Source organism: Serratia plymuthica NBRC 102599, assembly GCF_001590925.1.
In the GTDB taxonomy this organism is placed as follows: Bacteria; Pseudomonadota; Gammaproteobacteria; order Enterobacterales; family Enterobacteriaceae; genus Serratia; species Serratia plymuthica.
Genome location: NZ_BCTU01000021.1, coordinates 1 through 115,343, shown reverse-complemented (window position 1 = coordinate 115,343; position 115,343 = coordinate 1). Strand labels below are relative to the sequence as shown.

Here is a 115,343-nt window from a genome sequence, read left to right as displayed (position 1 = left end):
CCGATATCACTAAGTATTCATTCTATATGCAGTAAAAATCCCGCATGACGCGGCTCTCAGCGATAAATCCGCTGGTGTAAAAAAATTATTCCGCCTGGGCCTGTTTAAGCTCAGCCTGTGCTTCCGTCAGTTTTTTCTGCTTCTTGGCAACTTTATCCAGGTTGCCGGTTTGCTGGGCTGTTTTCAGTTCTTGCTGACGTTCGGCGACCTTGCTTTGTTTCTCTTCGATTTTTTTCTGGCGATCGGCCTGCAGGCTCGCTTCGGTACAGTTCGCCTGTACTTCGCTCAGCGCCTTTTTCAGCCCGGCTATACGGTTATGATTGCCATGTTGGGTGGCGTAATCAATCTGCTGTTGGATGTTTTGCGCCTTGGTCGCACAACCGCCTTCGGCAGCAAATGACAGGGCCGGCAATGCACATAACGGGAGGATCAGTAAGAGTGAGTGGCGTAATTTCATGCTATCGGTTCCTTGTTAATGGGACGCATTGGCACGCATCCGCTTTTCCTGACTGCTTGCAAAAGCAGTGCGACAGGAGTTTACGCAGCTAGCTTTCAGCATAGCCTTGAATCGCGCAGACCCCAAAGAATCAGCCGCAGTTCGATGGCGATTGGTGATTAATTGAACGGGGCGTGAAAACGAAAGGAAAACCCTTCATTCGAAGGGGTATTATCCCAGATTGAGCGGGGCGCGTGCAAATTCACGGACCCAATGGCTTGGAACAGGGGATTCGCTCAGAGCGATGATATAACCCGGCGGTAAAATCGTTTGCAGCGCTTCGCGCGCCAACAGCTGCTGTTCCGGTGAATCCAGACGGATCACCAGACCATCACCTTCGGGGGTAATGCTTTTGATGCGAATACCGCGCTCATCCAGCCGCTGATAGACAAAAAAGCCGTCAGGCAGCGAAAGGCCTTGCTGGCCGGCGCGGATGCGCAGCTCGCTTTCGGTGCGCACCATACAGGGAACCAGCAGCGTCGCCAGCGCCAACAGGGCGAGTGCAATCAGCAAAACATACTGCCAGCGCGGGCGCTTTGCCATCACGCCCCTTTCCCCTGATTCTGGCTGTCGGCGCGTTTCTTGCGCCACAGCACGATCAGCGATCCCACCAGCCCAACCACCAGCAGCACCAACGGCAGCAGCATCAGGCAGAACATCAGTTGGTCTTCGTACTTGCGGAACACCGGGGTTTTGCCCAAAGCAAAGCCCAGTGACGTCAGGATCACCACCCACAGCAGACCGCTCATCCAGTTAAAGAATTGGAAACGGGCATTACTCAGGCCGGAGAGACCGGCAATGGTAGGCAACAGGGTGCGGACAAACGCCAGGAAACGACCGACCAGCAGGGCGGAAAGCCCGTGGCGGTGGAACAATTGGTGTGCGCGCTGGTGATAATGCGCCGGCAGATGCGACAGCCAGCCCTGCACCGTTCGCGTATTGCCCAGCCATTTGCCTTGTATGTAACTGACCCAGCACCCCAGACTGGCGGCAACGGTCAGGATCAGGATGGTGAGCGGGAAATTCATGGTGCCTTTGGCGATCAAAACGCCTACCAGGATCAGCAGGCTGTCGCCGGGTAAAAATGCTGCCGGCAGCAGGCCGTTTTCCAAAAATAAAATCAGAAACAGCAGGACATAAAGCGTCCAGACCAGCGATGGGTTCGCCAGCGTCTCAAAATCCTGCTGCCATAAGGCATGTAACAGTTCTTTAATGATGTCCATCCGGTGTTCCTAAAACGTCATTGTTTGTCTTTATCTCAGCGGCGGATCAGAAGTGGCCTGAAAGCGCGCGGGCGATCCTGGCTGCTGATAACGATGAAACGGTGTTGCTTTTAGTGAGTTCTCGTCGGTGCGACACCGGTCATGAGTGGTAAGTCAGCGTGCCACGATAAAGCATATTACTTTCTTTCCAGCCACCGAGCCTGTTTTGCTGCTGTGGGGTGTGCAGCATCCAGTTGGCCTGAACAAGCTGATTGGGTACAGATAAGTGCTGACGCGGGAATCTGGCATTATGGCCCAGCTCAGAGGCCAACGTATAGACCGGCTGCAATTGGGCGGAGGCCGGCAGTGAGCCGGGGTAAGAATGCACACGCGGCAACAGCAGCGGCAATTTGCCGGGCGCTTTGCGCTGCAACTCTGCTGGAGACCGATAAACCTGGTCATAAGGGGACAGCGCCGGGTTATCGAGCGAGGGCAGGCTACTCAGTGCCGTGGGGGTTGCTTTGGAGGGTGCCGCGCATAGCTTTTGGCCGGAGACCGAACCGGTCCAGCAAAAAAGAGCAATAAGCATGGCAAACAACCAGCGCATGTATTCGTGTTCCGCCCCGTAGCAAAGGGTAAAAAAAGTGGCCTAACTTTACCAAAATAGCACGATTGGCAACAGGGAAATCTACGTTGCCTCCGGTGAAATACTACACGGCAAACGGCGGTTCAGGCATCGATTCGGAGGATTTTACATTACCTGACATAACCCAACGGTTTTTGACCGCGTACGCTATTTGTTTTCGGCGGTCACGCCGTCCAGATGCACCACCGGGTTTTCGGCGAACAGATAGCGGTCGGCGTTATATTCGAAATCGTCGCTGGTGGCGTTGAACAGCATTTGCTTGGTGTTTTCCAGATGCTGCCACATTGCCAGTTTTGCGGCATAAGGGTCTTTACGTATCAATGCCTTGAGGATTTGATCGTGATCGTCGCACCAACTGGCGATAGATCGCTCGTCGATATGTTCGTGCAGCTTGATCCAGTAAGGGTTATTCACCCGCTGGCTCCACATTTTTTCCACGATGGTCGCCATCGCGGTATTTTGCGTAGCCAGCGCCACCTGCACGTGGAATTTCAGATCCCACTGCGAATCACGGAACCGGTCTTCCTTGCGTGCGTGTTCCTGGATCTCCATCAACTGGACGATATCTTGTTTGGTGACCTGGGTGGCGGCGAATTCGGCGATATTGCTTTCAATCAACTGGCGCGCCTGCAACAGTTCGAACGGCCCGGCGGTAGCGAACTCAATGCTGTCGCCCGGCACCACCAGATGCTTTTGCTGGTTGGACATCACGTGGATCCCGGACCCCTTGCGTACGTCAACGTAGCCTTCCACTTCCAGCATGATGATGGCTTCGCGTACCACGGTGCGGCTGACGTTCATCTCTTCAGCAATATAACGCTCGGCCGGCAGCTTATCGCCCACCGGGTAGCGGCCGCTTTCAATGCGCTGCTTAAGCTCGGCGGCCAGTTGCTGATACAGGCGTCTGGTTTCAGTGAATTCCATAATGAATGCTCTTAGGGTAAGAAGGGGCGTGGCCGTCGGATTTGTTATACCACTTATTCGGCAGGGCTGCCAGTGGCCGCAGGGGACGCCCGGCGCGTGGCCGGGCGGGGGGTTAACTGCGCGCCGGGACAGGCTGTGGAGCCTCTTCCGTGGGGGATAAGGCCGGCCGGTTTTGCAGGACGGTCCAGATAACGATGGCGCCGAGAATATCGAATACCGACAGCGCGGCGAACAGCGGGCTGAAGCCCAGGGTATCTGCCAAGGCGCCGACCACCAGAGCAAACAGGGTGCTGGCGGTCCAGGCCGCCATGCCGGTCAGGCCGTTGGCGGTCGCGACCTCGTTACGGCCAAATACGTCTGAAGACAGGGTGATCAACGCACCGGACAGCGCCTGGTGAGCAAAGCCTCCGACGCACAGCAGCGCGATGGCGGCATAAGGGCTGGTGAACAGGCCGATCATACCGGGGCCAATCATCAGCACCGCGCCCATCGTGACCACCAGCTTGCGTGAAACGATCAGGTTCACCTTGAAGTGTTTCTGGAAAAACGGCGGCAGATACCCGCCGACGATGCAGCCGAGATCGGCGAACAGCATTGGCATCCAGGCAAACATGGCGATCTCTTTCAGGTTAAAGCCATAGGCTTTGAACATGAATAACGGGATCCAGGCGTTGAAGGTGCCCCAGGCCGGTTCTGCCAGAAAACGTGGCAGCGCGATGCCCCAGAACTGGCGGTTGCGCACGATCTGCCAGGCGGACATTTTCTTGGCGTTGCCGGTCTGGTGTTGCGGTTCCTGGCCCTCAAGGATGTAATCCCGCTCTTCCTGGCTGAGTTTCTTTTGATCTTTCGGGTGCTTGTAGAAGATCAGCCAGCAGATGGCCCAGATTAGACTCAGCACGCCGGTAATGATAAACGCCATTTCCCAGCTGTGGGCGACGATGGCCCAGACGACCAGCGGCGGCGCGATCATCCCGCCGATCGACGAACCCACATTAAAGTACCCTACGGCGATGGAACGCTCTTTGGCCGGGAACCACTCGCTGCTGGCCTTCAGGCCGGCGGGGATCATTGCCGCCTCGGCCATGCCCACGGCGCCGCGCGCCAGCGCCAGCCCGCCCCAACTGTTAGCCAGCGCAGTCCCCATGCAAAACAGCGCCCACAAGACGGCGAACATGGCATAGCCTACCTTGGTGCCCAAGACGTCCAGCACGTAGCCCGCCACCGGTTGCATCACGGTATAGCAGGCGGAATAAGCGGCGACGATATAAGAATACTGCTGCGTGGTGATATGCAAGGTGCCTTCCAGCGTCGGCGCTGCCACGGCAATGGCGTTGCGGGTCAGGTAACCCAGCACGGTGCCGATGGTCACCAACCCAATCATGTACCAGCGTAACCCTTTAATTTTACGCATCCGAAATATCTCCCAGTCTTGAATAGGCGCAGCCGAGGTGGCGGCGTGTAGGGGTGTGATTCCTTTTCGTTGATCTGCATCGGCCCTTCCATCACCGACGCATTCCCAACGCACCAGCGACGGGGTGGCGAGACAATAACTTGTCATACAGATTCAAAAGTTGAGTGATATCACAAAAGCCAAGATTCAATGGGGCAATACGCTTTGGCCGGTAATTACGTGATTAAGGCCGTCTTTTGCTGCGAAATTACGCGTTAATTGCCTTTTTAAAGGGAAAAAGGCCGCAGGCTGGGGTAAGATTTTGCTGGACGCTTCATGGAATTGGTGTGATAACTTTGTCGTATTGAACACTGTGCCGAACGGTCAGCAAGGTGAGGAGCCTGATATGGCGACGTTTTTAAACGAAGATTTTTTGTTGGGCAGCGAATTTGCCCGGCGTTTGTATCACGACTATGCGGCGGATCAGCCGATCTTTGACTACCACTGTCATTTGCCGCCGGAACAGATCGCCGAGAATACCCGCTTCAAAAACTTATATGACATCTGGTTAAAGGGCGATCACTACAAATGGCGGGCGATGCGCACCAACGGCGTGGCCGAACGTCTGTGCACCGGCGATGCCGGCGACCGCGAGAAGTTTGACGCCTGGGCCGCCACAGTGCCACATACCATTGGCAACCCGCTGTATCACTGGACTCATCTCGAACTGCGCCGTCCGTTCGGCATCACCGGCACGCTGCTTTCCCCGGCGACGGCGGACGATATCTGGCATCGCGGTAACGCGCTGTTGGCGCAGGACGATTTCAGGGCGCGTGGCATCATGCAGCAGATGAAGGTGAAAATGGTCGGCACCACCGACGATCCGATCGACGATCTGCGCCACCATAAAGCGATTGCCGCCGACGACAGTTTCGATATCAAGGTGCTGCCAAGCTGGCGACCGGATAAGGCGTTCAATATCGATGCGCCGGGCTTTAACGATTACCTGAAAAAGCTGGAGGCGGCCGCGGATATCAGTATCAGCCGCTTCACTTCGCTGTGCGACGCGCTGAAAAAACGCATGGACCACTTCGCCGCTCACGGCTGCAAAGTGGCCGACCATGCGCTGGACGTGGTGGTGTATGGCGAAGCTAACGAAGCCGAGCTGGACGCCATTCTGGCCCAGCGCCTGAGCGGCAAGCTGCCTGGGCCGGAGCAAAGCGCCCAGTTCAAAAGCGCAGTGCTGCTGTTCCTGGCCGCTGAATATCAACGCCGTGAATGGGTGCAGCAGTATCACATCGGCGCATTGCGCAATAACAACAGCCGGATGCTGGCAAGCGTTGGCCCGGATATCGGCTTCGACTCCATTAACGACCGGCCGCTGGCGGAGCCGCTTTCCCGCCTGCTGGATGCTCAATCCCGGCAGGGAGGATTACCGAAAACCATTCTGTATTGCCTCAACCCGCGCGATAACGAAGTGATCGGCACCATGGTGGGTAATTTCCAGGGTGAGGGCACGCCAGGCAAAATGCAGTTTGGTTCAGGCTGGTGGTTCAACGATCAGAAAGACGGCATGCAACGCCAGATGACGCAGCTGGCACAGCTTGGCCTGCTGAGCCGTTTTGTCGGCATGCTGACCGACAGCCGCAGCTTCTTGTCGTATACCCGCCATGAATATTTCCGTCGCATTCTCTGCCAGATGATAGGTCGCTGGGTGGAGGAGGGGGAAGCGCCGGCGGATATCGCGCTGCTCGGTGAGATGGTGAAAAACATCTGCTTCGACAATGCCAAAAACTATTTCGCCATTGAACTGGCGTAGCCGCTGCCCGAGGTTGGTTTATGCAAAGCATCGTAAAAATTCATTCGCAGGATAATGTGGCGGTGGCGCTGCGCGATCTGGCCGACGGCGAAACGCTGGTGCTGGAAGCGCTGACTATTCGGCTTTCGCAGCCGGTGGCGCGTGGGCACAAGTTTGCGCTGCAGCCGATCACAGCCGGCGAGGCGATCATCAAGTACGGGCTGCCGATCGGCCATGCGCTGGTCGCCATAGCGCCGGGCGTGCACATCCACTCGCAAAATGCCAAAACCAACCTGAGCGATCTGGACAGCTATCAGTACCAGCCGGAATTTCCCGCGCTGCCGCCGCAGGCTGCTGATCGTGAAGTACAGCTCTATCGCCGCAGCAGCGGCGAAGTGGGGATCCGCAACGAACTGTGGATCGTGCCGACCGTCGGTTGCGTCAACGGCATTGCCCGGCAGATCCAGCAGCGTTTTCTGAAGGAAACTCAGGATGCACAGGGGATCGATGGCGTACATCTGTTCAGCCATCCGTTCGGCTGTTCGCAATTGGGGCAGGATCATGAAAACACCCGTACGATGCTGCAAAATATGGTGCGCCATCCGAATGCCGGCGCGGTGCTGGTGATTGGCCTGGGGTGCGAGAACAATCAGGTAGATGTTTTCCGCAGCACGCTCGGGCCGACGGATGAGCAGCGGGTGCGCTTTATGGTGTGCCAGCAGCAGGACGATGAGGTGGAAGCCGGGCTGGAGCAACTGCATGAGTTGTACCGGGCCATGCGCGACGATCGTCGCCAACCGGGCAAATTGAGCGAGTTGAAGTTCGGCCTGGAGTGCGGCGGATCGGACGGGCTGTCCGGCATCACGGCCAACCCGTTGCTGGGGCGGTTTTCCGATTATGTGATCGCCAACGGCGGCACCACGGTGCTGACCGAGGTGCCGGAGATGTTTGGCGCAGAACGGATCCTGATGAGCCGCTGCCGCGATCGGGCGACCTTCGAGAAAACCGTCAGCATGGTCAACGATTTCAAACAGTATTTTATCGCCCATAACCAGCCGATTTATGAAAACCCTTCGCCGGGCAACAAGGCGGGCGGCATTACCACTTTGGAAGAAAAATCCCTTGGTTGCACGCAGAAAGCCGGACAGAGCCGGGTAGTGGACGTGCTCAAATACGGCGAGCGGCTGCGGCAGCCAGGGTTAAACCTGCTCAGCGCACCCGGCAATGACGCAGTGGCGACCAGCGCGCTGGCCGGCGCCGGCTGCCATATGGTGTTGTTCAGTACCGGGCGTGGCACGCCCTACGGTGGCTTTGTTCCCACGGTAAAACTGGCGACCAACAGCGAACTGGCGGCGAAAAAACCGCACTGGATCGATTTCGATGCCGGGCAATTGATCCACGGCACGCCGATGGATCGCCTGCTGGAACAGTTTGTCGATCTGATCGTGGCGATCGCCGATGGCAAAGCGGCGCGCAACGAAGCGAACGATTTCCGCGAGTTGGCGATTTTTAAAAGTGGGGTGACATTGTAAAGCACCGGCAGCGGGAGTAACATAAAACAGCGTTTCACTTTTAACGCTATTGTCTCCCGCTTCAGGATCCCCTAATGACGTTTTATTGGTTTGCCCAAGCCGTGGGCGTACTGGCTTTTCTGGTAGGCATCACCAGTTTTTTCAATCGCGACGACCAGCGTTTCAAGCTGCAACTGTCAGGATACAGCCTGATTATCGGCATCCACTTCTTCCTGATGGGGGCGAGCGCCGCCGGCAGCAGCGCGTTGCTCAGCGCCTGCCGCAACCTGGTTTCAATGCGCACTCGCAGCCTGTGGGTGATGTGGCTGTTTATCAGTTTGACGCTGACCATCGGCCTGACGCACTTCCAACATCCCATCGAACTGTTGCCGATCTTCGGTACTTCAATCAGCACCTGGGCACTGTTTCGCACCCGCGGGCTGACGACCCGTTGCGTGATGTGGTGTTCCACCGCCTGCTGGGTTACGCATAACATCTGGCTCGGGTCGATAGGCGGTTCGCTGATAGAAGGCAGCTTCCTGCTGATGAACGGCTTCAACATTATCCGTTTTCGTCGCCTGCAACTGCGCGGCATCGATCCTTTTGCGGTAGAAAAAAAGGCGCCCATTGGGTGCCTTGCTGACGATCGTTAACCGCTTAACGCACGTTCAACGGGTCTTCATCCGCCAGACGTTGATCTTCCGCCTGGCAGGCCGCGGCGGTGAACAGCACGTCGGTGGATGAGTTCAGTGCGGTCTCTGCGGAGTCCTGCAGCACGCCGATGATAAAGCCCACCGCCACGACCTGCATGGCGATATCGTTCGGGATGCCGAACATGTTGCACGCCAGTGGGATCAGCAACAACGAACCGCCGGCCACGCCGGAAGCGCCGCAGGCGCAGATCGCCGCCACCACGCTCAGCAGCAGCGCGGTCGGGACGTCAACCGGAATGCCCAGAGTGTGCACCGCCGCCAGCGTCAGCACGGTAATGGTGATCGCCGCGCCGGCCATATTGATGGTTACGCCCAACGGGATAGAAACCGAGTAGGTGTCTTCGTTCAGATTCAGCTTTTTGCACAACTCCATATTCACCGGAATGTTGGCGGCCGAGCTGCGGGTGAAGAACGCGGTCACGCCGCTTTCACGCAGGCAGGCGAACACCAGAGGATAAGGGTTGCGGCGGATTTTCCAGTAAACGATCAGCGGGTTCAGCACCAGCGCGACCAGCAGCATACAGCCGATCAACACCATCAGCAGTTGCGCATAGCCCCACAGCGCACCGAAGCCGGTTTCCGCCAACGTCGAAGCCACCAGACCGAAGATGCCGAGCGGCGCACAGCGGATCACCGCGCGCACCACCAAGGTGACCGCATGCGACATGTCGTTAATCAGCGATTTGGTGGTTTCTGAAGCGTGGCGCAGCGCCAGCCCCAGGCCAATCGCCCAGGCCAGGATGCCGATATAGTTGGCGTTAATCAGCGCGTGGAACGGGTTGGCGACCACGCTCATCAACAGGCTTTTCAGCACTTCAACAATGCCGCCCGGCGGGTTGATGTCCGCATTGCCGGCAACCAGCGCCAGATTGGACGGGAACATAAAGCTGACCACCACCGCCACCAGCGCCGCAGCGAAAGTCCCCAGCAGATAGAGGAACAGGATCGGGCGAATATTGGTTTTCTGCCCGTGCTTGTGGTTGGCGATTGAGGCCATCACCAGTACCAATACCAATACTGGAGCCACCGCTTTCAACGCGCCGACAAACAGCGCGCCAAGCAGCCCGACGGCGGAGGCTGCCGCCGGTGAAACCAACGCCACGATAATACCGGCTACCAGGCCGACCATAATTTGCTTAACCAGGCTGCCCTGTGTGATCCGTTTTAACAGTTTTTGCATAGTGCTTTTCTTCCCGGTGAGGTTGCGCACAGACTGACTGCCTCGACAGGAACGCTGCCGGGCAATTTTTATTTCTATCTGTAACTAAGTATGTTTGCCAAATCAGTATTCAGTAAACAAAGGGGGTTGGAAAGGGGAGGAAGTGAAATTCTGAGGGTGGATCAACTCTTGATAACATACTGGTTACATTTGTGTGATCGCAATAACGTTTGGCGTTTTGGACGAATTGCCAAACAATCGCGGGGCGGCTAGCGCCCCGGATAACAGATTATGGTGCTTTATTCGCCAGGCGATCGTTGCGGCGGTTAACCCAGGCATTGATCAGCAGCGTTAATGTCAGAATACCGGCTACCACGCCGAGCGAAACGCCGATCGGGATATGGAAGAAGTCGATAATCAGCATCTTGACGCCGATAAACATCAGGATGATCGACAGACCGTATTTCAGCATCGAGAAGCGCTCCGCCACGTTGGCCAGCAGGAAATACATGGCGCGCAGGCCCATGATGGCAAACAGGTTAGAGGTCAGGACGATAAACGGATCGGTGGTGACGGCAAAGATGGCCGGAATGCTGTCGACTGCGAAAATCACGTCGCTCAGCTCCACCAGGATCAACACCAGCACCAGCGGCGTAGCGAACAGCAGCCCGTTGCGGCGCACGAAGAAACGTTCGCCTTCCAGGTTGTCGGTCATGCGCAGATGGCTGCGCAGCCACCTTACCAAGGGTTTGTCGCCGATCGCCGAATCGTCTTCCTTCGCCAGTGCCATCTTGATGCCGGTGAACAGCAGGAAGGCACCGAACAGATACAGCAGCCACTGGAACTGGGTCACCAGCCAGCTACCGGCGAAGATCATGATGGTACGCAGCACGATCGCGCCCAATACACCGAAAATCAGCACGCGTCGTTGGAGGTTAGCCGGTATGGCAAAGTAGCTGAACAGCATCAGCCAGACGAAAACGTTATCGACCGCTAGCGCTTTTTCGATCAGGTAACCGGTGAGGAAGGCGAGCGCCTGCGTATCGGCGACGGCGCGCCCGGCGGTTTGGTTCAGGTAGTACCAGAAACCCAGGTTGAACAGCAGGGAAAGGCTGACCCACACCAGCGACCAACTGGCGGCCTGCTTCAGCGTCATGGTGTGCGCGCCTTTGCGGCCTTGCAGCAGTAAGTCGATTGCGAGCATCACAACTATGATGGCGGCGAAACTGCCCCATAACCAAGGTGTGCCAACGGTATTCATCATCAGAGATATCCTTCAAAAACAAAAACGGCCAACGTCGGAAGACGCTAGCCGCTCTGTGAACGCTGCAAGCAAACCTCGCCTTCCGGCAAGGTCTCACTTACAACGTTGATGAAGGTGCACCTGCAGTGCCCGTCACATCATGTTGCCCGGTAACCGGATGCTTGCGCATCGTAATGACGATTAACCGGCAATGAAGTTACTCCCCTTTGCACCGCAGAAAGTAATGCAAAATGTGTCAGCGGTCAACGTTTATCACGCTAGCCGGCCAGGGCCTTCTGCGCGCCGAGGCTGACGACGAAACCTTGCAGCAATAACCGACTAAAGGGCGTATCGCTAACCTGCTGTTGCTTAAGCCGATACTGCGCCTGCTGCTCGGGGTAAAGTTCGCCGAGCCAGCTCAGGTATTGATGCATCACCGCGCCGTTAAATTCCGGATGGAACTGGGTGGTCAGTACGTGATCGCCATAACTGAGGATCTGGCAGGCGTCCTGCTGTGAACGCGCCAGCACCTTCGCGCCCACAGGCGGCGTCAGTACGCTCTGCGAGTGGATCAGATTGGCCTTGAAATGCGGCGGCAGCATCGCCAGACGTCGATCGTTGGCGGCGGCGGGCAGCAGTTCAATATCCAGCGTACCGACCTCCATGCCTTGCGGGTGATAGCCCACTTCACCGCCGAGCGCATAGGCCAGCAGTTGGTGACCGTAGCAGGCGCCGAAAATCGGCAGCTTGATCTGCATCGCCTGACGCAGCCACTCGGCGGCCTGCTCGCTCCACGGCAATTGTTCGGTGACCATCGCCGCCGACCCGGTAATCACCACGCCGGCGTAGTTTTGCGGAGCCGGCAGCGGTTCGCCTGAAGGAAGATGCACGATCTGCACGCGATCGGCGGCGATGTTGCCCTGTTGCAGGAACATCCCGTCGAAATTGCCTTTATCACGACGTATTGCCTCCGGCGCATCGCCGGTTTGCATCAACAATAGCGGTTTCATGTCATTCTCCGTCGGCAGGGAATACTACGCCGGTCTGGCGGCGGATTTCGGTCAGCAACTGGGCGACGATCAGCGAGTTTTCCAACCCTGGATGTTCCACCTGCCGTTTTTCAACCAGGTCGGCGAAGACTTGCGCCTCATACAGCATGGTATTGATATGCTGCGGTTGAGTCAGGTCCTGACGGTTGCCACCGCGCGGCGTCAGCGCCACACCCTGACACTCCGAGATTTTATCAATGACCAGCGTGCCTTCTTCACCCTGGATCTCGCTCGGAATATCCGAGTTGCTGACCTTGGAATGCGAAATGGTTACGTCAAAATCCCCGTAGTTGAGGCAGGCGGTTCCATGCGCATCAACGCCGGTGTCCAGCAGCGCGGCGCTGGCGATCACGGATTTTGGTGCGCCAAACAGCGCCACGGCACTGGCCAGGCAATAGTAACCAATGTCCATGATAGAGCCATTGGAGAACTGCGGGTTAAAGGTGTTTGGGTTCTCGCCGGCCAGATAGCGTGGATAGCGCGAAGAGTATTGGCAGTAGTTGATAAAGGCTTTGCGCAGCCGGCCGATTTTCGGCAGCGCCTGTTTCAGGGCCAGGAAGTTCGGCAGGTGGGCGCTTTTGAAGGCTTCGAACAGCGCCACCTGGTTTTCCCGCGCGCAGGCGACCAGTCGTTCCGCTTCGCGCAGGGTGGAGGCCAGCGGCTTTTCGCAAATCACGTGTTTTTTATGGCTAAGGAACAGCAGCGATTGCTGACAATGCAGGGAATTGGGGCTGGCGATGTAAACCGCATCGATGGCGTCGGATTGGGCCAGCGCCTCCAGGGAATCGAAAAACAGACTGACGTTATAGTTGGCGCCAAACGCCTGCGCCTGCTCGAGCTTGCGCGAATAGATGGCGGTCAGTTTCAGCTTGCCGCTTTCATGTGCGGCGTCGATAAAGCGTTCCGTAATCCAGTTGGTGCCAACGACGGCAAAGCGAATCATAGATATCTCCGGTTCCCAAGCCCTATACCCTATGAACTCAAGTGCTGCATAGGGTAGAAAGAATCAGATTATCACGGCAATTACCGAAGGCGAATCCTGCTATGCATACAGATCGCCAAATACGGAGAGGTGGGTCAGGTACAGCCGGGTGTCGAATTCCAACTGATGGTAATTCGGCTCCATATGGCAGCAAAGGCTGTAGAAGGCCTTGTTGTGATCCTTCTCTTTCAGGTGCGCCAGCTCATGCACCACGATCATGCGCAGAAACGGCTCCGGCGCCAGCTTGAACACCGTCGCCACGCGGATTTCCGCCTTGGCCTTCAGCTTGCCCCCCTGCACGCGTGAAATGGCGGTGTGCATGCCAAGCGCGTGTTTCATCACCTGGATTTTACCGTCGTAGGCCACTTTGCTCAGCGGCTGGGCGTTGCGCAGATACTGGTTTTTCAGATCGACGGTATACTGATAAAGCGACTTGTCGGTGGTGCAATCATGCACCTGCGGATAGCGCTGCAACAGCACATCCCCCAGCCGCTGCTGGTCGATCAACTGCTGCACCTGGCTTTGCAGATGTTCAGGGTAACCCTGCAGGTAAGTCAGTTCGGACATCATCTTCCCGTATTGGCGGCAATTCAGCGGGCTATTCTATGACGTTTTTTCGCGCAAAGCCCGCAAAGGGCAATTTATCCGAAAAAACATTTTACTGATGGACGTTTTTAGGGGATAAACAGCCCAAATTTTATCAGTCAGGAGGGGCAATGAGCCAACTCGATCTGGGAACACAGCAACTTGAGCTGGAGCGTTATCCCCAACAGGAAGAATCCACCCAATTGCAGGCGTGGGAAGCGGCAGACGAATATTTGCTGCAACAGCTTGAAAATGTAGACATTGGCGGTCGTCCGGTGCTGATTTTCAACGACAACTTCGGCACGCTGGCCTGTGCGCTGCACGGCCATCAGCCCTACAGCATCAGCGATTCCTACATGAGTCAGCTGGCTACGCGCCATAACCTGAAGCTCAATGAGCTGGATCCGGAGCAGGTTACGCTGCTGGACAGCCTCGCCGAACTGCCTGCATCACCGGCAGTGGTGTTGATCCGCATTCCCAAGGCGCTGGCGCTGCTGGAACAGCAACTGCGTTCGCTGCGCAACGTGGTGGCGCCGGACACGGTGATCATCGCCGGAGCCAAGGCACGCGATGTGCATACTTCAACCATGCAGTTGTTTGAAAAGGTACTGGGGCCGACGCGCACCAGCCTGGCGTGGAAAAAAGCGCGCCTGATCCACTGCGAAGTGGCGGACATCGTGCCACCGGCGGCACCGGAAACCACCAACTGGACGCTGGACGGCACCGATTGGCTGATCCACAACCATGCCAACGTGTTCTCACGCGGCAGCCTGGATATTGGCGCTCGTCTGTTCCTGGAAAATCTGCCGCACGATCTGGACGGTCACATTGTCGATCTCGGCTGCGGTAACGGCGTTATTGGCCTGGCCGCGCTGGTGCAGAACCCGCAAGCGCAGATGAGCTTTGTCGATGAGTCCTATATGGCGGTGGCGTCCAGCGAGTTGAACGTGGAGCACAACCTGCCGCAGGAGCTGGATCGCTGTCAGTTTGAAGTGAATAACTCGTTGGCGGGGATTGAGCGTGAAAGCGTGCAGGCGGTACTGTGCAACCCACCGTTCCACCAGCAGCATGCGATCACCGATCATACTGCCTGGCAGATGTTCTGCGACGCCAAGCGTTGCCTGCAGGTGGGCGGCGAGCTGCGCATCGTCGGCAACCGTCATCTGGATTATCACCAGAAGCTGAAGCGTCTGTTTGGTAACTGCACCCTTGTGGCATCCAACAAGAAATTTGTGATCCTGAAAGCGGTGAAATCCGGCGCACGCTATTGAGTAACCGGGGGCGCAATGCATGCGCCCCTTAAGGGGTATTTATTACAGCGCCATCGCCAGCCGCGTGCCCTGATCGATTGCGCGGCGGGCGTCCAGCTCGGCGGCAACATCCGCACCGCCAATCAAATGCACGGTTTTTCCCATCGCCAGCAGCGGCTGCTGCAGTTCGCGGCGTGGCTCCTGCCCGGCGCAGATAATCACCGTATCCACCGGCAGACAGCTTTCCTGCTCTGCGCGCGAGATGTGCAATCCCTCCTCATCAATACGTTGATAGTTCACGCTGTTGAGCATCTTGACGCCGCGCATCAATAGGCTGGCGCGGTGGATCCAACCGGTGGTTTTCCCCAGCCCTTCACCCACCTTGCTGGTTTTGCGCTGCAGCAGATAGATTTGCCGCGGCCCGCGTTCCGCCACCGGCCCTTGCGCCGCCAACCCGCCGCGTTGGCTGAGCTGGCCATCGATACCCCATTCACGGTTAAATTCTGCCTGATCCAGGCTGCTCGACACGCCGTGCTGGCTGAGGTACTCGGCGGTGTCGAAGCCGATGCCGCCGGCGCCGATAATCGCCACCCGTTGGCCGACCGGCTTTTTGTCGCGCAATACGTCCAGGTAGGTCAGCACCTTGGCGTTATCAATCCCTGGAATTGCCGGCGTGCGCGGCACAATGCCGCAGGCGAGGATCACTTCGTCGAATTCCGCCAGATCGGCGGCTTCTACCTGCGTACCCAGTTTCACCGTCACCTCAAGCAATGCCAGCTGGCGGCGGAAGTAGCGCAGGGTTTCGTGGAATTCTTCTTTACCGGGGATCTGTTTGGCGATATTGAACTGCCCGCCAATCTGATCGGCGGCATCGAACAGCGTCACCCGGTGGCCGCGGCTGGCGGCGGTGGTGGCAAACGCCAATCCGGCCGGCCCGGCGCCGATCACCGCCAACTTTTTCGGTTTTTCGGCCATGGTCAGCGGCATTTCGGTTTCGCGGCAGGCGCGCGGGTTCACCAGGCAGGAGGTGAGCTTGCCTTCAAAAATCTGATCGAGACAGGCCTGATTGCAGCCAATGCAGGTGTTTATCTCGTCGGCGCGTCCTTCGGCGGCTTTTTGCACAAAAGCGGCATCGGCCAGGAACGGGCGGGCCATCGACACCATGTCGGCGCAGCCGTCCGCCAGCACTTGTTCTGCAACCGCCGGGTCATTGATGCGGTTGGTGGTGATCAGCGGAATGCGTACTTTGCCCATCAGCTTGCGGGTCACCCAACTGAAACCGGCGCGCGGCACCATGGTGGCGATAGTCGGGATCCGTGCCTCATGCCAGCCGATGCCGGTGTTGATCAGGGTCGCACCCGCCTGTTCTATCGCCAGCGCCAGCTGTTCGATCTCCTGCCAGCTGGAGCCGTCTTCCACCAGATCGAGCATCGACAGGCGGTAAATCAAAATGAACTCGCGGCCAACCGCCTGACGCACCGCCCGAACGATCTCCACGGCAAAACGCATGCGGTTGCTGAAACTGCCTCCCCATGTGTCCTCGCGCTGGTTGGTGCGCGCCACCAGGAATTGGTTGATCAAATAGCCTTCGGAACCCATCACTTCTACGCCGTCGTAACCGGCCTGCTGCGCCAGCAGCGCACAGTGGGAGAAGTCGGCGATGGTCTGTTCTATCTCCGCCTCGCTCAGCGCGGTCGGGGCGAAAGGGTTGATCGGCGCCTGCAGCGCGGACGGCGCCACCGGCTGCGGTTGATAGCTGTAGCGGCCGGCATGCAGGATCTGCAACGCAATTTTGCCCCCGGCCTGGTGGACGGCATCGGTGACGATCCGGTGATGATCGACCTGATCCCGGCGGCTGAGAGTGGAACCGCCGCGATACACTACGCCTTTTTCATTGGGGGCGATGCCGCCGGTCACGATCAGCGCCACGCCGGCCGCCGCGCGTTCGGCATAGAAAGCGGCCATGCGTTCCGGGCCATCGGGAAGTTCTTCCAGGCCGGTGTGCATCGATCCCATCAGCACCCGGTTTTTCAGGGTGGTGAAACCGAGATCCAGCGGCGCCAGCAGGTGCGGGTAATTGCTCATTGCAGTCTCCATCGCGTCTTTCATCGTTATTATTATGTGCGACCCAAGTGGTCGGATGAGATAAATCTAGCCGTTGTCAGTGCCGTTGGGAATTTGCGTTGCGCTGAATGTGATAGATGTCATGAATCTTTGTGGTTGTTTGCCTAGTAGACAAGTTATCGGGTAACCTTTGTCTGCGGCATGTCCATGCCTTCTCTGCGGAGCCATAACCGAAAATGAACAAACACGCCTGTTGATATCTTGTCCCATGCTGAGCACGCCAGTGCCGGATGGGGATGTTTTGATTTCATTCAGGAGTGCTTATGGCTCATTTTGCGCAATCCCCTTATTTTGTTTTACACCAACTGACCTGCCAGTTTGCTGACGGCGAAACGCTGTTCGGCCCGCTGGATCTCACTTTCGATCAACAACACTGTGGCCTGGTTGGGCGTAACGGCGTCGGCAAAACCCGTCTGCTGCGCCTGATCGCCGGCCTGGATCAACCGGGGAGCGGACATGTGGAAACGCATGCTTCTCTGGCCTATGTGGCTCAACAGCCGGAGATCGCAGCGCAGATCACGCTGGCGCAGCTGCTGGGTTATGGCGAGGTGTTTGCCGCGCTGGCCCGCATTGAGCAGGGGCGCCCGTTGGCGGACGATATCGATCGCCTGGAAGGGCAGTGGGATCTGATCGATCGTCTGCACGCCGCCTTCGCTGCCGCCGGATTACCTGAGTTCGATCCGCTGCGACCGGCCGGGTCCCTGAGCGGCGGGGAGCGAATGCGTGCGGCGCTGTGTGGCGCGATGCTGGGCGGTGCGGATTGCTTGCTGCTGGATGAACCGACCAACCACCTTGATGCCGACGGGCGCGACTGGCTGTACCGGCAGTTGGCGCAGTGGCGCGGCGGGCTGCTGGTTGCCAGCCACGATCGACAACTGCTGGCGCGTATGGCGCGCATCGTTGAGCTGACGCCCGATGGGCTGCACAGCTACGGCGGCAACTACGATGACTATCGCCGGCAGCGCGATTTGGAGCGGCAGGCGGCGCGAGCAGGCTGGGAACATGCGCGGCAGGAACGCAAACGCACTCGTGCCCGGCAGCAGAAAGAGCACGACATCAGCCAGCGGCGCTCAGCCCAAACGCTGAAAACCGTCGATACGCTGAATATCGCCTCTTTCGAACGCGTGGCCTACAAAGCGGCGGCCAAAGAGAGTCTCGGCACGCTGCGCAAACAGCATCAGGACCAAAAAGGCAGTCTCGATGCCGCCGTGCGCGAGGCATACCAGCGGGTGGAAGAAGACAGCCCGGTGATGTTGACCCTGCCAGGCAGCGCGGTGATGGCGGGCAAGCAGGTGTTGGTGCTCGAGCAACTGCAACTGCCTTTTGTCAGTGCGCCGCCGCTGGATATGCGCATCGACGGACCCATGCGCGTAGCGCTGACTGGCCCGAACGGCTGCGGAAAATCCACGTTGCTGAAGGTGATCCTCGGCCAGGTGGTGGCGGTGTCCGGCCACGTTCACTGCCCGCTGCCAATGGCTTACCTCGATCAAACCCTGTCGCAGTTCGATTCGCGGTTATCGGTGATGGCGCTGCTGGGGTTGCAGGATTCTCCGCTGGCCGAGGGGGCGTTGCGCACCCAGCTGGCGCAGTTGCAACTCGGTGCGGAACGGATCAGGTTACCGTTGGCGGCGCTGAGCGGCGGAGAAAGGCTGAAGGCGGCGCTGGCCTGTGCGCTGTGGCGTAAGGAGCCAGCGCAATTGCTGTTGCTGGACGAGCCGACCAACCATTTGGATCTGGCTTCGTCACTGGCCATCGAGGCCGCGCTGGCGGAGTTTCCCGGTGCGATGCTGGTGGTCTCGCACGATGAAGACTTCCTGCGGGCGCTGAAACTGACTCATCGCCTGCATTGGCAGGACGGGAGCTGGCAGTTCAGGGCGCTGTAATGCATTGCAGCAGCAGGGTAAAGGCGGCGGCCATCTGTTCCTCCGGCACGCAGGCGAAGCCCATCAGCAAGCCGCGGCGGTGGTTGGGCAGCATGTAGTAACGCGACAGTGGCCGCACCAGCACGCCACGTGCGCTGGCGGCGGCGGCGATCGCCACGTCGTCGGCTTCGTCCGGCAGGTTCAGGATCAGGTGCAGCCCGGCGTTGTTGTTGAATTCGCTCAACGCCTGCTTGCCCAGATGCTGCTCAATCAACGCGGTCAGAAACGCCCGCCGCCGGGCATACAGCAGCCGCATGCGGCGAATATGCGCGGTGTAGTGGCCTTCCTGAATAAACTGCGCCAGCGCGGTCTGGATCAGCAGGTGACCGCCGCGATACAGTTCGGCGTGCGCGGTTTTCAGCGCCGTCATCAAGGGTTTTGGCAGCACCACGTAACCCAGCCGCAGCGCCGGGTAGAGCGTCTTGCTGAAGGTGCCGATATAAATCACCGGCGCATCGGCTTCCAGCCCTTGCAGCGCCGGGATGGGCTGGCCGGAAAAGCGGAACTCGCTGTCGTAGTCGTCTTCGACAATCCAGCTGCCGCCGTTGCGCGCCAATGCCAGCAACCGCTGCCGCCGCGCCAGGCTCATCACCGATCCCAGCGGATACTGGTGCGATGGGGTGACGAAAATCAGCCGTGGCGCGTCGGTTGGCTGCTCCGGCGGCACCATGCCGGCCTCATCGACCCCCAGTGGGCAGATATTCACGTCGTTCATCCGCAGAATATTGCGGATCCCCCAATAGCCCGGTTCTTCAATCCACGCGTCGTCGCCCGGATTGCACAGCATGCGCGTCACCAGATCTATCGCCTGATGAATGCCTTCGGTAATCAAAATTTGCTCCGGCGAGCAGCGCACCGAGCGCGCCACGCGCAGATAGTCCACCAATGCATGCTGCAACTCCGGGCTGCCGCCCTGATTACTGTAGGTCAGCCGCTGTGGGACGGGGCGGCGGCTGATGCGCGCCTGGATCTTGCTGAACAGCTGGTGAGGAAAGGCGTTGACGTCGGGTACGCCGGGGATAAACGCGCCCCACTGTTTGGGGCTGGCGCTGGCGTGATGCAGCAGGGTGGAGCCCCGTGCCGACAGCTCAATGCGCCGTTGTTCTCCGTCACTGCCTGCGGGGGCGCTGACGGTAGATAAACAGCTGTCCGGCACGGTTTCGGCGACGAATGTGCCGCTGCCAGCGCGTGCCAAAACATAACCTTCCGCCAGAAGTTGTTCATAAACGGTTAATACGGTGTTGCGTGACAGCCTGAGTTCCTGCGCCAGATCGCGCGAGGCGGGCAGGCGGCTGGAGGGCGGCAAACTGCCGTCCAAAATGCTGGTGCGGATCGCGTTATACAGCCGCTTGTGCAGCTTATCATCGGGCTGTTCGCCGAGGCGCTGCAATAACAGGTCACCACTCAGTGAGCGCAATTGGATCCCTCAATTAATCGTAACTGGCACTCGATTATAGGGCCACATCCTGTGTAAATAAACGTCATTGTTTCACGAATGTGAACGAAACGTACAACGGACACCGACCGGAGAGAACAGCATGAAAAACGCAGAACTGAATCAACGTCGTCAGGATGCCACCCCACGCGGGATTGGCGTGATGTGCGGTTTTTACGCCGAGCGTGCGGAGAACGCCACGCTGTGGGACGTAGAAGGCAATGAGGTTATCGATTTCGCTTCCGGTATTGCTGTTCTGAATACCGGACACCGGCATCCGAAGGTGATCGCCGCCATTGAACGGCAACTGCAGGCCTTCACTCACACCGCTTACCAAATCGTTCCTTACGAAAGCTATGTCGCGTTGGCAGAGCGCATCAACCAGCGCGCACCGATCGAAGGCCCTTGTAAAACCGCGTTGTTCACCACCGGCGCAGAAGCAGTGGAAAACGCGGTCAAAATCGCCCGCGCCTATACCGGCCGGCCAGGCCTGATCACCTTTGGCGGCGGTTTCCATGGCCGTACTTACATGACCATGGCGCTGACCGGCAAAGTGGCGCCATACAAGCTGGGCTTCGGGCCCTTCCCCGGTTCGGTGTTCCACGGCCAGTATCCGAATGCGCTGTATGGCGTGACCACCGAAGACGCGATGAACAGCCTGGAGCGCATCTTTAAGGCGGATATCGATCCCAAACAAGTGGCCGCCATTGTGCTGGAACCGGTGCAGGGCGAGGGCGGTTTCAACATTGCGCCGGCCGATTTTATGCAGGCGCTGCGCGAACTGTGCGACCAGCACGGCATTTTGCTGATTGCCGACGAAGTGCAGACCGGTTTTGCCCGTACCGGCAAGCTGTTTGCCATGGAGCATTACGCGGTGAAACCGGATCTGATCACCATGGCGAAAAGCCTGGCGGGCGGTATGCCGCTGTCGGCGGTGGCCGGCCGTGCCGACGTGATGGACGCCCCGGCGCCGGGCGGGTTGGGCGGCACTTATGCCGGTAACCCGCTGGCGGTGGCTGCGGCACTTGCGGTGCTGGACGTGATTGACGAAGAACAGCTGTGCCAGCGTTCCCAACGTTTGGGCCAGCATTTGGTGGAAGTGCTGCAACAGGCGCGCAAAACCAGCCCGGCGATCGCGGATATTCGCGCGCAGGGTTCAATGGTGGCGGTGGAGTTCAAGGATCCGGCGACCGGCAAGCCTTCGGCGGAGATCACCCGTCAGGTACAGCAGAAGGCGCTGGAAGAGGGCCTGCTGCTGTTGAGCTGCGGTGTGAACGGCAACGTGATCCGATTCCTGTATCCGTTGACCATCCCTGAGGAGCAGTTCACCCAGGCGCTGGGCATTCTTTCCCGCGCGTTGGCCCAATAAGGAGTGACCGGCAATGAAACTGAATAATCCCGAGCTGCTGCGCAGCCAGTGTTTGATTAACGGTGAGTGGTGCGACGCCTTGAGCGGCCAGCGTGAAGCGGTCATCAACCCGGCGACCGGTGCTGAGCTGGCAAGCATTCCGTTGGTCAGCGAAGAAGAAACGCAGCAGGCGATTAACGCGGCGCAGTTGGCGCAGCAGGGCTGGAAACAGCTGACCGCCAAACAGCGCTCCGTGCTGTTGCTGGCCTGGGCCGACAAGGTGCTGGCGGCCCAGGAGGATTTGGCGCAACTGATGACCGCCGAGCAGGGTAAATCGCTGGCGGAAGCGCGCGGTGAAGTCGCCTATGCCGCTTCGTTTATTACCTGGTTCGCCGAAGAGGCCAAGCGTGTCGACGGTGCCGTGTTGCAGGCGCCGCTGGCCTCGCAGCGCCTGGTGGTAGTGAAACAGCCGATCGGCGTTTGCGCGGCGATCACGCCGTGGAACTTCCCGGCGGCGATGATCACCCGCAAGGTGGCGCCGGCGTTGGCTGCGGGCTGCGCGATGATCGTCAAACCGGCCGAACAGACGCCGCTGACCGCGTTGGCGTTGGCGAAGCTGGCGCAGGATGCCGGCATTCCGCCGGGCGTGTTGCAGGTGGTGACCGGCGACGCGGCGCAGGTGGGCAAGGTGCTGTGCGACAGCCCGGTGGTGCGCAAACTGAGCTTTACCGGTTCGACCGAGGTCGGCCGCATTCTGATGGCGCAGTGCGCGCCGACGATTAAAAAGCTGTCGCTGGAGCTGGGGGGCAACGCGCCGGTGATCGTTTTCGACGACGCCAATCTGGACGCGGCGGTGGCGGGCATCATGGCCTCCAAGTTCCGTAACAGCGGCCAGACCTGCGTCTGCGCCAACCGCATCTACGTGCAGGACGGCATCTATGACCGTTTGGTGGACAAGCTGGTGGCGGCGGTTGAGCAACTGAAGGTCGGTGACGGCAGCCATGAAGGCACCACCCAGGGGCCGCTGATCGATCAGGACGCGGTGGATAAAGTGCAGAGCCACATTGACGATGCGCTGATCAAAGGCGCGCAGATTGCTATCGGCGGGCAGCCGCACGAGCTGGGCCGTACCTTCTTCCAACCGACGGTGGTGACCGGCGTGACGCAAAAAATGCGCTTCGCCCGGGAAGAAACCTTTGGCCCGGTGGCGCCGCTGTTCCGTTTCCATGATGAGGCGGAAGCGATCGCCATGGCCAACGACACCGAATTCGGTCTGGCCGCTTATCTGTTTACGCAGAGTGCCTCGCGCCAGTGGCGAGTACCGGAAGCGCTGGAATACGGCATGGTCGGCATCAACACCGGGCTGATCTCCAATGAGGTCGCGCCGTTTGGCGGTGTGAAGCAGTCAGGACTCGGACGTGAAGGATCGCGTTACGGCATTGAAGAATATCTGGAGCTGAAATACCTGTGTATCGATGTGAGCTGTTAACCACCGGGAAATTAACCTGTCCCGGTGGCCGGAGCCGCCGGGCAACAAAGGATGCTGCATGTCTTCTGAAAACATCTCTATTTCTCCGGCGCTTGCCGCCGGGGTGCGAACGTCTGCACCCGCCAAATCACTGAGTTTCCTCGAAGGGGTGGCGATGATTGTCGGCACCAATATCGGCGCCGGCGTATTGTCCATCGCTTATGCCTCCAGCAAAGCCGGTTTTTTACCGCTGCTGTTCTGGCTGGTGCTGGTGGGGAGCCTGACCACCATCACCATGCTGTACGTCGCCGAATCCACCCTGCGTACCCGTGCCCACCTGCAATTAAGCGGGCTGGCGAAACGCTATGTCGGCGGTATTGGCGCCTGGCTGATGTTCGCTTCGGTGTGCGTCAACAGCGTCGGGGCGTTGACCGCGTACATGACCGGCAGCGGCAAGCTGCTGCAATCTCTGTTCGGTATCTCGCCGGCCATCGGCAGCCTGCTGTTTTTCGTTCCCGCTGCAGGGGTGTTGTACCTGGGGCTGAAGGCGATTGGCCGCGGCGAGAAATTTATCAGTATTGGCATGGTGGTGATGTTGACCGCGCTGGTGGCGGCCACACTGCTGAAAGACACCACCCAGATGCGCAACCTGCTGAACGGCGACTGGCGCTTTATGGTGCCGGTATTCAACGTGGTGGTGTTCTGCTTCTCGGCGCAGTACATAGTGCCGGAAATGGCGCGTGGCTTCTCGGATAAGCCGGAACAGCTGCCGAAGGCGATTATCGTCGGCATGGCGGTAACCTTCGTGCTGCTGGCGGCGGTGCCGATGTCGGTGATTGCCCTCAGCGGGCTGAATAATATCTCCGACGTGGCGACCATCTCTTGGGGGCAGGCTCTCGGGCAGTGGGCGTTCTTCTCCGCCAATATCTTTGCTCTGTGCGCGATGCTGACCTCTTACTGGGGCTTGGGCGGCAGCTTCCTGACCAATATTTTCGACAAATTCAGGCTGGGCAATGACGAGCAACCGCTGCGCCGTTTCGGCGTGCTGTTGCTGGTGGTGGTCCCCCCGTTCGCGCTGGCTTACAGCGGCCTGGTGTCGTTCGTTAACGCGCTGTATTTCGCTGGGGTGTTCAGTGGGGTGATCCTGTCGATTATGCCGATGCTGATCCTGCGAGGGGCGCGCAAGCACGGTGACCAAACGCCGCGCTGGCAGTGCAACTGGATCACCCATCCGCTGTTGCAGATCAGCATCGTGCTGCTGTATCTGGCCAGTGCGGTATACGCTATTGCGTCATTGTTAGGCTATCTGCCCTCTGGATGGTGACCTGCCTTCCTTCAGGAAGTGATGTTGTTTCTCAGTTGAGAACGGCGGCGTCGTGGCCGCCGATTTTTTTATTTTCCGCGCATTTGCTCCGGCAGCGCCAGCCAGGCCTGCACCGAAGGGCGTTGCCACTGTTTTTGCGCGTAGTGGCGCAGGTTCTCCGGCACGTCATCTCCGTTCATCACCAGCCGATTCAGCATCAACGCCAGGTCGGTATCGGCAATGCACCACTCCCTGAACAAATTATCCTGGCCGTGGCTCAGCAACTTTTCGACTGCGCCGATCAGTGTGTTGGCAGCGGCCCCGGCGGCGGCGGACAACGGCGGGAATTTTTCGTTGCCGAAAACCGCCTCGGTTGGCCGTTCGACGCGAATTGGCAACAGATCGCTGCGCAGCCAGGCTTGAATTTCACGCGCTTTGGCGCGTAGCTTGACGTCGCGCGGGTAGACCGCGTGAGCCGGATGGATATCCTCCAGATACTCGCTAATTGCCGAGGACTCGGACAGTTGGAACTCACCGATCACCAGCGTAGGCACCCGACGGGTTAGCGACAGTGCTGCATAGGCAGCGCCTTTATTTTCTTCCTGCGCCAAATCGACCGGTTTCACGGTGAAGGGGATGCTTTTCTCCGTCAGCACAATAAATGCGGACATGGCATAAGGGCTGAAAAATTGGCTGTCGGTATAGAGCTCGGCAATCGGTTGAGACATCGGCTTTTCCTCAAGGCTAAGGGGAGAACATTGATCATTACCGAGGGGTGGCGAAAAATCAATCTGTTAGCGGAAAGTTGTTGCCGGGTGCAGGCGGGGCTGCGGTTATTCCGCCGGGTATGATGTGATATATTTGTTGCTATTACGTTGAATTTGGCAGTGCGAAGTAACATGAAGAATCCGTTAGTAACAAGACTCAAGATCGGCTGCGCGCGCCTGTGGCCGCATCCGTTGGCCATGGGCAAAAAAGAGATTTTGCTTTCCAGCATCGGCGCCGGGCTGGGGTTGATGATTACCGGTTGGATCAGCCATTTTGTGTTGGGGGAGGTAAACCTGTGGTTTATCGCGCCGATGGGAGCCTCCGCCGTTTTGCTGTTTGGTGTACCGAACAGTCCGTTGGCGCAACCCTGGTCGATCGTGGGCGGCAATATGTCGGCTGCGCTGGTGGGGGTCAGCACCAGCCTGCTGATTGCCGATCCCGGGCTGGCTTGCGGCGTGGCGGCCGCAGTGGCCATTGGATTGATGTTCAAACTGCGTTGCCTGCATCCGCCCGGCGGCGCGGTGGCGCTGACTGCGATCCTCGGCGGGCCGGGCATTCACCAACTGGGTTACAGCTTTGTACTGTACCCGGTGCTGCTTAACTCGGTGTTGCTGGCGGTACTGGCGATTATCTTCAATAACCTGGCCGGGCGCCGTTACCCGCACCAACTGGCACCGGCCGAGACCAAGCCTGCCGGCTTGCCGATTGATGCGGTATCTATTACCCGGGCGGATCTGCATGAAGTGCTGATGCAGGGCGAGCTGTTTGACATCGACGAGGACGATTTGCAGGAGATCCTGCAACGAGCGGAGCAGGTTGCTCATCGGCGGCAGAACGGCGCAGCCTGACGATGTCGGCGATCGGCAAGACGACAACCGGTACACAAACCCCCTGTTTTAACCATACAGAATCACAGAACGTCGATCTGTGTGGTTTTGATTGTTAGTCGTTGAATCTGTCTTGTGTTTGTGACCTGAGTCACCCTATTACTTTGCGTGTAATTGGGGTGGAGTGATGGAAAAGATACTAGATTTACCTGCTGACCGCGAAGGCTTGTGGCGCAAATTAGGCCGGTATTGCCGCCGTGGGTATTTTACGTATATCCGCAGAAAGTCTTTGCGCTCGATGAGCCGGGAGCAACTGAATGACATTGGGCTGCGGCGTTGCGATGTGCATCAGGAGGGGCGGGATTCGCTTTGGCAGCGTTGAGTGAGGGCCATCTGGCTTTTGGACACATCAGCGGGTGGCATTGCCAATGGTTGGGGAATGTGTATGACTGGGCAGGGAGGCTGCGTAACGCTAACCTGGCTAAGGACGGCTTCCAGTTTGCCTCTGCTGACAGGATCCCGTTGCTGATCGCTGGTTTTGATAAGCAGTTTCTTTCCCGGTCTGGTGAGCTGAAATCCTTTGCTCACCTGGAACTGGTTCGCTATCTGGCTGAATGCCATGTGGAGTTTATTTTGATCCATCCATTCAGAGAAGGTAACGGGCGTCTGTCGCGGCTACTTTGCGATGTACTGTCGGTTCAGGCGGGAAAGGGCTTACTCGATTACAGCTTATGGGACGAGCATAAGGCGTTTTACTTTAAGGCAATTCAGGCTGGTGTCTCAGGGAACTACAGCCCCATGATGCAACTGGTGAGCGATATTTTGCCAGATTAACGGGCGAGACCAACGGCTTTGGCTTGGGCCTGATATTGTTTGAGTTGCTGCTCAATTTTTTGCACGGAAACGCCTGTCTCAATAGCGGTTGAGCTGGCAACTGAGCGGTAGATTTGAGCTTTGGTAATCTGACGATGTGCCGTTTTTTTTGTCATGCTGAAAGCCTCGTTGTTTAAGCTCTGATTCTAGTTCGGATAGGAATGGCCCGCAAGGCTGCTATCTGGCGGTAATTTACCAAGAGGAAACTTAGGTTTTTCACGGTATTAACTTTCAGAAGAGGAGCGCGAGCAGCACTTTCAAGCGGTGTGGTCTGACAGAAAAATGAACGATATTGTGGCGAAGCACTATCCGGGAATACTGGTAGCGAGCTTGAAGACGGTTGGAATGAATTCCTTGCCTGGCACGATTCGAATAAAAAGAAAAAGGAGCCAGATGATTTATCATCTCACTCCTTGTTTTGTTTGGTGGCCCCTACTGGACTTGAACCAGTGACCAAGCGATTATGAGTCGCGTGCTCTAACCAACTGAGCTAAGGGGCCAAGCGGCGAGATTATACGGTAATCCTCCGGTGCAGGTCTACTGTTTGCCGCCTGTATGTTGTTTTTCTGCGCAGTTGTAGTCTGTTGTAATTGCTGGCGGATTTTGCGATAACCGGTGTAAATCCCTTTTATCGGACCTCACAGACCCATGAATCTTTTGGCGCCAAACTTGCGGGTGGTGTTTTGTGGCATCAATCCCGGCCTTTCCTCCGCCCATCAGGGTTATCCCTTTGCCAATGGCAGCAACCGTTTCTGGAAGGTGCTGCATCAGGCCGGTTTCACCCAGCGTCAACTGGCCCCGGAGCAGTGGCAGCAGTTGCAGGATACCGGCTGCGGCATCACCGCTTTGGTGGCGCGCCCGACGGTCGCGGCCAGCGAAGTGACGCGTGAAGAGTTGCGCAGTGGCGGGGAGGCGTTAAAAGACAAAATTCTGCAATTCCAGCCGCGTGCATTGGCGGTTCTGGGCAAGCAGGCGTTCAGCAGCGCCTTTGGGGTGAAAAATGCACCCTGGGGGCGGCAGGAGATGACGATCGGCAAAACCGAGGTGTGGGTATTGCCTAATCCCAGCGGGCTGAACCGCGCCACGCTGGAGCAGCTTACCGAGAGCTACCGCGAGCTGTTCCTTGCGCTGGAGTGATTCCTCAGGATTTCAGGCAATAAAAAACCCCGGCAGGCCGGGGTTTTTTGTTTGCCGCTAACCGCTGGTCTTAGTCGTCCAGGAAGCTGCGCAGCACTTCGGAACGGCTTGGGTGACGCAGTTTACGCAGTGCCTTGGCTTCGATCTGACGAATACGCTCACGGGTAACGTCGAACTGTTTGCCCACTTCTTCCAGCGTGTGGTCAGTGTTCATATCGATGCCGAAACGCATGCGCAGCACTTTCGCTTCACGGGCGGTCAGGCCGGCCAATACGTCGTGCGTTGCAGAGCGCAGGCTTTCGGAGGTGGCAGAATCCAGCGGCAGCTCGAGGGTGGTATCCTCGATGAAATCGCCCAGATGTGAATCTTCATCATCACCAATTGGCGTTTCCATGGAGATCGGCTCTTTGGCGATCTTCAGCACTTTGCGGATTTTGTCTTCCGGCATCAGCATACGTTCAGCCAGCTCTTCCGGCGTCGGTTCGCGGCCCATCTCTTGCAGCATCTGGCGCGAAATACGGTTGAGTTTGTTGATGGTCTCAATCATATGCACCGGAATACGGATGGTACGCGCCTGGTCGGCGATAGAGCGGGTGATGGCCTGACGGATCCACCAGGTGGCGTAAGTTGAGAACTTATAACCACGGCGGTATTCGAACTTGTCTACCGCTTTCATCAAACCGATGTTGCCTTCCTGGATCAGATCCAGGAACTGCAGACCGCGGTTGGTGTATTTCTTGGCGATAGAAATAACCAGACGCAAGTTGGCTTCAACCATCTCTTTCTTCGCACGGCGGGCTTTCGCTTCACCGATAGACATGCGACGGTTGATGTCCTTCACCTGCTCGATGGTCAGGCCGGTCTCTTCTTCGATCTGACGCAGTTTCTGCAGGCTGCGCTGCACGTCGTCCGTTACGTCTTTCAGCTTTTCTGACCATGGCTTGGCCATTGCCAGCGCCGCTTCGAACCAGGAATTGCTGGTTTCGTTGCCGGCGAACAAAGTGACGAAGTTTTTCTTCGGCATTTTGCACTGTTCAACGCACAGCTTCATGATGATACGTTCCTGGGTACGAACGCGGTCCATCATGATGCGCATGCTGTTGACCAGGAAGTCGAACTGTTTTGGCACCAGGCGGAACTGCTTGAACACCTCAGACAGCTTCAGAATTTCTTCTGCTGCGCTGGCGTGGCTACGGCCGTTCTTTTTGATGACCAGACGGGTCGCTTCATACTGATCGCGCAGGTCGGTGAATTTCTGACGTGCCAGTTCCGGATCGATGCTGTTGTCGTCTTCAGCGTCGTCGTCTTCATCTTCGTCTTCTTCGTCGTCGTTCTGCTCTTCGGTCGACAGCTCAGAACCGACGTGCGTTGCGGTTGGGGCGATGTCCTCTTCCGCATTAGGATCGACGAAGCCGGTGATCAGGTCGGACAGGCGAGCTTCGCCGGCTTCAACGCGATCGTACTGCTCCAGCAGATAGGTAATGGCTTCCGGGTATTCGGCAACCGAGCACTGAACCTGGTTGATACCGTCTTCAATACGCTTGGCGATGTCGATTTCGCCTTCGCGCGTCAGCAGTTCAACGGTACCCATTTCGCGCATGTACATGCGCACCGGGTCGGTGGTACGGCCAATTTCAGATTCAACGCTGGACAGGACTTGAGCGGCAGCTTCTTCCGCATCTTCGTCTGTGCTGTTGGAGTTTTCAGCCAGCAACAGGTCATCGGCGTCCGGGGCTTCTTCCATCACCTGGATGCCCATGTCGTTAATCATCTGGATGATGTCTTCGATCTGATCGGAGTCGACGATATCTTCCGGCAGATGGTCATTGACCTCAGCATAGGTCAGATAGCCTTGCTCCTTACCACGTTGGACAAGAAGTTTAAGCTGTGACTGCGGGTTTTGCTCCATAAGACGGTATCCACACTTCAGAGTATTTAGGTTGGTGTCGGTCGGCGAAACCGCCAACAATAGCATTTGGGGCGTTTTTGTTGTTGCCGCGGCCCACTGTGGCGGCATATTGCAGGGCTCTGCCCTCGCATTTATCGGCACTTAAGCCGTTTGGTATTCAGTTTTTCTTCGCTAAAACCTGATTGAGAGAACGGACTTCTTCACGTTCTTCCGGGCTCAGGCCGTGCGTTCTGGCCTGTGCGATCAATGTCTCCAGCCGCTGCTCCAGTACGGAGTCGTACAGGCTGGCCAAGGTATCCAAAAATGTCTGCTCGACCCTGTCCTCAACGATCATATGGTTCCATGTCGCCAAGGTTTCAAGCTGCTGGCTCAATTTGTTGTCGCGATACTGCTCCAACAATTGGCCGGTCGTCAGCCCCGGCTGGGCCAGGCAGGTCTGCACCAGCTCGACAAATAGCGGTAAACCCGCCTGTTTGGTCTGCTCCAATCCCTCGAGTGAAGGGATAAGTGTAGCCAGTTGCGGATTTTGTACCAGTAACCCTATTAGTATACGCATGGTTGTGCGTTTTAGCTGGGGCGCCTGATAAGTATTCGCATTTTCAGCCTGTTTGGGCATCAGCTTGTCGAGCTGGCTGTCATCGAGCAGGCCAAGCTTGCTGCCGAGCTGTTGGCGCAGGTACAAACGCAACGTTTCGCCCGGCACCTGAGTAATCAGTGGCAGTGCCAGCGTGCTCAGCTTGGCGCGGCCGTCCGGGCTGCTCAAATCTACCTGTGGCATCAGCGTTTCGAACAGGAAAGTGGAAAGCGGCTGCGCCAGCTCCATTCGCTGCTCGAAGGCGTCTTTGCCTTCTTTTCGGACCAATGTGTCCGGGTCTTCGCCGTCGGGCAAAAACATAAACCGCAGTTGGCGCCCGTCGTTCAGATAGGGCAATGCGGTTTCCAATGCGCGCCAGGCCGCTTCGCGACCGGCTCTGTCGCCGTCATAGCAGCAGACAACGTTATCGGTAGCGCGGAACAGCAGCTGAATATGTTCAGCCGTCGTTGAAGTTCCGAGCGAGGCGACGGCATAATCGATGCCGTATTGCGCCAGCGCCACCACGTCCATATAGCCTTCCACTACCAGCAAACGTTGCGGGGTAGGGTGGTTCTGCTGCGCTTCATACAGGCCGTACAGCTGACGACCCTTGTGGAATACTTCGGTTTCCGGCGAGTTCAGGTATTTCGGCATACCGTCACCCAATACGCGCCCGCCAAAGGCGATCACTCGCCCGCGTTTGTCGCGAATAGGGAACATCACGCGCTCACGGAAACGATCGTACGAGCGGCCTTGATCGTTAGTCACCAGCATGCCGGCATCGTTCAATGCGAGACGCGTGTCGGCGTCACGACCAAAACGCTTCAGTGCGTTATCCCAACCGGCGGGTGCAAAGCCGATGGCAAAATGGCGGATAACGTCGTCACTGAGCCCGCGCTGTTGCAGGTAATTGCGCGCCGGCGTGCCGGAAGGCTGATGCAGTGACTGTTGATAGAACGCGCTGAGCTGTTCCATCAGTTGATACAGGCTTTGACGCTGATGGCGTTCAATCTGGGTCGGCCCGGTTCCTGCCTCGTAAGGCACTTCCAGTCCGTGCATGGTCGCCAGCTCTTCGATGGTTTCGACAAACTCGAGTCTGTCGTAATTCATCAGAAAGTCGACGGCGTTACCGTGCGCACCACAACCAAAACAGTGGTAAAACTGCTTTTCGCCATTAACCGTAAATGAAGGCGTTTTTTCGTGGTGGAACGGACAGCACGCGTGATAGTTCTTGCCTTGCTTCTTGAGCTTTACACGCGCGTCGATCAGATCGACGATGTCGGTGCGAGCCAGCAAGTCATTGATAAATACACGCGGGATTCGTCCAGCCATAAGCCCTTACTTTACTAGCCTATAAACGAGAACAAGCCGCGCATTCCTTTCGGAAAGCACGGCCTTCGTATGCAACTACACGGTCTGCGCGATTTTTAAAATCAGAAATTCACGCGGCGGGGTTACCCCCGAAGAATTAATACAGACGAGTGCGGCGTGCGTTTTCGCGAGCCAGTTTCTTCGCGTGACGTTTCACAGCAGAAGCTTTAGCGCGTTTACGTTCGGTAGTCGGTTTTTCATAGAACTCACGACGACGAACTTCAGCTAAAACGCCTGCTTTCTCGCAAGAGCGTTTGAAACGACGCAGAGCAACGTCAAATGGCTCGTTTTCACGTACTTTAATTACCGGCATGTGCCTCTCACCTCAATAAAATTCGGTTTGCTGCTGGCCAAGCGCCAGCCTTTTCAAAATGGTGCGGAATTTTACTTCAACGGATGCTGCTTTGTAAAGCACCACAGCAAATTGAAACCTGCGCCGCCCTGGTAAAACGTGCGCAATTTTGCATCGGGCGCTGATTATAGTCTAATCAGAAAAAAATGCTCGTTTTTAATCAAACCGGCATTTATGGCTGGAATCATCGACATAGCTTCCGGCCGGCGACAAGATGTACCCTGCTGGCGGTAAATAGGCATGATTGTGGTAAACTGCAGGCCGCACGTGAATGATGGGAAAGGGTAATGCGAGTACTGGGTATAGAAACCTCCTGCGATGAAACCGGAATTGCAGTGTATGACGATCAGACCGGTTTATTAGCGAATCAGTTATACAGCCAGGTGAAGCTGCATGCCGATTACGGCGGTGTAGTGCCGGAGCTGGCCTCCCGCGATCACGTGCGTAAAACCGTGCCGCTGATTCAGGCGGCCTTGAAAGAAGCGAACCTGACTGCCGCCGATATCGACGGTGTCGCCTACACTGCCGGGCCAGGCCTGGTGGGGGCGTTGCTGGTCGGTGCCACCATTGGTCGCGCGCTGGCGTTTGCCTGGAACGTGCCGGCGGTGCCGGTACACCACATGGAAGGCCACCTGTTGGCGCCGATGCTGGAAGACAATCCGCCGGCATTCCCGTTTGTCGCGCTGCTGGTTTCCGGCGGCCACACGCAGTTGATCAGCGTGACCGGCATTGGGCAGTATGAACTGCTGGGCGAGTCGATAGACGATGCGGCCGGTGAAGCCTTCGATAAAACCGCCAAGCTGCTTGGGCTGGATTACCCTGGCGGGCCAATGCTGTCGAAGATGGCGCAACAAGGTGTGGCGGGCCGTTTCACCTTCCCGCGTCCGATGACCGATCGTCCGGGGCTGGATTTCAGTTTCTCCGGGCTGAAGACGTTTGCCGCCAACACCATCCGCTCTAACGGCAATGATGACCAGACGCGTGCAGACATAGCCCGCGCGTTCGAAGATGCGGTGGTGGATACGCTGGCGATAAAATGCAAACGTGCGCTGGAGCAGACAGGCTTCAAACGCCTGGTGATGGCCGGCGGCGTCAGCGCCAACCGTACTCTGCGCAGCAAAATGGCGGAAATGATGCATAAACGCGGCGGTGAGGTGTTCTACGCCCGTCCGGAATTCTGTACCGATAATGGCGCGATGATCGCCTACGCGGGTCTGGTGCGGCTGAAGAGCGGTGCCAACCCGGAACTGAGCGTTTCGGTGCGTCCGCGCTGGCCGTTGGCAGAATTGCCTGCGGTATGAAAAAACGGCAGTAAACCAACATTGTTCTGAATCAGATTTTGCATTAATGGATGGAACCAAAATGCCAAATATCTCAATACGTCAGCATGGAGCTGACGCCATTGACACAACCAATCGATATTTTCTCGATACGGGCTTGCCTCTTGTTGCAAATACGCTGAGCCAACAAGATTTGGAATGGTGTATGGCGATGGTTCGTAATTTACCAGAGGAAAAGAGGTTGCCCTGGGAAACGGTGAACGCTTCTTTAGATGATGACGAAGCGTTCAATTTTGCTTTCAAGCTTTTGGATGCAATGGACCGACCGGCAGGGGCCTGTGCGTGTGATTATATTCAGGCAGAGCAGGTTCTGAACGTTAACATGTTGCAAAATTTCTCTCCAGAAGGCTCAGTGCTTGAAGGAAGGATGTTGACCTATGCACTTGTCACTATTGTCTTTTTTTTGGCTGATACTGAAGGGACAGGGGTGCGATTGATGTTTCCGGTTAACGATGGAGTCGCTGATTACTATATCAATCGGCACCAATTTGTCGATATCACCAGTGGGGCAAAGTTAATACTGTATCGCTCAGCCGATGAGCTTTCGGCATGGTTCTCGACGCTTCAGCTACCTTTGGTTGATGGTGAGTGAAATATGAGCAATAATAAAAGCAGTAACAACCTATGCAAAAAGGAGTTAGGTATGGTCAGTCAAACAACTAAAGTCAAAACACCTAAATCCCCTTACAAAGTGGTTTCTACTATTGTAACCGCAGAAGGTTATACGCTAGTTATTGAGGATGGTAACGGCGTGAAAACCATGGCCATTACTCCTCGTGGTAAAAAAATCAGCGCATCGAAAAGTGAGTTATACACGGCGATGGTTCGAGCTGCGCCTGCCTTGAAGATGGCTGAATGTTTACCGGAACTTGAGGGCGTCTGTAATACGTCAAAGTATCCTGTAAAAGTTAAAGCGTGATTGTAAAAGGCCGGAAATTTCCGGCCTTTTACTTCACGATTCTTTCTTTTCTTCCTGATCCGCCGCATCCGCTTTTTTCTTGCGGAACTTGTCCCAGATTTTCCCTTCCTGCCCACGCCACAGGCGTTGGATGTTGTCATGGTGCCGCATCAAAATCAGGCAAGACAGCATCGCTACCGGGAAGGTGAACTGCGGTTTGAACCACCAAACGTAAAACGGGGCAATCAAGGCGCTGATAATTGCGCCCAGCGAGGAGTAACCGCTAAGCAGCACGGTCAGCAGCCAGGTGCCGGTCATCAGGCCGGTAAGATCCCAACCGATCGGCGCGATGGCGCCAAAGGCCGTCGCCACGCCTTTACCTCCGCGGAAATGGAAGAATACCGGATAGATATGCCCCAGGCAGGCGGCGATCGCCGTCAGGCCCAGATACAGCGGTGGTATTTCAAGCTTGTACGCCAGCCAAACCGGCAGCATTCCCTTGAGAATATCGAACACCAGCACCGCTGCCGCCGCCAGGCGACCGCCGATGCGCAGGACGTTGGTGGCCCCTGGATTCCCTGAGCCATGTTCACGCGGATCGGGCAGCCTGGCGATCCGACAAACCAGGATCGCACTGGAAACTGAGCCACACAGATACGCGAAGATAATCATGCCAAGCGCGGTAGCACTCATAACGCGGTTCCGTTTAATAATGGTCGTTTTACTAGCAACATCTATGGATAATACGCATATTCCGCTGGAAGTGGTATCCGGCAAGGCCAAAAACAGAGAATGACGTGATGGATATCGTATTTATTGAAGAGCTTACCGTTATTACTACCATTGGCGTTTATGATTGGGAACAAAACATTCGCCAGAAGCTGGTGTTCGATATCGAAATGGGCTGGGACAACCGCCAGGCCGCTGCCAGCGATGATGTGAACGACTGTCTGAGCTATGCCGATATCAGCGAAGCCATCATCCAGCACGTGGAACCGAATCGTTTTGCGTTAGTGGAGCGGGTGGCAGAGGAAATATCTGAAATTTTACTCCAGCGCTTCAATTCCCCGTGGGTCCGTATTAAGGTCAGCAAACCGGGCGCAGTTGCACACGCCAGCCGGGTTGGGGTCATTATTGAACGTGGTACCCGGCCGGTGTGACTTCCTGTCATACGCGTGCAACTAAAGACCGTTAACCTGGTCTGAACCTGAGAATTGTTTTAGCGGCAATGTATTGAACACTGCCGCTTTTTTATATTGGTAGTCGCAAATTTATAGGGTGAGCGAAACACATGGCGGACATGCATTCACTGTTTATCGCGTTTGTTCTTGGGGTGGTCGAAGGGTTAACTGAATTCTTGCCGGTATCCTCTACCGGGCACATGATTATCGTGGGCGAGTGGCTGGGCTTTACCGGCGACAAGGCCAAAACCTTTGAAGTCATTATTCAACTGGGGTCGATTCTGGCGGTGGTGGTGATGTTCTGGCGCCGTCTGTTCGGCCTGATCGGCATTCACTTTGGCGGCAAGCCGGTAGAGCACGAAGGCAAGACCGCAGGGCGGTTAAAACTGGGCCATATCCTGCTGGCGATGATCCCGGCGGTGGTGCTGGGGTTGGTGTTCCACGATGTCATTAAATCGCTGTTCGAGCCAAAGAACGTGATGTATGCGCTGGTGGTCGGCGGTTTGCTGCTGCTGGCGGCGGAATGGCTGAAGCCGAAAAAACCGAGTGCGGAAGGGCTGGATGACATCACCTACCGTCAGGCGTTTATGATTGGCTGTTTCCAGTGTCTGGCGCTGTGGCCGGGCTTCTCCCGTTCAGGCTCCACCATTGCCGGCGGCATGTTGGTGGGCGTCAACCGTTATGCGGCTTCTGAGTTCTCCTTTATTTTGGCGGTGCCGATGATGATTGGCGCCAGCGGCCTGGATCTGTACAAGAGCCTGCACTTTCTGACGATGGGCGATCTGCCGATGTTTGCCGTCGGTTTTGCGACCGCTTTCGTGGTGGCGCTGATTGCGATTAAGACCTTCCTGTCGCTGATTAAGCGCATCTCGTTTGTGCCGTTCGCCATCTACCGCTTTATCGTTGCCGCCGTGGTTTACATGGTCTTCATGTAAGCGACCGCGTCAATAAAAAACCCCGCTTCGCGGGGTTTTTTTATGCCTGATCGAGAGGGATATCCTGGGTGAGTTTCCAGTCGGCCAGTACCTGCTGGCGGCGGCGTTTTAGCTCATCGCGGATCGCCAGCCCCTGCAGGCCGCTGGCGACCACCTCTTTTACCGAGACCGCATTTGCCACCTGGAAAGCCTGGCGCAAATAGTCGCCCTGTGGGTAGGGATTGTTTTCAAAGCCGGTACGGCCGCGTGCGTCCGCCTCGCTGGTCAGGATCATCTGTTCCAGCCGCTGCGGTTTGCGCCAGACGTCTATCGCATCGAAAAGCTTCAGCAGAGTCTCCGGACGCAGCTTGCTTACGGTATGAATCAGATCATGGTATTCGGCCACCAGTTTGGCCAAATCGCGCACCGGGTTGGGCACCCGTAAACGTTGGCACAATGCTTCGACCAGCTTAACGCCGGTCAGGCCGTGACCGTGATGGTGTGGCCAGAGTTCTTGTGGCGTCAGCCCTTTACCGAGATCGTGGCACAGTGCCGCGAAGCGTACGTCGACATCAGGGCTGAGCTGGGCGGCGATAGCCAGCGTCATCAGGGTATGAATGCCGGTGTCGATCTCCGGGTGCCACTTGGCCGGGGCCGGCACGCCGAACAGGGCGTCAATCTCGGGGAACAGTATCGCCAGCGCGTCGCAGTCGCGCAGGACCTGGAAATACACTTGCGGGCTCTGGCTTTGCAGCGCTTTTTCCGTTTCCTTCCATACCCGTTCGGCGGTCAGCGTCGCCAATTCACCGCTGCGCGCCATGTAGCGCATCAGCTCAGCGGTTTCCGGGGCTAGGGTAAAGCCCAGATGAGCAAAGCGGGCGGCAAAACGGGCCACGCGCAGCACGCGCAACGGATCTTCACCGAAGGCATCCGAAACGTGGCGCAGCACGCGCGCTTGCAAGTCGGCCACGCCGTGGAAAGGGTCTATCAGCTCACCGTCGCTGCCGCGAGCGATGGCGTTGATGGTCAAATCGCGGCGCTGCAAATCTTCTTCCAGCGTCACATCCGGCGCGGCGTAGCAGGTAAAGCCGGTATACCCCTGGCCGGATTTACGCTCGGTGCGCGCGAGCGCATATTCCTCATGGGTCTCAGGGTTGAGAAACACCGGGAAGTCTTTACCGACCTGTTGATACCCCTGCGCCAGCAGTTCTGAAGGCGCAGCGCCCACCACCACCCAGTCGCGGTCGAAAACCGGTATCTCAAGTAAACTGTCGCGGACAGCGCCGCCGACCAGGTAGATCTTCACTATTATGCTCCTGCATGATTCTGGGACTCTGTTGACCAGATTACCTCAATTAGCCGGGCCGTGCCGAAGCCAATAAAAAAGGCGCCCGCAGGCGCCAATCTCAAACTGAACGATACTGAAATCAGTTCATCCAGCGATTGCTGTTCTTGCGACGCGGGATCAGGTGCGGCAACAGCAGGCCGAGCAGCAGGCCAACGCCGGCGACGCCGCCGCCGTACATGAACCACTGCAGGATAATGGTGCGCTGTTTGTCGTCGAGCTGCAGGTTAACCGCGTTAACCTTCTTCTGGGCTACGACCAACTGGTTTTTCAGATCTTGATTCTCCTGCTGCAGGCCGCTGATGGTGCCGTCGCTTGCAGCCACTTTTTGCTGCATTTCCGCTGTGCGCTGGTTCCAGCTGTTGTCGATATTGGCCAGCTTGTCGGTCAGGGTTTTCACCTGTTGTTCCAGCGCAGGTACGCGAGTGCGCAGGCTTGGCGTCTGGCTGAGTTGATCGAGCGGGATCCAGATATTGCGGCCTTTCGGATCGCGGATTTGGCCATAATTGGTGCTTTCATTTACGCTCAACAGGGCGACTTCTTCACCGGCGTTCAGAGTCCCGACAATACGGTACTGGTTACCTGGGCCGCTGTGGACGTAAGTACTTAATTCATCGGAGATATAGCGCTTATCTTCGGCATGTGCGCCCCAAGTGATGCTGAAGCTCAGCACGGCAAGGCAAATTAGGCGTAATTTCTGCATTAGTTCATCGTTTCTGTGTGAATTTATGGAACGATAGTAGAGCGTTCAGTCTGACGACGCAACGCAAAAACCGGAATGAGAACTATCTTACTGTGGCAGATTCTGTGAGTTGCGCAGCGTTTTATAACGTAACAGGTTTTTTCTGCAGTTAGCAGGGTTAAGGCGCCGGGAATCGCGGTAAGATAACGGCAACTGTGCGTCATCGGGCAGAGCGTGGCAGGCAGAGCTCGCCGCCGTGAAGGCTGACGCGAACGCGTAACTTATTGGTGTAAAAGACTTATGACCGTTGAAATAGAATTGAAATTTATTGCTACCCCGGATGCCGTCGCCGCGTTGCCGCAGCAACTGGCCGCCTGGCCGCATCAGCATTCGGCGCCGCAAAAGCTGACCAATATTTACTTTGAAACCGCCGACAATTTTTTGCGCAGCCATGATATGGGGCTGCGCATTCGCGGTTTTGACGACAGTTACGAAATGACCATCAAAACCGCCGGCAAGGTGGTGGCGGGTTTGCATCAGCGTCCGGAATACAACGTGGCGATCGCCAAGCCCGAGCTGGCGCTGGATTTGTTCCCGGCGGATATCTGGCCACAGGGCTGCGACATCCAGGCGCTGCAGCAGCAATTGCAACCGCTGTTCCGCACCGATTTCGTGCGTGAGAAGTGGGTGGTCACTTACGGTAAGAGCGAGATTGAGGTTGGTCTGGACCAGGGCGAGGTGAGCGCGGGTGAACTGAACGAAGCGCTGTGCGAGATCGAACTGGAGCTTAAAGAAGGCAACACCGCCGATTTGCTGGCGTTGGCGAACGCGCTGGCAGAACACGGCGGCCTGCGTCAGGGCAGCCTGAGCAAGGCGGCGCGCGGTTATCATTTGGCGCAGGGCAACCTCCCGCGCGAGCGCCACCCGCTGGCGGTATTGAAGCCGGCAGCCAAATCCAGCGTTGAGCAGGGGATGGTTGCCAGCTTTGAACTGGGGCTGAGCCATTGGCAATACCACGAAGAACTGTGGTTGCGCGGTGATAACCAGGCTCGCCGTTCGGTGATGGAGGCGATTGCTCTGATTCGCCAGGCACTGGTTATCTTCGGCGGCCTGGTGCCGCGCAAGGCCAGCGCCGATCTGCGCGCCCGGCTAACTGCCCTGGAGCCGCTGCTGGTTGATAAGACCACCAAACCGCAGTTGCTGTGCTACAGCGCGGAATACCTGCAATGTAAGTTGGCGCTCACATCGTGGTTGGTGACCGGCGCCTGGCGGCCATTTATCGACGCAAAAGCACAGACCAAGCTGGACGGTTCCTTCAAACGTTTCAGCGACATTATGCTGGGGCGCAGCGCCGCCGAGCTGAAAGAAGCCTTCACCCGCACGCTCAATGACGACGAGTATGAAGAACAGCTGCCGCGTCTGACGCGCCAGGTCTCGGCATTTATTCTGCTGTCGGGCGCGTATCCGGACGACGAAACCGGCCCGTATATCGAAAGCTGGCGCGAACTGCAGCTGGCGGTGGCTGAACGGCGTCAGGGCTGGTACGAAGCCACCCGCAAACAGGCCTTATCGCATGCGCCATTCTGGTTAAACGGCGCGCTCCGCTAATCAAGCCGGCCTGCGAGGCGCAGGCCGCAGGACGGATCATTCACTATGTTGCCACTCTCATGCGTGTTACAGGCTCAGGCACAGAACATCGTGCAGCGTTTTCAGGAAACTCAGGGCGCGGATTGCGCGCTCAGCAGTCAGGAACAGTGGGTTTTAGCATCAAGTGACTTTGTCAGCGACATGTTGCTCAACCAGCCAGCATGGCTGGAGACGCTGCGTAAGCAACCGCCGGTGGCGAATGAGTGGCAACACTATGCCGCCTGGCTGCAAGACTCTCTGGAAGAGGTGCGTGACGAAGCGCAACTGATGCGCGTGCTGCGCCTGTTCCGCCGCGAGACGCTGGTGAGGATCGCCTGGGCGCAGGCGCTGAACCTGTGCAGTACGGAAGAAACGCTGCTGCAACTGAGTGGGCTGGCGGAAACGCTGATTGTCAGCGCCCGCGATTGGCTGTACCAAACCTGTTGCCGCGAGTGGGGCACACCTTGCAACGCGCAGGGCGTTCCGCAGCCGCTGCTGATCCTCGGCATGGGGAAATTGGGCGGCGGCGAACTGAACTTTTCGTCCGATATCGATCTGATCTTCGCCTACCCGGAAAATGGCCAGACCCAGGGCGGGCGGCGTGAGCTGGATAACGCCCAGTTCTTCACCCGTCTGGGGCAGCGGCTGATCAAAGCGCTGGACCAGCAAACCATTGACGGCTTTGTCTATCGCGTGGACATGCGGCTGCGGCCTTTCGGCGACAGCGGTCCGCTGGTGATGAGTTTTGCCGCACTGGAAGATTATTATCAGGAGCAGGGCCGTGACTGGGAGCGTTACGCCATGGTAAAGGCGCGGCTGATGGGCGGGTCTGAAGACGCTTACAGCCAGGAGTTGCGCAAAACCCTGCGGCCATTTGTGTTCCGTCGCTATATCGATTTCAGCGTGATCCAGTCGCTGCGCAACATGAAAGGGATGATCGCACGTGAAGTGCGCCGCCGCGGCTTGAAAGACAACATCAAACTGGGCGCCGGCGGCATTCGCGAGATTGAATTTATCACCCAGGTGTTCCAGCTGATCCGCGGCGGGCGCGAGCCGATGCTGCAAGGGCGTTCGCTGCTGCCGACATTGCAAGCGGTGGGGGAACTGGGGCTGCTGGAGCCGCAACAGGCGCAGGCGCTGAGCGCCAGCTACCTGTTCCTGCGCCGTCTGGAAAACCTGCTGCAGGCGATTGCCGATCAACAGACCCAAACGCTGCCGCAGGATGAGCTCGATCAGGCGCGTCTGGCCTGGGGCATGGGGTTCAGCGACTGGCCGGCGCTGCTGGCGGCGCTGGAAACCCACATGCAGGCAGTAAGGGCGGTATTTAACGACCTGATTGGCGATGATAGCCCCGATGTGGGCGAAGATCCCGATTATCAGCACTATCACAGTCTGTGGCAGGACGCGCTGGAAGAGAACGAACTGGCGCCGCTGACCCCGCATCTGGATGAAGACGCGCGCAGGCAGGTGCTGCGTATCATTGCCGAATTCCGCCATGACGTAGACAAACGCACCATTGGCCCGCGCGGCCGCGACGTGCTCGATCAACTGATGCCGCGTTTGTTGGCCGAGGTGTGCCCGCGCCGGGATGCGCCGACCGCGCTGCTGCGTTTGACCCAATTGCTGCTGAGCATTGTAACCCGCACCACCTATCTTGAGCTGCTGGTGGAGTACCACGCGGCGCTCAGCCACTTGATTCGCCTGTGCGCCGCTTCGCCGATGGTCGCCAATCAGCTGTCGCGCTACCCGCTGCTGCTGGATGAGCTGCTGGATCCGGCGACGTTGTATCAGCCGGTGGCGCCGGACGCCTACCGCAGCGAGCTGCGCCAGTACCTGCTGCGGGTTCCGGAAGACGACGAAGAACAAAAGCTGGAAGCGTTGCGCCAGTTCAAGCAGGCCCAGCAACTTCGTATCGCCGCCGGGGATATCTCCGGCGCGCTGCCGGTGATGAAAGTGAGCGATCATCTCACCTATCTGGCAGAGGCGATCATCGACGTGGTGGTACAGCAGGCGTGGAGCGACATGGTGGCGCGCTACGGCCAGCCAACCCATTTGCAAGAGCGGGAAGGGCGTGGTTTTGCGGTGATTGGCTACGGCAAGTTGGGCGGCTGGGAACTGGGTTACAGTTCCGATCTGGATCTGGTGTTTATCCTCGATTGCCCGCCGGACGTGATGACTGACGGCGAACGCTGCATTGATGGTCGCCAGTTCTATCTGCGCCTGGCGCAGCGGGTGATGCACCTGTTCAGTACCCGCACTTCGTCCGGCATTCTGTACGAAGTGGACGCTCGCCTGCGGCCTTCGGGCGCCGCCGGCATGTTGGTCAGCACCGTCGAGGCGTTTGCCGATTACCAGCAGAACGAAGCCTGGACCTGGGAACATCAGGCACTGGTGCGGGCACGCATCGTGCACGGCGATCCGGCTTTGCATCAACAGTTTGACGTCATCCGCCGTGAGATCCTGTGTAAACCGCGCGATCCTGAAACCTTGCGGAAGGAGGTGCGCGAGATGCGCGAGAAAATGCGCAGTCACCTCGGCAGCAAGCAGCGCGATCTGTTTGATATCAAAGCCGACGAGGGCGGCATCACCGATATCGAATTTATCGCCCAATATCTGGTCTTAGGCTATGCGGGCGCCGAGCCGCGCCTGACGCGCTGGTCGGATAACGTGCGCATTTTCGAACTGATGGCCAATTACGACATCATGCCGGAAGAGGAAGCGCTCGCGCTGACCCAGGCTTATGTCACCATGCGCGATGAGATCCATCACCTGGCGTTGCAAGAGCATTCCGGCAAGGTCAGCAGTGAGCTGTTCGCCGCCGAGCGTGAGCAGGTACGCGCCAGCTGGGCGAAATGGCTGGGCTGACAAGGCCGGTTGCGCAATACGTTTTGCAGGTATTACGGACGTCTGTGGTAATATCTGCGCCACTAAAATTTTGGACTTTTTTGGAGTTATCGGATGAAAGTTACGCTGCCTGATTTTCGCCGCGCCGGAGTATTGGTGGTGGGTGACGTCATGTTGGATCGCTATTGGTATGGCCCGACCAGCCGCATTTCACCGGAAGCGCCGGTGCCGGTGGTCAAGGTTGATACCATCGAAGAGCGTCCGGGCGGTGCGGCTAACGTGGCGATGAACATTGCTTCGCTGGGCGCTAACTCACGTCTGGTGGGCCTGACCGGCATTGATGACGCGGCGCGGGCGCTGAGCGCCAAGCTGAACGAAGTGAACGTGCGCTGTGATTTTGTTTCGGTGCCGACGCACCCGACCATCACCAAGCTGCGCGTGCTGTCGCGTAATCAGCAACTGATCCGTCTCGATTTCGAAGAAGGTTTCTCCAACGTCGATCCGCAGCCGATGCTGGAACGCATCCAGCAGGCCCTGCCGCACATTGGCGCGCTGGTGCTGTCTGACTACGCTAAAGGCGCATTGAGCCAGGTGCAGAGCATGATCCAACTGGCTCGCGCCGCCAAGGTGCCGGTGCTGATCGATCCAAAAGGCTCTGATTTTGAGCGTTATCGCGGTGCGACGCTGCTGACGCCAAACCTGTCCGAGTTTGAGGCGGTGGTAGGCCACTGCAAAGACGAAGCCGAACTGGTTGAACGCGGCATGAAACTGGTGGCGGACTTTGACCTTTCCGCGCTGCTGGTTACCCGCTCCGAGCATGGCATGACGCTGCTGCAACCGGGCATTGCGCCGTTGCATCTGCCAACCTTGGCGCAGGAAGTGTTTGACGTGACCGGTGCCGGCGATACCGTGATTGGCGTGTTGGCTGCCGCATTGGCCGCCGGTAATACGCTGGAGGAATCCTGTTTCCTGGCTAATGCCGCCGCCGGCGTGGTGGTGGGCAAATTGGGGACCTCGACCGTTTCGCCAATCGAACTGGAAAACGCAGTGCGTGGCCGTGCCGAAACCGGCTTTGGCGTGATGACCGAAGCCCAGTTGAAAACTGCCGTGGCCCAGGCTCGCCAGCGCGGTGAGAAAGTGGTGATGACCAACGGCATCTTCGACATTCTGCATGCCGGCCATGTTTCTTATCTGGCTAATGCCCGCAAATTGGGCGATCGCCTGATCGTGGCGGTGAACAGCGATGCGTCCACCAAACGTCTGAAAGGCGAAACCCGTCCGGTCAACGTGCTGGAAAACCGCATGATTGTGCTTGGCGCTCTGGAAGCGGTGGACTGGGTAGTGCCGTTTGAAGAAGACACCCCGCAGCGTCTGATCGCCGACATCCTGCCGGATCTGCTGGTGAAAGGCGGTGATTACAAGCCTGAAGAGATCGCCGGCAGCGCCGAGGTGTGGGCCAACGGCGGCGACGTCAAGGTACTGAACTTTGAAGACGGCCTGTCGACCACTAACATCATCAAGGCAATCAAAGACGGGCGTGGTTAAGCCTGCTGAAAATGGCGGTGGTCAGTGAGTGGGCTGAAGCAGGAACTGGGGTTGGCGCAGGGCGTCGGGTTATTGTCCACTTCGTTGCTGGGTACCGGGGTGTTTGCCGTTCCGGCACTGGCGGCTCAGGTAGCGCAAGGCGATAGCCTGTGGGCCTGGCCGGTGCTGATTGCGCTGGTATTTCCTATCGCCATCGCTTTTGCGGCTCTGGGCCGCCACTTCCCCAGCGCCGGCGGCGCTGCGCACTTTGTCGGTATGGCTTTTGGTCCGCGCATGGCGAAGGTCACCGGCTGGCTGTTTCTGTCGGTGATCCCGGTCGGCCTGCCGGCCGCCTTGCAAATTGCCGCCGGGTTCTGGCAAGCCACGCTCGGTTGGAGCGCCAACGGCCTGCTGTTGGTGCAGATCGCCACGCTGCTGGCGATTTGGCTGTTGGGGACGCGCAGCGCGGGCTCCAGCGCCAATATTCAAACGCTGATCGCCATTCTGGTGGTGGGGTTGGTGGCCGCTATCTGGTGGCGAGGCGATATCTCGCCTGCCCAAATCCCCTGGCCTGCGATAGACGAAATTTCTCCTCCCAATTTGTTCCATGCGTTGGCGGTGATGTTCTGGTGTTTTGTCGGCCTTGAAGCGTTCGCGCATTTGGCGACCGAATTCCGTAACCCCGAGCGCGATTTCCCGCGTGCGCTGTTGCTTGGCATGGTGGTCGCCGGAGCGGTCTATTGGGGTTGCACCGTGGCGGTGCTGCATTTCCACGCTTACGGCGAGCATCAGGCTGCCGCCGCGTCGCTGCCCGGCATCGTGGTGCAACTGTTTGGGCAGCATGCGCTGTGGGTCGCCTGCATCATTGGTTATCTGGCCTGCTTCGCCAGCGTGAATATCTATACGCAGAGCTTTGCCCGGCTGGTGTGGTCGCAGGCGCAGGATCGGCCGTCCAGCGCGTTGGCCAAGCTGTCTGCCGGGCAAGCACCGGTCAATGCATTGAGCGCGGTAGTGGGGTGCTGTCTGCTGTTCACCTTGCTGATTTATACGCTGAAGCTGCCGCTGGATACGCTGCTGGTGTATGCCAATGGCATCTTTGTGCTGATTTATCTGCTGTGCATGCTGGCGGGGTGCCGAATTTTGCACGGGCGTTCACGGTTGATGGCGGTGGCAGGTTTGGTGCTGTGCCTGTTACTGATGGTGATAATCGGCTGGAAAAGCCTGTATGCGTTGGGGATGTTCGCGCTGATTTGGCTGGTGTTGCCGCGCAAGCCGCAGGCGGCGATTGGCTCCTGATTAGGGCGCGGTATCGCGCCCTTGGCGACATCTTATTCTGCGTCTGGCTGTTGCGCTGCCGGCGCTGCGTTCAGCTTGCTTTCCAGCTCGCTCATACGCTGTTCCAGCAATGCCAGTTTTTCACGGGTGCGCAGCAGCACCTGGGTTTGCACGTCGAACTCTTCGCGGTTGACCAAATCCAGGCGAGTGAGCTGCGACTGCAGCACCTGACGGATTTTCTTCTCGACGTCTTCCCCGAATTCACGAACGCCTTTAGGCATGGACTCATGAACCTGGCGTGCGATCTGTTCAATTTTTTTCGGGTCAATCATGGCGTATCCCTTTCAGAGTTTAATAGCTGTCGCCTAGTGTAATGCGAGTTGCCCGCCGGATAAACCAATAACCGCATTCTCCGCAGGGGGCCGAATTGTGCTTTTGCCAATTGCCCTGATTAATCATTAGCGTTATAGTCAGAATGCTTATTCTCAGGGCGGGGTGCAAGTCCCCACCGGCGGTAAATCACCTTCTACGGTGAAAGCCCGCGAGCGCTCAGCCAGTCTCTTGTAGTTTGGTTAGAGGTCAGCAGATCCGGTGTAATTCCGGGGCCGACGGTTATAGTCCGGATGGGAGAGAGTAACGGTATCTGCCGGGTTTGCGCCCGCTTGCGTTATTTTTTTAGCTATTGTTGTAGCTACTCCTCAAGATCGCCCTGGTTCTGGTAATCCATAATTTTCTAATGAGGTTTTTTACCATGAATCAGACGCTACTTTCAGATTTCGGCACGCCGGTAGAACGCGTTGAACGCGCTCTTGAAGCATTGCGCAACGGGCGCGGTGTGATGGTGCTTGATGATGAAAATCGTGAAAACGAAGGTGATATGATCTTCGCCGCAGAAACCATGACCGTTGAGCAAATGGCGCTGACCATTCGCCACGGCAGCGGTATCGTGTGCCTGTGCATCACCGAAGACCGCCGTCAGCAGCTTGAACTGCCGATGATGGTGACCAACAACTCCAGCCAGTTCCAGACTGCCTTCACCGTGACTATCGAAGCGGCGCAGGGCGTGACGACCGGCGTTTCCGCTTCCGACCGCCTGACCACCATCCGTGCGGCGGTGGCCGACAACGCCAAGCCGAGCGATCTGAACCGCCCTGGCCACGTGTTCCCGCTGCGTGCGCAGCCGGGTGGGGTGCTGAGCCGCCGTGGCCACACCGAAGCGACCATCGATCTGGTGGCCATGGCCGGTTTCAAACCTGCCGGCGTGCTGTGCGAGCTGACCAACGACGATGGCAGCATGGCGCATGCTCCGGAAGTGATCGAGTTCGCCAGGAAGCATGATATGACGGTGCTGACCATCGAGGATCTGGTGGCTTACCGCCAGGCCCAGGAGCAGAAAGCCAGCTGATTCAGCCTGGTCTTCGACGATAAAAAAAGCCGCGTAATGCGGCTTTTTTTATCGGCTTAACAAAGGGCTACAGATTTGACAGACGTTCGCCGATACGGCTAGCGTAATTCATCACATGAAACGTGTAGTTTTCCTCGACCGTGCCCTGGAACAGATGCGACCAAGGGCCGATGGCGTAGATGCCAAGATCCTCACCCCCATGCGTTTCGCTCTTCATCGGCACCAGCGCCGGCTGGATAAAGTCGGGTGCGCTGGTCTGCTCCATGGTGAGTGCCGGGCGCTCCGGCAGCGGAATGACACCGCCGGGGCCGTTGGCGAAGCTGATCGTGGTATAAGGCTTGCCGTCGCTGCCCAGCAGCGGTTTGCCGTTGACGCCAATTGAGATGCCGAGGATTGGATTACCCCGTTTGGCATAGCCGGCAAGGGTGAGCGTATGGCTATGATCGCCGGTCACCACCACCAGCGTCTCGTTCAGGTCAACTTTGCCGATAATGGTTTTTACCGCCTCATTGAGGGCCACCGTATCGGTTAAGGTGCGATAGGCATTGCCGTTATGGCTGCCGTGGTCAATGCGCCCGCCCTCAACCAACAACAGATAGCCCTCGGGGTTCCTGGCCAGAATATCGATGGCCTTGCCGGTCATTTCGGCCAGCGAAGGCTCACCTGCGGCATCTTCCCGCCGATCGTGGTCGAAGTTCATATGCGACGGTTCAAACAGAGCCAACAGATGATCAACCTTCGCGGGGTCGATCCGATCGAACTGCGATTGATTCCACACGTAGCTGCCGCGTTCCCCATAGCGTTTTAGCCAGGCTTGCGTCAGGTCACGACCATCCTTCCTGTTGCCTTTTTTAGCGGCATATTCAGGATCGGTTGCACTCTCCGGCAGGAAGTTGGCGCGCCCGCCGCCCATGGCGACGTTGAGGCCGTTGCCGTATTTCATCTCAACCAACTGGCGAGCAATATCGCTGCAGCCGGCGGCCAGGGCTTCGGCCGGCATTTTTGCATCGGATTCCCAGTCTCGGTTAGCGATATGGGCATAGGTGGCGCCGGGAGTGGCATGGGTGATGGTCGCGGTGGTGACGGCACCGGTGGACATGCCGAGGGAGGCGGCCATCTCCCACAGGGTGGTGACCGTTTTGGTTTTCTGATCCTCGCAGTTGTTAAGGCTCGCCGTATGGTCCAGCCCCATCAGGTCATTGAGGGTTTTGACGCCGGTGGTCATGGCGACTGCGCTGGGGGCGGAGTCGGTTATCTGGGCGTTGGCAGAGTAGGTTTTGGCTGCGGCCAGGTAGGGGAAAGCTTCCCATGCCAACACGTTAGATTCGCCGTCGACGCCGCGTTGTTGCCCTTCGAAAATACGTGCTGCAGTAACGGTTGAAAACCCCATCCCATCGCCAACGACCAGAATGACGTTTTTCGCCCGATGGGTGTTTTTAGGCTGTGCCAGCCTTTGTTGTAGCTGTTCTTGCGCCTGTTTGAAGTAAGGATCTTCGCGCTGTACCAGTTGCGCTTTTTCCTCTGCGCAGACGGTTGCTACCCACCCGGTGCATAAGGTAACGGAAAGAGCCAGGTGGGTTGCCAGTGTGGATCTGAACATGAATTCCTCCTTGTTGTACTTGAGTTCCGTGTTGCCGAGCGCGGAGGGTACGACGTTTTCACCGTAGCGCCGCAACCTGCCGGCGGGGAGCCGGCAGAGAAATTCATTGTATATTTTGAATTAACAAATCATATGCAAATCGCTCACAAATTAGACCTGTGTGGCAGTAATGCTTTGATATTCATATAGGTTATGAATTTATTGGAAGGCATTCGATTTGGCGGGGTTGGGGGCCCCGCCAGTCAGAATCGGCGTTAACCGATGCCGCCGCTTTGCAACAGCGTCAGGCTGAACCCCATGACCGCCATCCCGCATAACACGCCGTAGCTGGGGTTGTTGTGCGGGTCGATCTCTTTGGCCAGCGGCATCAACTCATCTACCGACAGCGCCACCATAATGCCGGCCACTGCTGCCATAATCGACGCCATCACCACCGGCGAGATCATCGGGCCGAGCAGCAGGAACGCCAGCACGCCGCCGAGAATTTCCGCCATGCCGGAAATGCCCGACCACAGCAGCGCTTTGGTTTTTGAGCCGGTGGCGGCATACACCGGTCCGGCAACCGCCAACCCTTCAGGAATATTGTGGATGGCGACCGCCAGCGCAACACCCATCCCCAATTCAAGATCGGCGCTGGCGGTGACGAAGGTAGCGATGCCTTCCGGGAAATTGTGCAGGCTGATGCCGAGCGTCAGCAGCATTGCGGTGCGTTTGAGGTTATAGGGAGTGAGCGGCTTTTGCTGCAAATCCTGTGGATGCTGATGCGGCAGCATGCGGTCCAGCGCAAAATACCCCAAGAGGCCAAGCATGAACATGCCGTAGCCCAGCATCGGCGACATACCCTGGGTGTGCAGCGCCGCAGGCAGCATTTCCATCAATGAAATCAGCAGCATAATCCCGGCGGCAAAGCCGAGGGCAAAGGCCAGCATCCGGTTGGACGGTTTTTGGCCGATGATGCCGAACAGGGCACCGACAAAGGTGGCACCGCCGGCCAGCAGGGTCAGGATCAGGGGTACTGACAGAATAGCCTCCTTGTATGCTGATAATTATTGTTTATTTTCTGATACTAACAGAGTCACAGCTGAAATCGAGCGGGTTTGACGGATGACTGCCATTGTTTAAACCATTCAAATTTATTGAAGATCTTCATCATGGTTATCCGGCTGTGTTGCCGTGGCAAACGGCGTAATCTGGTTAGCAGAACGTAAGATGACTAACCAAGGATTATGTATGAACACCTCTCGTATGCCTGCTCTTTTCCTCGGTCACGGTAGCCCGATGAACGCGCTGGAAGAAAATCGCTACACCCTGGCATGGCGTACGCTGGGTGAAACGTTGCCGCGTCCAAAAGCCATCGTCGCCGTTTCCGCGCACTGGTACACCCGTGGCACCGCGGTGACCGCGATGGAAAAGCCAAAAACCATCCATGATTTTGGCGGTTTCCCGCAGGCGCTGTTTGATACTCGATATCCGGCGCCGGGCTCTCCTGAACTGGCGGCGCAGTTGCAGCAGTTGCTTGCGCCGATTGAGGTCACGGCGGATGTCAGCGAATGGGGGCTGGACCACGGCACCTGGGGAGTCTTGATCAAGATGTACCCCGACGCGGATATCCCGATCGTACAACTCAGTATCGACGGCACCAAACCGGCTGAATACCATTACCAGCTGGGCCGCAAACTGGCGGCGCTGCGTGAGCAGGGGGTGATGATTGTCGCCAGCGGCAACGTGGTGCATAACCTGCGAATGGTGAAATGGCAGGGGGATACCACCCCTTATCCGTGGGCGGAGTCCTTTGACAAGTTCGTGCGCGATAATCTGAATTATCAGGGGGATAATCATCCTCTGGTGAATTTCATGCAGCATCAGGGGGCGGCATTGTCGAATCCGACGCCGGAACATTATCTGCCGCTGCTGTATGTGCTGGGCAGTTGGGATGGCGAAGAAGCGATATCCGTGCCTGTGGACGGCATCGAGATGGGCGCTTTGAGCATGCTGTCGGTGCAGGTCGGTTAAATAAAAAACGCCAGTCTCAGACTGGCGTTTGCATTTCAGGTATCTGGCAAGACTTCGTCAGCCGAGGATGATGTGCGGGTAGAAACGCGACAGATCCTGGGTGATCAGCTCGCGATCTTCACGCAGGCCGATGCCGCAGGGTTGATCGTCCACCAGCCAACTGCCGATCAGCGTATAGCTGCCCTCAAACTGCGGCAATGGGTGGAACTGTTGCACAATCATGCCTTCTTCGCCGTACGGACCGTCAACGCGCGCCACTTCCTGACCGTTCTGCACGATCTGGATATTGGCGCCTTCGCGTGAGAACAGCGGCTTGGTGACGTAGTGATCGAGCTGCGGATGTTCGTCCTGCGCGAAGTAGGCCGGCAGCAGGTTCGGGTGATCCGGGAACATTTCCCACAGCATCGGCAGCAGCGCCTTGTTGGAGATAATGCTTTTCCAGGCCGGCTCCAGCCAGCGCACGCCGGCATCTTCCAGCTTGGTGGAAAACATCTCGCGCAGCATAAACTCCCACGGATAGAGCTTGAACAGATTACCGATAACCTGGTCTTGCAGATCGGTAAACTGCCCCTTCTCGCCGAGACCAATGTCTTCCATAAACAGGAACTCGGTCGGCACGCCGGCTTCCAGTGCGCAGTCCTGCAAGTATTGCACCGTACCGCGATCTTCTTCGCTGTCCTGGCAACAGGCCAAATGCAGCAGACCGAAGCCGTGGTGCGCTTTCAAATCGGCAAAACGCTCAATCAGCTTTTCTTGCAGGCTGTTGTATTGATCGGACTCCGGGCTGAGATTGCCGGCGTTGATCTGGTCTTCCAGCCACAGCCATTGGAAGAAGGCCGCTTCATACAGCGAGGTTGGCGTATCGGCATTGTTCTCCAGTAACTTGGGTGGATTGACGCCGTCGTAGGCCAGATCGAGGCGCGAATACAGCGAAGGTTGGCTGGTGCGCCACGAGCTGCGAACGAAATCCCAGGTGTGCTTCGGGATCTGGAATTTGGCCATCAGCGCATCGCTGCCGACCACTTTCTCTACCACTTGCAGGCACATCTGATGCAGCTCGGCGGTGGCGCTTTCAATCTCTTCGATTTGCGCCAGCGTAAACTGGTAATAGGCATCCTCACACCAGTACGGCTCGCCATACATGGTATGGAATTTGAAGCCGAACTCGGTCGCTTTTTCGCGCCAGTTCGGGCGCTCGGTAATCGCAACGCGTTTCATGCCTTAACCGCCCATGCTGCGTGAGCTGCCGGAGGTCGCGCTGCTGCGCTGCATGCTGGTCTGCTTGGCCACGGATTCGCCAAAGCCACCGCGGGTAACGGTGTTGGTGACCGCCGGTTTTGGCGCCATCGCGGTTTTCGGCACCGTCATGGTGCGGCCGCCTGCGGTGGCCGGGCCGTAGCTCTTGCCGGTGGCGTCAACGAACTTGCCGTTGGCCGGGCTGGCGGCGTTTTTGGAGGTGAACAGCGGCTGTTGGGCAAAGCCGGAGCCGCCCATCATGCGGCCCATCATGTAACCTGCCATCAGTGGCATCCAGAAGCTGCCGCTGCTTTGCGATTCAGCCGCCATGCCGGCCTGCGCCGGAGCGGGGGCCTGAGTACACTGCGCTTCACCGAACTCGGCGACGCAGTCTTCACGGGTGGCGTATTTAGGCGCGGTTTTTTCGGCTTCTTTCAGGGCGTTGTTATAGGCAGTGGTGCACTGCTCGCTCATGGAAGGGTTAGTGCGCGAACACTCGTCGGCATTTTGATACATCGAGACCGTTTCATCCGCTTTTTCACAGCCGGCCAGCATAAAGACTCCGCTGATTGCCAAGGCTACGGGCGCAACGCGATAGGTGCGCCAGGATTTGCGGAACGTCTCTTGGTTGATGTTTTTTGTCCGTTTCATCGTTATTAATCCCATCAGTCGGGCTGTTTTCGCCCTTTCCCAGTAGTGGCGGTAAGAATAGGGGAAAGATGGTCAAAATTAAAGCTGAAACGCCCGTAGAATCCACTCTTTACGCAGTTATACGTTAGGCTGTGCGCCAGCTCGCTTTACCGGCTGGAAAAGCGGCGGCAGAGTTTCATTATGAAACGGCGTGGAGGTTGTTATGTTCCATAATGGAACAAAAACGCGGTCTGTCGCAAAGCTCTCCGTTAGCCCTATAGTCAGTGCATAACAACGCGACGGCACAGACCGGACGCATCATCACCTGATATCTGAACGTTACCATCGTCAATTTCCCTACAAGGATCCGGTTATGTTGAGAATCATCCAGTCTCCAGGCAAGTACATTCAGGGCGCCAATGCACTGGTCGCCGTGGGCCAATACGCGAAAGCGCTTGCCGACCATTATTTCGTGATTGCCGACGACTTCGTCATGAAGCTGGCGGGCGATACCCTGATGGGCAGCCTGCAACAGCACGGAGTGAAACATCACGCCTGCCTGTTCAACGGCGAATGCTGCCATAAGGAAATCGACCGGTTGGGGCGCGAACTGAAGGCCCATGGCTGTCGCGGCGTGATTGGCGTCGGCGGCGGCAAAACCCTCGATACCGCCAAAGCCATCGCGCACTACCAGCAATTGCCGGTGGTGTTAATCCCCACCATTGCTTCCACCGATGCGCCGACCAGCGCGCTGTCAGTGATCTACACCGAACAGGGCGAATTTGCCGAGTACCTGATCTACCCGCGCAACCCGGACATGGTGGTGATGGACAGCGCGATTATCGCCAAGGCGCCGGTGCGCCTGTTGGTCGCGGGAATGGGCGATGCGCTTTCCACCTATTTTGAGGCACAGGCCTGTTTCGACGCTCAGGCAACCAGCATGGCGGGCGGCAAATCGACGCTGGCGGCGCTCAGCCTGGCGCGACTGTGCTATGAGACGCTGCTGGCAGAAGGCGTCAAAGCCAAACTGGCGGTTGAGGCCGGCGTGGTGACGGAAGCGGTCGAGCGCATTATCGAGGCCAATACCTATCTGAGCGGCATTGGTTTTGAAAGCAGCGGGCTGGCGGCGGCGCATGCTATTCACAACGGTTTCACCGTGCTGGAAGAGTGTCATCACCTGTATCACGGCGAGAAAGTGGCTTTCGGCACGCTATCGCAACTGGTACTGCAAAACAGCAGCATGGCGCAGATCGAAACGGTGCTGGATTTCTGCCACCGCATCGGCCTGCCTGTCACGCTGGCCGAGATGGGCGTTAGCGGCGATGCGGCAGAGAAAATCATGGCGGTTGCCGAAGCCAGCTGCGCCGCCGGCGAAACCATCCACAACATGCCGTTCAAGGTGACGCCGGCCAGCGTGCAGGCCGCAATCTTGACGGCAGACCGGCTGGGCAGCGCCTGGCTGCAACAACACCAACGCTGATACCGCAGGGGCGCAGCAGGCTGCGCCCCATTGGCTAAACGAGGAAATGACCGTGAAAAAACTGATCAATAAGGTTGAGTCGGTACTGGAAGAGCAACTGCTGGGGTTGGCGGAAGCGCACCCCGAACTGCTGGTGCATCAGGAGCCGGTGTTCGTGACCCGCGCCGACGCGCCGGTAGCGGGCAAGGTGGCTATCCTGTCCGGCGGCGGCAGCGGCCACGAGCCTATGCACTGTGGCTTTGTCGGCGAAGGCATGCTCGACGGCGCCTGCCCCGGCGAGATTTTTACCTCGCCGACGCCGGATAAAATGTACGAGTGCGGCCAGGCAATCGACGGTGGGGCCGGGGTCTTGTTGCTGATCAAAAACTACACCGGCGACGTGTTGAACTTCGAAACTGCCACCGAACTGCTGCATGACAGCGGCACCCAGGTGGCGACGGTGCTGGTGGACGATGACGTGGCGGTCAAAGACAGCCTGTTCACCGCCGGCCGGCGTGGGGTAGCGAATACCGTACTGATGGAAAAACTGCTTGGTGCAGCGACGGCGCGTGGCGACGATCTGGACACCGTGGTGACGCTGGGCCATAGGATCAACAATCAAGGGCATTCGATTGGCATCGCGCTGGGCGCCTGTACCGTGCCCGCAGCCGGCAAACCTTCGTTTGTATTGGCGGAAAACGAGATGGAGTTCGGCGTCGGTATTCACGGCGAGCCGGGCATTGCGCGGCGTCCGTTCACCGGCCTCAACGCGGCGGTGGATGACATGTTCCATACCCTGATCGAACATGGGCATTACCAGCGCACCATTCGTGCCTGGGATCGCCGGCAGGGTGAATGGCGCGATGAAGTGCAGACCAAGCAGCCGCTGACGCGCGGTGACCGGGTGATTGTGCTGGTGAACAATCTGGGTGCGACGCCGCTTTCCGAGCTGTACGGCGTTTATCACCGGCTGGCGGAGCGTTGCGCCGAGGCGGGCATGATCGTTGAACGCAGTCTGGTGGGTTCCTATTGCACCTCGCTGGACATGCAGGGGGTATCGATCACCTTGCTGAAGGTGGATGACGAGCTGTTGGCATTGTGGGATGCGCCGGTGAAAACCCCTGCGCTGCGTTGGGGTTGCTGAGGAGGATTTATGGCATTAACGAAACAACAGGTCGTGGACTGGCTGATGCGTTGCGGTGAGGTGTTTACCCAGCAACGTGACTTTTTGACCCGGCTGGATACCGAAATCGGCGATGCCGACCACGGTCTGAACATGAACCGCGGCTTCAACAAGGTGGTGGAGAAGCTGCCGTCGGTGGCGGATAAAGACATCGGTTTTATCCTTAAAAACACCGGTATGACGCTGCTGTCGAGCGTTGGCGGAGCCAGCGGCCCGCTGTTCGGCACTTTCTTTATTCGCGCGGCACAGGCGGCCAATGCCAAGCAGAGTCTGGATCTGGCGGAGCTGCATCAGTTGATGCAAGAGGGCGTAGAGGGCGTGGTGATGCGTGGCAAGGCGGAGCCGGGCGACAAAACCATGTGCGACGTCTGGTGGCCGGTGGTGGAAAGCCTCGGCCAGTCGGCGCAGCAGCAGTTGAGCATGGCGGAGGCCTTGCAGCGCGCCAGTGAGCGGGCGGAACAGGCGGTGGAGGGCACCATTACTCTGCAAGCGCGTAAAGGGCGGGCCAGCTACCTGGGTGAGCGCAGCATCGGTCATCAGGATCCGGGCGCCACCTCGGTGATGCTGATGATAAAAACGCTGGCCGAGGTCGCCGGCCACTAGCAGGAGGCGAGATGATCAATATCGTTGTAGTTTCCCACAGCGCGCAGCTGGCGCGCGGGGTTGAAGAGCTGGCGCGGCAGATGATGCGTGGCGACGGCTGCAAACTGGTGCTGGCGGCGGGCGTCGATGACGCCGAGCATCCGATAGGCACCGATGCGATCAAAGTCATGGAGGCCATTGAGTCGGTGGCGGACGGTGCGGGCATCCTGGTGCTGATGGATTTGGGCAGTGCGTTGCTGAGTGCCGAAACGGCGCTCGACCTGCTGGATCCGCAGTTGGCCGCCAAAGTGCGGCTGTGTTCGGCACCGCTGGTGGAAGGGACGCTGGCCGCAGTGGTCGCCGCCAATTCCGGCGCCGGGCTGGAACAGGTTCTGGCGGAAGCGCAGGGCGCTCTGCTGGCCAAACAGGTGCAGTTGGGGGAAGCCGCGCCTGCGGTAAAAAGCGTTGAATTGCCGCTGACCCACGGCAAGAGCGTCAGTTGGACGGTGCAGAACCCGCATGGGTTGCACGCCCGCCCGGCGGCGCGGCTGGCGGAAACGCTGGCGCCCTTCGACACCGAGCTGGTGTTGGAAAAACAGGGGCAATGCGCCAATCCGCGTAGCCTGAATCAACTGGCGTTGCTGCAGGTGCGGCACGGCGACACCGTTCGGTTGATTGCCGACGGCCCACAGGCTGAGCAGGCGCTGGCGGCGTTCAGGACACTGGCGGAACAGCACTTTGGTGAAACGGTATCAGAGCAGCAACTGCCCTCGCTGCACGGCATCCCGGTGGCGGAAAGCGTAACCAGCGGCCCGGTATTGCAGGCACTTAGCTTCTGGCCGACGGTGACCGAGCGCCCGATTGGCGCGGACGACGTGCTGACCGAACAGCAGCGGCTGCGTGAGGCGCTGCAACATACCCTGGGCGATCTTGGTCGGCTGGCGGAGCGTACCGGCACGCTGATTGGCAAACCGCAGGCGGCGATTTTCGGCGCGCACAGCATGCTGCTGGACGATCCGGATCTGCAACAGGCGGCCTATACGCGCATTGCTCAGCAACAATGCAGTGCCGAGCAGGCCTGGCGGCAGGAAATGGAAGTGATCATCGAGGATTATCGCGCGTTGGACGATGAGTACATGCGGGCGCGCGAACTGGACGTGCGGGACATGCTGCGCCGTACACTGAGCCATTTGCAACAGCAGCCGTTGCTGCCGATTACGCTGACTGCGCCCTCGATACTGGTGATGGATGAACTGATGCCTTCCGACGTGGTGATGCTCGATCGTCGCCTGGTGCTCGGCATCTGTCTGAGCGGCGGCAATGCGCTGTCGCACAGCGCGATCCTGGCGAAAGCGATGGGCATCCCGATGGTGGTCGGCATGAACGACTGTATGAGCAAGACCCGCAGCGGCCAGAAAGCGATGCTGGACGCGGCGCGCGGGGTATTGCAGCTCAGCCATTGAGTGCGGGTATCAGGCGCGTAGCTTAAACTGCCGGATATCAATTTGATATTGTTTGATTTTTCTCCACAGCGTGGTGCGGCCGATGCCCAACAGCTGCGCCATTTCGTTGAGTTGCCCGCGGCTGACGTTGGCCGCGCGAATGATCGCCTGGCGTTCCATTTCCGCCAGCGTCAGCAGCGGCATACCCGGCTGCGGTTCGCTTTCCAGCAGCGGCTGGTGGCTGAGCAAGTGTTCGGGCAAGTCCGCCAACTGGAGATGGTGGCCGTGGCAAATCATCGCCGTGCGTTCCACCACGCCTTTCAGCTCCAGATCGTTGCCGGGCCACAGATACAGGCCAAGCTGGGCCATGACTTCATCATCGACCCGGAACCGACACTGGAAATGCTGTTCCAGCGCACGCAGGTGGTGCTTTACCAACAGCGGAATGTCGCTCAGCCGCTGGCGCAGCGCCGGGATCTGGATCTCGAACGCTTGCAGGCTGTAAAACAGCTGGCGGCGGAAGCGGTTCTGCTGCACCAACAGCGGCAGATTGGCGGCGCTGCCGGCGATCACCCGCACATCGACCGGGATCACCCGGTTGGAATTAAGCCGCATCACCACGCCGGTTTTCAGCACCTGCAGCAGTGCCGACTGCATTTCCGCCGGTAAATACTCAATCTGCTCCAGGTACAAGGTGCCGCCGTTGGCCAGTTCAAACTTGCTGAGCTGGCCCGCTTCCTCCTCGCTGGCGTCGCTACCCAGCAGTTCGCGCAGCCCCTGCGCTTCCGGCAGCAACTGGCAGTTGAGCGCGATATACGGCCCGGCGGCGCGTTCGCTGGCGTTGTGGATCGCCTGGCTGAGCAACTCCTTGCCGACCCCTTCTTCGCCGCACAGCAGGATCGGATGCTGGCCCTTCGCCGCCTGCTGGCCATAGCGGATCAGTCGGCGCATCTCCAGAGAGGCGGAAGGCATCTGTTCAAAGCTGTGGCTGACGCGGCCCAGCTGGCTGCTGACGTACTGGTGCAGCCGTTCAATCGGGTGCAGCAGGGCGATAAAACTGCAGCGCTCGCCGTCGAAGATCGGTTTTAGGGTCAGCAGCGCGGCGATAAACTGCCGCTGGCTTTCGAAGGTGACCTCAACGTGCTGCAGCGGCTGGCGCTGGGCGATGGCCCGGTTGAGCAGGGCGGGCAGCGTCAGCAACTGCGTCAGGGGTTTGCCCTGGCTTTGCTGTTCGTCCAGCTTCAGCAGGGTGGCGGCCCGCTGGTTGATGTATTGCAGGTAGCCGCGATGGTCCCAGGCCATCACGCCGTCATCCACCCCGTCAAGCAAACCGTAAAGCTGGTTCAGGTGACGGTTGGACTCCGCCAGCAGGCCATCGGCGTTCAGCGAGTTGCCTATCTCGCGTGCTATCGCCAGCGTCAGTGACAGATCGCCGGCGGCGGAGTCAGCCAGCAGGCAACCTAGCGCAATCGAGCCGCGCTGGCGGCCGCTGTTGTCATAAACCGGCGTGGCGCAGAATGACCAGTCATGCAGTGCCTGGCGTACATGCTCGCTGCTGCTTACCTGTATCGGGTGGCCTTCTGCCGCCGCCAGCGAAGGCGCGTTGGTGCCAATGTCACCCTCGGCCCAATAGGCGCCGGGGGTAAACCCCAATTGCTGCAGGCGTTCACGCGTCAGGGCGTCACCGCACAGCCATAGCATGCAGCCGCTTTCGTCGAGGATCATCAGCAGGCAGCGGCGGGACTCCATATATTCGCAGGCGTCTTCCAGCGCCGCCTGGCCAAGCGTCAGCAGATCGTTTTTACGCTGGCAGATAGAGTTGAAGGTGGCGCCGAGCGCACAGTGCGGCGCTTTCCACACGGCGGGTTGCATCAGGCTGCGGCAGCGCAGCCAGGAAGCATAGATTGCCGGTGCAGGGCGCTGTGCGGGCGGCAATGCGCCATCGGCCATCAACTGTTGCCAGCTTGAGGTGTTCTCCATGGGATCCCATCCGGACTGAGATAAGGCAGTGGCGCCGATGATACCACCGCAGGGCGGGGTGCTGGCTGTGAGGCGGCGGGCAGAACCGGCGTTGCGGCAAAAAAAACGGGGCTCGGCAGATGCCGGGCCCCGTGTTCAGCAGTGCGCGAATCAGTTGCGGAATGGGTTACCGCTGTTGCTGCGCGCCGGCTGGGTGGTGGTGATCGCCGGCGCAGATGCGCGGGTAGCGACCGGTGCCGGTGCAGCCGTTTGCGGCGCAGGGGCATTGCCGTTATAACCTTCCGCGTAAGCGTCTTGCGCGGTGGTCGGCGGTGCTACCACATCCTGCGAGGTAGAAATCGGTTTGCCCAACGCGCCGTTCAGTAACAGCAGGTCATTTTCATTCAGCGTGCCGAGTGCGGACTTGATGTTCAACTGGTTGATCAGATAGGTATAACGCGCGCTGGAGAGCTGCTGCTTGGCGTTATACAGCGTGGTGGTGGCATCCAGCACGTCAACGATGGTACGGGTACCCACCTGATAGCCGGCTTCCATTGCATCCAATGAACTCTGGGCAGAGATCACGGCCTGTTTGTAGGCATTGATGCTGCTGATCGAAGCGTTCACGTTGTTGAATGACGAACGCACGGTCTGCACTACGCTGCGGTGCGCGCTTTCCAGTTGCTCACTGGCGCCGACGAAGTTGTACTGCGCCTGTTGTACCTGTGAATTGGTCTGGCCGCCGCTGTACAGCGGGAGATTGAAGCTCAGCCCTACTTTGTTCTCGCCGGCATCGTTGTCTTGAGAAAGATTATTTGAACCGCTGTATCTGTTGTTGGACACGGCGGTTGAAGCGTTGAAATCAACGGTCGGCATATAGCCGGTTTGCGCTGATTTGATTTGCTCGCGCGCCAGATCCTGGCTCAGACGGGCGGAAAGCAGGCTCAGGTTGCGCGCTTCGGCTTCTTTCAGCAGGTTATTTACCGCTTCCGGGCGTTTGGTGTTGAAACTGTCGGTATTCAACGAGGCCAGTTCCGGGTAGAAGGTGCCGGTTACCTGGCGCAGTTTTTCCAGCGCGTTATCCAGAGTGTTGCGGGCGGTCACTTCGGACGCCAGCACGGTATCGTAGTTAGAACGGGCGTTTTGCACGTCGGTGATCGCCACCAGACCCACGTTAAAGCGTTGGGTGGTTTGATCCAGGGTGCGGTAAACCGCCTGTTTTTGCGCCTGAGTATAGGACAGCGAGTCGATGGCGCTCAGCACGTTGAAATAGGCGGTGGCGGTGTCGAGGATCAGCTGTTGCGACGAGGTCTGGAAGGTCACGTCGGAAATACCGGCGGTTTTTTCCTGCAGCGTCAACGCGCGCCATTTCGACATGTCGAAAATGGTTTGGGTCAGCGCTAATGAGCCACTGGTGGTGTTGCTGTTCATGTCGCGGCTGTCACGATAACCATAACTGCGGTTATATCCTGCGCTCAAACCCAACTGCGGCAGCAGCGGGCTGCGCGCTTCGTTGATTTTTTCGAATGCGGCGTCACGGTCAGCGGCAGTCTTGCGCAGATCCGGATTACTTTCCCTGGCCTGTTTGTAAACCTGCAGCAGGTTCTCTGCCTGGCTCATTGCACTGAAGCCGCCTAGGCTCAGTCCGATAAGAAGGGGGAGCAGTTTCTTCATTTGCATTCCTTGTTGTGCAGCAATATTGCTATGTTAGCGCTGACGATAGACGAAATAGTTGCCGATTCTAGCAGAGTCTGTTGTTCGCATAAGGTGGCTGAATGTGCCATCTCGCGTATCTTTTGCCTTTCAGACTGCCGTGTTTACTTTAGTTCAACTGGCCGAGCACGTTACACCTGATATCATGGTTCACAATCTAGCATAAAGCTGCGGAAGATTACCCCGCCGTTTCTGTCATCAAAACTGTTTATTTTATCGGCATACTCACGCAGGAGAATTCGCTTATGAACCACTCACAGCCGTCGCCCGTTACTCTCGATAAAAATGATGTAGAAATTATTGCACGTGAGACGCTTTACCGTGGTTTTTTTTCACTCAATCTCTATCGGTTCCGCCATCGTTTGTTCAACGGCGACATGAGCCCAGAGGTGAAGCGCGAGATTTTCGAACGCGGTCACGCGGCGGTGCTGCTGCCCTATGACCCGGTGCGTGACGAGGTGGTGCTGATTGAACAACTGCGGATCGCCGCGATCGATACCAGTAGCTCCCCCTGGCTACTGGAAATGGTGGCGGGTATGATCGAAACCGGCGAGAACGTCGAAGACGTATGCCGCCGTGAAGCGCAGGAAGAGGCCGGCGTCGAGGTCGGGCGCTGCAAACCGGTGCTGAGCTACCTGGCAAGCCCCGGCGGCACCAGCGAACGGTTGTCAATCATGGTGGGCGAGGTGGACGCGACCACTGCCGAAGGCATCCATGGATTGGAAGAAGAGCATGAAGATATCCGTGTCCACGTCGTCAGCCGCGAACAGGCTTACCGTTGGGTTGAAGAAGGCGCGATTGATAACGCCGCATCTGTGATTGCATTGCAGTGGCTGGCGTTGCACCATGAATCGTTAAGAAAAGAGTGGGCCAACCAATGAAACAGCGCTATACCCCTGATTTCCCGGAAATGATGAGATTGTGTGAAACCAACTTCGCGCAATTGCGTCGCTTGCTGCCGCGCAACGATGAAGTGGGCGAAACGGTGACTTATCAGGTGAACGGCGCCAGCTATCGTCTGACTATTGTTGAATCCACGCGCTACACCTCGTTGGTGCAGATAGAGCAGACCGCGCCGGCGGTCAGCTATTGGAGCCTGCCCGCCATGACGGTTCGGCTGTATCATGACGCGATGGTTGCGGAAGTGTGTTCCAGTCAGCAGATCTACCGCTTTAAAGCGCGTTATGATTATCCCAATAAAAAGTTGCATCAACGCGACGAAAAGCATCAAATTAACCAGTTTCTTGCTGATTGGTTGCGCTACTGTTTGGCGCATGGAGCAATGGCGGTTCCGGTTTGTTAGGTAGACTGAAATAACAAAGGACACCATTTGGAAAGCCTGTTTAAACTGACCGTGGCAAGTGGGGCCAGGGTCAGGATTCTGCAAATAACAGATACCCACCTTTTTGCCGGCGAAAACGAGACCTTGCTCGGCATCAATACCTATCGCAGCTACCACGCGGTGCTGGACGCCATTATGGCGCAGCAGCGCGATTTTGATCTGGTCGTCGCCACCGGCGACTTGGCTCAGGATCATTCGCTGGCTGCTTACCGGCACTTTGCCGAAGGTATTGCGCGGTTGCCTGCGCCTTGTGTCTGGCTGCCGGGCAACCATGATTTTCAGCCGGCGATGGTCGATGCGCTGGCCGCCGCTGGCATTGCCCCGTCAAAGCATGTGCTGTTGGGCGAGAACTGGCAGGTGTTGCTGCTGGACAGCCAGGTGTTTGGCGTGCCGCACGGTGAGCTGAGCGACTACCAGCTCGAGTGGATGGAGCGCTGCCTGCAGGCCCATCCCGAGCGTTATACGTTACTGTTGCTGCACCATCACCCGTTGCCTTCCGGTTGCACCTGGCTCGATCAGCACAGCTTGCGCAACCCGCACATGCTGGGCGCGGTGCTGCTGCGCTACCCGAACGTAAACACCGTGGTGTGCGGGCATATTCACCAGGATCTGGATCTGGAATGGCAGGGCCGCCGTTTGCTGGCATCGCCTTCCACCTGCGTGCAATTCAAGCCGCACTGCACCAATTTTACCATCGACGACGTTTCGCCCGGCTGGCGCTATCTCGATCTGCTGCCGGACGGTCGCGTCGAGACCCAGGTTTTCCGCTTGGAAAACGATGATTTTCGCCCCGACATGGATTCGGAAGGGTACTGATGTCGACGCTACTTTATTTGCACGGTTTTAACAGTTCGCCGCTCTCGGCCAAGGCAACCTCTTTCAAGGCGTGGCTGGCTGAGAACCACCCGGACATCGAGATGCTGGTGCCGCAATTGCCGGTTTTCCCGGCCGATGCCGCCGAGATGCTTGAGAATATGGTGATGGAGCGCGCCGGGCAGACGCTGGGCGTAGTGGGTTCCTCGCTGGGCGGGTACTACGCCACCTGGCTTTCGCAGTGTTTTTCACTGCCGGCGGTAGTGGTTAACCCCGCTGTGAAGCCGTTTGAGCTGTTGATTGACTACCTTGGCAAAAACGAGAACCCCTACACCGGTCAACAATATGTGTTAGAGTCACGTCACGTTTACGATCTGAAAACGATGCAGATCGATCCCTTGGAGTCACCGGATTTAATCTGGTTGCTGCAACAAACGGGCGATGAAATTCTCGATTATGGGCAGGCGGTGGCCTATTACACTGCGTGCCGGCAAACGGTGGAGTCGGGTGGAAACCACGCCTTCGTCGGTTTCGAGCACTACTTCCCCCAGATTGTGGATTTTTTAGGGCTAAACGCTGTGTGAATAAGCGAGTTATATCCTGCGGCTTGAAAGACGACGGGTATAGGCACCTTCCTTCTAACCACGAAAAAAATTCAACGATGACTCAATCCACCTATAACGCTGATGCCATTGAAGTCCTCAGCGGTCTGGAACCAGTGCGCCGTCGTCCCGGCATGTATACCGACACGACGCGCCCAAATCACCTCGGCCAAGAGGTGATCGATAACAGCGTCGATGAAGCCCTGGCAGGCCATGCCAAGCGCATCGACGTGATTCTGCACGCCGATCAGTCACTGGAAGTGATCGACGACGGCCGCGGTATGCCGGTGGATATCCACCCTGAAGAAGGCGTCCCGGCGGTTGAGTTGATCATGTGTCGTCTGCACGCGGGCGGTAAATTCTCTAATAAGAACTACCAGTTCTCCGGTGGCCTGCACGGCGTGGGGATTTCGGTGGTTAACGCCCTGTCGACGCGGGTGGAAGTCAACGTTAAGCGTGACGGCAACGTCTACAGCATCGCCTTCGAAAACGGCGACAAGGTGCAAGAACTGGCGGTGACCGGCAGCTGCGGCAAACGCAATACCGGCACCAGCATCCACTTCTGGCCTGACGAAAAGTTCTTCGACAGCCCGCGCTTCTCGGTTTCGCGCCTGAGCCACCTGCTGAAAGCCAAAGCGGTACTGTGCCCCGGCGTTGAAATTTACTTTATCGACAAGCTGAACAACACCGAGCAGCGCTGGTGCTATCAGGACGGTCTGACCGATTACCTGATGGAAGCGGTCAACGGCCTGATCACCCTGCCGGAAGCGCCGTTTATCGGCAACTTCGCCGGCGATACCGAAGCGGTGGATTGGGCACTGTTGTGGCTGCCTGAAGGCGGCGAGCTGTTGACGGAAAGCTACGTTAACCTGATCCCGACCATGCAGGGCGGCACCCACGTTAACGGCCTGCGTCAGGGGCTGCTGGACGCCATGCGCGAATTCTGCGAGTTCCGTAATATCCTGCCGCGCGGCGTGAAGCTGTCCGCCGAAGACATCTGGGACCGCTGCGCCTACGTGCTGTCGGTGAAGATGCAGGATCCGCAGTTCGCCGGGCAGACGAAAGAACGCCTGTCGTCGCGCCAGTGCGCGGCCTTCGTTTCCGGCGTGGTGAAAGACGCCTTCAGCCTGTGGCTGAACCAGAACGTACAGGCGGCGGAACAGCTGGCCGAGCTGGCTATTTCCAGCGCCCAGCGCCGTCTGCGCGCCGCCAAGAAAGTGGTGCGCAAGAAGCTGACCAGCGGCCCGGCTCTGCCGGGTAAACTGGCGGACTGTACGTCGCAGGATCTGAACATGACCGAACTGTTCCTGGTGGAAGGGGACTCGGCGGGCGGTTCAGCCAAGCAGGCTCGCGATCGCGAGTATCAGGCCATCATGCCGCTGAAGGGCAAGATCCTGAATACCTGGGAAGTGTCCTCGGACGAAGTGCTGGCCTCGCAGGAGGTGCATGACATTTCCGTGGCGATCGGCATCGATCCGGACAGCGAAGATCTCAGCCAATTGCGTTACGGCAAAATCTGTATCCTGGCGGATGCGGACTCCGACGGCTTGCACATCGCCACGCTGCTGTGCGCGCTGTTCGTGCGCCATTTCAGTTCGCTGGTGAAGGGCGGCCACGTGTATGTGGCAATGCCGCCGCTGTATCGCATCGACCTCGGTAAAGAGGTGTTCTACGCGCTGGATGAAGAAGAGAAAGCCGGCGTGCTGGAACAGTTGAAGCGCAAAAAGGGCAAACCGAACGTTCAGCGCTTTAAAGGGCTGGGCGAGATGAACCCGCTGCAACTGCGTGAAACCACTCTGGATCCGAACACTCGTCGTCTGGTACAGCTGACGGTGAACGATGACGATGTGGCCCAGACGCTGGCGATGATGGACATGCTGCTGGCCAAGAAACGTTCTGAAGATCGCCGTAACTGGCTGCAGGACAAAGGCGATATGGCCGATCTTTCCGTCTGAGTCTGATCTCTTGTCAGGCCCGGCTTCTGCGCCGGGCCTTCTTCCCGCAGGGGCGCGGCAGGCCGCACCCGACCACTCTGGGCGGAATGCATGAAAATCACCCTCGAAGAATTGCTGGCGTTTACCTCCGTGGTCGACAGCGGCTCCATTACCTCCGCCGCTGAACAGCTCGGCCAAACCACGTCCGGCATCAGCCGCGCACTCAGTCGCCTGGAAAAGAAACTCGACACCACCCTGATGCGCCGCACCACGCGCCGGCTTGAGCTGACCGAAGAAGGCCAAAGCTTTCTTGGTCATGCGCGCGACATTATCCGTTCGGTGGAGAACGCCGAAGAGCAGATGGCGCTGCGCAGGCTGATCCCGGCCGGCAAATTGCGGGTCAACGCCGCCGCTCCCTTTATGGAACACGTGATCGTGCCGCTGGTGGCGGGATTTCGCCAAAGTTATCCGCAGATCGAGCTGGAGTTGAATACCGACAACCTGATTATCGATCTGCTGGAGAAGCGTACCGACATCGCCATTCGCATCGGCATATTGCGCGATTCAACCATTCATGCGCGTCTGCTGGGGGCCAGCCGTTTGCGTATTCTCGCCAGCCCGGATTACCTTGAACGTTATGGCACCCCGAACAGCGTGGAAGCGCTGCGCGACCACTGCCTGCTCGGCTTTACCCAACCGGAATCACTCAATCTGTGGCCGCTGCGCAACCCTCAGGCGCCGCATTTCGCCATCACGCCGACTCTCTCGGCATCCAGCGGCGAAACGCTAAGGCAACTGGCGTTACGTGGCGAAGGGATAGTGCAGTTGGCGGATTTCATGACGCGTGACGATCAGCGCAGCGGGCGGTTGGTGCAGTTGCTGGAGCAGGACACGCTGGATGTGCGCCAGCCGATTAATGCGGTGTATTACCGCAATACCCAGCTGGCGGCGCGTATTACCTGTTTTCTGGACTACGTCAGCGCGCATATCGACGCGCAGACGCTGTAGGGGCCAGAGCGGCCCCGGGCATTACAGCGCGTTACCCAGCACGTGAATGGTTACGCCAACCACGCTGTCTTTAATGGTATCGCGATGCTTGTGCATGTGAGCGATATCCAGATGTTTTTCCAGGTGCGCCTGGCTTTCCCATTTTTCCAGCATAAACACCGAGTCCGGCGACAGTTTCTGCCATGGCGCCTGAGTATGGCTGTCGATCATCGGCGTATATTCGCCGCAACCCTCTTCCGCCAGCACCAACGGGATCAGTTTCTCGATCGCTTTCAGCACCGTTTCACGGTGGCCCGGTTTGGTCTTGATTTCTGCAATTACGGTGATCATCACAACCTCATTGATTTATGCGGATTTATACGCTGACGCGGCCTTAGTTAAGCAAAAATTTCTGCCAGGTGCGCGCGATAACGTGCGATATCGCTGTCGATATCAGGTTGTTTAATCACGTCGTTACAGATAAAGGTCGGCAGCGCTTCCATGCCCAGGAACTGATTGGCCTTATGGAAGTGCAGGTAAACGCCGTCAACGCCCACGCCGTGGAAGAACTGCTGCGGATCGGTAAAGGCTTCCAGCGGCGCGTTCCAGGTCAGGCTCAACAGGTATTTCTTGCCCTGGATCAGGCCACCGGAGCCGTATTTCTTGCCGGCGTCGGCGCGGGTGCGACCGTCGCTGGCGTACAGGCTGCCGTGCCCGGCGGTGAACACTTCATCGATGTATTTTTTCAGGATCCAGGGCTCACCCATCCACCAGCCCGGCATCTGATAAATCACCACGTCGGCCCACAGGTATTTCTGCACTTCGGCTTCGATGTCATAGCCGTCGTCGACCACGGTGACCTGCACATCGTGTTTCACGTCGCGCAAGAAGCTTTCCGCCACGTCGCTCAGCGTTTGGTTAAGTTCGCCGTTGGAATGGCCGAATTGCTTTTTAGCATTGATAATCAGGATGTTGCTCATTTTCGCGGCTCCTGTCAGAGTTAAAATGGGTACGGCTTTCCGCGTTTGAGCACAGAAAGCATTTCGTTGACAGGGAGTGTAATCGTTAGCAATAGCCGTAAAAATGGGATCCAGCGCACAACAGTGTTGACTCTGAGTCAATAAAGGCACCGCCAGGTAATGAATTTTTGCATAAAATCGGCGGTTGAACCGGCTTCACCGGGCGATTGCTGCGCCAACTGTGACAGCTGCCCTGCTGATGGGTTACTATCGCCGACAGAATCGACAAGCTATACCCTTTGTCGTCCAGGGATTGCCAAGCCACGGTCTGAGGATAATTGAGTAATGAGTGATCTGACTCATGACGGTGTAGAGCGTTTACCGCTGCACACATTCACTGAAAACGCCTATCTGAACTATTCCATGTACGTCATCATGGATCGGGCGTTGCCGTACATTGGCGACGGTCTAAAGCCGGTACAACGGCGCATCATCTACGCCATGTCCGAGCTGGGGCTGAACAACAGCGCCAAATTCAAAAAATCCGCCCGTACCGTGGGTGACGTACTGGGTAAATACCATCCGCACGGCGACAGCGCTTGCTATGAAGCTATGGTGCTGATGGCGCAGCCGTTCTCTTATCGCTATCCGCTGGTAGACGGCCAGGGGAACTGGGGCGCGCCGGACGATCCGAAATCCTTCGCGGCGATGCGTTATACCGAATCCCGCCTGTCCAAATACGCGGAAGTGCTGCTGGCCGAACTGGGCCAGGGCACCGTTGACTGGGTGCCTAACTTTGACGGCACCATGCAGGAGCCGAAGATGTTGCCGGCGCGCCTGCCCAACATCCTGCTGAACGGCACCACCGGCATTGCCGTCGGCATGGCGACCGACATCCCGCCGCACAACGTGCGGGAAGTGGCCGCCGCCGTGGTGGCGTTGATCGACAAACCCGGCGCAGGGCTCGAGGAGTTGCTCGAGTACGTGCAGGGCCCGGACTTCCCGACCGAAGCCGAAATCATTACGCCGCGTGATGAAATCCGTAAAATTTACCAGAACGGCCGCGGTTCGGTGCGTATGCGCGCCATATGGAAAAAAGAAGACGGCAGCGCGGTGATCACCGCCTTGCCGCACCAGGTTTCCGGCGCCAAGGTGCTGGAGCAGATCGCCAGCCAGATGCGCGCCAAAAAGCTGCCGATGGTGGAAGATCTGCGTGACGAATCCGATCACGAGAATCCTACGCGGCTGGTGATTGTGCCGCGCTCCAACCGTATCGATCTGGACCAGGTGATGAACCACCTGTTCGCCACGACCGATCTGGAACGCAGCTACCGCATCAATATGAACATGATCGGTCTGGACAACCGCCCGCAGGTCAAAGGGCTGGTGGAAATCCTTACCGAATGGCTGGCATTCCGTCGCGATACGGTGCGCCGCCGTCTGAATTACCGTCTGGAAAAAGTGCTGAAACGCCTGCACATTCTGGAAGGTTTGCTGGTGGCGTTCCTCAATATCGATGAAGTGATCCACATCATCCGCAGCGAGGACGAACCCAAGCCGGTGCTGATGCAGCGTTTCGGCATTTCCGACACCCAGGCGGAAGCGATCCTCGAGCTGAAACTGCGCCATTTGGCGAAGCTGGAAGAGTTCAAGATCCGCGGCGAGCAGGATGAACTGGCCAAAGAACGCGATCACCTCCAGGCATTGCTGGCTTCTGAACGCAAGCTGAACACCCTGATCAAGAAAGAGATCCAGGCCGATGCGCAGGCCTATGGCGACGATCGCCGCTCACCGATTACCGAGCGTGCGGAAGCCAAGGCGATGAGCGAGCATGACTTTGTGCCGTCCGAGCCGGTGACTATCGTACTGTCGGAAATGGGCTGGGTGCGTAGCGCCAAGGGCCACGATATCGATCCAAGCGGCCTGAGCTACAAAGCCGGCGACAGCTACCGCAGCGCGGCGCGCGGCAAAACCAACCAGCCGGTGGTATTTATCGACTCCACCGGGCGCAGTTACGCGCTCGATCCGTTGACGCTGCCTTCGGCGCGTGGGCAGGGCGAGCCGTTAACCGGCAAGCTGACGCCACCGCCGGGCGCGACCATTGAGCAAGTGCTGATGGCGGCGGACGATCAGAAACTGTTGATGGCCTCTGACGCCGGCTACGGTTTTGTCTGCACCTTCAACGATCTGGTGGCGCGCAACCGTGCCGGTAAGGCGATGATCACTCTGCCGGACAATGCCAAAGCGCTGGCACCGATGGAGATCCACGGCGACGACGACATGTTGCTGTCGATCACTGCTGCCGGACGCATGTTGCTGTTCCCGGTTGCCGATCTGCCACAGTTGTCGAAGGGCAAGGGCAACAAGATTGTTTCCATCCCGGCGGCGCAGGCCGCTTCCGGCGAAGACAAGCTGACATGGTTGTTCGTGCTGCCACCGCAAACCTCCGTGACCTTGCATGTGGGTAAACGCAAGCTGACGCTGCGTCCGGAAGACTTGCAGAAATTCCGTGCGGAGCGCGGCCGTAAAGGCACCTCATTGCCACGTGGCTTGCAGCGTATCGATCGCGTAGAAATCGATGCACCGGCGCGTGCGCCTGCGGGCGACAGCGAAGAGTAAGCTGACGGCATAACAAACGGGCGCAGCATGCTGCGCCCGCTTTATTTCCCGCCACCGGCAATTATTTTCAAATAGTTAACATTTCTCTGCATAAAATTATTGTGCGTATCGTCGGCTGGCGGGAAAATAGAAAAAAATGCAGGTGAGGTTTTCGGGCTCTGCAATCAAAGAATGAGTAAAGGGATCTGCGCAGCGCTTCAGACTGCGTCGGCAGTGTGCTAATGAGGTTGTTATGTTATTAATTTTACGTGCCGTGCTCGCCACTCTGTATTGTCTTCTGGTGTGCATTTTCGGTTCTATTTACTGTTTATTATTCCGTCCCCGCGATCCCCGCCATGTGGCGACGTTCGGTCATCTGTTTGGTCGTCTGTCCGGGTTATTCGGTTTGAAAGTAGAAGTCCGCGTACCGGCCGAGGCCGCCAAAAACGGCAACTGCATTTATATCGCTAACCACCAGAATAACTACGATATGGTGACGGCCGCCAAAGCCGTGCAGCCGCGAACCGTGACCGTCGGCAAAAAAAGCCTGTTGTGGGTTCCCTTTTTTGGCCCGCTGTATTGGCTGACCGGTAACCTGCTGATTGATCGGGATAACCGCGCCAAAGCGCATGGCACCATTGCTCAGGTAGCCGAACAGTTCAAGAAGAAAGATATCTCGATCTGGATGTTTCCGGAAGGCACCCGCAGCCGCGGGCGCGGGCTGATGCCGTTTAAAACCGGTGCATTCCACGCGGCAATCGCCGCCGGGGTGCCGATTGTGCCGATCTGCGTTTCTACCACCACCGGTAAAATTAATCTTAACCGTTGGAATAATGGCCATGCGATCGTAGAAATACTCGAGCCGATCGACATCAGCAATTACGGCAGAGAAAATGTGCGTGAGCTGGCGGCCCATTGCCATGAGCTGATGTTGGCGAAAATCGCCGAGCTGGACGAAGAAGTCGCTCAGCGCAATGCGGCCGGAAAATAATATTCCCACCGGCTTCAAAGAATGAACTTTTAAACGGCGCTTGATGCCGTTAACGCCTGGGCTCCTGCTAATCTGATTAACAGGGGCCCGGTCTTTGCACACGGTTTAGTCATTGCTTTTCATGGAGAAAATATGTCACTCAGTCGACGTCAGTTTATTCAGGCATCGGGCTTGGCGCTGTGCGCAGGAGCCGTGCCGCTGAGGGCTGAGGCGAGCGGAACGCAGACGCCATTACCGATTCCTCCGCTGCTGGAATCCCGCCGCGGTCAGCCGCTGTTTTTAACCTTGCAGCGCGCCCACTGGGCGTTTATGGATAACCGCAAGGCGTCGGTGTGGGGCATTAACGGCATGTATCTTGGGCCGACAGTGCGGGTTTATAACGGGGACGACGTCAAGCTGATCTACAGCAACCGTCTGCCGGAGCCGGTGGCGATGACCATCAGCGGCCTGCAGGTGCCCGGCACCCTGATGGGCGGCGCGCCGCGCATGATGTCGCCTAACGTCGATTGGTCGCCGGTGTTGCCTATTCGCCAGAGCGCGGCCACCTGCTGGTATCACGCCAGCACGCCGAACCGCATGGCGCCGCACGTTTACAATGGCCTGACCGGGCTGTGGCTGGTTGAGGATGAGGTCAGCAAAGCGCTGCCGCTGCCAAACCACTACGGCGTTGACGACTTCCCGCTGATCATTCAGGACAAACGGTTGGATAATTTCGGTACGCCGGAATACGATCCGCCGTCGCAGGGCGGTTTTATCGGTGACACGCTGCTGGTCAACGGCGTGCAAAATCCTTACGTCGAGGTTTCTCGCGGCTGGGTGCGCCTGCGCCTGCTTAATGCTTCTAACTCGCGCCGCTACATGCTGCAATTGAGCGACGGTCGGCCGTTCAACGTTGTCGCCAGCGATCAGGGTTTCTTGCCTGCGCCGGTGGCGGTGCAGCAGCTTTCGCTGGCGCCGGGCGAACGCCGTGAAGTGCTGGTCGATATGTCAAAAGGCGATGAGGTCACCATCACCGCCGGTGAAGCGGCGGGCATGATGGATCGCCTGCGCGGCCTGTTTGAACCTTCGAGCATTCTGGTCTCCACCCAGGTGCTGACGCTGAGGCCTACCGGCCTGTTGCCATTGGTGACCGATAACCTGCCGATGCGCCTGCTGGCGGATCAACTGCTGGACGGCAGCGCCAGCCGCACCCGCGAATTCCGTCTGGGCGACAGCCAGCCAGGGATCAACGGCGCTATCTGGGACATGAACCGCATCGATGTGCAAACGCAGCAGGGCACCTGGGAGCGCTGGAACATTCACGCGGATACGCCGCAGGCGTTCCACATTCAGGGCGTGCAGTTCCTGGTGAAACGCGTCAATGGCGCGCAGCCGATGGCGGAAGATCGTGGCTGGAAGGACACCGTATGGGTCGACGGCGACGTCGAGCTGCTGGTTTACTTCAATCAGTCCACCTCGGAGCACTTCCCGTTCCTGTTCTACAGCCAGACGCTGGAGATGGCGGATCGCGGTACCGCCGGTCAGTTTATGGTGCAGCCGGCGCTGTAAGCCGGCCCTGTGCGGTGCCGTTAGGGGCCGCACGCAGCATGTCCAGAAACGCCTGCACTACCGGCGTGGCGCTCTCGGCATGATAAATGGCGTACAAATCCGCTGACGGCGCCTGCTGCAGCGGGCAGAACCGCACGCCGGGCCACGGAATGCGGCCGTAGCTGTCCGGCAACAGCGTGATGCCATAACCTTCGGCCACCAGCGCCATCAGGGTTTGCGGCTCATTGACCTGATAGGCGATGTCCGGTTTGAAACCTTGCTGCAGGCACAGGTTGTGCAAATACAGTCCCAGGCTGGCCTCGTGCGGCGGCAGGACCATGAATTTGTCATGCTGCAGTGCCGCCAACGGCAGGCTTTCCGCCTGTGCCAGCGGGTGATCGAGCGGCAGCACCACCGCAATATTCTCCCTCGCCAACAGCTGGCAGGCCAACCCCGGCAATGCCTGTTCCCTGGCCTCCCGCCAGACGCCAATATCGATATGACGCTTTTGCAGCGCGGCGATCTGCTGGCTGGGCGTCAGCTCGTTCAACGCCCAGGTGACGTTGGCCGTTTGCCCGGCAAAGCGCTTCAACGCTGGGATCAACCCGCCCCACACCGAGGTGCCGACCATACCGACCACCATATGACCGGCCTCGCCACGGCCTAACTGTTGCACCTGATTCAGCGCATGACCGGCCTGATCCAACAGCATCTCGACGTTGCGAAACAGCGTGCGGCCGGCCAGCGTCAGCGACATCGAACGGGTGGTGCGCTTGAACAGCGCGACGCCGAGTTGGCTCTCCAGTTCTTTAATGTGCTTGCTGAGCGGCGGTTGCGAAATATTCAGCCGTAGCGCCGCCTGGGTGAAGTTCATTTCCTCCGCCACGACGCGGAAATAGTGCAGCAGGCGGAAGTTAATCCGGCTGGGATCCGGCAGTTGCTGGGGCGATTTTATGCTGATGATGGCCTCCTGGTGCTACCAATTTATAGGTAAACGGAATAAATCGGCTGCCAATAATGTATTGGTCGCCGTCGCGCATCGCTCTCTACTATGGGGATTATTTCACCCTCCCACAGAAGAGAATACTATGTTTAATCAAGAAGATGCTTTTTCCTGTGCCGAAGCGATCCGCCGCCGCCTGCCGGGCTTCCAGCCGCGCGCCGCGCTGATACTGGGTTCCGGGCTGGGCGCGCTGGCGGAGGTGATGACCGACACCCTGATCGTCGACTACGCTGAGCTGCCTGGGTTCCCGGTCAGCGGCGTTGCGGGCCACGCCGGGCAACTGGTTGCAGGCTGGCTGGAAGGCGTGCCGGTATTGTGCATGAAAGGCCGTGGGCACTACTACGAAGGGCGCGGCATGCAGGTGATGACCACCGCTGTGCGCACGTTCAAACTGCTGGGTTGCGAATTCTTGCTGGCAACCAACGCCGCCGGCTCGTTGCGCCAGTCGGTGCCGCCGGGCAGCCTGGTGGCACTTACCGATCACATCAACTTTATGCCTGAATCGCCGCTGGTTGGCGACAACGATGAGCGTTTCGGTCCACGCTTCTTCAGCCTGGCCAACGCCTATGACCGCGAACTGCGCGGCCAACTGGCGCAGGTAGCCGAGCGCGCGGGCATTCCGCTGGCCGAAGGGGTCTTTGCCGCCTACACCGGGCCTAACTTCGAAACCCCGGCGGAAATTCGCATGATGCAGACGCTGGGGTGCGACGTGGTCGGCATGTCGATCGTGCCGGAAGTGCTCTCGGCCCGCCACTGCGGCCTGAAGGTGCTGGTGGTGTCGGCAATGACCAACTACGCCGAAGGGCTGTCCGATACGCCGCTTTCCCATGAACAAACCCTGAGCTGCGCCGCGCTGGCGGCCGACGATTTTATGCGCCTGATCCGTGAGTTCTTCAAAACGCTGTGATGCTGTAAACCTCGCGGCAGGGTGCAGGGACCTTGCCGCGCGAATCATCGTTTCAATCAAAATAATAAGGTGATGGTGATGGCAATAAAAACGCGACTGAAGGTAATGGTTTTTTTGCAGTTTTTCATTTGGGGCGCCTGGCTGGTCACGCTGGGATCTTACATGATTAACACCTTGCATTTCAGCGGGATGCAGGTGGGTATGGTGTACAGCGCCAAGGGCATCGCGGCGTTGATCATGCCGGGGTTGGCGGGCATCATTGCCGATCGCTGGGTCAAGGCCAACTATCTGTATGCGTTGTGCCATCTGTTCGGTGCGGCCGCGCTGTACTGTGCCGCCCAGGTTGAGCAGCCGATGGTGATGTTCTGGGTCATGCTGTTCAATGCCATGATGTATATGCCGACCATTTCGCTGTCCAACGCCATCGCCTATTTTTGTCTGGAGAAGCACGGTTACGACACGGTGAAGGATTTCCCGCCGGTGCGGGTGTACGGCACTCTGGGTTTTATTGTGGCGATGTGGTTGATCGGTTTCAGCAAAATTGAACTCAGCAATATGCAACTGTATCTGGCTTCCGGAGTGTCGCTGCTGCTGGCCGGCTATTCGCTGACGTTGCCGAACTGCCCGACCAGCAAAGCGGAAAAATCAAAAAGCGGGTTCAGCGTACTGGGGCTGGACGCGCTGGTATTATTCCGCCAACGGCGCATGGCGTTGTTTTTCCTGTTTGCCATGCTGCTGGGCGCGGCGCTGCAAGTGACCAACACCTTCGGCAACCCGTTCCTGCACGATTTCGCGCAAAACCCGCTGTACCAGGACAGCTTCAGCGTCAGATACCCGGCGGTGCTGCTGTCGCTGTCGCAAATTTCCGAGGTGTTTTTCATCCTCACGATTCCGTTTTTCCTGCGCAGATACGGCATTAAACAGGTGATGTTGATCAGTATGGCAGCCTGGACGTTGCGCTTCCTGTTCCTGGCCTACGGTACCCCGGTCGGTTTTGGTTTCGTGTTGCTGCTGCTTTCGATGATCGTTTATGGCTGTGCTTTTGATTTCTTCAATATTTCCGGCGCGATCTTCGTAGAGAAAGAGGCCGATCACCGTATCCGCGCCAGTGCGCAGGGGCTGTTCATGACGATGGTGAATGGTCTGGGCGCTTATCTGGGGGCGATCGCCAGCGGCGAGGTGGTGGATTTCTTTACCCGCAACGGCATAAAAGACTGGCAGAGCATCTGGCTGGTTTTCGCGCTGTATACGCTAGTGTTGGGTGTGGTCTTCGCACTGACCTTCCATTATCAGCACCGGCCGGAGGAGCACGCCGGGCCGGTAGAGCGCGCTCATTAGAGCAAGAGAATGGGCGCAGAGGTGCGCCCATTGTGCTTCAGCTTTCGGGAAAGCGTTGTTGCAGCCGTTGCCAGTTCGGCGCGTCTGCTGCGCCCTGGCTTGCCACTACGCAGGCGGCCACGCGGTTGGCCAGGCTGACTGCCTGCGGCAGTGGCCAGCTGGCGGAGAGACCGGCCAACAGACCGGCGCAGTGGGCGTCGCCGGCACCGGCAGTATCCACAACCTGGACCTGAGAGGCGGCAAGGTTCAGCGGCGGATTACGGCCATCGCAAATCCATGCGCCTTCCCCCTCCAGCCGACATATCAGCGTAATATTGTGCGCGGCGGCAAAACGTTGTGCGGCAGTGAGCACGTCGCCTTCGCCACACAGCGTTGTTGCCTGGTTGCGATTGAGCGTCAGTACCGTGTCGCTGTCGCTGAGCATGGCGAAGAAATCCGCATCCAGCAGGCCAACCCGCGAGCCGGGATCGATCAAGCGCCATTGGTCGAACGGCAGCCGTGTCAGCCAGTCGCGCAGCGCTTCACCGCTCTCGCCGGTCAGTTCGTCGCCATGGATGTAGATCAGCGTTTCAGGCGTCAATGGCAGCGTGGCGAGCTGGGCCTTGTTCCACTGCGTTTCGCAGCCCGGCACCCTGACAAAGGTGCGCTTGCCGCAAGGTTCCAGTTGCGTAAGACGTAGGCCGTTATCCCTCTGGCCGTGGCGCAGCAGCACCGGCAGACCGAGTTCATTCATGGCGGCTTCAATCATCGCGCCCCATTCGCCATTGCCTACCGGCATGCCATTGACCACCGGCACCTGCAGGCGGCTTAGCGCGCGCGCCACGTTAAATGCACTGCCGCCAATCTGCCGCTGTTGCCCCAGATCGATTTCGCCGATTGCGCTGCCCAGCACCAGAACCGGTTTTACTGCTAAAAGCTCATTCATTTTGTCCTCCGCTGCCGGCCATCGGGCCGGACAGATAGGCTATGATGACGTCGCAAACGCCCGGAGTCGAGGGGCAAGCGGGTTGGCGATGTGACTAATGTGTGAAATAACCATGCTCTTTTTGTCACTAGTGCGTATAATCGCCGCCCGGCGATTAATTAACCTGTGAAAGAGCACCAGAATGAGCACGACCAGCCTGATCCAACCCGACCGTGAATTGTTTTCCTATAAGCCTTATTGGGCCGAATGTTATGGCACCGCGCCGTTTTTACCGATGTCGCGCGAAGAGATGGATCAACTGGGCTGGGACAGCTGCGATGTGATCATTATCAGTGGTGACGCCTATGTCGATCACCCGAGTTTTGGCATGGCGATCATCGGCCGCATGCTGGAGGCGCAGGGCTTCCGCGTGGGCATTATTGCGCAGCCGGACTGGAGCAATAAAGACGACTTTATGCGCCTGGGCAAACCGAACCTGTTCTTCGGCATCACCGCCGGCAACATGGACTCGATGATCAACCGCTACACCGCCGATCGCAAACTGCGCCACGACGATGCCTATACCGCCGGCAACGTGGGCGGCAAACGCCCGGATCGTGCGACGCTGGTGTACAGCCAACGCTGCAAAGAAGCTTATAAAGACGTGCCGATCGTACTGGGTGGCATTGAAGCCAGCCTGCGCCGCATCGCGCATTACGATTACTGGTCGGATACCGTGCGCCGTTCGGTGCTGGTGGATTCCAAAGCCGATATGCTGATCTACGGCAACGGCGAGCGCCCGCTGGTGGAAGTGGCGCACCGCCTGGCCGCCGGTGAAAAAATCAGCGAGATCCACGATATCCGCAACACGGCGGTGATGCGCAAAGGCGCGCTGCCGGGCTGGACCGGCGTGGATTCCACCCGTCTGGACAAGCCGGGCCGCATTGAGCCAATCCCTAACCCTTACGGCGAGGATCTGCCGTGCGCCGACGGCGGTACGCCAGAGCCGGAAGCCAAGCCGGTCACCGTGCGCGCCGCCAAGCCAAAGCCGTGGGAAAAAACCTACGTGCTGCTGCCGTCCTTCGAAAAAGTGAAGGCCGACAAAGTGCTGTATGCGCACACCTCGCGAATTCTGCACCATGAAACCAACCCAGGCTGTGCCCGCGCGCTGATGCAATCGCATGGCGACCGTTATGTGTGGATCAACCCGCCGGCAATCCCGCTGACCACGCCGGAAATGGACAGCGTGTTTGCCCTGCCATACCAGCGTATTCCGCATCCGTCCTACGGCAAGGAAACCATTCCGGCCTACGACATGATCCGCTTCTCGGTCAATATCATGCGCGGTTGCTACGGCGGTTGTTCGTTCTGTTCGATCACCGAGCATGAAGGGCGCATCATCCAGAGCCGTTCGGAAGATTCGATTATTCGTGAAATCGAAGAGATCCGCGACAAGGTGCCGGGCTTTACCGGCGTGATCTCCGATCTGGGCGGCCCGACCGCCAACATGTACATGCTGCGCTGCACCAACCCGCGCGCCGAGCAGACCTGCCGCCGCGCCTCGTGCGTTTATCCGGAAATCTGCACCTACATGGACACCAACCACGAGCCGACCATCAACCTGTATCGCCGCGCGCGTTCGCTGGAGGGCGTCAAGAAGATCCTGATCGCTTCCGGTGTACGTTATGACCTGGCGGTGGAAGATCCACGCTACATCAAAGAACTGGCAACCCACCACGTCGGCGGCTATCTGAAGATCGCCCCGGAACACACCGAGGAAGGGCCGCTGTCGAAAATGATGAAACCGGGCATGGGCAGCTACGATCGGTTCAAACAGCTGTTCGACCATTATTCGAAGTTGGCGGGCAAAGAGCAGTACCTGATCCCGTATTTTATCTCTTCGCATCCGGGTACTCGCGATGAGGACATGGTGAATCTGGCGCTGTGGTTGAAGAAAAACCGTTTCCGCCTCGATCAGGTGCAGAACTTCTATCCTTCACCGATGGCCAACTCCACCACCATGTATTACACCGGCAAGAACCCGTTGAGCAAGGTGGGGTATAAGTCGGAAGACGTGGTAGTGCCGCGCGGCGATCGTCAGCGCCGTCTGCACAAGGCGCTGTTGCGCTATCATGACCCGGCTAACTGGGCGATGATCCGCACCGCGCTGGAAGAAATGGGCATGAAGCACCTGATCGGCAGCCGCCGTGAGTGTCTGGTACCGGCGCCAAGCATCGACGAGCAGCGCGAAGCGAAACGCCTGCAGCGTCATACTCGCCCGGCGCTGACCAAGCATACCGACATTACCCGGCAGCGCACGCCGTCGAACAAGCCGCCGCGCAAGCCTATCCGCAACGGTAAGCCGTAACGGCCCGAGTCAGGTGCTTAAACGAAAGGAGAACCCTCGGGTTCTCCTTTTTTGCTTTTGAAAATCACAATTGTTCGTAGGCCGCTTCCACCTTCATCAAATGGCGCGGCGCCTGCGGAGCGGGATGATATTTGCGCACATGCCAGTTAAAGGCTTCCGGCGACAGAGTGTTAATCATCGAGATGGCTTGCTCGCGGTTGCTGGAAAAGGTCCGTAACAGCGCGCCTGTGCCGTTTACGTAGGCGATAATGGTGGCGTAACGCAGAGTCACTGGATCGTAAATCCCTCTAAGCTGCTGTTTTTGCAACACGGCCAGATAGGCGGCGCCGAGATCGATGTTGGTATCGGGATCCAGTAGATCGTCTTCGTCCGGGCAGCCACGTTTCCCTTTGTAGCGATAGGCATCGCAGCCGGCGGTGTCGGCTTTTAACTGCATTAAACCGATGGCGTTGGACTTACTCACCGCCTCTGGGTTAAAGCCGGATTCTACCTTAATCATCGCGGCGATCAGTTTTTGGTCGACGCCGTATTTATCGGCGGCATCTTCGATCGCGTCGTCGTAGGCGTGAGGATTGTAACTGACGCGGTGCTTTTTGCCGGCGCAGCCTGCCAATACCAGCATCGCGCAGACGATGCCCAGGCGTGACCATTGCCGTAGAGAAAATTTCATGGTGCTCCGTGCTTTAGTTGAGTGGGGGGTAACCTCAGGTGCGTCATGATAGCGTCAGCCGGGTAAAAGATCTTTAGCAAAAAAATGGCTGTTTTCCTGTGCTCTATGATGATGAATTCATCGCCGACGACAATTCTGGATCTTCCTCACATAACCCGATCAAATGATGAAACCGGTTACTGAAACCGGTTGCTGTTTTTTCAGGTTTACCACCATACTCATTTCTCAACTGAATCATTTGTACGCAATTAGCTTCAGGAGATCGGATGAAAAAGATATTTCTTTGCTGTGCTGCCGGCATGTCGACCAGCATGGTGGTGAGTAAAATGAAAAAGTCTGCCGAACAGCAGGGAATTGAGGTGGATATTATTGCCGTAGGTATAGAGGAATTCGAATCTACGCTGGCTAATTACCAATGCTGCCTGCTGGGGCCACAAATCAAATATAAGCTGGCCGATTTTAAAAAGATCGCCGATCGGGAAAATAAACCGATTGCGGTTATTAACAGCATGGATTACGGCATGATGCGCGGCGATAAGATTTTGGCCGAAGCATTAGCGATGATCGCATGACACCGAGAGAACCAGGGCCGCGCCACCCCTGTTGTACCAGGCTCTCCGGCCAGGATTGAGCCGCTTTTTACCCCATTACTCACCAAACGTCCCGAGGGTTGAACCATGAGTATCAGCCAGGCCGCATTCAATTTCATCGAAAACCGCATCAGCCCGATTGCCGGTAAATTATCGACCCAGCGCCATATTATGGCGATCCGCGACGGTTTTATTTCCGCCATGCCGTTCATGATCGTCGGCTCATTTTTACTGGTCTTCGCCTATCCGCCTTTTGCCGCCGACAGCAGTTGGGGAATAGCCCAATGGTGGCTGAATGCTGCGGAAAAACATCAGGTCGCCATTCTTACCCCGTTTAATATGACGATGGGCATTATGTCTATCTATATTACCGCCGCCATCGCCTACAATCTGGCGCAGAGTTATAAGCTCGATCCCTTTATGGCGGCGATGCTGGCGCTGATGTCTTTTTTACTGGTCGCCGCGCCGCAAACCGAGAAGGTGCTGCCGACTGCCGCGTTAGGCGGCGTGGGGATCTTCACCGCCATTCTGGTGGCGGTCTACACCACCGAGCTGATCCGTTTCCTTAAAGTGCGCAATATCGGTATCTCGCTGCCGGAGCAGGTGCCGGCCAAAATCAAGCAGTCGTTCGATCTGCTGATCCCGATCCTGGCGGTGGTGATCACGCTGTATCCGCTCAGCCTACTGGTGCAACACCAGTTTGGCCTGCTGTTGCCGCAGGCGATCATGGCGCTGTTCCAGCCGCTGATTTCCGCCGCCGACTCGCTGCCGGCGATCCTGCTGGCGGTACTGATCGGCCATCTGCTGTGGTTCGCCGGGATTCACGGCGCGGTGATTGTCTCCGGCATGCTGCAGGCGTTCTGGCTGACCAATCTGGGCATCAACCAGGATATGCTCGCGGCCGGCCAACCGCTGCCGCACATTTTTATGGAAGCCTTCTGGACCTTTTTTATCGTGATTGGCGGTTCCGGTGCCACCTTTGGGCTGGTGCTGCTTTATCTGCGCAGCCGTTCGGCACACCTGCGGTCGATCGGCAAGCTGAGCCTGGTGCCGAGCTGTTTCAACATCAACGAACCGGTGATCTTCGGCACGCCGATCGTGATGAATCCCACTTTCTTTATCCCGTTTATCACCGCGCCGATCGTCAATTCGATCATCGCCTATGCGGCGGTGAAGCTGGATCTGATCGGCCGGGTGATCTCGGTGGTGCCCTGGACCGCACCGGCGCCGATTGGCGCAGCCTGGGCCACCGGCTGGGATTTCCGCGCCGCGCTGCTGGTGATGGTGCTGGCGGCGGTATCGGCGTTGATCTACTACCCGTTTTTTAAAGTCTATGAACAGCAACTGCTGGATCAGGAAGTGAGTGACGCGGATCCGATTGAACAAACGCAAGGAGTGACCGAATGATCGACATGGAAACGGCGGTAATGGCGCTGATCATCAATGCCGGCGAGGCGCGCAGCTGCGCCATGCAGGCGCTGTATGCGGCACGTAAATACCAGTGGGATCAGGTGGATATTCTGCTGGCGGAATCGCAGCTGGCGGCGAAGCGCGCCCACGCGACCCAGACTGAGCTGATCGGCTTTGACGAGGGGGAAGGCAAGCTGCCGGTCAACCTGATCATGGTACACGCGCAGGACCACATCATGAACGCCATGCTGGCGCGCGATCTGGTGGAAGAGCTGGTCAGAATTTATCGATTGCTGGAGCAGAACGGAGTGCAAACCGCATGAGCGTATTTCCAAAGGATTTCCTCTGGGGCGCGGCGACCGCGTCTTATCAGGTTGAGGGCGGCCATGATGCCGACGGCAAGGGCCTGTCCAACTGGGATCTGTTTTCCCATCTGCCCGGTACTACCTATCAGGGCACCAACGGCGACGTGGCGGTCGATCATTATCACCGCTTCCGGGAAGACGTGGCGCTGATGGCCGAGCTGGGCATGCAGACCTATCGATTTTCGATCTCTTGGCCGCGGCTGTTGCCGCAGGGGCGGGGAGAGGTGAACGAAGCCGGGATCCGCTTCTACAGCGAACTGATCGACGAACTGCTGAAGCACAATATCAAACCCATGATCACCCTTTATCACTGGGATCTGCCGCAGGCTTTGCAGGAACAGTTCGGCGGCTGGGAATCGCGTGAGATCGTCGACGCCTTCGATGAATACGCTCGCCTGTGCTATCAGCGTTTTGGCGATCGCGTCGAGCTGTGGTCAACCTTCAACGAAACCATTGTGTTTATCGGTATGGGCTACATGACCGGCGCGCATCCACCCAGGTTGACCGATCCGAAAAAGGGCATTCAAGCCTGCCACCACGTGTTTCTGGCCAATGCGCGGGCGGTGAAAAGCTTTCGCGAAATGGGGATCGACGGGCAGATCGGCTTCGTCAACGTATTGCAGCCTAACGATCCGATCAGCGACTCGCCGCAGGATCGGCGCGCCTGCGAGATCGCCGAAGGGATCTTCACCCACTGGCTGTACGATCCGGTGCTGAAGGGAGAATACCCGGCGGAGCTGCTGGCGATGGCGCAGCAGGCGTTTGGCGTGCCGTATTTCGTGCCGGGTGATGAGGAGCTGTTGAAGCAGAACATCGTCGATTTTATCGGCCTGAATTACTACAAGCGTGAGATGGTGGCGCATAACGACGACGTGGACGGCTACGCCATCAATACCAGCGGCCAGAAGGGCAGCGGGCGCGAACTGGGCTTTAAGGGGCTGTTCAAACTGGTGCGCAACCCGAACGGCGTTTACACCGATTGGGATTGGGAGGTTTACCCGCAAGGGCTGACCGACGCGATTGGCCGCATCGTCAAACGCTACGGCAATATTCCCCTCTACATCACCGAGAACGGGCTGGGGGCCAAAGATCCGATTGTCGACGGCGAGGTGCGCGATCAACCGCGCATTGATTATCTGCGCGATCATATTCAGGCGATCGGCGCGGCGATCGAACAGGGTGCCGACGTGCGCGGCTATTACCCCTGGTCGTTTATCGATCTGCTTTCCTGGCTCAACGGCTATCAGAAGCAATACGGTTTCGTCTATGTCGATCATAACGACAGTCTGGCGCGCAAGAAGAAGCAGAGCTTTGGCTGGTATCAGCGGGTGATCGCCACCAACGGCGAGCAGTTATAGCGGGGAAATAAAATGGCCCTCTCGTTGGGGAGAGGGCCGGGAACATTACAGCGACTCGGGATCCGGCCCCAGGCGATTGCCGATATCCAGTTTGGCTATCTCGCTCAGTTCGTCTTTATCCAGTTTAAAATCAAACACCTCGAAGTTTTCACGGATGCGCGACGGCGTGACCGATTTCGGGATCACAATCAGGCCGCTGTCCAGGTGCCAGCGCACCACGATCTGCGCCGGTGTCTTCTCGTATTTGTCCGCCAGGTGCTTGATCACCTGCTGGTCAAATACTCCTTCGCCACCCTGTGCCAGCGGGCTCCAGGACTCGGTGGCGATATGATGGGTGGCATTCCAGGCGCGCAACTGACGCTGTTGCAGCAGCGGGTGCAGCTCGATCTGATTGATTACCGGTGCGATGCTGGTTTCATCCAGCAGACGCTGCAGGTGCGGAATGTGGAAGTTGCACACGCCGATGCTCTTGATCAGCCCCTGCTCGCGCAGCTTGATCAGCCCGCGCCAGGCGTCGACGTACTGATCCTGCTGCGGTTTTGGCCAGTGGATCAGATACAGATCGACATAGTCCAGCTTGAGCTTTTCCAGGCTGGTTTCCAGCGCGGCCTGCGGATCGCCCTGATCGTCGTTCCACAGTTTGGTGGTAATGAACAGCTGCTCGCGCGGCACCGAGGCCGATTGCAGTGCGGCGCCGACCCCTTCCTCGTTCTTGTAGATCGCAGCGGTATCAATCGAGCGATAACCAATTTCCAGCGCTTTGGTCACTGCATTGGTGGTCTCTGAAATACTCGCCTGCCAAACGCCGAGACCCAACTGCGGCATCAGATTACCATCGTGGAGTTTGATGATGGGTTGTTGCGTTGTCATGCGCGTCTCCTTGTGAACTGATTGCCCGGCACAGCATGCGCCGGAAAACGGCTATAAATAAATTCTAGTTGGCAAACCGGGGTGGTGCTGAGTTTGCTAACCAAATTTCAGCGGTTGCGGCACGGTCTGGTACAGGTCATGTTTTTCTCCCATTAGATTAACGAGACGAGGTCATGCGATGCGATCGACAGCGCAGAGAAAGCGCTGAACTGCGCCCGGTGATCGGTCGGGCGCAGGGTGCAGAAACGGTAAACAGAAACTAAAGCCTAGCAGGTAATCGCCGGTTTGCGATTAACGCGCCGCTTCATAAATGCGTTGGCTGACTTCCAGGGTGATGTCCTGGTGTTCGCCCAGTGCGGTCATGCCGTGCTGGTGCAGCTTGTCGAGCAGCGCCGGGATCGAGCTGCCGTCGAGCTGGTAATCCGCCATGCGGGTCGGCACGCCCATTTGCTCGAAGAAAGCGCGGGTGGCGGCAATGGCGCCGTCGATACGGCTGTCTTCGCTGCCGTCGCGCAGGCCCCAAACGCGTTCAGCGTATTGCAGCAGTTTTTCGCGCTTCTGCGCTTTTTTCTCGATCAACAGGGCCGGCAGAACGATCGCCAGCGTCTGTGCGTGGTCCAGATCGTGCATTGCGGTCAGCTCATGGCCCAGCATGTGGGTCGCCCAGTCCTGCGGCACGCCGGCGCCGATCAGGCCGTTCAACGCCATGGTGGCGCTCCACATCACGTTAGCGCGCACGCCGTAGTTTTCCGGCTCGGCGAGCGCGCGCGGGCCGTCTTCCAGCAGCGTCAGCAGCAGGCCTTCGGCAAAACGGTCCTGCACCTTGGCGTTGACTGGGTAGGTCAGGTATTGCTCAATAGTGTGCACAAAGGCATCTACCACGCCGTTGGCGATCTGGCGCGGCGGCAGCGAGTAGGTCACTACCGGATCCAACACCGCGAACAGCGGCTGCACGTGCGGCGAGAAGAAGTGTTGCTTGTCGCCGCTGCTTTTACGGGTGATCACCGCACCGCTGTTGGATTCAGAACCGGTAGCCGGCAGCGTCAGCACGCAGCCCATTGGCACCGCACCGGTGATCTGGCTGCCGACGGTTTTCAGGATGTGCCACGGATCGCTGTCCGCCTGGTAATGCGCCGCTGCGGCAATGAACTTGGTGCCGTCAACCACGGAACCGCCACCGACCGCCAGCAGGAAATCGATGTTTTCCGCGCGTACCACTTCGACCGCTTTCATCAGCGTTTCGTAGGTTGGGTTAGGCTCGATGCCGGAGAACTCCTGCACGTTACGGCCGGCCAGCGCGGCATAAACCTGATCCAGCACGCCGTTTTTCTTCACGCTGCCGCCACCGTAAGTGATCAGGATACGTGCGTCCGCAGGGATCTGCTGTGCCAGGCCGGCAATTTGGTCCTGGCCGAACAGGATTTTGGTTGGGGTATGGAGAATAAAGTTTTGCATGGGGTCATTTCTCTTCTGCATGGGGAAAGCGCCGGCGGCGCAAAAATATCTGAGGCGTATTGTCAGTAACTTAGCCTCGCAGCACAATGCACATTCCTGTGCAAGTCTTGCCTATTCCTACAAAGCGTTGTAGAAAAATAGAGTTTTAAACTATTATTTATGCCGGATTGTTCTGAGTGTAAGAGGGTGTTTCAGTGACGGAAATCGATGAGCTGCGCTGCCGCATGGCGCGCCAGGCCGCGCGATTTGCCGAGGGCAACGGCTATACGCCGTCGCCGGTGCCGCGGGTCAAGATCCTGTACGTCGATCGCTACTGCCCGCGTCAACCGGTGATGTATGAACCAGGGGTGGTGATCGTTTTTCAGGGACACAAGGTCGGTTATTGCGGCAACAAGGTGTTCCAGTACGATCCGCGCAACTATCTGCTGATGTCGGTGCCGCTGCCGTTCGAGTGCGAAACCTTCGCCAGCCCGGAGCAGCCGTTGGTAGGGTTGGCGGTCAATATCGATACCCAGATGCTGCAGGATCTGTTGATCGACATCGGCGATGACGACTATCTGATGCAACCGCGCCGGGAAAGCAGCGGGGTGAATCTGGCCGCGCTGTCGGAAGAGATGCTGTGCGCCACCGAGCGCCTGCTGGACGTGATGGCCAAACCGCTGGACGCCCGGGTGCTGGGGCCGCAGATCGTGCGTGAAATCCTCTATCACGTGCTGCGCGGCTCCTGTGGGGCATCGTTGCAGGAGCTGGTCAACCGCCATACGCATTTTAGCCAGATCGCCAAGGCGCTGCGGCGTATCGAGAACCAGTATGCGGAAGGCCTCAACGTGGAGCAACTGGCGGGGGAAGTGAATATGAGCATCTCGGCGTTTCACCATAACTTCAAGGCGGTGACCAACACTTCGCCGCTGCAATATGTGAAATCTTATCGGCTGCACAAGGCGCGTTTATTGATGGTGCACGATGGCCTGAAGGCCAGCACCGCGGCGATCCGCGTCGGCTACGAGAGCGCCTCGCAGTTCAGCCGCGAATTCAAACGCTTCTTTGGCGTGACGCCGAGCGATGAAATTGCCCGGCTGCGCGACAGCCCACTTGGTTAACGTCGGCTGCCTGCCGCCGGGCAGCGCTTTACGGCGTCAGCACGATTTTGCCGAAGGCCCCACGATCGAGATGATCGAGCGCCTGCGGCAGTTGATCGAAGCGGTAAACCCGGTCGATCACCGGTTGCAGCCCTAGGGTATCTACGGCGCGCACCAGATCTTCCAGCGCGCGGCGATGGCCGACGCCAATCCCTTGAATCACCGGCGATTTCATCAGCAGCGGGCCGGCAGGGGCGGAGACTTCGAAGCCTTCGAGGGCGCCGATCACCGAGATGCGCCCGTGAACCGCCACGGCGCGGACCGAATTGCCGAGGTTGGGGCCGCCAACGGTGTCAACTATATGGTCGATACCCTGGTCTTGCGTCAGTTCATACACGGCGTCCACCCAGTCGCCGTTCAGGCGGTTAATGCCGTGATCGGCACCCAGCGCTTTGGCGCGCGCCAGTTTTTCATCGCTGGCGGAGGTGATGTACACCTCAGCGCCGTGCGCCTTGGCTATCTGTAGCGCGAACAGCGCCACGCCGCCGGTGCCTTGTACCAACACCGATTCGCCGGCGTGCAGGCGGCCTTGTTCCACCAGCGCGAACCAGGCGGTCAACCCGGCGCACGGCAGGGTGCTGGCCTGTACGTCGTCCAGCGAGGCGGGCGCGGCTGCCAGCCAATCTTCGTGCAGCACCACGTATTCCGCCAGCATGCCCTGATAAAACCCGCCAAGGGCGCGGTAGGGCGGTGTACGCGCGTCGCCGTGCGGCTTCTGTCGACCGTCAATCCAGCCTGGGCTGAAGGTGGAGATCACCCGATCGCCGGGTTGGAAGCGGCTGACGCCGGTGCCGATGGCATCCACTTCGCCGGCCATGTCGGAGGCGGGCGTAAAGGGTTGCGGCAGCGTCATCCCCATCCCGGTTTCAATCACCATCTTGTCGCGGTAGTTGAGCGCCACCGCTTTCACCTTCACCCTGATCTCGTGCGGCCCCGGCTGCGGGATGGCGCTTTCGGTCAGTTGCAGGTGTTCACGCCCCAGGGCGGCCATTGTCCAGCGTTGCATTGTGTCAGTCATGATTCACTCCAAAGTCGGTAATAAGTAGACCTGTCAATATTATCGTTGATTGATATTCGCCAGTGGCGATAAGATTTCCTTTGATTGTTTCCTTCAGAGATACAAACCATGACCGATCGGTTGAACGGCATTTCGGTATTTGTCACCGCAGTGGGAGCGGGGAGCTTTGCGTTGGCCGCCAGCCGGCTGCATCTTTCGCGCTCGGCGGTGGGGAAGACCATCGCCAGACTGGAACAGCGGCTTGGCGTGCGCCTGTTCCACCGCACGACCCGCAGCCTGAGCCTGACCGACGACGGGGCGCTGTTCTACGAACGCTGCCTGCGGGCGCTGGAGGAGATCCGCACGGCGGAAACGCTGCTGGAGTCGGGCAAACGAGAAGTCAGCGGCAGGCTAAGGGTAACGATGCCGGTGCTGTTTGGCCGCATCTGTATCGCGCCGCTGCTGACTGAACTGGCGCGCGAGCATCCCGGGTTGGAGCTGGAGCTGTCGTTTAACGATCGCGTGGTGGATTTGATTGAGGACGGTTTTGATCTGGCAATCCGCAACGGCGAGTTGGGCAACAGCAGCGGGCTGGTGGCGCGGCGACTCGGTAACCATCGCATGGCGCTTTGCGCCGCGCCGGCTTACTTGCAGCGCCGCGGTGAACCGCAGAACATTGAACAACTGGCGCAGCACGACGCGGTGGCTTATGTGCGTGCCGGCGTGGTGCGTAACTGGTTGATCCCCGAAGCGGACGGCGTGACGCGGGAGATGATGCCAGGCACCCATCTGCAGATGGATGATCTGCAGGCGATAGCGGATGCGGCGGTTGCCGGGTTCGGCATTGCCTGGCTGCCGTGTTGGCTGGTGCGCGGGCAACTGATTAAAGGTGAACTGGTGCGGGTTATGCGGGATAGGCCGGGGCTGTTTTTCGACGCTCATGCGGTGTGGCCGCAGACGCCGCATCTGCCGTTGAAGGTGCGGCTGGCGGTGGATCGGTTGGCGAGCAAGTTGCCCGCCAATATGGAATTGATCGAAGCGAAGCCTGTCGGCTAGGCGGAAGCGCGTTTTTTGCGCCAGATAACCAGCATGGCGCCCAGTAAGCCCACCAACAGCAGCAGCAGCGGCAAGAGCATCAGCCCGGTCATCACCTGGCTTTCGTAGCGTTTCACCAGTGGGATCTGGCTGAAAGCGTAGCCGAGGCTGACCAGAGTGCCGACCCAAACTGCCGCGCTTAACCAGTTAAACAGATGAAAACGCGTGCTGTTCAGCCCAGAGATGCCGGCTATGGTCGGCAGCAGGGTGCGAACGAAGCCGAGGAAGCGGCCGATCATCAGGGCCATCAGGCCGTGACGGTTAAACAGGTTGTGCGCGCGTTGGTGATACTGGGCGGGCAGTTGCAGCAGCCAGCCCTTCACCAGACTGGTATGCCCCAACCAGCGGCCCTGCAAGTAGCTGAGCCAGCAGCCGAGGCTGGCGGCGAGGGTCAGAATAATCAGCGTGGGGACAAAAGCCATTACGCCTTTGGCGATCAGTGCACCGGATAACAGCAGCAGGCTGTCGCCGGGCAGGAAGGAGGCTGGCAGTAATCCATTTTCAAGGAACAAAGTGGTGAAAAGCACGGCATAAACCACCCAAATTACGCTTGGATCGGCAAGGGCAATGAAGTCCTGCTGCCAAAGCGCATGAACAATCTCTCGTAATACATCCATTTTAAGTCCTGTTGCATGCCGGTTGCGCCCGGGGCCCCCTTCTCCAGGAGGCGATGTTGACCGTATCTGACCATTACTCGCGTAGTGTACTGCTAATAGCTTAAGCACACATTAAACGAAGCAGAATAAAATTGGCAGCGCAACGGGCTGCGGATCAGCGTGCGTTGGCGATACGCTCGAACCCTTTTGCGAGGTCGGCGATCAGATCCTGCACGTTCTCCAGGCCGATATGGAGGCGTATCAGCGTGCCGGAGAAATCAACGCCGCCCGCCGGACGGATCGCCTCCAGCTCTTCCGGCTGGTTAGCCAGGATCAGCGACTCATAGCCGCCCCAGGAATAGGCCATGCTGAAATGGCTGAAGTTATCCAGATAGTCGGCCAGTTGTTTGTCGCTGAGCCGCTGTTTCAGCACGAAAGAGAACAGGCCGTTGCAGCCGCTGAAATCGCGGCGGTAGAATTCATGGCCTTTGCAGCCGGGCAGCGCGGGGTGATTGACCACCTCTACCTCCGGCCGTTCCGCCAGCCAGTTGGCGACTTCGATACTGCTTTGCTCGTGCTGCTTCAGGCGTATGCCCAGCGTACGCAGGCCGCGGCTTGCCATATAGGCGGTATCGGCGTCCACCATCTGGCCCATCAGGTAAGAATATTCGCGCAGTTGATCCCAACAGCGTTCGTTGGCCACGGCGGTACCGAGCATGTAATCGGAATGGCCGATGATGTATTTGGTGCCGGCCTGAATCGAAATATCGATATCAAAATCCAGCGCCTTGAACAGCACGCCGGCCGCCCAGGTGTTGTCGATCATGATCACCATTTCCGGCGCTACGGCGCGGATGGCCTGCACCATCGCCGGGATATCCTGAATTTCCATGGTGATGGAACCGGGGGATTCAAGAAACACCACGCGGGTGTTGGGCTGAATCAGCCCGGCGATATCGGCGCCGATCAGCGGGTCGAAATAGGTGGTCGTCACGTTCATGCGGCTAAGAATATGGCTGCAAAAATCCTGTGTCGGCTCATAGACCGAACCGGTCATCAGCACGTGATCGCCGGCGCCGACAAAAGACAAAATGGCGTTGGATACCGCCGCCGCGCCGCACGGATAAAGCACGCAGCCCGCACCGCCTTCCAGCTCGACCATCGCATCCTGAAACGCGAAGTGGGTCAGGGTGCCGCGGCGGCCATAAAACAGTTCGCCGTGGGCACGTTGGGCGGTGGCGTGTTTCTTGGCCGCAACGGAGTCAAATACCAGTGAGGAAGCGCGCTGGGTGACGGGATTGACGGAGCCCAGGGTATAGCGTTTGCTGCGCCCGGCGGCGATCAGCGTGGTTTCGATATTTTTTGACGTCATAGGAATGGGCTCACTTTTACTGGCTTTTCACTGGCGTTTTTGCGATAGCCCTTAGGTTAACATGACATATAATAGCCATCCAGACGTTTTAACTTCCAGATATAGAAACGGCCATAATCCTCTGCCGGAGAGCGTTCTGGCACGCCATCATTCTGCGTGACGGCGTTTAACTCGCTCGCATATCGGCAAACGGACAGCCCACAGGCAAAAATGCTGTCGGCGCGCGTTTGTTGCATCTCTGTGGGCGAAAAGTAACGAAAAACCCTTTAAAAGGGGAGTAAAGGGCCTGACCGGCAGCGAATGGGCGAATGTTGCGGCTCCGACGCCGCGAGATCTGAAATATTGCCGATTATTTGGTAAATAATAATGAGAACTACTATCAATCCCTGATTGGTTTGATATGATCGCACGCTGAATTATTCCTCAATTTTGATCGGTAACGGGTGGAGGCACAGCGTGAAAACGGCTGGCAAGCATTTAAATCAAGGAGCGTTCGGCCAAGGCCGGGCGCAATGGGGCAAGGCGTTAGGCCGTGGTCTGATCGCTTCAATGGTATTGGTGGTTGGGCTGGCCGGCAGCGCACAGGCTGCACCGGCGGCCAACCCCGCCGTGACCGAGAGCGTTGCTCCGGTCGCCGCGCCTTCCGCTTCAGCGCCTGACAGCCTGACCCCGCTCAATCCGGCGCCGACCCTTCAGCCACCGGAAACCCGCGGCATGGATCTGTCCGTTTGGGGCATGTACCAGCACGCGGACATCGTTGTGAAGATAGTGATGATCGGTCTGGTGCTGGCGTCTATCGTCACCTGGACCATTTTGTTCTCCAAAGGCAGCGAACTGTTCCGCGCCAAGCGCCGTCTGCGCCGCGAGCAGCTGGCGCTGGCCAATGTGCGTACGCTGGATGAAGCCAGCGAACTGGCGCAGGGTTTCTCCGAAGAAAGCATCAGCGTGGTGTTGCTGAACGACGCGCAAAACGAGCTGGAACTGTCGGCGGAGTCCAACGACAACAACGGTATCAAAGAACGTACCGGTTTCCGCCTTGAGCGCCGCGTAGCGGGTTACAGCCGAAACATGGGGCGTGGCAACGGCTTCCTGGCGACCATTGGCGCTATCTCGCCGTTCGTCGGTCTGTTCGGTACGGTTTGGGGCATCATGAACAGCTTTATCGGCATCGCTCACTCGCAAACCACCAACCTGGCCGTCGTCGCGCCCGGCATTGCGGAAGCGTTGCTGGCGACCGCGTTGGGGCTGGTTGCCGCGATCCCGGCGGTGGTGATTTATAACGTCTTTGCCCGTGTCATCAGCGGCCATCGTGCCCAGGTTGGCGACGTGGCGGCGCAGGTGCTGTTGCTGTTGGGCCGCGATCTGGATCTGGCCGCGACGGCAGAGGCCAAACGCTCACAGCATTCACACCAACTGCGGGTGGGGTGAGTTATGGCGATGCGCTTAAATGAAGATCTGGACGACAGCGGCGAACTGCATGAAATCAACGTGACGCCGTTTATCGACGTCATGCTGGTGCTGTTGATCATCTTTATGGTGGCCGCGCCGCTGGCAACGGTAGATATCCGCGTCGATCTCCCCGCTTCTTCAGCCAAACCGCAGCCGCGCCCGGAAAAACCGGTGTTCCTGTCGGTGAAAGCGGATAAGCAGCTGTACGTGGGTGAGCAAGCGGTCAGCGCCGATCAACTGACGGCGGTGCTGGATCAGCGCACTCAGGCGAACAAAGAGACCACCATCTTCTTCCAGGCCGACAAGACCGTGGACTACGAAACGCTGATGAGCGTGATGGATACGTTGCGTAAAGCCGGCTACCTGAAAGTGGGGCTGGTGGGGATGGAAGGCGCCGCGAAGTAGCGGGCCGGATATCGCTAACGATGAGAAGGGCGCCGAGGTGCCCTTTTTACTGCCTGAAATTTGAACATTAACTTGACGTGTAATGGGTAAAATAAAATACTAATAGATAGTAACTAACACTATTTTCCGGAGTCGGTTATGCCAACCAGCATTGCTTTAAGCCCTCATTTTGAAAAGTTCGTTCATGAGCAAATTGACAGCGGGCGTTACGGCAACGTTAGCGAAGTGATACGGGCGGGTCTGCGCCTCCTCGAAGAGCATGAGCGGGCGATGAAAATTGAAGAGCTGCGAGTGGCTATTGCACAGGGAATAGAAAGTGGTGAGGGAGTTCCGGCGGAGGAGGCATTTTCGCGCTTGCGGACTAAATACCAACGGATGGTGAATAACGGAAGTGACTAATGGGGTTAACACTATCGCCGGTGGCGATAAGGGATATTGAAAACATTGGTGACTATATCGCCCAAGATAACCCGGCCCGTGCGCTGAGTTTTATTTCTGAGCTATACAACCAATGCCAGCGTATTGGCGAGTCACCGGAAGTCTATCAAAAGCGCCCTGAACTCGGTCGAGATGTCAGGATCAGCACCTATGGTAAATATCTTATTGTTTTCACCGCGATACAGCGCAATGTCAGGATCGAGCGAATACTCCACGGTGCGAGGAATATTTTGCGTTTGCTGGCTTATCGTTAGAACGTTAAGAGCTGGCTTATTTGCTCAGCCCTAACGTTCAGCGCCATTCAGCCGCGAGCATGCGCCGCGGCGCGGGCGATCTGCTCATCGGTAGGGCGCACGCCGGTATAGAGTACGAACTGCTCCAGCGCCTGCAATGCAATCACTTCCGCACCGGTGATCACCCGTTTGCCCTGCGCGCGCGCGTTGCGAATCAGCGGGGTTTCCGCCGGCAGCGCCACCACGTCGAAAACGATTTTCGCCGCTTCGAGGGTTGCCGGGGCAAAGGCCAGCTGTTCCGCCTCTGCGCCGCCGGCCATGCCGATGGGCGTTACGTTGATCAGCATATCCGCAGTTAACTCCCCGACTTCCGCCAGCCACTGATAACCGTAAGCGCTAGCCAGCGCCTGGCCTGCCGCCGGGTTGCGGGCGATGATGTGTCCCCGTTTGAAACCGGCGTCGCGCAGGGCGGCGACCACCGCCTTTGCCATGCCGCCGCTGCCGCGCAGGGCGAAAGTGGTGTCCGCCGGGATCTGATGCTGTGCCAGCAGTTTGGCGATGGCGATATAGTCGGTGTTATAGGCCCGCAGGAAGCCGCCGTCATTGACGATGGTATTGACCGATTCAATCGCCGTGGCGGAAGCGTCCAACTCATCGAGGAAGGGAATGCAGCTCTCTTTGAACGGCATGGAGACCGCGCAACCGCGAATACCCAGAGCGCGCACGCCGCCCACCGCCGCCTGAATATCCTGGGTGGTGAATGCCTTATAGATAAAGTTCAGATCCAGTTCCTGGTACAGATAGTTATGGAAGCGGGTGCCGAAGTTGCCAGGGCGGCCGGCCAGCGACATGCACAGCTGGGTATCTTTGTTAATCTCACGACTCATGATGGGCTCCTTAATCGGGGAAAACCTGAATTTAGGGCTGGCCGAGCAGTGCCTTCGAACCAGGGTGACGCCAGTGGATGCTGCCCGGCAGATATAATGAATTCTGCGCCAACGGCTGCTCGTCGATAAGCCGGCTGACCATATCGAAACTGTGCTGGGCCAGGGCGCGGCAATCCTGGGCTACGGTGTCGATTTTCAGCGTCAGGCCATCGAACAGGTAGTGGTCGTCGAAACTGCAAAGGTGCAGGTCGCTTTCCATTAACTGATGCTGATTCAGATAGCGCAGCACGCCTTCCAGCAGGCCGCAGGCGGCGGTAAACAGCGCTTTCGGCGGCCGGCCAAGCTGCGCGCAAAGCTGAGCGAACATCTCGTAGCCGGAGCTGGGGTGGTAATTGCCGTTGATGATCCATTCCGGTTTACAGGTCACCCCGGCACGTTCGAGGCCGAGCTGAAAACCGGCCAAGCGATCGCGTGTTGGCGAGATGCGCGGCTGACCACCAAGGAAATAAAATTCGTCCGGATGCTGGCGCGCGACGTTTTCCACTAGCGTGGCGGTCGAGGTCAGTGAGTCTGTCATCACCAGCGGCAACTCGGAGCCGGTGATCAGGCGGTCCATCTGCACCACCGGCAGGCCGGCGTTAATCTTTTGGTATTCCACATCGCTGAGCTGGCTGGAGGCGACGATCAAGCCGTCGACCTGACGTTGCACCAGGCTGTTCACCGCCATCATTTCCTGCGCCGGGTTTTCATCGGAGCAGGCGATCAGCAACTGCAAACCGGCCTCGCGGCACAGGGTTTCCAGCTCGCGTGAAATCACGGCAAAACCGTAGTTGGTCATTTCCGGCACGACCAGCCCCAGGGTATGGCTGCGGGAGGATCGCAGCGAACGTGCATGGAAGCTAGGCTGATAGTGGTGCTCGCCGGCCAGCGCCAGAATGCGGTCACGGGTGTCGTCGGACACCCGGTATTCTTTGCTGCGTCCGTTAAGCACCAGGCTGGCGGTCGATTTCGACACGCCGGCCAGCGCGGCAATATCACTGATGGTTATGCGTTTGTTTTTTTTCACTGACGGCATCTGAGTTCAACGGGAGATGCGTCATTCTAGCATGCATGGCGTCAGCGGCCAGTGCTCCAGTGCAAGCTGCGCCTCACCGCTCAAACGCAGGCGCGGCTGCGGGCCAGGGAAGTAGCGTGAGCTCATGACCCCTTCGCCGTGGTTGATAAAAATCTCCACGCTGGAGCTGTCGAACAGCATTTGCAGATGGGTGACCTCACCGCGCCAGTAACGGTGTTCAGGCTGCCCGTTGCGCAGGTTGTTGCGCGTCAGGCGCAGCAAGGCGCCATCCCAGCTCAGCGTCATCGCATCGCCAAAGTCGGCGCTGAATGCGCCGTTGGGCGTCAGCATCACTTCGGCGCTGCCGACCGGCCAACCCGGCGCGTTATCCGCCATTCCCTGCCATTGGCTGCCCTCGCCGCGCAGCCGTTGCAGCTCGCGCGCCGGCTGTTGGTAAAGCTTGCCGTTCTGCAAAGAAAGCTCGCGCGGGCAGGTCATGGTATGGATCCAGCCGTATTGCAACGTCGGGTGACAGGCTTCGTCCTGCTCCGGTACGCCCATCCAGCCGACCAGCAGACGGCGGCCGTCTTCGGCCAGCATGGTTTGCGGCGCATAGAATTCGAACCCGGCGTCCAGCTCGTGGAATTCGCCATGTTCAAAGGCCGCCTGCCGATAATCCAGCTTGCCGGTCAGATAGCCCGCCTGGTAAACGTTGAGATAACGTTCGTCCTGCGCCGCCAGCCCCTGCGGGCAACAAATCAACACCTCGGCATCCGCCAGCGTGAACAGGTCCGGGCATTCCCACATATAGCCGAAATCGCCCATGCCGTTCAGCTGTGTGCCGGCAATCTCCCCCAACAGCTGCCAACTGCGCAGATCGGCGGAGCGCAGCAACAGCACCTTGCCGCGATCCTGCAGGTCACGGGCACCGAGCACCATGTACCAGCTGTCTTGGTGGCGCCAAACCTTGGGATCGCGCACGTGGCCGCTGTAGCCTTCCGGCAGCGGCAGCACCGGGCCGAGCTTGTCATACCCGCCCTGCGCATTTTCCAGCGCCAGGCACTGGTACGCGGTGCGAGAACCGTCGGGGTATTTTACGTTGCCGGTATACGCCAGCATGATTTTGCCGTCTGCCACCACCGCCGAGCCTGAGTAACAGCCGTGGCTGTCGTAACAAGCGCCGGGCACCAGCGCCACCGGCTGATGCTGCCAGTTGAGCAGATCCGTCGATTGCCAATGGCCCCAGCATTTGTTGCGGTGATCGCAGCCCAGCGGGTTCCACTGATAGAACAGATGATAAACCCCATTATGCTGAATAAACCCGTTGGGGTCGTTCAGCAGGCCGACGCTGGGGGCCAGATGCCATACCGGGCGATGAGGATCGCGCAGCGCCAGCGGCATACCCGTCATCAGCGCCTGAACGGCCTGTTTCATCAAATTCAGTTCTTCCATCATTCACTGTCCGTTTTGTATTTCAGCAGCAGCGAGAGCGTAAAGGCGCTGCCGAAGGCGATAACCAGACCAATGATATAGCTCAGCAGCGAGCTGGCCTGCACGATCGCCAACCCAGGGATCGCCGTCAGCCCGACGGCGTTCATGCCGACGTGATTGGCCACCACCCAGGCACCGCCGAGTGCACCGCCCACCAGCGCAGCCAGGAAGGGTTTCACAAAGCGCAGGTTGATACCGAACAGCGCCGCCTCGGTAATGCCGAGCATGGCGGAAAAGGCCGAAGGTACCGCAATGGCTTTAATCTTGGCGTCGCGGGTTTTGAAATACACCGCCAGGCAAGCGCCGCCCTGGGCGATATTGGCCATCGACCAGATCGGCAGCAGGAAGTTAACGCCGATTTTCGGGTTGCCGAGCAGCCCCGCCTCGACGGCGTGGAAGCTGTGGTGAATGCCGGTGATGACGATGGCGGAATACAGGCCGCCGAACAGGAATCCGGCGAACCAACCGGCGTGGGCAATCAGCGTGCTGAGCACGAAGGAAATACCGTCACCCAGTGCGCGCCCGGCGGGGCCGATAAACAGCATGGCGACGAAGCCGGAGATGACCACCGTCAGGAATGGCGTCAGGATCAGGTCCAGCGCGTTGGGGATCACTCTGCGCAGCTGTTTTTCCAGCACGCTCATAAACCACACCGTCAGCAGCACCGGGAACACCGTACCCTGATAGCCGATCATGGCGATCTCGAGTCCGAAGAAATTCATGGTGTGGAAACCGCCGGCGACGCCCCAGGCGTTGGTCAGCGCCGGGTGGGTCAGAATGCCGCCCAGCGTGGCGCCCAGATAAGGGTTACCGCCGAATTCGCGCGCGGCGGTGAAGCCGATCAGGATCGGCAAGATGATAAACGCCGCCGAGCTGAACATGTCCAGCATCACGAACAGCGCGCTGTTGGCGTCGGCCCAGCCGTAGGTTTTCACCATGCCGAGCAGGCCCATCAGCAAACCGGAGGCGACGATAGCCGGAATGATCGGCACAAAGATGTTCGACAGCAGGCGGGCGATACGTTGCAGCGGGTTGAGTTTTTTCGCTGCGATGTCGGCGGCTTCAGACTTGCTGGATTCGCTGACGCCCGCCGCCTTGATAAATTCCGCATGCACCTTGTTGACCAGCCCGGTGCCGAAAATCACCTGGATCTGCCCGGCATTGCTGAAGCAGCCCTTCACCCCGTCAAGTTTGCCGATTGCAGCTTTATCCACCTTGCTGTCATCCACCAGCACCAGCCGCAGACGGGTGGCGCAGTGGGCGGCGCTGGCGATGTTCTCTTTGCCGCCGAGCAGCGGCAAAAGCGCGTTAGCGGTTGCGGTAATGTCCATGTTTTCTCCCTTGATAAATCAAAACACCGCCGCGGCTTTCCGCGGCGGAAATTCGTCACCAGCCTGCGTCAGAAGAAGTACTTGAATCTGGCGCGCACGCCGTAGCGCTGATCGTTATTGGCGTTGGCTATTTTGTTATCAGCATTGGCTTCAAGCATCGAGACGTAGGCCCCGAGGTACAAATTGAAGTTCTTCATATTCATGATATTAGGTATCTGATACGAAGTATGGATGGTGTGAATGTCATACTTGCCCGGTTCACTGAGCGGGTTATTGATGTCGGCCGCCATGCCGGCAGTATTAAACTCTTTGATGTCGTTGTGGGCGTAGATATATCCCACTTCGAAACGACGCCACAGCACGTTGATGCCGGCGGTTAAGTCTTTTTCGCCCGACGCGTCCAGATAGGCGGTGCTCAGGTTGGCGACCACACCGTTGTCCGGATTGGCGGCGGTGTTGTTCCAGGTCATGGTCATGCCATAGCCGTTACGTTTGGACTGGTCGACGAATTTTCCCTGATTGTCCTGATAACCATAGGCATTGTTGACCACGTTGCTTTCCATTGCCACCGCCGCGCTGAGCTGGTCTTTCTTCCAGGCGAGCACCGGCCGCAGATAGGCGACGTTTTTCTTATTATCCAGGCTGTTGCCGTGGTAGGCCTTGTCCTGGAACAGTGAGGAACCGTCTTCCACCAGCGTATTGAGCTCGAAGTAGAAGTCGCCGGCGTATTTGCTCAGCATCAGGTTGCCGCCGCTGCTGCTGCGGCCGCGGCCTTCTTTCATCATGTAGATATAGCCGAAGCCATCGGCATACAGATCGTTGGCGGTATTGCCGGAATACTGGATGAAGGTGTCCTGATTGAGCGGGAACATGTCGTAGGCTTCAAAGCGCCCGATTTTGGTCTGCCAGTTCTTTTCGTTGCCGAAGAAGAAGGCGGCATCATCAAGGTTCATTTTACCGGTCATGTCGGCCAGCGGTTGTACGCTGAAACCGGAGAAGTTGCCGTCCTGGTTGCGACGGTAACCGTCCACGCCGACCAGAATGCGGCCATTGATATCCCAACGCTCTTTGTTGCCGGGTTTCCAGTCCTTGTTGTTGCTGGTTTTCAATGAGGTGAGCTGGCCGCTGCGGCTGGCACCGTCGAGGTTGAACTCGACGTCGCCATACAGTTTCAGATCGTTAAAACCGTTCAACTTCAGGCTGGAAGCCGGCGCAGCCTTGGTTTCCAGCGTCGCGGTACGCTGCGCAACCTGTACGGTTTGCCGCTCGGTGTTGGCGGTGCGTTGTTCCAACTGTTGTGCGTGACGTTCTGCCGCCGTGGCGCGTGTTTCGGCCTGGGTGGCACGTTGTTCAGCCTGTTGCAGCCGTTGTTCCAGCGCATTCAGGCGTGCTTCGATACTGCTGTCGGCGCCAGCCGCCGCTGCAGAGGTGGAAATGAGGAGCCCTGTAGTTACAGCCAAATAGCTAAGTTTTTTCATGGTTCTCTATCATCCGGGTAAGTTGTTTTTGTTTTGTGCTAAATTGCTAAACCGGTTTTTCATGGGGAAAGATAGAGAGTTGAAAGGCGGCTGGCAACCAAGTTTGCTAACCCGATTCAGCTATTGTGATCGAGTGCGCAAATTCGGCCCGGCAGCGGAAAAACGGTGAGCCTGGCCCACCGTGATGAGATTAGCGTTGGAGGAAATTTTTTAACTGTTCTGAGGTAGGCAGAGCGGTCATGGCGCCTTTGGCGGTGGTAGCCAAGGCACCGCAGGCTTGGGCCTGAGCGATCACCTCTGGCCACTGTTCATCCTCCGGCAGAGCGCCGAGTTGCGCCAGCGCAGCCAGCAGACCGGCGACAAAAGCGTCGCCCGCGCCGGTGGTGTCGACCGGGACAATCGAAGGGGCGCGGAAATGGCGGATCTGCTTGCCGTCATGCACGCACACGCCATCGCCGCCCAGCGTCACCAGCAGCAAACGCAGCGGATAACGCTGCATCATCCAGTCGATGGCGCTTTCCAGCTCACCGATATTGCTGATAAAACTCAATTCTTCCTGTGAGATTTTGACCACGTGCGCCAGCAGAAGCGCCTTTTGCAGGCAGGGGCGCAGCGCTTCCGGTTGGCGCCAGACATCTTCACGAATATTAGGATCAAAACTCACCCAGCCACCGGCCGCCCTGATGTTCTCCATCGCGGTAAAGGTAGTGCTGCGGCTGGGCTCTTGCGACAGGGCGATAGAGCAAACGTGCAGCCACTCATCCGCTTTGAACTCAGGCAGATCTTCAGGTTGCAGGAACAGATCGGCGCTGGGGGTGACCATGAAAGTGAAGGTGCGTTCGCCGAGCAGATCGAGATCCACCACCACGGTGGAGGTGTGATGCTTGTCATCCTGCGTCATGTGGCGGATATCTACCTGCTCTTCGCTCAGCACCTGCTGCAAGAACGCGCCGAAACCATCTTTGCCGACCCGGCCGATAAAGGCGCTATCGCCGCCCAGACGGGCGATGCCGACCGCAACGTTGGCAGGCGCGCCGCCGGGGCATTTGAGATAACTGTTTGAATTTTCAGGAACCAGATCGACTACAGCGTCACCCAGCACCCATACGCGATTTCCCATGATCCACCTCTGTTTTAACCTGTGTCAGATGGCGAGCTAAAATAGAAGAACCGGTTTAGCAATGCAATGAAAGAATCCGCAAAGGCCCTAAATCCGGGCACAGGAAGAAAGGATAGAGAGCCAGTTACTGTCTCCGGGAATAAGGGGTGCAGGTTGATAACGCCGCCCTGTGAACCTTAAATTACGGCCAGCAAGGCTACAGCTAGAAATAGGATGAATATAATTAAAAATTGGAGGTGGGATTAATAACAATATCATTCATTACGGTGATTAATTCATGATTGAATGCGCTTTAAATAGGAAATGTCTTAAATTTTGGCAGTGCTTGGCAATAATTAGTTATGATGAATAATTGCATTATTGGAATGCGATTATTCCTAACCCTTTTGGGTTGATATTTTAGTGATATTATTATTTTTTAATATAAACAGTAAGTTGCATTGTCAAGCTATAGGGTGGCAGGGTAAGGGAACTAACCTCTCGGATTATTCATACCACGTATTTGTTATCCGGCGCCCATTATTGGCCAAAATAGGGTTGATCCCGCGCTATTCACGCGCATAATGTTCGCGTTTACTTACAATTCTTATCTTTTATTTGTCCTTCGACAGGGAAAAAGTCATGCGCGTCTCTGCTTATTCTTCGCTCAGCCTTGCTGTGCGCAAGGGCTGTATTCCATTTGGCTCCGTTGTTTTGCCGCTGTTTATATTCAATCAACCGGTTCTGGCGGCAGCGCCAAATGGCGATCAGCTGATCATACAGCAGCAGCGGCAAAAAGCGCTGGAACAGCAGCTAACCCCCCCGACACCGGATGTGCGGCTGTCGCCGCCTTCGTCCGGTTTTGGCCGCATTGCTTTCCCGCAGGAAAAACCCTGCTTCCCTATCGAACAGGTCGTTCTGACCGGCCAGGACAAACTCCCGCATTGGCTGCCGTTGCAGCGCATTGCCAACCAGGCGCAGGGCCAGTGCCTGGGCGGGCAGGGCATCAACCTGTTGATGAGCACCCTGCAAAACCGACTGGTGGATAGCGGCTATATCACCACGCGCGTGCTGGCACCGACGCAGGATCTGAAAAGCGGCAAGCTACGGCTGGTGGTAGTGCCCGGCTATGTGCGCCAGGTGAAACTGACGCCGGACAGCGGCCGCTACATTCAACCCTACAGCAGTTTCCCGGCTCATGCCGGCAACCTGCTGGACTTGCGCGACATCGAGCAGGGGCTGGAAAACCTGCAGCGCCTGCCGACGGTGCAGGCCAATATGGAAATCATCCCCGGCGAGCAGCCCGGCGAAAGCGATATCGCCCTGAGCTGGAAGCAAGAACGCATGTGGCGCGTTGGCGCTTCGCTGGATGACTCCGGCACCAAGAGCACCGGTCGCTATCAGGGCGGCCTGACGCTGTCGCTGGATAACCCGTTCTCGCTCAGCGATCTGTTCTACATCTCCGGCACCACCGACCTGCAAAACCAGGGCGGCAGAGGCACCAAAAACATCACCGGCCATTATTCGGTGCCGTTCGGCTACTGGATGGCCGGGGTGACCGCCAACAGTTATGACTATCACCAGACCATCGCCGGGCAGAATCAGGATTACCGCTACAGCGGCAAGAGCAAGAACCTGGATTTCCAGCTCAGCCGGGTGCTGCACCGTAACGGCAGCCAGAAAACCACGCTGACCTATGACGTGCTGGCGCGCGAATCCAGCAACTACATCAACGATACCGAAGTGGAAGTGCAGCGCCGCCGCACCTCCGGTTGGCGGCTGGGCTTGCAGCACCGCCATTACATCCAGCAGGCCACGCTGGATGCCGGCGTCAGCTATCAGCGCGGCACTCGCTGGTTCGGCGCATTGCCTGCGCCGGAAGAGACCTTTGGCGAGGCCACGGCGCTCAGCAAAATTGTGCAACTCAACGCCCAGCTTGACGTGCCGTTCAGCCTGTTCAACCAAAACTTCAGATACAACGTGCAGTACCAGCGTCAGATCAGCGATACCCCGCTGACGCCGCAGGATCAGTTTGCTATCGGCAACCGCTGGACGGTGCGCGGCTTTGACGGTGAACGCACCCTGAACGCCAACCACGGCTGGTTCGTGCGCAACGATCTGGCCTGGCGCACGCCGCTGCCGGGGCAAGAACTGTACCTGGGGGCCGACTATGGTGAAGTGGGCGGTTACGGCACCGATTACCTGGTCGGGCAACACCTGGCGGGCGGGGTGGTCGGCCTGCGCGGTTACGCCTTCAAGGTGGGCTACGACCTGTTCGCCGGCGTGCCGTTCTCCAAACCGGACGGCTTCAGCACCAGCCCGGTGACGCTGGGCTTTAACCTGAGCTGGAACTACTGAGGGAACGACAATGCGCATAGGTGATTACGATATCCGGGCACCGCTGATCCTCGGCGGCGATGACGGCGAGGCGGAAGCCTTTGGGGCGGCGGTATGGCTGTGGATGCATTCGCCGATGCACCGCGATGCGCCGTTGCACACCCTGCCGACGCTGCTGTTGCCGATCATCAAGCGGCAGCAATATGTGCTGGCGTCGCACCAAAATCAGCCGGTGTTTTTCCTCAGTTGGGCCTGGATGAATCAAGAATCCGAGGCGCGTTATCTAACGCAACCGGCGATAAACATGCAGGAAAACGACTGGAACAGCGGCGATCGCCTGTGGTTCTGCGACTGGATCGCCCCGTTCGGCCACACGCGGGAAATGCGCAATCTGATCGCCCGGGATATTTTCCCGCAGTTCTGCGTACGGGCGCTGTACCACCGGGGCGCGCAGCGCGGCAAACGCGTCGTGAACTTTAAAGGCGCGCAGGTCAGCCACCAGCAAGCGCAGCAATGGTGGGCGAACCACCCGTTAGCCGTCGAGCCGTCGGACATTCAATAAGGACATTGCCATGAACAAGAACCTGTACCGTATCGTTTTCAACAAAGCGCGTGGCATGCTGATGGTGGTGGCGGATATCGCCCGCTCCGGCCGCGCCGGGTCCGCACGGTCGCCTGGCCTGGGCCATACCCTGAGCCAGTGTATCGGCAAGATGAGCGCCGTCAGCTTCAGCCTGTTATTGGCATTGGGCGCTATCCAGCCGGTGCAGGCGGCCATTGTCGCTGACGGCAATGCGCCGGGCGGCCAGCAGCCGACCATCGTCAACAGCGCCAACGGTACGCCGCAGGTCAATATTCAGACCCCGAGCGCTGGTGGGGTTTCCCGCAACACCTACAGCCAGTTCGATGTCGACAAGCAGGGCGCGATCCTCAACAACTCGCACAAAATGACCCAGACCCAGCAGGGCGGCTGGGTCGATGGCAACCCGTGGCTGGCGAAAGGCGAAGCCAAGGTGATCCTCAACGAGGTCAACTCCCGCGATCCCAGCCGCCTGAACGGGTATATCGAGGTCGCCGGCCAGCGCGCGCAGGTGGTGATCGCCAACCCTTCCGGCATTACCTGTAATGGCTGCGGTTTTATCAACGCCAACCGCGCCACGCTGACCACCGGCCAGGCGCAGATGAACAACGGCAATCTGACCGGGTTTAACGTCGAGCGCGGCGAAGTGGTGGTGGAAGGCGCAGGTATGGACAGTTCGCGTCAGGATTACACCGAGATCATTGCCCGTTCGACCAAGATCAACGCCGGGCTGTGGGCCAACGATTTGAAAGTCACCACCGGGCGCAACAAGGTGGATGCGGCGCATCAGCAGATCGAAAAACAGGGCGACGATCCGGCCACACGCCCGCAACTGGCGGTGGATGTGGCCAAGCTGGGCGGCATGTACGCCGGCAAAATCCGCATGATCGGCACCGAAACCGGCGTCGGGGTGCGCAATGCCGGTAATATCGGCGCGCAGGCCGGCAGCGTGGTGGTGACCGCCGACGGCCGCATCGAAAACAGCGGCGCGATCAGCGGCGGCGATATGGCGATGGCTTCGAAGCAGGGCATCAGCAACAGCGGTTCGCTGTTCGCTGCGGGCAATGCCGCCGTTACCAGCGAGGGCGAGGTGCAAAACAGCGGTTCCATCGCCGCGCGCAACAATGTGCAGGTTCAGGCCGCCAGCCTGAACAGCAGCAAAGGCAGCACCCTGGCGGCAGGCGTGCAGCAGGACGGCAAACTGGGCGGCAGCGGTGAACTGGCGTTGACCGCCAGCGGCAAACTGACCGCGCAGGGCCAGAACCTGGCGGCGGGCAACCTGCGTGCCAGCGGGCAAGGCATGGACATCAGCGGCAGCCGCACTGCCGGCACCAATGTAACGCTGAACGCCGGGCAGAGCGACTTAACCACGGCCAATGCGCAGGTTGAAGCGGCGCAGCAACTGGTTGCCGACACCGGCAAACGGCTGAACAACGACGGCGGCACGCTGACGGCGAACAAGCTGGCGCTGAATGCCCAGGATCTCTCTAACCGCAAGGGCGAGATCGCCCAGCTTGGCGAAGAGGATCTGGCATTGAATCAGCAGGGCAAACTGGATAACGGCGGCGGCCGCATCGCCAGCAACGGCAACAACCTGACGCTGAACGCCGGGGCGATCGACAACCAGAGCGGGCAGATTATCCATGCCGGCAAGGGCCGGCTGGCGGTGAATACCGGCCGGCTGCAAGGGGATAACGGCAAGCTGTTGTCCAACGGGCAGCTCTCGATGCAGGGCGGCGATTACGTGCTGGATGGCGGCACTACCTCGGCGCAGCAGATCGCTATGGATGCCGGCAGCCTGTCCAACCGCAACGGCCAACTGGTGCAGAGCGGCAACGGCGACATGCGCCTCAGCACCCGTAAGGGTATCGACAATCAGGGCGGCCAACTGGCGGCCAACGGCAATGTGGCCTTGAACGCCGCACAGCTGAACAACCAAAACGGCAAAGTGATCGCCGCGCAGGACGGCAGCCTGAATGCGCAGATTGGCGGCACCCTCGACAACCAACAGGGCCAACTGGCTGCGAGCGGCAATACGCGCTTACAGGCGGATAAACTGGATAACCGCAAGGGCCTGGTTTCCGCCGCTACCGGCAACGGTGAGGTGGCGACCCGTCAGGCGCTGGATAACCGCAGCGGCCGTATCGAAGCCAAACAAGGGCTGCAACTGAGCGGCACCGGGCTGGAAAACCAGAGTGGGCAAGTGGTTGGCGGCGCCATTTCTCTGGCGCTCGGCAAGGGCGCGTTGAACAACCAACAGGGCGCTATCGCCGCTGCGGGCGATTTGCGCCTGAACGGCGGGGCGCTGACCAATGACGGCGGCCTGCTGCAATCCGCCGGCGACATGAGCCTCGACACCCAAGGCGCCGCGTTGAGCAACCGCCTGAGCGGCGAAACCGGCGGCATTCTCAGCCAGGGGGCGCTGTTGATCCACAGCGGCGCGCTGGACAATAGCCAGGGCATGCTGGTGGGCGGTGGTGCCACCGAACTGTTCACCGGCCGGCTGGATAACAGCAAAGGCACGCTGGTTGGCAAGCAGCGGTTGAACATCGACAGCCTGGCATTGACCAACGACGGCGGCCTGTTGCAGGCCGGCGGCGACGCGACTATCGATACCCACGGCCAGGCATTGACCAACCGCGACAGCGGCAAAAATGGCGGCATCAGCAGCCTGGGCAAACTGAACATCGCCGGCGGCGAGGTGGATAACCAAAGCGGCTTTATCGCCAGCTCGGGCGACCTGCAACTGCGTGGCAGCCAACTGGATAACCGCCACGGCACGCTGGCTTCCGAAAAACAGCTGTCGGCGACCGCCGGGGTGATCAATAACCAGGGCGGGGCGATAAAATCCGGCCAGGACATGGCGCTGAACGCCAAAGAACTGCTGGATAACAGCAATCTGGGGGTGATAGGCGCAGGCAAAAAACTGCAGCTGGACAGCGGGTCTCTGCTGAATAATCAGGGGACGCTGGTCAGCGCCGATGCGGCGAAGATTAACTTCGCCATGCTGGAAAACCGGGGCGGCCAACTGGCGGCCCAAACGGCGCTGGAGCTGCACGGCAATAACCTCAATAACAACGACGGCGGGTTGATCCAGAGCGGCGATCGCCTGGAGCTGGCGGTCGATCGGCTGACCAACGCCAACAGCGGCGAGAAAGGCGGCATTACCAGCCAGGGCGCGATGAACCTGTCTACCGGCCTGTTCGATAACGGCCAGGGCGTGGTGATTGCCGGCAAAAATCTGCAACTTGACGCTGATACGGTGCTGAACGGTGGCGGCAAGCTGGTGGCGCAGCAGGCGTTGACGCTCACCACCACCGGCGTGGGCGGCCTGAACAATCAGAGCGGGCTGGTGCAGGCCGGCGCTAACATGCTGCTGGATACCCGCGGCCAACGGCTGGATAACCAAAACGGCACCCTCCACAGCCTGGGCCAGCTGCAACTCAACGGCGGCGATATCAATAACCAGGGCGGTACGCTGGGGGCCAAGGGCGATTTCATGCTGGCGGCGCTCAAACTGGACAACAGCAACGGCGGGCGGATTATCGGCGAGCAGGCGGTAACGCTGAACAACACCGGGCTGGATAACCGCAACGGGCAGATTCAGGCGGTCGGCAATCTGTTGCTGGGCAGCGCGCAGGGGATTATCGATAACACCCTAGGGCTGATCCGCAGCGGCGCTACCGTGACGCTCAACGCCCTGCAGTTCACCAACGACGCCACGCTGGCGGACAATAAAGGGCTGGAAGGCCAGAGGGTAACGCTGAACACCGGCACGCTGAGCAACCGTGGCGGCAGCATTTTGGCTGACCGACAGTTGGCCATCACCAACGACGGCACCCTGGATAACAGCGGCGGCCAGCTGGCTGCGGCCGACACCCTGCAATTGAAAGGCACGGCGCTCAACCTGCTGAACAGCGGCGGCACGCTCAAAGCCGGCAAGCTGCTGGAGATTAACGCCAATGCGATCGGCGGTGATGGGCAACTGTTGTCGCTGGGCGATATCAATCTGGCCAGCGCTCAGGGCATCAATAACAGCGGCGAGATGATCGCCAACGGCAATTTCAACTTCACCACGCCGGGCGATGTCACCAACAGCGGCAAGCTGCTGGCGGGCGCGAAGCTGGATCTGCACGCCAATAACCTGTTTAACGCCGCCAGCGGCGAGATCAACGCCGGGCAGGATTGGCTGACGGTGAACGGCACCCTGAGCAACTACGGCCTGATCGACGGCAAGCACACCCTGCTGACGGCCAACACGCTGAACAACATCGGCACCGGCCGTATTTATGGCGACGCCATCGGCGTGCAGACCGCGACCTTCAACAATCTGGCGGAAAACGGCACCGCCGCTACACTGGCCGGGCGCGAGCGGGTGGATATCGGCACCCAGACGCTGAACAACTACGATCACGGGTTGATTTACAGCGGTGGCGATATGGTGATTGGCGGCCAGCTTGACGCCAACCACCTGGCAAGCGGCCAGGCTGGCACCCTTAACAACCACAGTTCGACCATTGAGTCCGCGGGCAACATGGCGCTGTCCGCCGCGCTGATCAACAACATCAACGATCGTTTCAGTACCGAGTTGGTCACCGTTTCCAACGAAAAAGTCACCGAGTATCAGCAGTCCGGCGATCCGGTGCGCTGGAAGGCGGGGGAACAAGGCGTCTTCGTTGACCGCAATTCGTCAGACTCATTGCTGAACCTGAACACCCCAGGCAAAACCGGGCACGGCAACGACAGATTTAATCAGTACGACTATAACCGGACGGTGCAGGAAACTCAGATTAAGGAAAGCGACCCGGCCAAAATCATCGCCGGTGGCGATATGGCGATCAATGCCGGGCATTTGCTGAACGACAAGAGCCAGGTGGTGGCCGGCGGCACGCTGGCGATTAACGCCGGTAGCCTGGATAACGTGGCGGTGGCGGGCCAGCGGCTGACCACCGACGTCGGGGAAGTGACCAGCTACTACCGCATCAAGAAAAAAGGCACTGACAAACAGGGGCATAACACCACGGCCTATACGCCGCCGACGACCATCCAGACCATCGCGTTGAAACCGAGCCAGCTGATCGACCACGGGCAGGTGGCGGGTAACCCGATAGCCATTGCACCGCTGACGCCGCAAGGCACAGACGCCACCATCGGCCAGGCCGGCGGGGTGAATGCAGGGGTCACCGGCAGCGATATTTCTGCCGGGATGCAGACCATCGGCGGCGGTGAACTGCCGGTGATTCAGGCGGCGGCCCTGCAACCGGGCCAGCAGTTTGAAGTGGCCAACAAAGTGAACGCCCAGCAGGGCGACGCAGCAAACAGCGTGGTGCGCATCGTCGGGCCGGACACCCGCCTGCCGGACAACAGCCTGTTCAAGACCAATCCGGCGCCGGGCGGCCAGTATCTGGTGGAAACCGATCCGCGCTTCACCAACCAAAAATCCTGGCTGGGCTCGGATTACATGATCGCGAAAGCCACCAACAACCAGGACAACGTGCTGAAACGTCTGGGGGATGGCTACTACGAGCAGCGGCTGATCCGCGAACAGGTGATCAACCTGACCGGCCAGCGTTATCTGGATGGGTACAACAACGACGAAGAGCAGTTCAAGGCGCTGATGGATCAGGGGTTGGCCTTCAGCCAGCAATATAACCTGAAGGTCGGCGTGGCGCTGACGCCGGAACAAATGGGGCTGTTGACCAAAGACATTGTCTGGCTGGTGAACGCCAAGGTCACGCTGCCGGACGGCAGCCAGCAAAATGTACTGGTGCCGCAGGTGTATGCCCGCATGCAACCGGGCGATCTGGACGGCTCCGGCGCGCTGATCGCCGGGCGCAACGTTAACCTCAACCTCGGCGACGGCCTGTTTAACAGCGGCCATATTGCCGGGCGCGAAGTGGTGAAACTGAGCGCTGCCAACATCACCAATATGGCGGGCAGCATTCAGGGGGCCGACGTCGGCCTGACCGCCCGCACCGATATCAACAATATCGGCGGCGTGATCCAGGGCAACAACTCGCTGCTGGCCAGCGCCGGGCGCGACATCAACGCCATCAGCACTACCCGAGCGGCGCAAAGCGTGAACGGCGCCAACAGCTTCGAGCGCACTAATATCGACAGTGTGGCCGGCATGTACGTGCAGGGCGCTGACGGCAAACTGATGCTGCAGGCCGGGCGCGACATCAAACTGGATGCGGCGCAGGTGGTCAACAGCGGCGAGAACGGCCAAACGCTGCTGAGCGCCGGGCGCGATCTCAACCTGAACGCGGTGACCACCGCCAGCCGCGACAACCTGATCTGGAACGGCGACAACAGCCTGAAACAGGGCAACAGCCAACAGGTGGGCAGCGAAGTCGTCGGCAAAGGCGCGGTGACCCTCAATGCGGGCAACGATATCACTGCTCATGCGGCGACGATTTCCGCCGGCGAGGCGCTGAACCTGAATGCCGGCCATGACGTCAACATCCTCAACGGCGAAAACACCCAGGATCTGGACGAGCGCCACAAGGTGACCGGCGGCAACGGCCTGATGTCGAAAACCACCACCACCACCCGCGACACCCTGGATCGCCAGACCCTGCAGAGCAGCACCCTGAGCGGTGACAGCATCAAGGTGCTGGCGGGCAACGATCTGCGCGTGCAGGGCAGCAGCGTGGCCGGCACCCAGGACGTGAAGCTGCTGGCGGGCCATGATCTGACCGTCACCGGCGCCACCGAGCGCAACAGCGAGCTGCACCTCAAGCAGGAGAAAAAATCCGGCCTGATGAGCAGCGGCGGCATCGGCATCAGCTACGGCACCGAAAGCCTGAAAACCACCGACACCTCACAGGGGGTGACCAACCAAGGCAGCACCGTCGGCAGCGTGAACGGCAACGTCACGCTGGGTGCGGGCAACAATCTGGCGGTGACCGGCTCCGAGCTGGTGGCCGGCAAGGACATGGCGCTGAGCGGCAAGAATGTGTCGGTGACGCAGGCGCAGGATGAAAACAGCCAGACCCACAAGGTCGAGCAGAAAAAATCCGGGCTGACGCTGGCGCTTTCCGGCACCGTCGGCAGCGCGCTGAACACCGCCGTGGAAACCTCGCAACAGGCAAAATCCACCGACGACAGCCGTCTGGCGGCCTTGCAGGGCACCAAAGCGGCGCTGAGCGGCGTGCAGGCGGTACAGGCGGCGAGGTTGGCGCAGGCACAGGGCGCCGACCCGGCCAATAACAACATGGTGGGGATCAGCATTTCTTACGGCACCCAGTCTTCCACCTCTACCCAGAACAGCGGGCAGAGCACCGCCCAGGGCAGCAGCCTGACGGCGGGCAACAACCTGAGCATCACCGCCAGCGGCAACGGCGTGAAGGGCCAGGACGGCGACATTCTGGTGCAGGGCAGCCAGCTGCAGGCGGGCAAGGACGTCACCCTGAACGCCAACCGCGACGTGAACCTGCTTTCCGCCAAAAACACCCAGTATCTGGACGGCAAGAACGAGAGCCAGGGCGGCACGTTGGGTGTGGGCATCGGCGTCGGCTCCGGCGGCATCGGGCTGAGCATTTCGGCCAGCGTCAACAAAGGCAAGGGCAACGAGAAAGGCAACGGCACCAGCTACACCGAAACCACGGTCAATGCCGGTAATCAGGTCAACATCACCAGCGGGCGCGACACCAATCTGATCGGCGCGCAGGTCACCGGCGAATCGGTCAAAGCCGACGTGGGCCGCAACCTGCTGCTGGAGAGCCAGCAGGACAGCGACCGTTACGATTCCAAACAGCAGAACGCCAGCGCGGGCGGCAGTTTCACCTTTGGCTCCATGACCGGCTCGGGCAGCATCAGCCTGAGCAAAGATAAAATGCACAGCAATTACGACAGCGTGCAGGAGCAGACGGGCATCTTTGCTGGCAAGGGCGGTTTTGACGTGACGGTGGGCGAGCACACCCAGCTTAACGGCGCGGTGATTGGCAGCACCGCCACGGCGGATAAAAACAAACTCGACACCGGCACGCTGGGCTTTACGGACATCCACAATCAGGCGGACTTCGAGGTAGAACACCAGAGCGTGGGCATCAGCTCCGGCGGCAGCATCGGCAGCCAGTTCGCCGGCAATATGGCCAACGGCCTGCTGGTGGGGGCCAACAACAGTGGGCACGACAGCTCCACCACCCACGCTGCGGTGAGCGACGGCACCCTTGTTATTCGCGATCAGGACAAACAGACGCAGAACCTCAGCGATCTGAGCCGCGACGTCGAGCATGCCAACCAGACGTTAAGCCCGATCTTCGACAAGGAGAAAGAGCAGAAACGGCTGCAACAGGCGCAGCTGATTGGCGAGATCGGTAATCAGGCGATGGACATTGCGCGGACCGAGGGGGCGATCACCGCGACCAAAGCCGCGAAAGAGAAGATGAATAACGTCACAGACGCCGATCGCCAGGCTGCGGCGGCTAAACTGGCGAAAGAGAAACCGGGCAAGGTCATCACCGACGACGATATCAACGCGCAGATTTACCAGACGGCGTATAACCAGGCGTTTAGCGAATCGGGTTATGGCACGGGCGGTAAGGTGCAGCAGGGTATGCAGGCGGCGGTCGCTGCGGTGCAAGGGCTGGCCGGTGGAGACCTGAAAGCGGCGATTGCCGGTGGAGCCGCGCCGTATCTGGCGGAACAAATACACCTTCTGGCCCCGAATGAGGAAAGCCGTGTCATCGCGCATGCGGTGGTGGCTGGCGCGCTGGCCGAGTTGCAAGGCAAGTCGGCAGCGGCAGGAGCAGCGGGTGCTGCGACTGCGGCATTGGGTACCAAAGCGATTGCCGAGGCCATGTTCGGCACCAGTGATTTCAGCAAAATGAGTGAAGAGCAGCGCCAGACGGTTTCTGCATTGGCTACGCTTGCAGGTGGTTTGGCCGGCGGTCTGGCGAGCGGTGATACGGCGGGTGCGGTAGCTGGCGGGCAATCGGGTAAGAATACCTCCGAGAACAATGACCAGTTTAGCTTGCCGCCAGGGATGATGAGTTCTGGTCAGGCTGCCTCTACTCTGGGTCAGTATATGACTGAGCATGGCGCTACGGCGGAACAAATTACTGCCGCACAGGCCGATTTGGCGCGTGGTTTGGGAACCGGGGCACCACAACCTGCAACCGAGTTTGTTAAGGCTTGGGGCAAGTTTATGATAACGGCAGCGTCGCTGGGTTCAGGAACCGTTGTTGGCGGAAGTTCAATGGCTGTGGGGGGATTGATTGGCGGCTCGGCGAACGCAGGTGTGCAGCTACAAGGCGATAAGCCTTTTAGTTATACCGATTTGTTTATTGCCACCGGGTCTGCTGCCCTGACTCAGGGGAAAGGTGTTGTTGCTACTGAGGTTATCGGTGTGAGCGGAGCTTATGTCGGCAGTAAAATCAAAGGGGAAGATCCCAAGAATGCAATGATTGCTGCTGGTGTTGGTGGGGCTGCGGGTATTGTAGGAGGTAAGGCAGTTACCGTTGGTAATCAGTTAAAACCTGTGGTTTCAAATAATGCTGCCGAGAATTTAGGCAATATTGGTGGCTCCTTAGCTAGCGAAGTTTTTAGCGGAAAAACTCAAGATAAATTAGATGAAATTGATAAGTCTAAAAAATAGGTGAGCAGAGATGAGTAATAAACAGATAGGATATAAACTGCTTTTTATTTTAATTGGTTACTCTGTTTTTATTATGATAGCCATTGCCCTTATTGCTTGTCTTGGCTCAGCGCTGTTGGTTTACTATGAGAGAGGGGCATTTTTATTTGGTTTTAGAAATGATTTCATATACTCATTGAAAGTTGGTATTGCAGCAGGGGTACCTGCAGGTATAGGGATTTGGGTGTTGTCGAAAATGCAAAGCAAGACAAAAAATAGAATGTAACAGCCGGAGGGCAGATGTTCTATTAGGTATTGGCATTTGGATTCTCGCGAAAATTGAAGAAATACGAAAGCGTAAATCCGCCCCATAGAGAAAAGTCACCTGCCACAGGTGATTTTTTGAATTTCTGTGCTGTTATTACTCCGTGTTGATGCAGGGGCGAGAAATGTATATCAGTTTGCTTTGATTATTGGGAAGTTAATATTAATACCAGATAAATTTACTTTAAGATATCAGAAGGATAGGGTATGGAACGATTTTGTAAGACAGTTATGCTGCCGGTGATCACCGGTATTGTATTTTGGGGTCCATCGGATACTGGGGCGGTCACCCGTGAAGAAATGTTCAAGCTCAATGCGGCCTATCCACCAGGTAGCTTTACGATTTGCGAGTCCAAACTTGAAGGGAATGGTAAGGATCTAATGCCAATGTTGGCAAAAATTCGTGGGCATATTATAGACAGAAAAGGTAATTTGAGCCATTCCGATGTCAGTGTAATGTTCATTCCTCTGGGGGCTTCAACCGCTTCGCTGACCTTGAGTTATCGACAAACAGTCACTATGGAAGATAATGGCCAGTGGGCTCATATCGATCCGGATAGCTTGAAAGTTTCAATGCCTGCTAATCCAGCCAGTGAGGCTATTCTAGCCGAAGGGTTCCGCAACAGACTCCCTACCGGGAAAGAGTTACAACCCTATCAGACGACAGAAATCACCGATTTCCCGTCTTATGTGGTCAGGATTCCAGGCGAATCCCCCCTTTATTGTCATAAAGAAACGTCGGGGGAGTGAAATCATAACATTAAAATTTTCAGTCAGACCTGAGTTTCATTGTGTTAATTTTTACGGGAGTAATAATGACTGGTGAGGTGGCTCGCAAATTACCAGTCCAACTAATTATTTTTGATGTCAGTTCTGTTACTCTCTAAACGTATCTATCATTTTTGTTTGATAATATCCAATAAATAATTTATGCCGTCAATACGGTATGGATAGCTATTTTTTTGTGCCAAAGTTGTTCCACTTACCATTAAGGATAGTTCAATGAAGAAATTAGTTATCGCCAGTATGGTTATTTCTACTCTGGGTCTCAGCGCTGCGGCGAATGCCGGGCAAAGCACCCTTAGCGTCGGTTATGCGCAAAGCAAGGTGCAGGATTTCAAAAATATCAATGGCGTTAACCTCAAGTACCGTTACGAGTGGGATTCACCGCTCAGCGTGATCAGTTCCTTTACCTATATGAGCGGGGATCAAAACGAGTCTTACTACGCTGAGCGCGACATTATCGATAACCACGCA

98 protein-coding genes, 1 tRNA gene and 1 riboswitch are annotated in these 115,343 nt (G+C 58.1%); of the genes, 54 read left to right on the top strand and 45 right to left on the bottom strand.

The features are described 5' to 3' along the window. Nucleotides 1-85 precede the first annotated feature (85 nt). From SPL01S_RS15010 to SPL01S_RS14985, 6 genes are all read right to left on the bottom strand, one after another. The gene (locus tag SPL01S_RS15010) at nucleotides 86-457 is read right to left on the bottom strand and encodes a DUF1090 domain-containing protein (protein WP_006328229.1); all 372 of its coding nucleotides are present in this window, start codon (nucleotides 455-457) and stop codon (nucleotides 86-88) included. Nucleotides 458-667: 210 nt separating this feature from the next. Beyond that, nucleotides 668-1,039 (bottom strand): EnvZ/OmpR regulon moderator MzrA, encoded by a 372-nt coding sequence (gene mzrA / locus SPL01S_RS15005; protein WP_062868805.1) that lies wholly within the window; start codon nucleotides 1,037-1,039, stop codon nucleotides 668-670. Further along, complete coding sequence (locus SPL01S_RS15000; RefSeq protein ID WP_004948426.1) at nucleotides 1,039-1,719, bottom strand: DedA family protein; 681 nt, start codon at nucleotides 1,717-1,719, stop codon at nucleotides 1,039-1,041. Before SPL01S_RS15000 ends, mzrA begins: the two co-directional genes overlap by 1 nt. Nucleotides 1,720-1,858: 139 nt before the next feature. Next, nucleotides 1,859-2,305 (bottom strand): hypothetical protein, encoded by a 447-nt coding sequence (locus SPL01S_RS14995; RefSeq protein ID WP_004948424.1) that lies wholly within the window; start codon nucleotides 2,303-2,305, stop codon nucleotides 1,859-1,861. A 186-nt stretch (nucleotides 2,306-2,491) separates the two neighbouring features. Beyond that, nucleotides 2,492-3,268, bottom strand: a complete 777-nt coding sequence (exuR, locus tag SPL01S_RS14990; protein WP_006320504.1) for a transcriptional regulator ExuR — start codon at nucleotides 3,266-3,268, stop codon at nucleotides 2,492-2,494. Between the two features lie 112 nt (nucleotides 3,269-3,380). After that, nucleotides 3,381-4,679: an MFS transporter gene (locus SPL01S_RS14985; RefSeq protein ID WP_063200936.1), complete on the bottom strand. Its 1,299-nt coding sequence runs from the start codon at nucleotides 4,677-4,679 to the stop codon at nucleotides 3,381-3,383. Between the two features lie 385 nt (nucleotides 4,680-5,064). Here SPL01S_RS14985 and uxaC point away from each other — a divergent pair, with 385 nt between their 5' ends. The 3 genes from uxaC (at nucleotide 5,065) to SPL01S_RS14970 (ending at nucleotide 8,620) form a co-directional block, all read left to right on the top strand. Next, complete coding sequence (gene uxaC / locus SPL01S_RS14980; protein ID WP_004948418.1) at nucleotides 5,065-6,477, top strand: glucuronate isomerase; 1,413 nt, start codon at nucleotides 5,065-5,067, stop codon at nucleotides 6,475-6,477. Nucleotides 6,478-6,497: 20 nt separating this feature from the next. Next, nucleotides 6,498-7,988: a UxaA family hydrolase gene (locus SPL01S_RS14975; RefSeq protein WP_063200933.1), complete on the top strand. Its 1,491-nt coding sequence runs from the start codon at nucleotides 6,498-6,500 to the stop codon at nucleotides 7,986-7,988. A gap of 74 nt (nucleotides 7,989-8,062) precedes the next feature. Further along, nucleotides 8,063-8,620, top strand: coding sequence for a YgjV family protein (locus tag SPL01S_RS14970; RefSeq protein ID WP_063200930.1), 558 nt, complete (start codon nucleotides 8,063-8,065; stop codon nucleotides 8,618-8,620). A 4-nt stretch (nucleotides 8,621-8,624) separates the two neighbouring features. Here SPL01S_RS14970 and sstT read toward each other — a convergent pair whose 3' ends face one another. From sstT to SPL01S_RS14945, 5 genes are all read right to left on the bottom strand, one after another. Further along, complete coding sequence (gene sstT / locus SPL01S_RS14965; RefSeq protein WP_063200927.1) at nucleotides 8,625-9,860, bottom strand: serine/threonine transporter SstT; 1,236 nt, start codon at nucleotides 9,858-9,860, stop codon at nucleotides 8,625-8,627. Between the two features lie 268 nt (nucleotides 9,861-10,128). Beyond that, complete coding sequence (locus SPL01S_RS14960) at nucleotides 10,129-11,103, bottom strand: TerC family protein (protein ID WP_063200925.1); 975 nt, start codon at nucleotides 11,101-11,103, stop codon at nucleotides 10,129-10,131. Nucleotides 11,104-11,360: 257 nt separating this feature from the next. After that, a complete protein-coding gene (locus SPL01S_RS14955; protein ID WP_062868800.1) occupies nucleotides 11,361-12,092 on the bottom strand; it encodes a glutamine amidotransferase in 732 nt (243 codons plus the stop codon). Nucleotide 12,093: 1 nt separating this feature from the next. Further along, nucleotides 12,094-13,074, bottom strand: a complete 981-nt coding sequence (locus SPL01S_RS14950; RefSeq protein ID WP_063200923.1) for a Gfo/Idh/MocA family protein — start codon at nucleotides 13,072-13,074, stop codon at nucleotides 12,094-12,096. Between the two features lie 99 nt (nucleotides 13,075-13,173). Continuing rightward, nucleotides 13,174-13,680: a M48 metallopeptidase family protein gene (locus tag SPL01S_RS14945; protein WP_004948389.1), complete on the bottom strand. Its 507-nt coding sequence runs from the start codon at nucleotides 13,678-13,680 to the stop codon at nucleotides 13,174-13,176. Between the two features lie 149 nt (nucleotides 13,681-13,829). Between SPL01S_RS14945 and rlmG the strand changes: the two genes are divergently transcribed. Further along, nucleotides 13,830-14,969, top strand: coding sequence for a 23S rRNA (guanine(1835)-N(2))-methyltransferase RlmG (gene rlmG, locus SPL01S_RS14940; protein WP_004948388.1), 1,140 nt, complete (start codon nucleotides 13,830-13,832; stop codon nucleotides 14,967-14,969). Between the two features lie 42 nt (nucleotides 14,970-15,011). Here the strand turns inward: rlmG and SPL01S_RS14935 are convergent, their stop codons facing one another. Continuing rightward, complete coding sequence (locus SPL01S_RS14935) at nucleotides 15,012-17,033, bottom strand: oxidoreductase (RefSeq protein WP_063200921.1); 2,022 nt, start codon at nucleotides 17,031-17,033, stop codon at nucleotides 15,012-15,014. A gap of 302 nt (nucleotides 17,034-17,335) precedes the next feature. Between SPL01S_RS14935 and SPL01S_RS14930 the strand changes: the two genes are divergently transcribed. Further along, a complete protein-coding gene (locus SPL01S_RS14930; RefSeq protein WP_063200918.1) occupies nucleotides 17,336-18,955 on the top strand; it encodes an ABC-F family ATP-binding cassette domain-containing protein in 1,620 nt (539 codons plus the stop codon). On the opposite strand, the gene pdxR is transcribed toward SPL01S_RS14930, so the two are convergent. Further along, a complete protein-coding gene (gene pdxR, locus SPL01S_RS14925) occupies nucleotides 18,942-20,411 on the bottom strand; it encodes a MocR-like pyridoxine biosynthesis transcription factor PdxR (RefSeq protein ID WP_063200915.1) in 1,470 nt (489 codons plus the stop codon). The two genes, SPL01S_RS14930 and pdxR, sit on opposite strands and share 14 nt — an antisense overlap. A 121-nt stretch (nucleotides 20,412-20,532) precedes the next feature. Between pdxR and SPL01S_RS14920 the strand changes: the two genes are divergently transcribed. Genes SPL01S_RS14920 through SPL01S_RS14910 form a run of 3 tightly spaced genes read left to right on the top strand, consistent with a single transcriptional unit; the run spans nucleotide 20,533 to nucleotide 24,569 of the window. Further along, a complete protein-coding gene (locus SPL01S_RS14920; protein ID WP_063200912.1) occupies nucleotides 20,533-21,798 on the top strand; it encodes a 4-aminobutyrate--2-oxoglutarate transaminase in 1,266 nt (421 codons plus the stop codon). A gap of 13 nt (nucleotides 21,799-21,811) precedes the next feature. After that, nucleotides 21,812-23,266, top strand: coding sequence for an NAD-dependent succinate-semialdehyde dehydrogenase (locus tag SPL01S_RS14915; RefSeq protein WP_004948371.1), 1,455 nt, complete (start codon nucleotides 21,812-21,814; stop codon nucleotides 23,264-23,266). A gap of 58 nt (nucleotides 23,267-23,324) precedes the next feature. After that, the gene (locus SPL01S_RS14910; RefSeq protein ID WP_063200909.1) at nucleotides 23,325-24,569 is read left to right on the top strand and encodes an aromatic amino acid transport family protein; all 1,245 of its coding nucleotides are present in this window, start codon (nucleotides 23,325-23,327) and stop codon (nucleotides 24,567-24,569) included. A gap of 68 nt (nucleotides 24,570-24,637) precedes the next feature. Here SPL01S_RS14910 and yfcF read toward each other — a convergent pair whose 3' ends face one another. After that, a complete protein-coding gene (yfcF, locus tag SPL01S_RS14905; protein ID WP_063200906.1) occupies nucleotides 24,638-25,276 on the bottom strand; it encodes a glutathione transferase in 639 nt (212 codons plus the stop codon). 171 nt (nucleotides 25,277-25,447) lie between these two features. Here yfcF and SPL01S_RS14900 point away from each other — a divergent pair, with 171 nt between their 5' ends. Together SPL01S_RS14900 and SPL01S_RS14895 are read left to right on the top strand one after the other, a co-directional pair. Continuing rightward, complete coding sequence (locus tag SPL01S_RS14900) at nucleotides 25,448-26,164, top strand: HPP family protein (RefSeq protein ID WP_063200903.1); 717 nt, start codon at nucleotides 25,448-25,450, stop codon at nucleotides 26,162-26,164. A gap of 348 nt (nucleotides 26,165-26,512) precedes the next feature. Next, a complete protein-coding gene (locus tag SPL01S_RS14895) occupies nucleotides 26,513-26,977 on the top strand; it encodes a Fic/DOC family protein (protein ID WP_232245968.1) in 465 nt (154 codons plus the stop codon). Here SPL01S_RS14895 and SPL01S_RS25485 read toward each other — a convergent pair. Both SPL01S_RS25485 and SPL01S_RS14890 read right to left on the bottom strand, forming a co-directional pair. Continuing rightward, nucleotides 26,974-27,132, bottom strand: coding sequence for a hypothetical protein (locus tag SPL01S_RS25485; protein ID WP_111738525.1), 159 nt, complete (start codon nucleotides 27,130-27,132; stop codon nucleotides 26,974-26,976). The genes SPL01S_RS14895 and SPL01S_RS25485 overlap by 4 nt on opposite strands. A 307-nt stretch (nucleotides 27,133-27,439) precedes the next feature. Beyond that, nucleotides 27,440-27,516, bottom strand: a tRNA-Ile gene (locus tag SPL01S_RS14890). A gap of 148 nt (nucleotides 27,517-27,664) precedes the next feature. Here SPL01S_RS14890 and mug point away from each other — a divergent pair. Further along, entirely contained in the window at nucleotides 27,665-28,153 is a 489-nt protein-coding gene (gene mug, locus SPL01S_RS14885; protein WP_004948359.1) for a G/U mismatch-specific DNA glycosylase, read from the top strand. 70 nt (nucleotides 28,154-28,223) lie between these two features. Here the strand turns inward: mug and rpoD are convergent, their stop codons facing one another. From rpoD to rpsU, 3 genes are all read right to left on the bottom strand, one after another. Continuing rightward, nucleotides 28,224-30,062, bottom strand: coding sequence for an RNA polymerase sigma factor RpoD (rpoD, locus tag SPL01S_RS14880; protein WP_006328195.1), 1,839 nt, complete (start codon nucleotides 30,060-30,062; stop codon nucleotides 28,224-28,226). Between the two features lie 157 nt (nucleotides 30,063-30,219). Beyond that, complete coding sequence (gene dnaG, locus SPL01S_RS14875) at nucleotides 30,220-31,968, bottom strand: DNA primase (protein WP_062868792.1); 1,749 nt, start codon at nucleotides 31,966-31,968, stop codon at nucleotides 30,220-30,222. Between the two features lie 136 nt (nucleotides 31,969-32,104). Beyond that, nucleotides 32,105-32,320, bottom strand: a complete 216-nt coding sequence (gene rpsU, locus SPL01S_RS14870) for a 30S ribosomal protein S21 (protein ID WP_001144069.1) — start codon at nucleotides 32,318-32,320, stop codon at nucleotides 32,105-32,107. A 326-nt stretch (nucleotides 32,321-32,646) separates the two neighbouring features. Here rpsU and tsaD point away from each other — a divergent pair, with 326 nt between their 5' ends. From tsaD to SPL01S_RS14855, 3 genes are all read left to right on the top strand, one after another. Beyond that, complete coding sequence (tsaD, locus tag SPL01S_RS14865; RefSeq protein ID WP_004948351.1) at nucleotides 32,647-33,660, top strand: tRNA (adenosine(37)-N6)-threonylcarbamoyltransferase complex transferase subunit TsaD; 1,014 nt, start codon at nucleotides 32,647-32,649, stop codon at nucleotides 33,658-33,660. 61 nt (nucleotides 33,661-33,721) lie between these two features. Further along, the gene (locus SPL01S_RS14860) at nucleotides 33,722-34,291 is read left to right on the top strand and encodes a hypothetical protein (RefSeq protein ID WP_063200897.1); all 570 of its coding nucleotides are present in this window, start codon (nucleotides 33,722-33,724) and stop codon (nucleotides 34,289-34,291) included. A gap of 51 nt (nucleotides 34,292-34,342) precedes the next feature. Next, nucleotides 34,343-34,618, top strand: coding sequence for a hypothetical protein (locus SPL01S_RS14855; protein ID WP_063200894.1), 276 nt, complete (start codon nucleotides 34,343-34,345; stop codon nucleotides 34,616-34,618). Nucleotides 34,619-34,651: 33 nt separating this feature from the next. Here SPL01S_RS14855 and plsY read toward each other — a convergent pair whose 3' ends face one another. After that, the gene (plsY, locus tag SPL01S_RS14850) at nucleotides 34,652-35,290 is read right to left on the bottom strand and encodes a glycerol-3-phosphate 1-O-acyltransferase PlsY (protein ID WP_041416403.1); all 639 of its coding nucleotides are present in this window, start codon (nucleotides 35,288-35,290) and stop codon (nucleotides 34,652-34,654) included. Between the two features lie 107 nt (nucleotides 35,291-35,397). Between plsY and folB the strand changes: the two genes are divergently transcribed. After that, complete coding sequence (gene folB / locus SPL01S_RS14845; protein WP_006320572.1) at nucleotides 35,398-35,757, top strand: bifunctional dihydroneopterin aldolase/7,8-dihydroneopterin epimerase; 360 nt, start codon at nucleotides 35,398-35,400, stop codon at nucleotides 35,755-35,757. 131 nt (nucleotides 35,758-35,888) lie between these two features. Continuing rightward, on the top strand, nucleotides 35,889-36,713 hold the full coding sequence (bacA, locus tag SPL01S_RS14840; RefSeq protein WP_063200890.1) for an undecaprenyl-diphosphate phosphatase: 825 nt from the start codon (nucleotides 35,889-35,891) through the stop codon (nucleotides 36,711-36,713). A gap of 40 nt (nucleotides 36,714-36,753) precedes the next feature. Here the strand turns inward: bacA and SPL01S_RS14835 are convergent, their stop codons facing one another. Continuing rightward, the gene (locus tag SPL01S_RS14835) at nucleotides 36,754-37,998 is read right to left on the bottom strand and encodes a multifunctional CCA addition/repair protein (protein ID WP_063200887.1); all 1,245 of its coding nucleotides are present in this window, start codon (nucleotides 37,996-37,998) and stop codon (nucleotides 36,754-36,756) included. A 121-nt stretch (nucleotides 37,999-38,119) separates the two neighbouring features. Beyond that, nucleotides 38,120-38,740, bottom strand: coding sequence for a TIGR04211 family SH3 domain-containing protein (locus SPL01S_RS14830; protein WP_004948337.1), 621 nt, complete (start codon nucleotides 38,738-38,740; stop codon nucleotides 38,120-38,122). Nucleotides 38,741-39,019: 279 nt separating this feature from the next. On the opposite strand from SPL01S_RS14830, the gene SPL01S_RS14825 reads away from it, so the two are divergent. From SPL01S_RS14825 to yjeH, 4 genes are all read left to right on the top strand, one after another. Continuing rightward, the gene (locus SPL01S_RS14825) at nucleotides 39,020-40,327 is read left to right on the top strand and encodes a CYTH domain-containing protein (RefSeq protein ID WP_063200883.1); all 1,308 of its coding nucleotides are present in this window, start codon (nucleotides 39,020-39,022) and stop codon (nucleotides 40,325-40,327) included. Nucleotides 40,328-40,372: 45 nt separating this feature from the next. Then, nucleotides 40,373-43,210, top strand: a complete 2,838-nt coding sequence (glnE, locus tag SPL01S_RS14820) for a bifunctional [glutamate--ammonia ligase]-adenylyl-L-tyrosine phosphorylase/[glutamate--ammonia-ligase] adenylyltransferase (RefSeq protein WP_063200878.1) — start codon at nucleotides 40,373-40,375, stop codon at nucleotides 43,208-43,210. A 93-nt stretch (nucleotides 43,211-43,303) separates the two neighbouring features. Further along, nucleotides 43,304-44,734, top strand: a complete 1,431-nt coding sequence (gene hldE / locus SPL01S_RS14815) for a bifunctional D-glycero-beta-D-manno-heptose-7-phosphate kinase/D-glycero-beta-D-manno-heptose 1-phosphate adenylyltransferase HldE (protein WP_020439835.1) — start codon at nucleotides 43,304-43,306, stop codon at nucleotides 44,732-44,734. 24 nt (nucleotides 44,735-44,758) lie between these two features. Further along, complete coding sequence (gene yjeH, locus SPL01S_RS14810) at nucleotides 44,759-46,009, top strand: L-methionine/branched-chain amino acid transporter (protein ID WP_063200875.1); 1,251 nt, start codon at nucleotides 44,759-44,761, stop codon at nucleotides 46,007-46,009. A 32-nt stretch (nucleotides 46,010-46,041) separates the two neighbouring features. On the opposite strand, the gene ubiK is transcribed toward yjeH, so the two are convergent. After that, complete coding sequence (gene ubiK, locus SPL01S_RS14805) at nucleotides 46,042-46,320, bottom strand: ubiquinone biosynthesis accessory factor UbiK (RefSeq protein WP_004948322.1); 279 nt, start codon at nucleotides 46,318-46,320, stop codon at nucleotides 46,042-46,044. A gap of 145 nt (nucleotides 46,321-46,465) precedes the next feature. Continuing rightward, nucleotides 46,466-46,627, top strand: a riboswitch (FMN riboswitch). Between the two features lie 112 nt (nucleotides 46,628-46,739). Between ubiK and ribB the strand changes: the two genes are divergently transcribed. Then, a complete protein-coding gene (ribB, locus tag SPL01S_RS14800) occupies nucleotides 46,740-47,393 on the top strand; it encodes a 3,4-dihydroxy-2-butanone-4-phosphate synthase (protein ID WP_004948318.1) in 654 nt (217 codons plus the stop codon). 67 nt (nucleotides 47,394-47,460) lie between these two features. On the opposite strand, the gene SPL01S_RS14795 is transcribed toward ribB, so the two are convergent. Both SPL01S_RS14795 and zupT read right to left on the bottom strand, forming a co-directional pair. After that, nucleotides 47,461-48,993 (bottom strand): alkaline phosphatase, encoded by a 1,533-nt coding sequence (locus SPL01S_RS14795; protein ID WP_063200873.1) that lies wholly within the window; start codon nucleotides 48,991-48,993, stop codon nucleotides 47,461-47,463. Between the two features lie 254 nt (nucleotides 48,994-49,247). Next, entirely contained in the window at nucleotides 49,248-50,015 is a 768-nt protein-coding gene (zupT, locus tag SPL01S_RS14790; RefSeq protein ID WP_037431762.1) for a zinc transporter ZupT, read from the bottom strand. Between the two features lie 208 nt (nucleotides 50,016-50,223). On the opposite strand from zupT, the gene ygiD reads away from it, so the two are divergent. Beyond that, a complete protein-coding gene (gene ygiD / locus SPL01S_RS14785; protein ID WP_063200871.1) occupies nucleotides 50,224-51,006 on the top strand; it encodes a 4,5-DOPA-extradiol-dioxygenase in 783 nt (260 codons plus the stop codon). A gap of 57 nt (nucleotides 51,007-51,063) precedes the next feature. Here ygiD and SPL01S_RS14780 read toward each other — a convergent pair whose 3' ends face one another. Further along, on the bottom strand, nucleotides 51,064-52,224 hold the full coding sequence (locus tag SPL01S_RS14780; RefSeq protein ID WP_062868785.1) for a glutathionylspermidine synthase family protein: 1,161 nt from the start codon (nucleotides 52,222-52,224) through the stop codon (nucleotides 51,064-51,066). 3 nt (nucleotides 52,225-52,227) lie between these two features. Then, entirely contained in the window at nucleotides 52,228-52,893 is a 666-nt protein-coding gene (locus tag SPL01S_RS14775; RefSeq protein WP_004948305.1) for a DUF1190 family protein, read from the bottom strand. A gap of 352 nt (nucleotides 52,894-53,245) precedes the next feature. Here SPL01S_RS14775 and SPL01S_RS14770 point away from each other — a divergent pair, with 352 nt between their 5' ends. Genes SPL01S_RS14770 through dhaM form a run of 4 tightly spaced genes read left to right on the top strand, consistent with a single transcriptional unit; the run spans nucleotide 53,246 to nucleotide 57,559 of the window. Further along, the gene (locus SPL01S_RS14770; protein WP_063200869.1) at nucleotides 53,246-54,352 is read left to right on the top strand and encodes a glycerol dehydrogenase; all 1,107 of its coding nucleotides are present in this window, start codon (nucleotides 53,246-53,248) and stop codon (nucleotides 54,350-54,352) included. 52 nt (nucleotides 54,353-54,404) lie between these two features. Beyond that, the gene (dhaK, locus tag SPL01S_RS14765) at nucleotides 54,405-55,475 is read left to right on the top strand and encodes a dihydroxyacetone kinase subunit DhaK (RefSeq protein ID WP_041417396.1); all 1,071 of its coding nucleotides are present in this window, start codon (nucleotides 54,405-54,407) and stop codon (nucleotides 55,473-55,475) included. A gap of 9 nt (nucleotides 55,476-55,484) precedes the next feature. Then, nucleotides 55,485-56,117, top strand: coding sequence for a dihydroxyacetone kinase subunit DhaL (gene dhaL, locus SPL01S_RS14760; RefSeq protein ID WP_004948299.1), 633 nt, complete (start codon nucleotides 55,485-55,487; stop codon nucleotides 56,115-56,117). Nucleotides 56,118-56,128: 11 nt separating this feature from the next. Further along, nucleotides 56,129-57,559 carry a dihydroxyacetone kinase phosphoryl donor subunit DhaM gene (dhaM, locus tag SPL01S_RS14755; RefSeq protein ID WP_063200866.1) on the top strand — a complete coding sequence of 477 codons (1,431 nt, stop codon included), beginning with the start codon at nucleotides 56,129-56,131 and terminating at the stop codon, nucleotides 57,557-57,559. A 9-nt stretch (nucleotides 57,560-57,568) separates the two neighbouring features. On the opposite strand, the gene dhaR is transcribed toward dhaM, so the two are convergent. Together dhaR and tolC are read right to left on the bottom strand one after the other, a co-directional pair. Further along, nucleotides 57,569-59,518, bottom strand: a complete 1,950-nt coding sequence (dhaR, locus tag SPL01S_RS14750) for a dihydroxyacetone kinase operon transcriptional regulator DhaR (RefSeq protein WP_063200862.1) — start codon at nucleotides 59,516-59,518, stop codon at nucleotides 57,569-57,571. 150 nt (nucleotides 59,519-59,668) lie between these two features. Beyond that, nucleotides 59,669-61,171 (bottom strand): outer membrane channel protein TolC, encoded by a 1,503-nt coding sequence (gene tolC, locus SPL01S_RS14745; protein WP_063200859.1) that lies wholly within the window; start codon nucleotides 61,169-61,171, stop codon nucleotides 59,669-59,671. A 284-nt stretch (nucleotides 61,172-61,455) separates the two neighbouring features. Here tolC and nudF point away from each other — a divergent pair, with 284 nt between their 5' ends. From nudF to SPL01S_RS14715, 6 genes are all read left to right on the top strand, one after another. Then, nucleotides 61,456-62,091 (top strand): ADP-ribose diphosphatase, encoded by a 636-nt coding sequence (gene nudF, locus SPL01S_RS14740; protein ID WP_062868779.1) that lies wholly within the window; start codon nucleotides 61,456-61,458, stop codon nucleotides 62,089-62,091. Further along, on the top strand, nucleotides 62,088-62,513 hold the full coding sequence (locus SPL01S_RS25285; protein ID WP_004948286.1) for a DUF1249 family protein: 426 nt from the start codon (nucleotides 62,088-62,090) through the stop codon (nucleotides 62,511-62,513). Before nudF ends, SPL01S_RS25285 begins: the two co-directional genes overlap by 4 nt. 27 nt (nucleotides 62,514-62,540) lie before the next feature. Continuing rightward, nucleotides 62,541-63,368, top strand: a complete 828-nt coding sequence (gene cpdA, locus SPL01S_RS25280; RefSeq protein WP_062868777.1) for a 3',5'-cyclic-AMP phosphodiesterase — start codon at nucleotides 62,541-62,543, stop codon at nucleotides 63,366-63,368. After that, nucleotides 63,368-63,949, top strand: a complete 582-nt coding sequence (gene yqiA / locus SPL01S_RS14725; RefSeq protein WP_004948280.1) for an esterase YqiA — start codon at nucleotides 63,368-63,370, stop codon at nucleotides 63,947-63,949. Before cpdA ends, yqiA begins: the two co-directional genes overlap by 1 nt. A 77-nt stretch (nucleotides 63,950-64,026) precedes the next feature. Beyond that, nucleotides 64,027-65,922, top strand: coding sequence for a DNA topoisomerase IV subunit B (parE, locus tag SPL01S_RS14720; RefSeq protein ID WP_062868773.1), 1,896 nt, complete (start codon nucleotides 64,027-64,029; stop codon nucleotides 65,920-65,922). Between the two features lie 90 nt (nucleotides 65,923-66,012). Next, a complete protein-coding gene (locus SPL01S_RS14715; protein ID WP_013814614.1) occupies nucleotides 66,013-66,909 on the top strand; it encodes a LysR substrate-binding domain-containing protein in 897 nt (298 codons plus the stop codon). A gap of 21 nt (nucleotides 66,910-66,930) precedes the next feature. Here the strand turns inward: SPL01S_RS14715 and SPL01S_RS14710 are convergent, their stop codons facing one another. Together SPL01S_RS14710 and SPL01S_RS14705 are read right to left on the bottom strand one after the other, a co-directional pair. After that, entirely contained in the window at nucleotides 66,931-67,239 is a 309-nt protein-coding gene (locus SPL01S_RS14710; protein ID WP_004948272.1) for a putative quinol monooxygenase, read from the bottom strand. Between the two features lie 47 nt (nucleotides 67,240-67,286). Beyond that, on the bottom strand, nucleotides 67,287-67,868 hold the full coding sequence (locus tag SPL01S_RS14705) for an NAD(P)H-dependent oxidoreductase (protein WP_004948269.1): 582 nt from the start codon (nucleotides 67,866-67,868) through the stop codon (nucleotides 67,287-67,289). Between the two features lie 324 nt (nucleotides 67,869-68,192). Here SPL01S_RS14705 and parC point away from each other — a divergent pair, with 324 nt between their 5' ends. The 3 genes from parC to ftsP all read left to right on the top strand — a co-directional run bounded on the left by parC (nucleotide 68,193) and on the right by ftsP (nucleotide 72,984). Beyond that, entirely contained in the window at nucleotides 68,193-70,466 is a 2,274-nt protein-coding gene (gene parC / locus SPL01S_RS14700) for a DNA topoisomerase IV subunit A (protein WP_062868771.1), read from the top strand. A 232-nt stretch (nucleotides 70,467-70,698) separates the two neighbouring features. Further along, a complete protein-coding gene (locus SPL01S_RS14695; protein WP_063200855.1) occupies nucleotides 70,699-71,436 on the top strand; it encodes a 1-acylglycerol-3-phosphate O-acyltransferase in 738 nt (245 codons plus the stop codon). A gap of 132 nt (nucleotides 71,437-71,568) precedes the next feature. Further along, nucleotides 71,569-72,984, top strand: a complete 1,416-nt coding sequence (gene ftsP / locus SPL01S_RS14690; RefSeq protein ID WP_062868767.1) for a cell division protein FtsP — start codon at nucleotides 71,569-71,571, stop codon at nucleotides 72,982-72,984. On the opposite strand, the gene SPL01S_RS14685 is transcribed toward ftsP, so the two are convergent. Further along, complete coding sequence (locus SPL01S_RS14685) at nucleotides 72,962-73,918, bottom strand: LysR family transcriptional regulator (protein WP_111738522.1); 957 nt, start codon at nucleotides 73,916-73,918, stop codon at nucleotides 72,962-72,964. The two genes, ftsP and SPL01S_RS14685, sit on opposite strands and share 23 nt — an antisense overlap. A 133-nt stretch (nucleotides 73,919-74,051) precedes the next feature. Between SPL01S_RS14685 and xapA the strand changes: the two genes are divergently transcribed. Beyond that, nucleotides 74,052-74,873: a xanthosine phosphorylase gene (gene xapA, locus SPL01S_RS14680; RefSeq protein WP_063200849.1), complete on the top strand. Its 822-nt coding sequence runs from the start codon at nucleotides 74,052-74,054 to the stop codon at nucleotides 74,871-74,873. Between the two features lie 78 nt (nucleotides 74,874-74,951). Continuing rightward, nucleotides 74,952-76,211, top strand: a complete 1,260-nt coding sequence (locus SPL01S_RS14675) for a nucleoside permease (RefSeq protein WP_063200845.1) — start codon at nucleotides 74,952-74,954, stop codon at nucleotides 76,209-76,211. A gap of 37 nt (nucleotides 76,212-76,248) precedes the next feature. Here SPL01S_RS14675 and SPL01S_RS14670 read toward each other — a convergent pair whose 3' ends face one another. Continuing rightward, on the bottom strand, nucleotides 76,249-77,136 hold the full coding sequence (locus SPL01S_RS14670) for a PfkB family carbohydrate kinase (protein ID WP_063200842.1): 888 nt from the start codon (nucleotides 77,134-77,136) through the stop codon (nucleotides 76,249-76,251). A gap of 181 nt (nucleotides 77,137-77,317) precedes the next feature. Between SPL01S_RS14670 and SPL01S_RS14665 the strand changes: the two genes are divergently transcribed. Further along, nucleotides 77,318-79,483 carry a YgiQ family radical SAM protein gene (locus SPL01S_RS14665; RefSeq protein ID WP_006320612.1) on the top strand — a complete coding sequence of 722 codons (2,166 nt, stop codon included), beginning with the start codon at nucleotides 77,318-77,320 and terminating at the stop codon, nucleotides 79,481-79,483. Nucleotides 79,484-79,547: 64 nt separating this feature from the next. Here SPL01S_RS14665 and SPL01S_RS14660 read toward each other — a convergent pair whose 3' ends face one another. Further along, entirely contained in the window at nucleotides 79,548-80,153 is a 606-nt protein-coding gene (locus SPL01S_RS14660) for a transglycosylase SLT domain-containing protein (protein ID WP_004948255.1), read from the bottom strand. A gap of 266 nt (nucleotides 80,154-80,419) precedes the next feature. On the opposite strand from SPL01S_RS14660, the gene SPL01S_RS14655 reads away from it, so the two are divergent. The 4 genes from SPL01S_RS14655 to SPL01S_RS14640 all read left to right on the top strand — a co-directional run bounded on the left by SPL01S_RS14655 (nucleotide 80,420) and on the right by SPL01S_RS14640 (nucleotide 83,876). Beyond that, complete coding sequence (locus SPL01S_RS14655; RefSeq protein ID WP_004948253.1) at nucleotides 80,420-80,725, top strand: PTS sugar transporter subunit IIB; 306 nt, start codon at nucleotides 80,420-80,422, stop codon at nucleotides 80,723-80,725. A 105-nt stretch (nucleotides 80,726-80,830) separates the two neighbouring features. After that, nucleotides 80,831-82,150 carry a PTS sugar transporter subunit IIC gene (locus SPL01S_RS14650; protein WP_062868753.1) on the top strand — a complete coding sequence of 440 codons (1,320 nt, stop codon included), beginning with the start codon at nucleotides 80,831-80,833 and terminating at the stop codon, nucleotides 82,148-82,150. Then, nucleotides 82,147-82,476: a PTS lactose/cellobiose transporter subunit IIA gene (locus SPL01S_RS14645; protein WP_063200839.1), complete on the top strand. Its 330-nt coding sequence runs from the start codon at nucleotides 82,147-82,149 to the stop codon at nucleotides 82,474-82,476. The genes SPL01S_RS14650 and SPL01S_RS14645 overlap by 4 nt, the downstream gene beginning before the upstream one ends. Then, entirely contained in the window at nucleotides 82,473-83,876 is a 1,404-nt protein-coding gene (locus SPL01S_RS14640; protein ID WP_063200836.1) for a GH1 family beta-glucosidase, read from the top strand. Before SPL01S_RS14645 ends, SPL01S_RS14640 begins: the two co-directional genes overlap by 4 nt. Nucleotides 83,877-83,921: 45 nt before the next feature. On the opposite strand, the gene dkgA is transcribed toward SPL01S_RS14640, so the two are convergent. Further along, entirely contained in the window at nucleotides 83,922-84,746 is an 825-nt protein-coding gene (gene dkgA, locus SPL01S_RS14635; protein ID WP_013814602.1) for a 2,5-didehydrogluconate reductase DkgA, read from the bottom strand. A gap of 291 nt (nucleotides 84,747-85,037) precedes the next feature. Then, on the bottom strand, nucleotides 85,038-86,201 hold the full coding sequence (yqhD, locus tag SPL01S_RS14630) for an alcohol dehydrogenase (protein ID WP_062868747.1): 1,164 nt from the start codon (nucleotides 86,199-86,201) through the stop codon (nucleotides 85,038-85,040). Nucleotides 86,202-86,395: 194 nt separating this feature from the next. On the opposite strand from yqhD, the gene SPL01S_RS14625 reads away from it, so the two are divergent. Beyond that, nucleotides 86,396-87,301, top strand: a complete 906-nt coding sequence (locus tag SPL01S_RS14625) for an AraC family transcriptional regulator (protein ID WP_063200834.1) — start codon at nucleotides 86,396-86,398, stop codon at nucleotides 87,299-87,301. Nucleotides 87,302-87,329: 28 nt separating this feature from the next. Here SPL01S_RS14625 and SPL01S_RS14620 read toward each other — a convergent pair whose 3' ends face one another. Beyond that, the gene (locus SPL01S_RS14620; protein ID WP_063200832.1) at nucleotides 87,330-88,358 is read right to left on the bottom strand and encodes a zinc-dependent alcohol dehydrogenase family protein; all 1,029 of its coding nucleotides are present in this window, start codon (nucleotides 88,356-88,358) and stop codon (nucleotides 87,330-87,332) included. Between the two features lie 108 nt (nucleotides 88,359-88,466). Between SPL01S_RS14620 and SPL01S_RS14615 the strand changes: the two genes are divergently transcribed. Continuing rightward, on the top strand, nucleotides 88,467-89,393 hold the full coding sequence (locus SPL01S_RS14615; protein ID WP_062868744.1) for a LysR family transcriptional regulator: 927 nt from the start codon (nucleotides 88,467-88,469) through the stop codon (nucleotides 89,391-89,393). Here SPL01S_RS14615 and SPL01S_RS14610 read toward each other — a convergent pair. Both SPL01S_RS14610 and metC read right to left on the bottom strand, forming a co-directional pair. Further along, nucleotides 89,390-90,049: a DedA family protein gene (locus SPL01S_RS14610; RefSeq protein ID WP_004948226.1), complete on the bottom strand. Its 660-nt coding sequence runs from the start codon at nucleotides 90,047-90,049 to the stop codon at nucleotides 89,390-89,392. The two genes, SPL01S_RS14615 and SPL01S_RS14610, sit on opposite strands and share 4 nt — an antisense overlap. A gap of 154 nt (nucleotides 90,050-90,203) precedes the next feature. Continuing rightward, the gene (gene metC / locus SPL01S_RS14605; protein WP_004948223.1) at nucleotides 90,204-91,400 is read right to left on the bottom strand and encodes a cystathionine beta-lyase; all 1,197 of its coding nucleotides are present in this window, start codon (nucleotides 91,398-91,400) and stop codon (nucleotides 90,204-90,206) included. 456 nt (nucleotides 91,401-91,856) lie between these two features. On the opposite strand from metC, the gene exbB reads away from it, so the two are divergent. The 4 genes from exbB (at nucleotide 91,857) to SPL01S_RS14580 (ending at nucleotide 93,946) form a co-directional block, all read left to right on the top strand. Further along, nucleotides 91,857-92,828 carry a tol-pal system-associated acyl-CoA thioesterase gene (gene exbB, locus SPL01S_RS14595; protein ID WP_073972059.1) on the top strand — a complete coding sequence of 324 codons (972 nt, stop codon included), beginning with the start codon at nucleotides 91,857-91,859 and terminating at the stop codon, nucleotides 92,826-92,828. 3 nt (nucleotides 92,829-92,831) lie between these two features. Further along, on the top strand, nucleotides 92,832-93,254 hold the full coding sequence (gene exbD, locus SPL01S_RS14590) for a TonB system transport protein ExbD (protein WP_006328132.1): 423 nt from the start codon (nucleotides 92,832-92,834) through the stop codon (nucleotides 93,252-93,254). A gap of 138 nt (nucleotides 93,255-93,392) precedes the next feature. After that, entirely contained in the window at nucleotides 93,393-93,653 is a 261-nt protein-coding gene (locus SPL01S_RS14585; protein ID WP_063200826.1) for a type II toxin-antitoxin system ParD family antitoxin, read from the top strand. Then, nucleotides 93,653-93,946, top strand: a complete 294-nt coding sequence (locus SPL01S_RS14580; RefSeq protein ID WP_063200823.1) for a type II toxin-antitoxin system RelE/ParE family toxin — start codon at nucleotides 93,653-93,655, stop codon at nucleotides 93,944-93,946. The genes SPL01S_RS14585 and SPL01S_RS14580 overlap by 1 nt, the downstream gene beginning before the upstream one ends. 47 nt (nucleotides 93,947-93,993) lie before the next feature. Here SPL01S_RS14580 and SPL01S_RS14575 read toward each other — a convergent pair whose 3' ends face one another. The 6 genes from SPL01S_RS14575 to cscK all read right to left on the bottom strand — a co-directional run bounded on the left by SPL01S_RS14575 (nucleotide 93,994) and on the right by cscK (nucleotide 101,286). After that, nucleotides 93,994-94,812, bottom strand: coding sequence for a shikimate 5-dehydrogenase (locus SPL01S_RS14575; RefSeq protein ID WP_063200819.1), 819 nt, complete (start codon nucleotides 94,810-94,812; stop codon nucleotides 93,994-93,996). Between the two features lie 31 nt (nucleotides 94,813-94,843). Continuing rightward, nucleotides 94,844-95,887 (bottom strand): LacI family DNA-binding transcriptional regulator, encoded by a 1,044-nt coding sequence (locus SPL01S_RS14570; protein WP_063200817.1) that lies wholly within the window; start codon nucleotides 95,885-95,887, stop codon nucleotides 94,844-94,846. Between the two features lie 21 nt (nucleotides 95,888-95,908). Further along, nucleotides 95,909-97,318 carry a sucrose-6-phosphate hydrolase gene (locus tag SPL01S_RS14565; protein ID WP_063201013.1) on the bottom strand — a complete coding sequence of 470 codons (1,410 nt, stop codon included), beginning with the start codon at nucleotides 97,316-97,318 and terminating at the stop codon, nucleotides 95,909-95,911. Further along, nucleotides 97,318-98,688, bottom strand: coding sequence for a sucrose-specific PTS transporter subunit IIBC (locus tag SPL01S_RS14560; RefSeq protein WP_062868739.1), 1,371 nt, complete (start codon nucleotides 98,686-98,688; stop codon nucleotides 97,318-97,320). The genes SPL01S_RS14565 and SPL01S_RS14560 overlap by 1 nt, the downstream gene beginning before the upstream one ends. A 68-nt stretch (nucleotides 98,689-98,756) precedes the next feature. Continuing rightward, complete coding sequence (locus tag SPL01S_RS14555; protein ID WP_063200814.1) at nucleotides 98,757-100,166, bottom strand: carbohydrate porin; 1,410 nt, start codon at nucleotides 100,164-100,166, stop codon at nucleotides 98,757-98,759. 190 nt (nucleotides 100,167-100,356) lie between these two features. Continuing rightward, nucleotides 100,357-101,286, bottom strand: coding sequence for a fructokinase (gene cscK / locus SPL01S_RS14550; protein ID WP_063200811.1), 930 nt, complete (start codon nucleotides 101,284-101,286; stop codon nucleotides 100,357-100,359). A gap of 621 nt (nucleotides 101,287-101,907) precedes the next feature. On the opposite strand from cscK, the gene SPL01S_RS14545 reads away from it, so the two are divergent. The 6 genes from SPL01S_RS14545 to SPL01S_RS14520 all read left to right on the top strand — a co-directional run. Further along, nucleotides 101,908-103,623 (top strand): ShlB/FhaC/HecB family hemolysin secretion/activation protein, encoded by a 1,716-nt coding sequence (locus SPL01S_RS14545; RefSeq protein WP_062868733.1) that lies wholly within the window; start codon nucleotides 101,908-101,910, stop codon nucleotides 103,621-103,623. Between the two features lie 10 nt (nucleotides 103,624-103,633). Continuing rightward, a complete protein-coding gene (locus SPL01S_RS14540; protein ID WP_063200807.1) occupies nucleotides 103,634-104,164 on the top strand; it encodes a toxin-activating lysine-acyltransferase in 531 nt (176 codons plus the stop codon). A gap of 10 nt (nucleotides 104,165-104,174) precedes the next feature. Continuing rightward, entirely contained in the window at nucleotides 104,175-113,783 is a 9,609-nt protein-coding gene (locus SPL01S_RS14535) for a hemagglutinin repeat-containing protein (protein WP_063200803.1), read from the top strand. 10 nt (nucleotides 113,784-113,793) lie between these two features. Beyond that, nucleotides 113,794-114,048, top strand: coding sequence for a hypothetical protein (locus SPL01S_RS14530; protein WP_063200800.1), 255 nt, complete (start codon nucleotides 113,794-113,796; stop codon nucleotides 114,046-114,048). A gap of 245 nt (nucleotides 114,049-114,293) precedes the next feature. Beyond that, entirely contained in the window at nucleotides 114,294-114,836 is a 543-nt protein-coding gene (locus SPL01S_RS14525) for a hypothetical protein (RefSeq protein WP_062868724.1), read from the top strand. A 252-nt stretch (nucleotides 114,837-115,088) separates the two neighbouring features. Next, nucleotides 115,089-115,343, top strand: a 255-nt coding sequence (locus SPL01S_RS14520) for an Ail/Lom family outer membrane beta-barrel protein (protein WP_155729009.1), incomplete at its 3' end; no start/stop codon positions are given.

Bases quoted from the DNA above. Each gene is read 5' to 3' on its own strand.
- SPL01S_RS15010 (WP_006328229.1), bottom strand. From the start codon at position 457: ATGAAATTACGCCACTCACTCTTACTGATCCTCCCGTTATGTGCATTG.
- mzrA (WP_062868805.1), bottom strand. From the start codon at position 1,039: ATGGCAAAGCGCCCGCGCTGGCAGTATGTTTTGCTGATTGCACTCGCC.
- SPL01S_RS15000 (WP_004948426.1), bottom strand. From the start codon at position 1,719: ATGGACATCATTAAAGAACTGTTACATGCCTTATGGCAGCAGGATTTT.
- SPL01S_RS14995 (WP_004948424.1), bottom strand. From the start codon at position 2,305: ATGCGCTGGTTGTTTGCCATGCTTATTGCTCTTTTTTGCTGGACCGGT.
- exuR (WP_006320504.1), bottom strand. From the start codon at position 3,268: ATGGAATTCACTGAAACCAGACGCCTGTATCAGCAACTGGCCGCCGAG.
- SPL01S_RS14985 (WP_063200936.1), bottom strand. From the start codon at position 4,679: ATGCGTAAAATTAAAGGGTTACGCTGGTACATGATTGGGTTGGTGACC.
- uxaC (WP_004948418.1), top strand. From the start codon at position 5,065: ATGGCGACGTTTTTAAACGAAGATTTTTTGTTGGGCAGCGAATTTGCC.
- SPL01S_RS14975 (WP_063200933.1), top strand. From the start codon at position 6,498: ATGCAAAGCATCGTAAAAATTCATTCGCAGGATAATGTGGCGGTGGCG.
- SPL01S_RS14970 (WP_063200930.1), top strand. From the start codon at position 8,063: ATGACGTTTTATTGGTTTGCCCAAGCCGTGGGCGTACTGGCTTTTCTG.
- sstT (WP_063200927.1), bottom strand. From the start codon at position 9,860: ATGCAAAAACTGTTAAAACGGATCACACAGGGCAGCCTGGTTAAGCAA.
- SPL01S_RS14960 (WP_063200925.1), bottom strand. From the start codon at position 11,103: ATGATGAATACCGTTGGCACACCTTGGTTATGGGGCAGTTTCGCCGCC.
- SPL01S_RS14955 (WP_062868800.1), bottom strand. From the start codon at position 12,092: ATGAAACCGCTATTGTTGATGCAAACCGGCGATGCGCCGGAGGCAATA.
- SPL01S_RS14950 (WP_063200923.1), bottom strand. From the start codon at position 13,074: ATGATTCGCTTTGCCGTCGTTGGCACCAACTGGATTACGGAACGCTTT.
- SPL01S_RS14945 (WP_004948389.1), bottom strand. From the start codon at position 13,680: ATGTCCGAACTGACTTACCTGCAGGGTTACCCTGAACATCTGCAAAGC.
- rlmG (WP_004948388.1), top strand. From the start codon at position 13,830: ATGAGCCAACTCGATCTGGGAACACAGCAACTTGAGCTGGAGCGTTAT.
- SPL01S_RS14935 (WP_063200921.1), bottom strand. From the start codon at position 17,033: ATGAGCAATTACCCGCACCTGCTGGCGCCGCTGGATCTCGGTTTCACC.
- SPL01S_RS14930 (WP_063200918.1), top strand. From the start codon at position 17,336: ATGGCTCATTTTGCGCAATCCCCTTATTTTGTTTTACACCAACTGACC.
- SPL01S_RS14920 (WP_063200912.1), top strand. From the start codon at position 20,533: ATGAAAAACGCAGAACTGAATCAACGTCGTCAGGATGCCACCCCACGC.
- SPL01S_RS14915 (WP_004948371.1), top strand. From the start codon at position 21,812: ATGAAACTGAATAATCCCGAGCTGCTGCGCAGCCAGTGTTTGATTAAC.
- SPL01S_RS14910 (WP_063200909.1), top strand. From the start codon at position 23,325: ATGTCTTCTGAAAACATCTCTATTTCTCCGGCGCTTGCCGCCGGGGTG.
- yfcF (WP_063200906.1), bottom strand. From the start codon at position 25,276: ATGTCTCAACCGATTGCCGAGCTCTATACCGACAGCCAATTTTTCAGC.
- SPL01S_RS14900 (WP_063200903.1), top strand. From the start codon at position 25,448: ATGAAGAATCCGTTAGTAACAAGACTCAAGATCGGCTGCGCGCGCCTG.
- SPL01S_RS25485 (WP_111738525.1), bottom strand. From the start codon at position 27,132: ATGACAAAAAAAACGGCACATCGTCAGATTACCAAAGCTCAAATCTAC.
- mug (WP_004948359.1), top strand. From the start codon at position 27,665: ATGAATCTTTTGGCGCCAAACTTGCGGGTGGTGTTTTGTGGCATCAAT.
- rpoD (WP_006328195.1), bottom strand. From the start codon at position 30,062: ATGGAGCAAAACCCGCAGTCACAGCTTAAACTTCTTGTCCAACGTGGT.
- dnaG (WP_062868792.1), bottom strand. From the start codon at position 31,968: ATGGCTGGACGAATCCCGCGTGTATTTATCAATGACTTGCTGGCTCGC.
- rpsU (WP_001144069.1), bottom strand. From the start codon at position 32,320: ATGCCGGTAATTAAAGTACGTGAAAACGAGCCATTTGACGTTGCTCTG.
- tsaD (WP_004948351.1), top strand. From the start codon at position 32,647: ATGCGAGTACTGGGTATAGAAACCTCCTGCGATGAAACCGGAATTGCA.
- SPL01S_RS14860 (WP_063200897.1), top strand. From the start codon at position 33,722: ATGCCAAATATCTCAATACGTCAGCATGGAGCTGACGCCATTGACACA.
- SPL01S_RS14855 (WP_063200894.1), top strand. From the start codon at position 34,343: ATGGTCAGTCAAACAACTAAAGTCAAAACACCTAAATCCCCTTACAAA.
- plsY (WP_041416403.1), bottom strand. From the start codon at position 35,290: ATGAGTGCTACCGCGCTTGGCATGATTATCTTCGCGTATCTGTGTGGC.
- folB (WP_006320572.1), top strand. From the start codon at position 35,398: ATGGATATCGTATTTATTGAAGAGCTTACCGTTATTACTACCATTGGC.
- bacA (WP_063200890.1), top strand. From the start codon at position 35,889: ATGGCGGACATGCATTCACTGTTTATCGCGTTTGTTCTTGGGGTGGTC.
- SPL01S_RS14830 (WP_004948337.1), bottom strand. From the start codon at position 38,740: ATGCAGAAATTACGCCTAATTTGCCTTGCCGTGCTGAGCTTCAGCATC.
- SPL01S_RS14825 (WP_063200883.1), top strand. From the start codon at position 39,020: ATGACCGTTGAAATAGAATTGAAATTTATTGCTACCCCGGATGCCGTC.
- glnE (WP_063200878.1), top strand. From the start codon at position 40,373: ATGTTGCCACTCTCATGCGTGTTACAGGCTCAGGCACAGAACATCGTG.
- hldE (WP_020439835.1), top strand. From the start codon at position 43,304: ATGAAAGTTACGCTGCCTGATTTTCGCCGCGCCGGAGTATTGGTGGTG.
- ubiK (WP_004948322.1), bottom strand. From the start codon at position 46,320: ATGATTGACCCGAAAAAAATTGAACAGATCGCACGCCAGGTTCATGAG.
- ribB (WP_004948318.1), top strand. From the start codon at position 46,740: ATGAATCAGACGCTACTTTCAGATTTCGGCACGCCGGTAGAACGCGTT.
- SPL01S_RS14795 (WP_063200873.1), bottom strand. From the start codon at position 48,993: ATGTTCAGATCCACACTGGCAACCCACCTGGCTCTTTCCGTTACCTTA.
- ygiD (WP_063200871.1), top strand. From the start codon at position 50,224: ATGAACACCTCTCGTATGCCTGCTCTTTTCCTCGGTCACGGTAGCCCG.
- SPL01S_RS14780 (WP_062868785.1), bottom strand. From the start codon at position 52,224: ATGAAACGCGTTGCGATTACCGAGCGCCCGAACTGGCGCGAAAAAGCG.
- SPL01S_RS14775 (WP_004948305.1), bottom strand. From the start codon at position 52,893: ATGAAACGGACAAAAAACATCAACCAAGAGACGTTCCGCAAATCCTGG.
- SPL01S_RS14770 (WP_063200869.1), top strand. From the start codon at position 53,246: ATGTTGAGAATCATCCAGTCTCCAGGCAAGTACATTCAGGGCGCCAAT.
- dhaL (WP_004948299.1), top strand. From the start codon at position 55,485: ATGGCATTAACGAAACAACAGGTCGTGGACTGGCTGATGCGTTGCGGT.
- dhaM (WP_063200866.1), top strand. From the start codon at position 56,129: ATGATCAATATCGTTGTAGTTTCCCACAGCGCGCAGCTGGCGCGCGGG.
- dhaR (WP_063200862.1), bottom strand. From the start codon at position 59,518: ATGGAGAACACCTCAAGCTGGCAACAGTTGATGGCCGATGGCGCATTG.
- tolC (WP_063200859.1), bottom strand. From the start codon at position 61,171: ATGAAGAAACTGCTCCCCCTTCTTATCGGACTGAGCCTAGGCGGCTTC.
- nudF (WP_062868779.1), top strand. From the start codon at position 61,456: ATGAACCACTCACAGCCGTCGCCCGTTACTCTCGATAAAAATGATGTA.
- SPL01S_RS25285 (WP_004948286.1), top strand. From the start codon at position 62,088: ATGAAACAGCGCTATACCCCTGATTTCCCGGAAATGATGAGATTGTGT.
- yqiA (WP_004948280.1), top strand. From the start codon at position 63,368: ATGTCGACGCTACTTTATTTGCACGGTTTTAACAGTTCGCCGCTCTCG.
- parE (WP_062868773.1), top strand. From the start codon at position 64,027: ATGACTCAATCCACCTATAACGCTGATGCCATTGAAGTCCTCAGCGGT.
- SPL01S_RS14715 (WP_013814614.1), top strand. From the start codon at position 66,013: ATGAAAATCACCCTCGAAGAATTGCTGGCGTTTACCTCCGTGGTCGAC.
- SPL01S_RS14710 (WP_004948272.1), bottom strand. From the start codon at position 67,239: ATGATCACCGTAATTGCAGAAATCAAGACCAAACCGGGCCACCGTGAA.
- SPL01S_RS14705 (WP_004948269.1), bottom strand. From the start codon at position 67,868: ATGAGCAACATCCTGATTATCAATGCTAAAAAGCAATTCGGCCATTCC.
- parC (WP_062868771.1), top strand. From the start codon at position 68,193: ATGAGTGATCTGACTCATGACGGTGTAGAGCGTTTACCGCTGCACACA.
- SPL01S_RS14695 (WP_063200855.1), top strand. From the start codon at position 70,699: ATGTTATTAATTTTACGTGCCGTGCTCGCCACTCTGTATTGTCTTCTG.
- ftsP (WP_062868767.1), top strand. From the start codon at position 71,569: ATGTCACTCAGTCGACGTCAGTTTATTCAGGCATCGGGCTTGGCGCTG.
- xapA (WP_063200849.1), top strand. From the start codon at position 74,052: ATGTTTAATCAAGAAGATGCTTTTTCCTGTGCCGAAGCGATCCGCCGC.
- SPL01S_RS14675 (WP_063200845.1), top strand. From the start codon at position 74,952: ATGGCAATAAAAACGCGACTGAAGGTAATGGTTTTTTTGCAGTTTTTC.
- SPL01S_RS14670 (WP_063200842.1), bottom strand. From the start codon at position 77,136: ATGAATGAGCTTTTAGCAGTAAAACCGGTTCTGGTGCTGGGCAGCGCA.
- SPL01S_RS14665 (WP_006320612.1), top strand. From the start codon at position 77,318: ATGAGCACGACCAGCCTGATCCAACCCGACCGTGAATTGTTTTCCTAT.
- SPL01S_RS14660 (WP_004948255.1), bottom strand. From the start codon at position 80,153: ATGAAATTTTCTCTACGGCAATGGTCACGCCTGGGCATCGTCTGCGCG.
- SPL01S_RS14655 (WP_004948253.1), top strand. From the start codon at position 80,420: ATGAAAAAGATATTTCTTTGCTGTGCTGCCGGCATGTCGACCAGCATG.
- SPL01S_RS14650 (WP_062868753.1), top strand. From the start codon at position 80,831: ATGAGTATCAGCCAGGCCGCATTCAATTTCATCGAAAACCGCATCAGC.
- SPL01S_RS14645 (WP_063200839.1), top strand. From the start codon at position 82,147: ATGATCGACATGGAAACGGCGGTAATGGCGCTGATCATCAATGCCGGC.
- SPL01S_RS14640 (WP_063200836.1), top strand. From the start codon at position 82,473: ATGAGCGTATTTCCAAAGGATTTCCTCTGGGGCGCGGCGACCGCGTCT.
- dkgA (WP_013814602.1), bottom strand. From the start codon at position 84,746: ATGACAACGCAACAACCCATCATCAAACTCCACGATGGTAATCTGATG.
- yqhD (WP_062868747.1), bottom strand. From the start codon at position 86,201: ATGCAAAACTTTATTCTCCATACCCCAACCAAAATCCTGTTCGGCCAG.
- SPL01S_RS14620 (WP_063200832.1), bottom strand. From the start codon at position 88,358: ATGACTGACACAATGCAACGCTGGACAATGGCCGCCCTGGGGCGTGAA.
- SPL01S_RS14615 (WP_062868744.1), top strand. From the start codon at position 88,467: ATGACCGATCGGTTGAACGGCATTTCGGTATTTGTCACCGCAGTGGGA.
- SPL01S_RS14610 (WP_004948226.1), bottom strand. From the start codon at position 90,049: ATGGATGTATTACGAGAGATTGTTCATGCGCTTTGGCAGCAGGACTTC.
- metC (WP_004948223.1), bottom strand. From the start codon at position 91,400: ATGACGTCAAAAAATATCGAAACCACGCTGATCGCCGCCGGGCGCAGC.
- exbD (WP_006328132.1), top strand. From the start codon at position 92,832: ATGGCGATGCGCTTAAATGAAGATCTGGACGACAGCGGCGAACTGCAT.
- SPL01S_RS14585 (WP_063200826.1), top strand. From the start codon at position 93,393: ATGCCAACCAGCATTGCTTTAAGCCCTCATTTTGAAAAGTTCGTTCAT.
- SPL01S_RS14580 (WP_063200823.1), top strand. From the start codon at position 93,653: ATGGGGTTAACACTATCGCCGGTGGCGATAAGGGATATTGAAAACATT.
- SPL01S_RS14575 (WP_063200819.1), bottom strand. From the start codon at position 94,812: ATGAGTCGTGAGATTAACAAAGATACCCAGCTGTGCATGTCGCTGGCC.
- SPL01S_RS14570 (WP_063200817.1), bottom strand. From the start codon at position 95,887: ATGCCGTCAGTGAAAAAAAACAAACGCATAACCATCAGTGATATTGCC.
- SPL01S_RS14565 (WP_063201013.1), bottom strand. From the start codon at position 97,318: ATGGAAGAACTGAATTTGATGAAACAGGCCGTTCAGGCGCTGATGACG.
- SPL01S_RS14560 (WP_062868739.1), bottom strand. From the start codon at position 98,688: ATGGACATTACCGCAACCGCTAACGCGCTTTTGCCGCTGCTCGGCGGC.
- SPL01S_RS14555 (WP_063200814.1), bottom strand. From the start codon at position 100,166: ATGAAAAAACTTAGCTATTTGGCTGTAACTACAGGGCTCCTCATTTCC.
- cscK (WP_063200811.1), bottom strand. From the start codon at position 101,286: ATGGGAAATCGCGTATGGGTGCTGGGTGACGCTGTAGTCGATCTGGTT.
- SPL01S_RS14545 (WP_062868733.1), top strand. From the start codon at position 101,908: ATGCGCGTCTCTGCTTATTCTTCGCTCAGCCTTGCTGTGCGCAAGGGC.
- SPL01S_RS14540 (WP_063200807.1), top strand. From the start codon at position 103,634: ATGCGCATAGGTGATTACGATATCCGGGCACCGCTGATCCTCGGCGGC.
- SPL01S_RS14535 (WP_063200803.1), top strand. From the start codon at position 104,175: ATGAACAAGAACCTGTACCGTATCGTTTTCAACAAAGCGCGTGGCATG.
- SPL01S_RS14530 (WP_063200800.1), top strand. From the start codon at position 113,794: ATGAGTAATAAACAGATAGGATATAAACTGCTTTTTATTTTAATTGGT.
- SPL01S_RS14525 (WP_062868724.1), top strand. From the start codon at position 114,294: ATGGAACGATTTTGTAAGACAGTTATGCTGCCGGTGATCACCGGTATT.